This is a genomic window from Chitinophaga sp. W3I9, from assembly GCF_050434025.1.
Classification (GTDB): Bacteria; Bacteroidota; Bacteroidia; order Chitinophagales; family Chitinophagaceae; genus Chitinophaga.
The window spans coordinates 541,163-656,505 of the sequence record NZ_JBNPWC010000001.1 but is presented as its reverse complement, the minus strand read 5'-3'; the positions used below and the strand labels follow the sequence as shown (position 1 = coordinate 656,505).

Annotated in this window: 106 protein-coding genes (2 of these 106 running past the window's edge); 57 read left to right on the top strand and 49 right to left on the bottom strand. The window is 46.7% G+C overall.

Features of this window, described 5'->3' with window-relative positions; all coding sequences use genetic code 11:
* Positions 1 to 2,554, top strand: the 3' portion of a protein-coding gene (locus tag QFZ51_RS02915) for a glycoside hydrolase family 3 N-terminal domain-containing protein (RefSeq protein ID WP_429042965.1). Its footprint begins 431 nt before the window's first position; only the last 2,554 of its 2,985 coding nucleotides appear in the window; the start codon falls outside the window, past its left edge; its stop codon occupies positions 2,552 to 2,554.
* A gap of 81 nt (positions 2,555 to 2,635) precedes the next feature.
* On the opposite strand, the gene QFZ51_RS02910 is transcribed toward QFZ51_RS02915, so the two are convergent.
* Positions 2,636 to 3,091, bottom strand: coding sequence for a hypothetical protein (locus tag QFZ51_RS02910; RefSeq protein ID WP_429042962.1), 456 nt, complete (start codon positions 3,089 to 3,091; stop codon positions 2,636 to 2,638).
* 186 nt (positions 3,092 to 3,277) lie between these two features.
* On the opposite strand from QFZ51_RS02910, the gene QFZ51_RS02905 reads away from it, so the two are divergent.
* From QFZ51_RS02905 to QFZ51_RS02895, 3 genes are all read left to right on the top strand, one after another.
* Positions 3,278 to 4,330 (top strand): COX15/CtaA family protein, encoded by a 1,053-nt coding sequence (locus QFZ51_RS02905; protein ID WP_429042961.1) that lies wholly within the window; start codon positions 3,278 to 3,280, stop codon positions 4,328 to 4,330.
* A gap of 74 nt (positions 4,331 to 4,404) precedes the next feature.
* Entirely contained in the window at positions 4,405 to 6,168 is a 1,764-nt protein-coding gene (locus tag QFZ51_RS02900) for a hypothetical protein (RefSeq protein WP_429042959.1), read from the top strand.
* Complete coding sequence (locus QFZ51_RS02895; protein ID WP_429042957.1) at positions 6,137 to 6,637, top strand: hypothetical protein; 501 nt, start codon at positions 6,137 to 6,139, stop codon at positions 6,635 to 6,637. The genes QFZ51_RS02900 and QFZ51_RS02895 overlap by 32 nt, the downstream gene beginning before the upstream one ends.
* A gap of 2 nt (positions 6,638 to 6,639) precedes the next feature.
* On the opposite strand, the gene QFZ51_RS02890 is transcribed toward QFZ51_RS02895, so the two are convergent.
* Entirely contained in the window at positions 6,640 to 7,638 is a 999-nt protein-coding gene (locus QFZ51_RS02890) for an alpha/beta fold hydrolase (protein WP_429042955.1), read from the bottom strand.
* Between the two features lie 264 nt (positions 7,639 to 7,902).
* Here QFZ51_RS02890 and typA point away from each other — a divergent pair, with 264 nt between their 5' ends.
* Positions 7,903 to 9,711, top strand: a complete 1,809-nt coding sequence (gene typA, locus QFZ51_RS02885; RefSeq protein ID WP_370908785.1) for a translational GTPase TypA — start codon at positions 7,903 to 7,905, stop codon at positions 9,709 to 9,711.
* A 235-nt stretch (positions 9,712 to 9,946) separates the two neighbouring features.
* Here the strand turns inward: typA and recA are convergent, their stop codons facing one another.
* From recA to QFZ51_RS02860, 5 genes are all read right to left on the bottom strand, one after another.
* Entirely contained in the window at positions 9,947 to 10,957 is a 1,011-nt protein-coding gene (recA, locus tag QFZ51_RS02880) for a recombinase RecA (protein WP_370908784.1), read from the bottom strand.
* 593 nt (positions 10,958 to 11,550) lie between these two features.
* The gene (locus QFZ51_RS02875; protein WP_370908783.1) at positions 11,551 to 12,246 is read right to left on the bottom strand and encodes a hypothetical protein; all 696 of its coding nucleotides are present in this window, start codon (positions 12,244 to 12,246) and stop codon (positions 11,551 to 11,553) included.
* 10 nt (positions 12,247 to 12,256) lie between these two features.
* A complete protein-coding gene (gene rpoN, locus QFZ51_RS02870; protein WP_429042951.1) occupies positions 12,257 to 13,681 on the bottom strand; it encodes an RNA polymerase factor sigma-54 in 1,425 nt (474 codons plus the stop codon).
* 159 nt (positions 13,682 to 13,840) lie between these two features.
* Positions 13,841 to 14,440 (bottom strand): ribonuclease HII, encoded by a 600-nt coding sequence (locus QFZ51_RS02865; protein WP_370908781.1) that lies wholly within the window; start codon positions 14,438 to 14,440, stop codon positions 13,841 to 13,843.
* 89 nt (positions 14,441 to 14,529) lie between these two features.
* Positions 14,530 to 14,967, bottom strand: a complete 438-nt coding sequence (locus QFZ51_RS02860; protein ID WP_429042949.1) for a hypothetical protein — start codon at positions 14,965 to 14,967, stop codon at positions 14,530 to 14,532.
* Positions 14,968 to 15,176: 209 nt separating this feature from the next.
* On the opposite strand from QFZ51_RS02860, the gene QFZ51_RS02855 reads away from it, so the two are divergent.
* The 6 genes from QFZ51_RS02855 to QFZ51_RS02830 all read left to right on the top strand — a co-directional run bounded on the left by QFZ51_RS02855 (position 15,177) and on the right by QFZ51_RS02830 (position 21,594).
* Positions 15,177 to 17,339, top strand: a complete 2,163-nt coding sequence (locus QFZ51_RS02855; protein ID WP_429042946.1) for a S46 family peptidase — start codon at positions 15,177 to 15,179, stop codon at positions 17,337 to 17,339.
* Between the two features lie 151 nt (positions 17,340 to 17,490).
* The gene (locus QFZ51_RS02850) at positions 17,491 to 18,207 is read left to right on the top strand and encodes a porin (RefSeq protein ID WP_429042943.1); all 717 of its coding nucleotides are present in this window, start codon (positions 17,491 to 17,493) and stop codon (positions 18,205 to 18,207) included.
* Positions 18,204 to 18,656, top strand: a complete 453-nt coding sequence (locus tag QFZ51_RS02845; protein WP_429042940.1) for a hypothetical protein — start codon at positions 18,204 to 18,206, stop codon at positions 18,654 to 18,656. The genes QFZ51_RS02850 and QFZ51_RS02845 overlap by 4 nt, the downstream gene beginning before the upstream one ends.
* Positions 18,657 to 18,671: 15 nt before the next feature.
* On the top strand, positions 18,672 to 20,102 hold the full coding sequence (locus tag QFZ51_RS02840; protein WP_429042938.1) for an anion permease: 1,431 nt from the start codon (positions 18,672 to 18,674) through the stop codon (positions 20,100 to 20,102).
* Between the two features lie 261 nt (positions 20,103 to 20,363).
* Positions 20,364 to 20,708, top strand: a complete 345-nt coding sequence (locus tag QFZ51_RS02835; protein WP_429042935.1) for an IPT/TIG domain-containing protein — start codon at positions 20,364 to 20,366, stop codon at positions 20,706 to 20,708.
* Between the two features lie 121 nt (positions 20,709 to 20,829).
* Positions 20,830 to 21,594 carry an AraC family transcriptional regulator gene (locus tag QFZ51_RS02830; RefSeq protein WP_429042934.1) on the top strand — a complete coding sequence of 255 codons (765 nt, stop codon included), beginning with the start codon at positions 20,830 to 20,832 and terminating at the stop codon, positions 21,592 to 21,594.
* A 133-nt stretch (positions 21,595 to 21,727) separates the two neighbouring features.
* Here QFZ51_RS02830 and QFZ51_RS02825 read toward each other — a convergent pair whose 3' ends face one another.
* The 11 genes from QFZ51_RS02825 to rlmD all read right to left on the bottom strand — a co-directional run bounded on the left by QFZ51_RS02825 (position 21,728) and on the right by rlmD (position 33,790).
* A complete protein-coding gene (locus QFZ51_RS02825; protein ID WP_429042932.1) occupies positions 21,728 to 23,161 on the bottom strand; it encodes an META domain-containing protein in 1,434 nt (477 codons plus the stop codon).
* Between the two features lie 111 nt (positions 23,162 to 23,272).
* Positions 23,273 to 24,175, bottom strand: coding sequence for a hypothetical protein (locus QFZ51_RS02820; RefSeq protein WP_429042930.1), 903 nt, complete (start codon positions 24,173 to 24,175; stop codon positions 23,273 to 23,275).
* Positions 24,176 to 24,190: 15 nt separating this feature from the next.
* Entirely contained in the window at positions 24,191 to 24,808 is a 618-nt protein-coding gene (locus tag QFZ51_RS02815; protein ID WP_429042928.1) for an alpha-ketoglutarate-dependent dioxygenase AlkB family protein, read from the bottom strand.
* A gap of 41 nt (positions 24,809 to 24,849) precedes the next feature.
* Positions 24,850 to 25,491, bottom strand: coding sequence for a DNA-3-methyladenine glycosylase family protein (locus QFZ51_RS02810; protein ID WP_429042926.1), 642 nt, complete (start codon positions 25,489 to 25,491; stop codon positions 24,850 to 24,852).
* A 57-nt stretch (positions 25,492 to 25,548) separates the two neighbouring features.
* Complete coding sequence (locus QFZ51_RS02805; protein ID WP_429042924.1) at positions 25,549 to 26,541, bottom strand: M28 family peptidase; 993 nt, start codon at positions 26,539 to 26,541, stop codon at positions 25,549 to 25,551.
* Positions 26,542 to 26,561: 20 nt separating this feature from the next.
* Positions 26,562 to 28,061 (bottom strand): cysteine--tRNA ligase, encoded by a 1,500-nt coding sequence (gene cysS, locus QFZ51_RS02800; RefSeq protein ID WP_429042922.1) that lies wholly within the window; start codon positions 28,059 to 28,061, stop codon positions 26,562 to 26,564.
* A gap of 143 nt (positions 28,062 to 28,204) precedes the next feature.
* Entirely contained in the window at positions 28,205 to 29,347 is a 1,143-nt protein-coding gene (locus QFZ51_RS02795; protein WP_429042921.1) for an endonuclease/exonuclease/phosphatase family protein, read from the bottom strand.
* A gap of 28 nt (positions 29,348 to 29,375) precedes the next feature.
* On the bottom strand, positions 29,376 to 30,473 hold the full coding sequence (locus QFZ51_RS02790; protein WP_429042919.1) for an endonuclease/exonuclease/phosphatase family protein: 1,098 nt from the start codon (positions 30,471 to 30,473) through the stop codon (positions 29,376 to 29,378).
* A 43-nt stretch (positions 30,474 to 30,516) separates the two neighbouring features.
* Positions 30,517 to 31,449 (bottom strand): rhomboid family intramembrane serine protease, encoded by a 933-nt coding sequence (locus QFZ51_RS02785; protein WP_429042917.1) that lies wholly within the window; start codon positions 31,447 to 31,449, stop codon positions 30,517 to 30,519.
* Positions 31,450 to 31,496: 47 nt separating this feature from the next.
* A complete protein-coding gene (locus QFZ51_RS02780) occupies positions 31,497 to 32,324 on the bottom strand; it encodes a rhomboid family intramembrane serine protease (protein ID WP_370908767.1) in 828 nt (275 codons plus the stop codon).
* A 5-nt stretch (positions 32,325 to 32,329) separates the two neighbouring features.
* A complete protein-coding gene (gene rlmD, locus QFZ51_RS02775; RefSeq protein WP_429042915.1) occupies positions 32,330 to 33,790 on the bottom strand; it encodes a 23S rRNA (uracil(1939)-C(5))-methyltransferase RlmD in 1,461 nt (486 codons plus the stop codon).
* A 75-nt stretch (positions 33,791 to 33,865) separates the two neighbouring features.
* Between rlmD and QFZ51_RS02770 the strand changes: the two genes are divergently transcribed.
* The 5 genes from QFZ51_RS02770 (at position 33,866) to QFZ51_RS02750 (ending at position 38,458) form a co-directional block, all read left to right on the top strand.
* Positions 33,866 to 35,272, top strand: a complete 1,407-nt coding sequence (locus QFZ51_RS02770; RefSeq protein ID WP_429042913.1) for a redoxin domain-containing protein — start codon at positions 33,866 to 33,868, stop codon at positions 35,270 to 35,272.
* 125 nt (positions 35,273 to 35,397) lie between these two features.
* A complete protein-coding gene (locus QFZ51_RS02765; RefSeq protein WP_429042911.1) occupies positions 35,398 to 36,099 on the top strand; it encodes a porin family protein in 702 nt (233 codons plus the stop codon).
* 154 nt (positions 36,100 to 36,253) lie between these two features.
* Positions 36,254 to 36,874: a porin family protein gene (locus QFZ51_RS02760; RefSeq protein WP_429042909.1), complete on the top strand. Its 621-nt coding sequence runs from the start codon at positions 36,254 to 36,256 to the stop codon at positions 36,872 to 36,874.
* Positions 36,875 to 37,045: 171 nt separating this feature from the next.
* On the top strand, positions 37,046 to 37,732 hold the full coding sequence (locus tag QFZ51_RS02755) for an outer membrane beta-barrel protein (RefSeq protein WP_429042908.1): 687 nt from the start codon (positions 37,046 to 37,048) through the stop codon (positions 37,730 to 37,732).
* Positions 37,733 to 37,789: 57 nt separating this feature from the next.
* Positions 37,790 to 38,458, top strand: coding sequence for a porin family protein (locus QFZ51_RS02750; RefSeq protein WP_429042906.1), 669 nt, complete (start codon positions 37,790 to 37,792; stop codon positions 38,456 to 38,458).
* A 279-nt stretch (positions 38,459 to 38,737) separates the two neighbouring features.
* Here QFZ51_RS02750 and metF read toward each other — a convergent pair whose 3' ends face one another.
* Positions 38,738 to 39,691 carry a methylenetetrahydrofolate reductase [NAD(P)H] gene (metF, locus tag QFZ51_RS02745; RefSeq protein WP_429042904.1) on the bottom strand — a complete coding sequence of 318 codons (954 nt, stop codon included), beginning with the start codon at positions 39,689 to 39,691 and terminating at the stop codon, positions 38,738 to 38,740.
* Positions 39,692 to 39,859: 168 nt separating this feature from the next.
* Between metF and lptB the strand changes: the two genes are divergently transcribed.
* From lptB to QFZ51_RS02695, 10 genes are all read left to right on the top strand, one after another.
* Complete coding sequence (gene lptB, locus QFZ51_RS02740) at positions 39,860 to 40,621, top strand: LPS export ABC transporter ATP-binding protein (RefSeq protein ID WP_370908758.1); 762 nt, start codon at positions 39,860 to 39,862, stop codon at positions 40,619 to 40,621.
* A gap of 22 nt (positions 40,622 to 40,643) precedes the next feature.
* Positions 40,644 to 42,176 (top strand): GH3 auxin-responsive promoter family protein, encoded by a 1,533-nt coding sequence (locus QFZ51_RS02735; protein ID WP_429042902.1) that lies wholly within the window; start codon positions 40,644 to 40,646, stop codon positions 42,174 to 42,176.
* Positions 42,177 to 42,193: 17 nt separating this feature from the next.
* Positions 42,194 to 42,943 carry a 3-oxoacyl-[acyl-carrier-protein] reductase gene (fabG, locus tag QFZ51_RS02730; RefSeq protein WP_370908756.1) on the top strand — a complete coding sequence of 250 codons (750 nt, stop codon included), beginning with the start codon at positions 42,194 to 42,196 and terminating at the stop codon, positions 42,941 to 42,943.
* A gap of 110 nt (positions 42,944 to 43,053) precedes the next feature.
* A complete protein-coding gene (locus QFZ51_RS02725) occupies positions 43,054 to 43,617 on the top strand; it encodes an RNA polymerase sigma-70 factor (protein ID WP_429042898.1) in 564 nt (187 codons plus the stop codon).
* Between the two features lie 80 nt (positions 43,618 to 43,697).
* Positions 43,698 to 44,807: a FecR family protein gene (locus QFZ51_RS02720; RefSeq protein WP_429042895.1), complete on the top strand. Its 1,110-nt coding sequence runs from the start codon at positions 43,698 to 43,700 to the stop codon at positions 44,805 to 44,807.
* 185 nt (positions 44,808 to 44,992) lie between these two features.
* Entirely contained in the window at positions 44,993 to 46,033 is a 1,041-nt protein-coding gene (locus QFZ51_RS02715) for a carboxypeptidase-like regulatory domain-containing protein (RefSeq protein ID WP_429042893.1), read from the top strand.
* Between the two features lie 19 nt (positions 46,034 to 46,052).
* Positions 46,053 to 48,221 (top strand): SusC/RagA family TonB-linked outer membrane protein, encoded by a 2,169-nt coding sequence (locus tag QFZ51_RS02710; RefSeq protein ID WP_429042891.1) that lies wholly within the window; start codon positions 46,053 to 46,055, stop codon positions 48,219 to 48,221.
* A 22-nt stretch (positions 48,222 to 48,243) separates the two neighbouring features.
* Positions 48,244 to 49,725 (top strand): RagB/SusD family nutrient uptake outer membrane protein, encoded by a 1,482-nt coding sequence (locus tag QFZ51_RS02705; protein WP_429042889.1) that lies wholly within the window; start codon positions 48,244 to 48,246, stop codon positions 49,723 to 49,725.
* Positions 49,726 to 49,844: 119 nt separating this feature from the next.
* Entirely contained in the window at positions 49,845 to 52,559 is a 2,715-nt protein-coding gene (locus QFZ51_RS02700; protein WP_429042887.1) for a glycoside hydrolase domain-containing protein, read from the top strand.
* Positions 52,507 to 52,866, top strand: a complete 360-nt coding sequence (locus tag QFZ51_RS02695) for a glycoside hydrolase domain-containing protein (protein ID WP_429042886.1) — start codon at positions 52,507 to 52,509, stop codon at positions 52,864 to 52,866. Before QFZ51_RS02700 ends, QFZ51_RS02695 begins: the two co-directional genes overlap by 53 nt.
* Before the next feature lie 214 nt (positions 52,867 to 53,080).
* Here the strand turns inward: QFZ51_RS02695 and QFZ51_RS02690 are convergent, their stop codons facing one another.
* Positions 53,081 to 53,983, bottom strand: a complete 903-nt coding sequence (locus QFZ51_RS02690) for an SMP-30/gluconolactonase/LRE family protein (RefSeq protein WP_429042884.1) — start codon at positions 53,981 to 53,983, stop codon at positions 53,081 to 53,083.
* Between the two features lie 154 nt (positions 53,984 to 54,137).
* Here QFZ51_RS02690 and QFZ51_RS02685 point away from each other — a divergent pair, with 154 nt between their 5' ends.
* Positions 54,138 to 55,190, top strand: coding sequence for a nucleoid-associated protein (locus QFZ51_RS02685; protein ID WP_079471359.1), 1,053 nt, complete (start codon positions 54,138 to 54,140; stop codon positions 55,188 to 55,190).
* Between the two features lie 434 nt (positions 55,191 to 55,624).
* Here QFZ51_RS02685 and ricT read toward each other — a convergent pair whose 3' ends face one another.
* From ricT to radA, 7 genes are all read right to left on the bottom strand, one after another.
* Positions 55,625 to 57,199, bottom strand: a complete 1,575-nt coding sequence (ricT, locus tag QFZ51_RS02680; RefSeq protein ID WP_429042882.1) for a regulatory iron-sulfur-containing complex subunit RicT — start codon at positions 57,197 to 57,199, stop codon at positions 55,625 to 55,627.
* Positions 57,200 to 57,345: 146 nt separating this feature from the next.
* Positions 57,346 to 58,485: an ATP-binding protein gene (locus QFZ51_RS02675; protein WP_429042880.1), complete on the bottom strand. Its 1,140-nt coding sequence runs from the start codon at positions 58,483 to 58,485 to the stop codon at positions 57,346 to 57,348.
* Positions 58,486 to 58,517: 32 nt separating this feature from the next.
* A complete protein-coding gene (locus tag QFZ51_RS02670; protein WP_429042877.1) occupies positions 58,518 to 59,069 on the bottom strand; it encodes a hypothetical protein in 552 nt (183 codons plus the stop codon).
* Between the two features lie 115 nt (positions 59,070 to 59,184).
* Entirely contained in the window at positions 59,185 to 59,706 is a 522-nt protein-coding gene (locus QFZ51_RS02665; RefSeq protein ID WP_370908746.1) for a glutathione peroxidase, read from the bottom strand.
* A gap of 95 nt (positions 59,707 to 59,801) precedes the next feature.
* Complete coding sequence (locus tag QFZ51_RS02660) at positions 59,802 to 60,491, bottom strand: ComF family protein (protein WP_429042875.1); 690 nt, start codon at positions 60,489 to 60,491, stop codon at positions 59,802 to 59,804.
* 27 nt (positions 60,492 to 60,518) lie between these two features.
* The gene (locus tag QFZ51_RS02655) at positions 60,519 to 60,830 is read right to left on the bottom strand and encodes a magnesium chelatase domain-containing protein (RefSeq protein WP_429042873.1); all 312 of its coding nucleotides are present in this window, start codon (positions 60,828 to 60,830) and stop codon (positions 60,519 to 60,521) included.
* Positions 60,781 to 61,896, bottom strand: a complete 1,116-nt coding sequence (radA, locus tag QFZ51_RS02650) for a DNA repair protein RadA (RefSeq protein ID WP_429042870.1) — start codon at positions 61,894 to 61,896, stop codon at positions 60,781 to 60,783. The genes QFZ51_RS02655 and radA overlap by 50 nt, the downstream gene beginning before the upstream one ends.
* A 559-nt stretch (positions 61,897 to 62,455) precedes the next feature.
* Between radA and QFZ51_RS02645 the strand changes: the two genes are divergently transcribed.
* The 8 genes from QFZ51_RS02645 to pyrH all read left to right on the top strand — a co-directional run bounded on the left by QFZ51_RS02645 (position 62,456) and on the right by pyrH (position 71,984).
* Positions 62,456 to 63,145, top strand: coding sequence for a zinc metallopeptidase (locus QFZ51_RS02645; protein ID WP_429042868.1), 690 nt, complete (start codon positions 62,456 to 62,458; stop codon positions 63,143 to 63,145).
* 253 nt (positions 63,146 to 63,398) lie between these two features.
* A complete protein-coding gene (locus QFZ51_RS02640; RefSeq protein WP_429042865.1) occupies positions 63,399 to 66,497 on the top strand; it encodes a SusC/RagA family TonB-linked outer membrane protein in 3,099 nt (1,032 codons plus the stop codon).
* Positions 66,498 to 66,514: 17 nt separating this feature from the next.
* Positions 66,515 to 67,906, top strand: a complete 1,392-nt coding sequence (locus tag QFZ51_RS02635) for a RagB/SusD family nutrient uptake outer membrane protein (protein WP_370908741.1) — start codon at positions 66,515 to 66,517, stop codon at positions 67,904 to 67,906.
* Between the two features lie 269 nt (positions 67,907 to 68,175).
* Positions 68,176 to 68,619: a 50S ribosomal protein L13 gene (gene rplM / locus QFZ51_RS02630; RefSeq protein ID WP_079471351.1), complete on the top strand. Its 444-nt coding sequence runs from the start codon at positions 68,176 to 68,178 to the stop codon at positions 68,617 to 68,619.
* Between the two features lie 14 nt (positions 68,620 to 68,633).
* Positions 68,634 to 69,023 (top strand): 30S ribosomal protein S9, encoded by a 390-nt coding sequence (gene rpsI / locus QFZ51_RS02625; RefSeq protein WP_079471350.1) that lies wholly within the window; start codon positions 68,634 to 68,636, stop codon positions 69,021 to 69,023.
* A 92-nt stretch (positions 69,024 to 69,115) separates the two neighbouring features.
* Positions 69,116 to 70,111, top strand: a complete 996-nt coding sequence (gene rpsB, locus QFZ51_RS02620) for a 30S ribosomal protein S2 (protein WP_370908740.1) — start codon at positions 69,116 to 69,118, stop codon at positions 70,109 to 70,111.
* Positions 70,112 to 70,244: 133 nt separating this feature from the next.
* Positions 70,245 to 71,069, top strand: coding sequence for a translation elongation factor Ts (gene tsf / locus QFZ51_RS02615; protein ID WP_370908739.1), 825 nt, complete (start codon positions 70,245 to 70,247; stop codon positions 71,067 to 71,069).
* A 201-nt stretch (positions 71,070 to 71,270) separates the two neighbouring features.
* Positions 71,271 to 71,984 carry a UMP kinase gene (pyrH, locus tag QFZ51_RS02610; protein WP_079471347.1) on the top strand — a complete coding sequence of 238 codons (714 nt, stop codon included), beginning with the start codon at positions 71,271 to 71,273 and terminating at the stop codon, positions 71,982 to 71,984.
* 67 nt (positions 71,985 to 72,051) lie between these two features.
* Here the strand turns inward: pyrH and QFZ51_RS02605 are convergent, their stop codons facing one another.
* Complete coding sequence (locus QFZ51_RS02605) at positions 72,052 to 73,170, bottom strand: DUF3298 domain-containing protein (RefSeq protein WP_429042859.1); 1,119 nt, start codon at positions 73,168 to 73,170, stop codon at positions 72,052 to 72,054.
* Positions 73,171 to 73,255: 85 nt separating this feature from the next.
* Here QFZ51_RS02605 and pdxH point away from each other — a divergent pair, with 85 nt between their 5' ends.
* Positions 73,256 to 73,903 (top strand): pyridoxamine 5'-phosphate oxidase, encoded by a 648-nt coding sequence (pdxH, locus tag QFZ51_RS02600; RefSeq protein ID WP_429042858.1) that lies wholly within the window; start codon positions 73,256 to 73,258, stop codon positions 73,901 to 73,903.
* 75 nt (positions 73,904 to 73,978) lie between these two features.
* On the opposite strand, the gene QFZ51_RS02595 is transcribed toward pdxH, so the two are convergent.
* The 7 genes from QFZ51_RS02595 to QFZ51_RS02565 form a co-directional block, all read right to left on the bottom strand.
* Positions 73,979 to 74,098: a 30S ribosomal protein THX gene (locus QFZ51_RS02595; RefSeq protein ID WP_079471345.1), complete on the bottom strand. Its 120-nt coding sequence runs from the start codon at positions 74,096 to 74,098 to the stop codon at positions 73,979 to 73,981.
* A gap of 152 nt (positions 74,099 to 74,250) precedes the next feature.
* A complete protein-coding gene (locus QFZ51_RS02590; RefSeq protein WP_029465307.1) occupies positions 74,251 to 74,520 on the bottom strand; it encodes an HU family DNA-binding protein in 270 nt (89 codons plus the stop codon).
* A 316-nt stretch (positions 74,521 to 74,836) separates the two neighbouring features.
* Positions 74,837 to 75,139 carry a DUF4286 family protein gene (locus tag QFZ51_RS02585; RefSeq protein ID WP_370908736.1) on the bottom strand — a complete coding sequence of 101 codons (303 nt, stop codon included), beginning with the start codon at positions 75,137 to 75,139 and terminating at the stop codon, positions 74,837 to 74,839.
* Between the two features lie 12 nt (positions 75,140 to 75,151).
* Positions 75,152 to 75,916: an exodeoxyribonuclease III gene (locus QFZ51_RS02580; RefSeq protein ID WP_370908735.1), complete on the bottom strand. Its 765-nt coding sequence runs from the start codon at positions 75,914 to 75,916 to the stop codon at positions 75,152 to 75,154.
* Between the two features lie 16 nt (positions 75,917 to 75,932).
* Positions 75,933 to 78,464 carry a methionine synthase gene (gene metH / locus QFZ51_RS02575; RefSeq protein WP_429042854.1) on the bottom strand — a complete coding sequence of 844 codons (2,532 nt, stop codon included), beginning with the start codon at positions 78,462 to 78,464 and terminating at the stop codon, positions 75,933 to 75,935.
* Positions 78,382 to 78,702 carry a hypothetical protein gene (locus QFZ51_RS02570; protein WP_429042852.1) on the bottom strand — a complete coding sequence of 107 codons (321 nt, stop codon included), beginning with the start codon at positions 78,700 to 78,702 and terminating at the stop codon, positions 78,382 to 78,384. Before QFZ51_RS02570 ends, metH begins: the two co-directional genes overlap by 83 nt.
* Before the next feature lie 44 nt (positions 78,703 to 78,746).
* A complete protein-coding gene (locus tag QFZ51_RS02565; RefSeq protein ID WP_429042850.1) occupies positions 78,747 to 79,763 on the bottom strand; it encodes a homocysteine S-methyltransferase family protein in 1,017 nt (338 codons plus the stop codon).
* A 422-nt stretch (positions 79,764 to 80,185) separates the two neighbouring features.
* Here QFZ51_RS02565 and QFZ51_RS02560 point away from each other — a divergent pair, with 422 nt between their 5' ends.
* The gene (locus tag QFZ51_RS02560; protein WP_370908733.1) at positions 80,186 to 80,404 is read left to right on the top strand and encodes a hypothetical protein; all 219 of its coding nucleotides are present in this window, start codon (positions 80,186 to 80,188) and stop codon (positions 80,402 to 80,404) included.
* An 86-nt stretch (positions 80,405 to 80,490) separates the two neighbouring features.
* On the opposite strand, the gene recR is transcribed toward QFZ51_RS02560, so the two are convergent.
* Positions 80,491 to 81,111 carry a recombination mediator RecR gene (gene recR / locus QFZ51_RS02555; RefSeq protein ID WP_079471339.1) on the bottom strand — a complete coding sequence of 207 codons (621 nt, stop codon included), beginning with the start codon at positions 81,109 to 81,111 and terminating at the stop codon, positions 80,491 to 80,493.
* Positions 81,112 to 81,171: 60 nt separating this feature from the next.
* Positions 81,172 to 82,629, bottom strand: a complete 1,458-nt coding sequence (locus QFZ51_RS02550) for an Ig-like domain-containing protein (protein WP_429042847.1) — start codon at positions 82,627 to 82,629, stop codon at positions 81,172 to 81,174.
* A gap of 106 nt (positions 82,630 to 82,735) precedes the next feature.
* Here QFZ51_RS02550 and QFZ51_RS02545 point away from each other — a divergent pair, with 106 nt between their 5' ends.
* Both QFZ51_RS02545 and QFZ51_RS02540 read left to right on the top strand, forming a co-directional pair.
* A complete protein-coding gene (locus tag QFZ51_RS02545) occupies positions 82,736 to 83,032 on the top strand; it encodes an SRPBCC family protein (RefSeq protein WP_429042845.1) in 297 nt (98 codons plus the stop codon).
* Positions 82,992 to 83,213, top strand: coding sequence for an SRPBCC family protein (locus QFZ51_RS02540; RefSeq protein WP_429042843.1), 222 nt, complete (start codon positions 82,992 to 82,994; stop codon positions 83,211 to 83,213). Before QFZ51_RS02545 ends, QFZ51_RS02540 begins: the two co-directional genes overlap by 41 nt.
* On the opposite strand, the gene QFZ51_RS02535 is transcribed toward QFZ51_RS02540, so the two are convergent.
* Entirely contained in the window at positions 83,200 to 83,742 is a 543-nt protein-coding gene (locus QFZ51_RS02535) for a hypothetical protein (RefSeq protein ID WP_429042840.1), read from the bottom strand. The two genes, QFZ51_RS02540 and QFZ51_RS02535, sit on opposite strands and share 14 nt — an antisense overlap.
* Positions 83,743 to 84,121: 379 nt before the next feature.
* On the bottom strand, positions 84,122 to 85,393 hold the full coding sequence (locus QFZ51_RS02530; RefSeq protein ID WP_429042838.1) for an acetyl-CoA hydrolase/transferase family protein: 1,272 nt from the start codon (positions 85,391 to 85,393) through the stop codon (positions 84,122 to 84,124).
* A gap of 282 nt (positions 85,394 to 85,675) precedes the next feature.
* On the opposite strand from QFZ51_RS02530, the gene QFZ51_RS02525 reads away from it, so the two are divergent.
* The 6 genes from QFZ51_RS02525 to QFZ51_RS02500 all read left to right on the top strand — a co-directional run bounded on the left by QFZ51_RS02525 (position 85,676) and on the right by QFZ51_RS02500 (position 89,278).
* Complete coding sequence (locus QFZ51_RS02525; RefSeq protein WP_429042836.1) at positions 85,676 to 86,176, top strand: RNA polymerase sigma factor; 501 nt, start codon at positions 85,676 to 85,678, stop codon at positions 86,174 to 86,176.
* Positions 86,167 to 86,640, top strand: a complete 474-nt coding sequence (locus QFZ51_RS02520; protein WP_370908725.1) for a hypothetical protein — start codon at positions 86,167 to 86,169, stop codon at positions 86,638 to 86,640. Before QFZ51_RS02525 ends, QFZ51_RS02520 begins: the two co-directional genes overlap by 10 nt.
* Positions 86,641 to 86,769: 129 nt before the next feature.
* A complete protein-coding gene (locus QFZ51_RS02515; RefSeq protein ID WP_429042834.1) occupies positions 86,770 to 87,261 on the top strand; it encodes a hypothetical protein in 492 nt (163 codons plus the stop codon).
* 130 nt (positions 87,262 to 87,391) lie between these two features.
* Positions 87,392 to 87,883 (top strand): hypothetical protein, encoded by a 492-nt coding sequence (locus QFZ51_RS02510; protein ID WP_370908723.1) that lies wholly within the window; start codon positions 87,392 to 87,394, stop codon positions 87,881 to 87,883.
* Positions 87,884 to 87,993: 110 nt separating this feature from the next.
* On the top strand, positions 87,994 to 88,743 hold the full coding sequence (locus QFZ51_RS02505; RefSeq protein WP_429042833.1) for a metal-dependent hydrolase: 750 nt from the start codon (positions 87,994 to 87,996) through the stop codon (positions 88,741 to 88,743).
* A gap of 28 nt (positions 88,744 to 88,771) precedes the next feature.
* Positions 88,772 to 89,278, top strand: a complete 507-nt coding sequence (locus QFZ51_RS02500) for a GNAT family N-acetyltransferase (protein ID WP_429042830.1) — start codon at positions 88,772 to 88,774, stop codon at positions 89,276 to 89,278.
* A 16-nt stretch (positions 89,279 to 89,294) separates the two neighbouring features.
* Here the strand turns inward: QFZ51_RS02500 and QFZ51_RS02495 are convergent, their stop codons facing one another.
* From QFZ51_RS02495 to ispG, 3 genes are all read right to left on the bottom strand, one after another.
* Positions 89,295 to 90,188: a LysR substrate-binding domain-containing protein gene (locus QFZ51_RS02495; RefSeq protein WP_370908720.1), complete on the bottom strand. Its 894-nt coding sequence runs from the start codon at positions 90,186 to 90,188 to the stop codon at positions 89,295 to 89,297.
* Between the two features lie 207 nt (positions 90,189 to 90,395).
* A complete protein-coding gene (locus tag QFZ51_RS02490; protein WP_370908719.1) occupies positions 90,396 to 90,695 on the bottom strand; it encodes a hypothetical protein in 300 nt (99 codons plus the stop codon).
* Positions 90,696 to 90,775: 80 nt separating this feature from the next.
* Complete coding sequence (gene ispG, locus QFZ51_RS02485; protein WP_429042828.1) at positions 90,776 to 92,737, bottom strand: (E)-4-hydroxy-3-methylbut-2-enyl-diphosphate synthase; 1,962 nt, start codon at positions 92,735 to 92,737, stop codon at positions 90,776 to 90,778.
* Between the two features lie 143 nt (positions 92,738 to 92,880).
* On the opposite strand from ispG, the gene QFZ51_RS02480 reads away from it, so the two are divergent.
* The 5 genes from QFZ51_RS02480 to QFZ51_RS02460 all read left to right on the top strand — a co-directional run bounded on the left by QFZ51_RS02480 (position 92,881) and on the right by QFZ51_RS02460 (position 99,712).
* Positions 92,881 to 93,744 carry a helix-turn-helix domain-containing protein gene (locus QFZ51_RS02480; protein ID WP_370908717.1) on the top strand — a complete coding sequence of 288 codons (864 nt, stop codon included), beginning with the start codon at positions 92,881 to 92,883 and terminating at the stop codon, positions 93,742 to 93,744.
* A gap of 111 nt (positions 93,745 to 93,855) precedes the next feature.
* Positions 93,856 to 95,268, top strand: coding sequence for a TolC family protein (locus QFZ51_RS02475; RefSeq protein WP_429042826.1), 1,413 nt, complete (start codon positions 93,856 to 93,858; stop codon positions 95,266 to 95,268).
* A 35-nt stretch (positions 95,269 to 95,303) separates the two neighbouring features.
* Positions 95,304 to 95,546 carry an efflux RND transporter permease subunit gene (locus QFZ51_RS02470; RefSeq protein WP_429042823.1) on the top strand — a complete coding sequence of 81 codons (243 nt, stop codon included), beginning with the start codon at positions 95,304 to 95,306 and terminating at the stop codon, positions 95,544 to 95,546.
* Complete coding sequence (locus QFZ51_RS02465; protein WP_429042821.1) at positions 95,491 to 98,547, top strand: efflux RND transporter permease subunit; 3,057 nt, start codon at positions 95,491 to 95,493, stop codon at positions 98,545 to 98,547. Before QFZ51_RS02470 ends, QFZ51_RS02465 begins: the two co-directional genes overlap by 56 nt.
* Positions 98,548 to 98,587: 40 nt before the next feature.
* Positions 98,588 to 99,712, top strand: coding sequence for an efflux RND transporter periplasmic adaptor subunit (locus tag QFZ51_RS02460; RefSeq protein WP_429042818.1), 1,125 nt, complete (start codon positions 98,588 to 98,590; stop codon positions 99,710 to 99,712).
* A 342-nt stretch (positions 99,713 to 100,054) separates the two neighbouring features.
* On the opposite strand, the gene def is transcribed toward QFZ51_RS02460, so the two are convergent.
* The gene (gene def / locus QFZ51_RS02455; protein ID WP_429042815.1) at positions 100,055 to 100,576 is read right to left on the bottom strand and encodes a peptide deformylase; all 522 of its coding nucleotides are present in this window, start codon (positions 100,574 to 100,576) and stop codon (positions 100,055 to 100,057) included.
* 103 nt (positions 100,577 to 100,679) lie between these two features.
* Here def and QFZ51_RS02450 point away from each other — a divergent pair, with 103 nt between their 5' ends.
* Positions 100,680 to 101,471, top strand: a complete 792-nt coding sequence (locus QFZ51_RS02450) for a helix-turn-helix domain-containing protein (protein WP_429042813.1) — start codon at positions 100,680 to 100,682, stop codon at positions 101,469 to 101,471.
* 58 nt (positions 101,472 to 101,529) lie between these two features.
* Here QFZ51_RS02450 and QFZ51_RS02445 read toward each other — a convergent pair whose 3' ends face one another.
* The 4 genes from QFZ51_RS02445 to kbl all read right to left on the bottom strand — a co-directional run bounded on the left by QFZ51_RS02445 (position 101,530) and on the right by kbl (position 105,667).
* A complete protein-coding gene (locus QFZ51_RS02445; protein ID WP_429042810.1) occupies positions 101,530 to 102,321 on the bottom strand; it encodes a tetratricopeptide repeat protein in 792 nt (263 codons plus the stop codon).
* 10 nt (positions 102,322 to 102,331) lie between these two features.
* The gene (locus QFZ51_RS02440) at positions 102,332 to 103,351 is read right to left on the bottom strand and encodes a VWA domain-containing protein (RefSeq protein WP_370908712.1); all 1,020 of its coding nucleotides are present in this window, start codon (positions 103,349 to 103,351) and stop codon (positions 102,332 to 102,334) included.
* Between the two features lie 150 nt (positions 103,352 to 103,501).
* Complete coding sequence (gene blaOXA / locus QFZ51_RS02435) at positions 103,502 to 104,305, bottom strand: class D beta-lactamase (RefSeq protein WP_429042808.1); 804 nt, start codon at positions 104,303 to 104,305, stop codon at positions 103,502 to 103,504.
* A gap of 174 nt (positions 104,306 to 104,479) precedes the next feature.
* Positions 104,480 to 105,667, bottom strand: coding sequence for a glycine C-acetyltransferase (kbl, locus tag QFZ51_RS02430; protein WP_429042806.1), 1,188 nt, complete (start codon positions 105,665 to 105,667; stop codon positions 104,480 to 104,482).
* Positions 105,668 to 106,047: 380 nt separating this feature from the next.
* On the opposite strand from kbl, the gene QFZ51_RS02425 reads away from it, so the two are divergent.
* The 6 genes from QFZ51_RS02425 to QFZ51_RS02400 all read left to right on the top strand — a co-directional run bounded on the left by QFZ51_RS02425 (position 106,048) and on the right by QFZ51_RS02400 (position 112,741).
* Positions 106,048 to 106,533, top strand: coding sequence for an RNA polymerase sigma factor (locus tag QFZ51_RS02425; RefSeq protein ID WP_429042805.1), 486 nt, complete (start codon positions 106,048 to 106,050; stop codon positions 106,531 to 106,533).
* A 23-nt stretch (positions 106,534 to 106,556) separates the two neighbouring features.
* Positions 106,557 to 107,624, top strand: coding sequence for a hypothetical protein (locus QFZ51_RS02420; RefSeq protein WP_429042803.1), 1,068 nt, complete (start codon positions 106,557 to 106,559; stop codon positions 107,622 to 107,624).
* A gap of 19 nt (positions 107,625 to 107,643) precedes the next feature.
* The gene (locus QFZ51_RS02415) at positions 107,644 to 108,528 is read left to right on the top strand and encodes an outer membrane beta-barrel protein (RefSeq protein ID WP_429042800.1); all 885 of its coding nucleotides are present in this window, start codon (positions 107,644 to 107,646) and stop codon (positions 108,526 to 108,528) included.
* 84 nt (positions 108,529 to 108,612) lie between these two features.
* Positions 108,613 to 108,951: a hypothetical protein gene (locus QFZ51_RS02410; RefSeq protein ID WP_429042798.1), complete on the top strand. Its 339-nt coding sequence runs from the start codon at positions 108,613 to 108,615 to the stop codon at positions 108,949 to 108,951.
* A gap of 155 nt (positions 108,952 to 109,106) precedes the next feature.
* Positions 109,107 to 112,046, top strand: a complete 2,940-nt coding sequence (locus QFZ51_RS02405) for a M16 family metallopeptidase (RefSeq protein WP_429042795.1) — start codon at positions 109,107 to 109,109, stop codon at positions 112,044 to 112,046.
* Positions 112,047 to 112,174: 128 nt separating this feature from the next.
* Complete coding sequence (locus QFZ51_RS02400; protein ID WP_370908705.1) at positions 112,175 to 112,741, top strand: L,D-transpeptidase family protein; 567 nt, start codon at positions 112,175 to 112,177, stop codon at positions 112,739 to 112,741.
* Positions 112,742 to 112,916: 175 nt separating this feature from the next.
* On the opposite strand, the gene QFZ51_RS02395 is transcribed toward QFZ51_RS02400, so the two are convergent.
* Together QFZ51_RS02395 and acs are read right to left on the bottom strand one after the other, a co-directional pair.
* Positions 112,917 to 113,903 carry an alpha/beta hydrolase gene (locus QFZ51_RS02395; RefSeq protein WP_429042793.1) on the bottom strand — a complete coding sequence of 329 codons (987 nt, stop codon included), beginning with the start codon at positions 113,901 to 113,903 and terminating at the stop codon, positions 112,917 to 112,919.
* A 29-nt stretch (positions 113,904 to 113,932) separates the two neighbouring features.
* A protein-coding gene (acs, locus tag QFZ51_RS02390; protein ID WP_429042791.1) for an acetate--CoA ligase crosses the window boundary here: on the bottom strand, positions 113,933 to 115,343 show its 3' portion. Its footprint extends 503 nt past the window's final position; the window shows 1,411 of its 1,914 coding nt (coding positions 504-1,914); the start codon falls outside the window, past its right edge — the gene reads right to left on this strand; its stop codon occupies positions 113,933 to 113,935.

Here is a 115,343-nt window from a genome sequence, read left to right as displayed (position 1 = left end):
CATGATGATAGGCGCTATGCAGGATACCACCCTGGCGTATGATGCCGGAAAGCTCATGGGAGAACAATGCCGTCGCCTGGGTATTCATATTGATTTTGCGCCCGACATGGATGTGAATAATAATCCTTCCAACCCGGTGATCAACGACCGTTCCTTTGGAGAAAATAAATACCAGGTAGCCCGCATGGGAGTAGCTACCATCAGGGGAATGCAGGATGCCGGCATTATGGCCTGCGCCAAACACTTCCCCGGCCATGGCGATACCAATGTAGATTCACACCTGGACCTGCCCACCATCAATAAAACAAGAGCGCAGCTCGATTCCCTGGAGTTGTATCCTTTCCGCGAAGCTATTGCTGCCGGCGTGCAATCGGTAATGATTGGCCATCTTTATATTCCTTCTATCGATAAAAAACCAAATACACCTACCTCTATTTCTTATAATGCCGTTACTAAACTGCTGAAGAATGAAATGGGTTTTAAAGGACTGATCGTTACTGATGCACTTGAAATGAAAGGCATCGCAAAATTCTATACCAACGGACAGGAATCCCTACAGTCGCTGCTTGCCGGCAACGACCTGATGATTCTTCCATCCACCGCAGAAGGCAGTGTGGAGGCTATTAAGAAGGCTATCAAAGCCGGTAAAATCAGCCAGGAAGAAGTAGACGGACGCGTGAAAAAAGTATTGCGCGCCAAATATAACCTCGGACTAGGGCAGCCGCAGCACATCGATACTGATCATCTGGCAGAAGACATCAACGCCAAAACAGATACTTTACGTAAACGTATTGCGGAGAAAGCCATCACCCTGGTACGCAACGATAAGAAACTGGTGCCTTTTTCACCGGCCATGACCCAGCAAAAGCTGGCGGTAATTGCCGTAGGAGCTGATGCCAGCAACACTTTCGTGGAATCAGTGAAGAACTACAAACCCGGTACGGATGCGTTTATTTTCACCTCGCGGCAGTCCGTACAACAGATCGCACCGATTGTATCCCGCATACAGCGCGACTATAAGGCGGTTATCATCAGTTTGCATGAATACAGCCGCCGGCCCGCAGGAAACTTCGGGTTGTCGATGGCGGAGCGGCTGATTATCCGCCAGCTCCAATCGGAAATGCCTTCGGTGACGGTTGTTTTTGGCAACCCCTATGCGATCCAGTATTTCTGCGACGCGCCTCACCTGGTGGCCGCGTATGAAGATGACAGCACCACCCAGAGAGCCGCTGCAGACCTGCTTTTCGGGCAACTGGGCCCATCCGGTAAGCTGCCGGTAACTGTATGCCCGGATTTGCCTTCCGGCACCGGCATCACTTATGAAGTGAACAAGTTTAATTTGTTGCCTACCGCTACTGCGCTGGAAGCCGGCATCAATGAACAGGCACTGCTGCAGATCGATGGTTTGGCCAACGATATGATTGCGCGCGGTGCAGCGCCGGGAGCGCAGGTATTAGCCCTGAAGGACGGGAAGATTATTTATAACCGCTGCTTCGGCCACTACGAATACAACAAACAGGAACCGGTATCGCCTACTTCTATTTATGACCTGGCATCGGTGACCAAAGTATGCGCTACCACTTTATCGGTGATGCGGTTATATGATGAAGGGAAACTGAACCTGGATGCTACGCTGGGCGTATACCTGCCGCAGGTGTTGGGTACAGATAAAGCAGGATTGCGCATCCGCGATATTCTTTTGCACCAGGCAGGACTGGTAGCCTTTATACCGTTTTATAAGGAAACCCTTTATAACAATGCGCAGCCCGATACGGTGCTGTATCACGCCAGCCCGGACGCTACCCACGGGATCCGCGTGGCGGATGAGATGTACATGGAAAACAGCTATGTAGATACCATGTGGCAGCGGATACTGGATAGTAAGTTATCGCCGCGGCAGGGGTATGTTTACAGCGACTGTGATTTTATTTTCCTGGGGAAAATTGTGGAGCAGTTAACGGGTAAGAAGCTGAACGAATATGTGAGTGAAACTTTTTACGTTCCGATGGGATTGGCGACCACGGGCTTTTTGCCGAGAACGCGTTTTCCTTTGACGGAGATTGTTCCTACGGAGCGTGAGTATTCTTTCCGCATGCAGTTATTGCGGGGAGATGTGCACGACCCGGGAGCAGCTATGTTTGGTGGGGTGGCTGGTCATGCCGGATTATTTTCTGATGCTCATGATGTGGCGGTAATCATGCAGATGTTACTGAACAAAGGATCTTTCAATGGCGTGCAGTATATTAAGCCGGAAACGGTGCAGTTGTTTACGGCGTATAATAGCCATATCAGCCGCCGTGGTCTTGGGTTTGATAAGCCGGAAAAAGACAATGCTACCCGGCGGGAACCGTACCCTGCCAGGAGTGCTTCTGCGGCTACCTTCGGGCATACCGGTTATACGGGGACGTGTGTGTGGGCGGATCCAACATCGGGGCTGGTATTTATTTTCCTGAGCAACAGGGTGTATCCTAACGGCGGCGTTAACACGAAAATAACGGCGCTGCATACCCGGGAAAGAATGTTTGAGGCCGTGTATGAATCAGTACGTAAATAGGAGATAGGAAATAATAAAAGAAGAGGTGGTATCCGTAAAACGGTACCACCTCTTTTCATTTTTCAATTATGCGATGTGGGACTACTCTGATACGGAAACGCTCCTGTTGATCATGGTCTGCGTTTTTATGGCAATAGCTTTTTCTGCCAGTTTGTTTTTTCCGCTTCTGATTTCGAAGGTGTAGTCTCCATCCTCAAGAGAACCGAGGTTGTAACGTGCTTCGAAGCGCAGGGTAGCGGGCAGTGTTTCGCGGTGCAGCGTGTTATTGAAATTGTCTTTTATGTAGAGCGTCAGCTTTTCGTTGGAAGGATTATCCACAGAAAGCTGGAATAACAGCTGGTCCTTTTGCAATTGCGTGATATGTACGTTGAAAGCTTCGATGGGAGTTTCCCGTACAGGTTTTTCCTTTGCCAGTCGTGCTGCATTGTAAGCAAATGTTTTTGACTGTGCCGCAGCATGTAAAATTGGAGATAGGATAGTAACAAATACCAACAAAGCTACTTTGGGTGCTAAAACAACAAAACGTAAATGTTTCATGACATTATTTTTTTAATGTGTTCGTCTTTTTTTTAATTAGGGCGGTATTAGCTAATACAATGGTGCCGTTTAAATTTTCAATGCAAAGCTCCGACGCGCGGATTAACAGAACATTACGCCTTTGTTAAAATAATGTGAGTATTTAACCGGCTTGTTAGGCATTCATTCCCTATTTTTGCACCGTTTATGGAAGCAGTTACAATAAAAAATAACCGCCCCGTGGCCATCTGGTTATATATAGGCGTGGGCATGTTGATAGTTCAGGTATTGCTGGGAGGGATCACCCGTTTAACCGGCTCGGGCCTGTCCATTACTGAATGGCAGCCGTTATTGGGCGCTTTTCCGCCGATGAATGAAGCGGCCTGGCAAAAAGCATTTGATGGCTATAAACAAATAGCGCAGTATAAGTATATTAATAGCCACTTTACCTTGTCGGATTTTAAGTTTATTTTCTTCTGGGAGTGGCTGCATCGCGATTGGGCGAGGCTGATGGGGTTTGTGTTTATTATTCCGTTTATCTACTTTGTTATTAAGAAGAAGATTAACAAGAGCATGATAAACCCGATGATCATCCTGTTTGTGTTAGGTGGTTTGCAGGGCTTGATAGGATGGATCATGGTGAAGAGCGGCCTGAATGAGGAAAATTTGTATGTTAACCATATCCGTTTGGCCATTCACTTTATATCTGCGCTGGCGTTGCTGGCATATGTGTTCTGGTTTGCGTTGAAGCTGAGTGTGCATCCGATAGAAATATTAAAAGTTCCGGCTTTATACAAACTGAATATCTGGTTGCTGGTATTACTGGTAGTGCAGTTGGTGTACGGCGCTTTCATGGCCGGATTGCATACGGCATTGGTGGCAAACACCTGGCCGGACATCAATGGCTCCTGGGTACCCGCCGGCATGTTTTCGCAAGGCGGATTCGCTACAGATATTGCGCATAACCCGATTACCATCCAATTCATTCACCGCGGACTGGCCTACCTGATTACTATTCTCATCGCTATCTGGTGGTGGAAAGCTGCACAAACACCGGCTAACAGCCTGTTACACACCATCCGTTACCTGCCATTGCTGTTGGTATTGCTGCAGGTGCTGCTGGGCGTGCTGACCCTGTTAAACAGCCAGGTGAAGATTCCCATCAGTTATGGAATTTTACACCAGGGTGTGGGGATGTTGCTGATGCTGTCGCTGATCTGGACCCTGTTCCTTAGCCGGGGCGTGAGAAGCGGGAATTGATTTTCTGCCCGGTGTAAATTCCTGCCGTCATAAATCCGTAAATTTTCCGTAGGTTTATTCGTAATAATCGTCTGATGAAGGTGAAGTTATTACTGATAAAAACTTACTATTCTTTCCCTATACAGTTGCTGCTCCTGCATTTCAGGAAGTACCAGGTATTACTTATTTTTTGGGTGATCCTGTTCAGCACCATCAATGGTGGTTTTGCCAAGGTGTTTGGTGGAGATGCACTTTACCTGGCGCCGGAATACCTGGGCAAAGTAAATTTCTACAGTACTACTATCCTGGGACTAGCCACCGGCATGTTTATTATGAGCTGGCAGATTACCACCTTTATATTGCATACCGGCCGGTTTAAGTTCCTTGCCACCACTTCGCAGCCATTTTTCAGGTATTGCCTTAATAATGCCATCATACCGCTGGTATTTATTTTCAGTATGCTTTACCGCGGATGGGAATACCAGCGGTATGAACAGCTCAATACCGTTCCGGATATCATGTTGCTGGGGGAAGGGTTTATCTGCGGAGTGTTGTTTATATTCTTCTTCTGTTTTTTCTATTTTTTTAATGCAGATAAAAATATTGGCAGACGCCTGGAAAAGCGTTTCGGTAATCCGCGAAACTTCCTGCGGATGATCCTGAAACCCAACCAGGATCCAGATGAAAATGCGCTGCCGGTACATAATTATTTCTCTACGCCCTGGCGTATCAGAAGGGCGAGGAATGTGGATCACTACAATAAGCATTACCTCGACAGTATCCTCAAGCAGCATCACTTTGCTGCGATGATCACCGTGGGGTGCTCGCTGGTTTTCCTGGTGATACTGGCTTACATGATGGATTATGATGTATTCAGAATTCCTGCGGGCGCCAGTGTGCTCATCTTTTTTGCGTTTCTCATCGGGGTGGCGGGCGCCTTTTCCTATATGTTGCAAACCTGGTCTATTCCCATATTGCTGGTGATGTTGTTTGGTTTGAACTGGATGGTGGAACATAACTGGGTGGATAACCGTAATAAGGCTTACGGGTTGAATTACCGGGAGAAGAAGGCCCGTCCGGAATACAGTGTGGCGGCCCTGCAACAATTTTTTACCCGGGAGCGATACGAAGCGGATAAGAAACAAACCCTGCTGATATTAGAGAACTGGAGAAAGAAGTTCCCGGCGGGAAAAAAGCCCCCGCTAATTGTAATGAATTTCAGCGGCGGCGGCAGCCGTTCAGCCACCTGGAGCGTAAACGTATTACAGCGGCTGGACAGTATGCTGCAGGGCCGGCTGATGAAGCACACGGTGCTGATGACCGGCGCCTCCGGGGGTATGCTGGGGGCCAGTTATTTCCGGGAGTTGTATTACGAACAGCAGCAGGGGAAACCTATCCGCCTGTCTGATAATATATATGCAGAGAAGGTATCACAGGACTTACTCAATTCTGTATTTTCTGCTATGGCCGTGAATGATTTTATTACACCGTGGAGAAGTTTCAGTATCGGGAAAAATCATTACGCAAAGGATAGGGGTTATGCATTTGAAATGCAGCTGAATGAGCATACTGACAGTGTGTTGGATAAAACGCTGAAAGACTACCGGGAGCCGGAAGCCCATGCAGACATTCCCATGCTGATATGGAATGCTACTATTAATGCAGACGGGCGCCGGTTAATGATTTCCCCCACAGCCAGTCAGTTACTTATGCAGCCCGCAGTACCAGTATCCTACACGGCAGGTGAGGGATATCGACGGGGTGGATTTCGGACAATACTTTGCGGCACAGGATGCGATGGACCTGCGAGTAACCAGCGCGATCCGTATGTGTGCTACGTTTCCTTATGTACTGCCTAATGCGTTCCTTCCCAGCAATCCTATTGTGGATGTGATGGACGCCGGTATCCGCGATAATTTTGGTCAGCAAACCACGTTGCGATATTTATACACGTTTAATAAATGGATCAATGAAAATACCAGCGGGGTGATATATATCCAGATCCGTGATACCCGCAAGAATGACATTTCCCCGATCAAAAAAACGAAGGATCTGAGCGACCTGTTATTTGAGCCGTTGTTTACCATGCAGCAGCACTGGAGCGCCATGCAGGATTTTGACCAGGATGATTTACTGAATTATATGGAAGGATATTTCCCGGATAAATTTCACCGGGTAATTTTCCAGTATGTGCCGCAGAAGCAGGACAAGGCGGCGGCTTTATCCTGGCATCTTACCTCCCGGGAGAAGCTGGATATCGCGCATGCGCTGGACAATCCTGCGAATCAGAGTGCGTTGGAGTATGTTGTAAAGCTGCTGGAGGAATAGGGTTATTCCTTCAGGAACTTCAGCAGGGGCGCAATAAATTTCGTATAGGCTTCAATGTGGGGAAGATGTCCTACACCTTCGATAGGTACCAGCGTGGCGTGTGGAATTTTTTTCGCAGCAGCGTTTCCCAGTTCAGGATAATTCCCCATTGTTTTTCGCACTTCTTCCGGAACGTTGGCTTTTCCTAAGGCGGTACGGTCGCGTTGCCCGATAATAAGGAGGGTGGGGACTGTAATATTCTGGAACTCGTACAGCACGGGTTGGGTAAAGATCATGTCGTAGGTGAGGGCGGAGTTCCAGGCTACCAGGGAGTAGTCGGGGCTGCTGGTCCAGCTGGCTTGGAGCTGCGCCCATTTATCGTAGGCGGGCGACCATTTGCCGGCGTAGTAGCTGTCCATCATATATTGTTTGATCTTCTCATAGTTCTGTTGCAGTTCTGCTTTATACCATTTATCTACTGACTGATAGGGCACTTTCACTTTCCAGTCTTCCAGCCCGATGGGATTTTCGAGGATGAGTTTTTCGGTCACCTCCGGGTACATTAATGCGAACCTGGTGGCGAGCATGCCTCCCATTGAATGACCGAGCACGGCTGTTTTGGTTATTTGCAGCGAGTCGAGCAGTGTTTTGGTGTTTTGCGCCAGTTGTTGGAAGCTGTATTGGAGGTGTTGGGGTTTGGATGACTTGCCAAAGCCGATCTGGTCCGGGATGATGACCCGGTAGCCGTTGTTGCTGAGGTCCGCTGCGGTGCTGTCCCAGTAGGCGCCGCAGAAATTTTTGCCATGGAGGAGTACAATTGTTTTACCGTTTGGGCGGGAGGGTTGAACGTCCATGTAGGCCATTTGAAGGGCTTGCCCTTGTATTTGCAGTTTCAGGAAATGTACCGGGAACGGGTATTTATATTCAGAGAGGTTAATATCCTGGGCTGGTATTTGTGCGTATATGCGGGAGGTGACGAGGGAGAGGCAGGCGATGGCGAGGAGATATAGTTTCTTTTTCATGCGAGCGGTATTAAGCGGTTAAAACGCTGTGGGGTGGGGCAAAATTGACGCCATAAAACTATTTGTTTACAATATTTGGATATAATTAATTGTAAATCAATGATAACCAACCTATTGCAAGGGCGTTTTCCGGGCTGACCAAATGATTACATTTATTTAAAACGTGACACCTTCATTCTCGCTATGTTTTCGTACCTTTGCGCCTTCTTTTTGTAGCTATTAGCGTAAATTTAGTTAATGGCTGATAGCTAAAGATTTAAGTATATGAACATTCGTAATATCGCAATTATTGCACACGTAGACCATGGTAAAACTACTTTGGTTGACAAAATCCTTCATCAGGCTAATGTATTCCGGGCTAATCAGGAATCAGGAGATCTGATCATGGATAGTAACGATCTTGAAAGAGAGCGTGGTATCACCATATTCAGCAAGAACGCATCTATTGAATATAAGGGAACCAAGATCAATGTGATTGATACTCCAGGCCACGCCGACTTTGGCGGTGAGGTGGAAAGGGTATTGAAAATGGCTGATGGTGTTATCCTGTTGGTGGATGCTTTTGAAGGTCCGATGCCACAAACCCGTTTTGTGTTGCAGAAGGCTTTGCAGCTGAATCTGAAACCTATTGTTGTAATCAACAAGGTAGATAAGGCTAACTGTCGTCCTGATGAGGTACATGATGCAGTTTTTGAATTGTTCTTTAATCTGGATGCAACAGAGGATCAATTGAACTTCCCGACATTTTATGGCTCTGGTAAAAATGGCTGGTTTAACAGTTCATTAGAACAGAGTGAAGATATTTCTCCATTGATGGATGGTATCCTCCAGTACGTTCCGGAGCCAACCACTCCAGAAGGTAACCTGCAGATGCAGATCACTTCATTGGATTACTCTTCTTTCCTTGGTCGTATTGCTGTAGGTAAGGTGGCCCGTGCTTCTATTGAAGAAGGACAGTGGGTTACTTTGATGCAGACAGATGGTACCAGCAAGAAGCAGAAAGTGCGTGAGTTGTATATCTTCGAAGCGTTAGGTAAGAGAAAGGTAACTAAGGTATATGCCGGCGATATTTGCGCGGTAGTTGGTATTGAAGGTTTTAACATTGGTGATACTATCGCTGATGCTGAAGAGCCGGAAGCGTTGCCAATTATCAGTGTGGATGAGCCTACCATGAACATGTTGTTTGGTATTAACAACTCTCCGTTCTTTGGTAAAGATGGTAAGTTTGTTACTTCCCGTCACCTGCGTGACCGTTTGATGAAGGAAACTGAAAAGAACCTGGCACTGCGTGTAATGGATTCTGACAGTGCTGATAGCTTCATGGTTTATGGTCGTGGTATCCTGCACTTAGGGGTATTAATTGAAACCATGCGTCGTGAAGGTTATGAGTTGACCGTTGGTCAGCCTCAGGTAATTGTGAAGCATGTGGATGGTAAAAAATGCGAGCCGTATGAAACCCTGGTGGTAGACGTTCCGCAGGATTTTGCCAGCAAGGTAATTGATCTGGTAACCCGTCGTAAAGGTGAGATGCTGATCATGGAAACCAAGGGTGAAATGCAACACCTGGAATTTGAGATTCCTTCCCGTGGTTTGATTGGTTTGCGTACACAGATGCTTACTGCTACTGCAGGTGAAGCAGTGATGGCGCACCGTTTCAATGATTACAAACCATGGAAAGGTGCTATCCCAGGCCGTAACAACGGTGTGCTGATTGCCAAAGAAGCTGGTACTACTACTGGTTACTCTCTGGACAAACTGCAGGATAGAGGATCTTTCTTCGTTGATCCGGGAGAAGAAGTATACAAGGGTATGATCATTGGTGAAACCAACAAGCCAGGTGACCTGGTGGTGAATCCAAATGAAGGTAAGAAACTGACCAACATGCGTGCGAGCGGAACCGATGGTGCTGCTAACATTGCGCCTAAGATACTGATGACACTGGAAGAATGTATGGAGTACATCCAGCATGACGAGTGTATAGAAGTTACTCCTAACTTTATCCGTATGCGTAAAGTAATACTGGATGAAGAAGAGCGTAAGAGATCAGCTAAGAGCATGAAAGCAGAAGCTTAATTGCTTTTGTTTGTAAGATAATAGTAAAAAAAACAAAGCCGCTCCGTTTAGGGGCGGCTTTTGTTTTTGGAGGGAAGTAGAGGGGAGACTTCACTCCCGGGCAAAAAAATCCCCGCCCAGGATAAGGCAGGGATGTGCATACTAACCCAATGCTTACTAAAACTAAAACTAACTTCTATGTATGTTTAATACTAAGTTTCAATTCAATGCTTATTCAATTCAATAGCAGCCAATATTAAGCGGCATCCTGCTTTTCCTGAATCTTCACTTTAATCTTGGCTTCGATTTCTGCTGCCAGTTCAGGGTTATCATTCAGCAGTTGTTTCACTGCATCACGGCCCTGGCCTAATTTATTGGTATCATAGCTGAACCAGCTACCACTTTTCTGAACAACGCCATATTCAACACCCATGTCGATGATTTCTCCTGTTTTGGAGATACCCTGACCGTAAACGATATCGAATTCTGCCTGGCGGAACGGAGGCGCTACTTTATTCTTTACCACTTTCACTTTCACGCGGTTACCGATTGCTTCGTCACCATCTTTAATCTGGCTCATGCGGCGGATATCCAGCCTTACGGATGCGTAGAACTTCAGCGCATTACCACCGGTGGTAGTTTCAGGGTTACCGAACATAACACCTATCTTTTCACGCAGCTGGTTAATAAAGATGCAGCAGCAGTTTGTTTTGGAGATAGTGGCGGTTAATTTACGCAGTGCCTGTGACATCAAACGGGCTTGTAATCCCATTTTGCTTTCACCCATTTCACCTTCCAGTTCACTTTTCGGTACCAGGGCAGCAACGGAGTCAATTACTACTACATCTACTGCGCCGGAGAGGATCAGGCGATCTGCTATTTCCAGCGCCTGCTCACCGTGATCCGGCTGTGAAATTAACAGGGAATCCACGTCAACTCCCAGTCTTCTGGCGTAGCTGCTGTCAAAAGCATGCTCCGCATCTATAATGGCGCAAATGCCGCCTTTTTTCTGTGCTTCAGCGATTGTATGGATGGCGACGGTTGTTTTACCGGAAGATTCAGGTCCATATATTTCTATGATTCTTCCTTTGGGTAAACCGCCAATTCCAAGTGCGATATCAAGGCCCAGGGAACCCGTGGAAATGATCTCCATCGGCGCTTCTGCTTTTTCCCCCATCATCATCACAGATCCCTTCCCGAAATCTTTCTCAATCTTGTCCATTGTGAGGCGCAGGGCCTTCAGTTTTTCTGCATTGGCTGTAGACATATAAGTAATGTTTTTACAAATTTAATAGATAGCTGATCACAATTAGAAAGCAAATTAATTGGACTGCTAAGTTATGATCTAATTTTTTATTTTCCTAAATATTTTAGCATTTTCTTTTAAATGCTAAATAAAGTAGTAATCCTTTTCCGTGCTGTTAAGAACTTCCTGTTAAAAATTTTTTTCTTAAAACCTTAAAAGGGTTAACCCCTAATGGCATAACAAAGATGCGAACCCATTACGCATTGAATGTGCGTAACAACAAAACCTCAAAAAAAATAATTAGCCGGCGGAAGTGAGAATTCTACTGCATTTTTAAAAAGCGTAGTTATACGCTTGAGTATCAGCGCAGAAAGTTTCACTTTTGTACTGTCAAGTTTAGTTGTTGAAGTTAATCCCCTACTGTTTGTTAAAATTGTTTGTTAGCCTGCCTTGCGGCCTTGCATCCATGTGAAGATGAAATGGTGAAGTGGTCAAGGTTAAACCCCAAAAATTTTTATCGCCGTTCTAAATGTTGTTCTCCCTGATCCCTGGCTGGTGGGCTGACTTGTTTCAGCATTTACCGGCAGGGGAGCAGGGATAGAATGGTGAAGCACCTATTTTACGAGGATCCAGCACGCTGCCAGCTGCGAAACAATACCAATCAGGAAACCGATGTAGATTTCACGTGGTTCATGTGCTCCCAGCACCAGGCGGGAGGTAGCTACAATACCGGCCACAAAAAAAGTAATGACCAGTGGGATGGATACATTCATATGCATTCCCCACATCAGCGACAATAAAAGGCCGATTATGCCGCCCCAGCCTACGGTATGCATGCTGGTTTTTATAAAATTATTGGTAACAAAAGCGATAGAAACACTCAGGAACACGCCCAGGAAAAACGCGGTATAGAATTTTGGCGCCCGGCCTTCCTGTTGAAAAGTATAAAATGCCCAGAAGTAATAAGTGATCATCGCTACATAAGGAATGATCCTGTCGCGCTGGGTTTTCATATGAACGGAAGAAACAAATTTCAGCGCCTTGGCCAGTAAAAGCGTGAGCACCGGGAACCCGATACTGATAATAGCCACCCTGAAATACAGCATATCGAAGGCGAACCTTTTGCTCAATGGTTTAAAGGCGACCATATATTCCGGAATGGATTCCAGTACCAGGAATGTTACCAGCAGGGGAATGAACAGCGGATGTGAGAGATAGGAAATGATTAAAGCCAGGGATTTCATTGCCTTTGGAAACTCCGGCTCCAAACGTATATTTCCGTTCCTGTCTAAAACAGCTTGTTCTTGCATGGTATGGTTCTTATAATTCTTTACGTAAACGGGCTACCGGAATATTCAGCTGCTCCCTGTATTTGGCCACCGTACGGCGGGCAATGTTATATCCTTTATCCTGCAGCATCTTCGTGAGGTTTTCATCACTGAGTGGTTTACGTTTGTTTTCCGCCTCAATGAGGTCTGACAGGATCTTCTTTACTTCCCGGGTGGATACTTCCTCGCCGCTGTCGGTAGACAGGGATTCGGAGAAGAAGAATTTCAGTTTGAAGGTACCGAACTCGGTTTGTACGTATTTGCTGTTGGCCACGCGGCTTACGGTAGAAATATCCAGTTGCGTGCGATCCGCGATATCTTTCAGGATCATAGGCTTCATGGTGGTTTCATCTCCCGTAAGGAAAAATTCGCGCTGGTAATCCATGATGGATTCCATGGTAGACAGCAAAGTATGTTGCCGCTGCTTGATGGCGTCTATAAACCATTTGGCGGCATCTATTTTCTGTTTGATAAACAATACGGCTTCTTTCTGGCGCTTATCTTTTTTATCGCCCCGGTCATACTCCTTCAGCATTTCGCGGTAACCACCGGAAATCCGCAGATCGGGAGCGTTACGTGAATTCAGCGTAAGTTCCAGTTTACCGGCGTTGTTTAAAATAAAGAAGTCGGGCAGTACGTAGCTTTCTGCTTTATTCAGCGTGGCGAAATTGCCGCCTGGCTTGGGAGTGAGCTTGATGATCTGGGTGATGGCTTCTTTCAGTCCTTCGTCGGAAAGGCCTAATGCCTTCTGGATCTTCTCGTAGTGCTTCTTGGTAAATTCGTCGAAGTAGTTTTCGAGGATGGAGTAGGCGTTGTGCACGCCGGGATCGTCCTGTGGCTTACGTTTCAGCTGGAGCAGGAGGCATTCTTTCAGATCGGTGGCGCATACGCCAGCCGGATCAAAGTCCTGGATCTTTTTGATCAGGGAGTTGATTTCTTCTTCGGTGGTGTCAATATTCTGTGAAAAGGAGAGATCATCCACCATGGAACTGATTTCCCTGCGCAGGTAGCCGTCGTCGTCGATACTGCCGATGATATGTTCGGCAATGGCATTCTGGTGGTCGTCCAGCTCGAGCATACCCAGCTGGCTCAATAAGTGTTCATGAAAAGACGTTTCCACCCGGATCGGGATGGTTTTATTGCTTTCGTCCGGATCAGGATAGTTATCGTCACGCAGTTTGTAATCCGCCACATCATCATCTCCTTCACTTACATATTCAGAAATATCGATATTGTCGTATTCATTTTCACTGCCATCGGGTTCAAATTCATCTTCTTCTGCGGGAGCTTCATACTCTTCCTGTTCTTTGAACTCGTCTTCTCCTGCTTCTTCGCCATATTCCAGCGCCGGATTTTCTTCCAGTTCTTCTTTGATCCTTTCTTCCAGGTTCACAGTAGGGACCTGCAGCAATTTCATGAGCTGAATTTGCTGGGGAGAAAGTTTCTGTAATAGTTTCTGCTGTTGTGTCTGCTTTAACATAATTATTCCCTGTCAGGGCAAAATTAATAAGTATAAGGTTAACAGAGCTATCGCTGTCAGCATTTAGCTTTTAGATAACCCGTTAACGGCTAAAAGCTATAAATCCAGTTCCAGCTGCTCCGGCAGCAAACGGAATGTTTTGCGGTGAAATGGCGTATCGCCAAATTCCCGGATAGCATCCCGGTGTTGCCTGGTAGGGTATCCTTTGTTCTCATTCCACCCAAAGTGTGGATATGTAGCATGTAACTGCTGCATATATTCATCACGATAGGTTTTGGCCAGAACGGAAGCTGCTGCAATGGAGGCGTATAAGCCATCGCCCTGTATAATACAGGCGTGTGGCGTATTGCCGTATGCATAAAAGCGGTTACCATCTACCAGTATAAATTCAGGTTGCTGCTGTAACTTCTCCAACGCCAGGTGCATGGCTTTGAAAGAAGCTTTCAGTATATTTATCTTGTCTATTTCCACATTATCCACACTTGCCACGGCATAACATACTGCTTTTTTTTCAATCACCTTTCTCAGTTTTTCCCGGTCGGACTGTTTCATCTGCTTGGAATCGTTCAGCAACGGATGTCTGAATTTCTTCGGCAGGATAACGGCTGCGGCAAACACCGGACCCGCCAGGCATCCCCTTCCGGCTTCATCACAGCCGGCTTCTGTTAGTAATTCCTGATAGTAAGACAGTAGCAAATTGAAATCTATTAAGCCGGGTAAAATTACAAGATTAATGTTCAAGGAACAAGGATTGTGGATTTTTGAAGTAATCCGGCCACCTTCTTTTAATCTTTTTTAAAGAGATCTTTAAAGTCCTGTTTGAAATCGGTCCACTCTTTATCGGATTTTTTCATCAGTTGGTCGGCGGCTTCCCGGGTGCTGTCCCATTTGTCGGCGCTGCTGTTTTTTACGTCGTCCAGCTTTTTATTCATCTGTGCTTTCAGTGTTTCCAGCTTTTTACGGGCAGCCACGCTTTTCTCGTCCCCGTCCTTTTTTAATTCCTGGGTGGTTTGGTCTATTTCTTTGATACGCTCCTGAATAGCTTCTTCCGCCTGTTTCTTTTGCTCAGATAAATAATCACCTGTACTGCTGGCGGCAGATTTTATTTCCTGCCCGGCTTCTTTAATATCTTCTTTTATTTCTTCTTTCTTTTCCTGCTGAGTGCTACTCTCGTTACAGGCAAATAGAGCGGCAATGCCCGCCAGTAAGAATACCTTTTTCATGTTCCGACGATTTTTTTTGTGATTTTTAAATACTGGCACAGCCTTCCGGCCGTACCCCTTTATCAAAACATATTCCAGTTTTTTTGTTTAGACCCTGATCATATTTTTATATTTATCAGATGTTTGCTGCCGTTGGTCCTTATACCTGCGCCCGGTAACGAAAAATTAGCTAGGTTTGAGGTCCTTAAAAAAACAAAACCTGACTTAATATGAGAAAAAAATTACTGGTTTTGCTCTTATTGCTTAGCGTAAGTATCAAATGGGCTAAAGCAGATGAGGGCATGTGGTTGCCTTATTTACTGGGGCAGCAAACGTACAACGACATGGTGAAGAAAGGACTGAAGCTAACGAAAGAACAGTTGTACAGTATTAATAAAGCATCCCTGAAAGACGCCATCGTTATTTTTGGTGGCGGCTGTACCGGTGAAATTGTAAGTAATGAGGGCCTCATTTTTACAAACCACCACTGCGGCTACGGCGCTATTGCCGCCGCCAGTTCTGTAGAACACAACTACCTGAAAAACGGTTTCTACGCAAAAAATAAACAGGAAGAAATTGCTTCTGCCCAGCTGTCTGTACAATTCCTGGTAAGAGTGGAAGATGTGAGCAAGGAGGTGGAAGATGCGCTGAAAGGACTTGATGGTGCTGCAAGAGCCCAGAAAGAACAACAGGTATATGGAGAAATTGTCGCTAAAACTATTGCCAACACCGGTTATGAAGCGAAGGTGGTGCCTATGTTCAAAGGCAATCAATACCTGCTGTTTGTATACGAGCGCTATAAAGATATCCGCCTGGTAGGTACGCCTCCCGAAAGCGTGGGTAAATTTGGCGGTGATACCGATAACTGGGAATGGCCCCGCCACACCGGCGACTTCTCCGTGTTCCGTGTATATACCGGTAAAGACGGCAAGCCTGCTGCCTATGCCGCTGATAATGTGCCTTTAAAGCCAAAACATTTCCTCCCCGTATCTATCAAGGGTGTAAAGGAAAATGACTATGCCATGATCTTCGGCTACCCCGGCGGCACCAACCGTTATGAAACTTCTTACGGCATACAGCTGAAAACATCCATCGAAAACCCTTCCGTGGTAAATCTCCGCGATGTAAGACTGAAGGCCATGTTTGAGCAGATGAAGAAAGATCCTGCGGTAAAACTGCAGTTGGCATCTTCTTATGCCGGGATCGCCAACTACTGGAAATTTTTTGACGGCGAAACAAAGCAACTGCAAAAACACGGCGTACTGGCCGATAAACAAAAACAGGAAGCTGCTTTTGCCAAATGGGCACAAGGCAAACCTGAATTTGCCAATATCCTTTCCGACTACGAGGCCGCCTATAAGGCATGGACTCCCTACGCCAAACAACGCACTTACCTGAATGAAGGTATCATGGGCTCCCCGGTAGCGGCTTTCGCAGCTTCTTTAACGGGCGTGGAAAGAGCATTGGTAACACCAGGCGCTCCCAAAGAAGCCGTTAAACAGGCAGTAGATGCAGCTGATAAAGCCCGTAAGACATTCCTGGAAGGAGAAAACAAACCATCCGACCAGAAAATCCTTGCAGCTACCTGTCATATGTTCTACACCGACATCTCTAAAGATCAACAGCCCATTGGTTTTTATGATGCGCTGAAAGCAAAATATGGCCCTCTTGATGAAGACAAAACATACAATACCTGGGCTGCTTCCTTAATGGCCAATACATTTATTTTTGATGATGCCAAATGGAGCGCATTTGTAGCAAACCCGGATGCAGTAACCCTGCAGAACGATCCGGTATTTGCCTATGCCAGCACATTCATCAAAAACTATGTAGGTAAATACCTGCCGTTATACAACCAGTTCAATACTAAAAATAACGATCTTGGCCGCGCTTACCTGAAAGGTGTTATGCAGATGAGTCCTAACGCCAACAGGTATCCTGATGCAAACTTTACCATGCGCTTATCTTATGGCCAGGTAAAACCATATTCTCCGCGTGATGCCGTGCATTACGACTATGTAACCACTATGAAAGGGGTTATAGAGAAATATGTACCAGGCGATTATGAATTTGACCTGCCTGAAAATTATGTTGACCTGTATAATAAAAAAGATTTCGGTCAGTACAAAGATGCTAAACGTAATGATATTGTAGTTGGCTTTATCACTACCAACGATATTACCGGTGGTAACTCCGGCTCTCCTGTTATCAATGCCAACGGCGAGCTGATTGGGCTCGCTTTTGATGGTAACTACGAAGCCCTGAGTCACAAAATTCAGTTTGATTCTGAGTACAATCGTACTATCTGTGTAGATGTACGTTATGTACTGTGGTGTATTGACAAACTGGGAGGTGCAAAAAATATTATCAATGAGCTGAAACTGGTGAAATAATCTGCGGGTAAGCATTTGATCAGAAAGTCCCGCACAGGTAGCCCCTGTGCGGGACTTTTTATTGCGGGTTAATTCTGTTTTACCCAAAACATTTTTTTGTTGCATGGTGTTATCTCCATAGGCTGTTTCCAACATCTAATAACAACCGTGCATGCATAAACGAATTTTACTCTTTGCTATCCTGTTTTTTATCTGTGTCTTTTCTGCCAACGCATCTGCATGGCCGCCGGGAGACACTACTGCCAGGGATTCGTCCATCGAAAAAATAGCCGGATTTATCAAGAAGATATCTTTCGGGGGTGTTTTCCAGGCCAGGTATACCGGGTCGTTGATACGTGATGTGGATGTAAACGGAATGCATCAGCCGGATGCAGAAGAAGTAGTACGAAACAGCTTCAGTATCAAGCGTGCCCGTTTACAGGCCAAAGCGCAGGTGAGCGACCGTTTTACAGCGGCAGTGCTGATTAACCTGGCTGAATTTTCCGGAGATACCAAAGGGAAGGTCCTTGAAAATGCGTATATCTCTTACCGTTGGAACGATGCAGTTAACTTCACCGTGGGGCAATTCCGGCCATCTTTTGGTTTAGAAGATCTGTACCCTGTAGACATTATCCAGTCGATGGATTTCTCCAACCAATATTATGCGTTCGGCAGCAACGGCTGGCAAAGCTTCCAGATCGGCATATCGATGTTCGGGGCGTTTAACAAGAACAGTAAGATCCCTATGAAGTATGCTGTTTCCGTGGTGAATGGGAACAACCGCAACCAGCCATCAGACAACGACAACGGTAAATTGGGAACGGCCCGGCTGGAATTCGGAGAGATGAATAAACTTTCGCTGGGGCTGAATGGCGGCTTGGCGCAGTGAAACGACAAAGCGTGTATGCTTTGGGGGTAGATGTGAGCGGAGTGATTCCACTGGCACCCAAATGGGATCTGCAGTTACAGTCGGAATACAAACAGGGTAACAATCATCAGCTCTACTACGCCCTGCCAGACAGCGTCCGCAGCGGGGAAGGAGTAAGCCGTTATATAATGGATGGGATATACGTACTTCCCAATTTACGCTACAAGATCAACTATCATAAGCTGACCTCTATCGAGCTTTCCATGCGGTATGAATATTTTGATGAAAACAAAAAACATGATGGCGCTATCCGGCAATCCTATATCCCCATGATCAGCCTGGCTTTTCTGAAAGATTACGGTGGCCGTATTCAGTTAGGAATGCAGATAGACCAGTATAACAAAGATATTCCCGGAACAAAAACGCATAACAGCAATCTGCTGATTGTGCAGGTACAATGCAGGTTTTAATAAATGTGAGTTTATATGAAAGAAATCAAGTATCCTCAACTGTTAATTACCCTCGCGGTGGGTTTGCTGATCTGGTTCATCCCGGCGCCGGAAGGAGTGAAGCCGGAAGCCTGGCATCTGCTGGCTATTTTCCTGGCAACCATTGTCGGTATTATTATGAAAGCGGCAAGCATGGGCACTATGTCGGTGGTGGCTATTACGCTGGTGGCCCTCACCGGCGTGCTGGCGCCGGGTGATCCGGCGAAATCCATTACGCTGGCGCTCAGCAGTTTTGGTGATAAAGTGATCTGGCTGATAGGGATTTCTTTTTTTATTGCGCGGGGATTTATTAAAACCGGTTTAGGAAAACGTATTGCTTACCTGTTCGTCCGGGTATTTGGCCGCAGCCCACTGGGATTGGCTTACGGGCTGGGTTTGGCCGACCTGGTTCTGGCGCCGGCGGTGCCCAGTAATACCGCGCGGGGAGGAGGTATTATTTATCCCATCATGAAATCTATGGCTATCAACTTTGGTTCCGTGCCGGAAGACCCGGCTACCCATCGCAAGCTGGGCGGCTATCTTACATTGAACAGTTATAACATGAATCTTATTACGTCTTCCCTGTTTTTAACAGGTACGGCGAGTAATCCCATGTGTCAGAAGTTTGCGAAAAACCTGGGTATTGATATCACCTGGATGTCGTGGTTCACAGCGGCAGTGGTGCCGGCGATTATTTCCATTATTGCAGTGCCATGGATATTGTATAAGATCTATCCGCCGGAGTTGAAGTCTACAGGAGATGCGCCTGCTATGGCATCTGAAAAGCTGAAGGAAATGGGGCCGGTACACAGGAACGAATGGTTGATGCTGCTGGCATTTGTGATCCTGCTGTTCCTGTGGATAACGGGAGATCTGTTTGGGATAGATGCTACCACTACCGCCCTGATAGGATTGGTATTCCTGCTTATATCACAGGTGCTTACCTGGGATGATGTGAAGTCGGAGAAAGGCGCCTGGGATACTATTGTATGGTTTTCTGCGCTGGTAATGATGGCCAGTTTCCTGAACAGCCTGGGTTTTATTCCGTGGTTCAGTGACCTGATCAAACAGAAAGTAGGTGGTATGAAATGGACAATAGCTTTCCCGATTATAGTGCTCGTATATTTTTACAGTCATTATATTTTCGCCAGCGCTACGGCCCATGTAGCGGCTATGTATTCCGCGTTTTTAAGTGTGGGTATTTCTGTAGGCATACCGGGTATGCTGCTTGCATTGGCGCTGGGATACTGCGGTGGCATCTTCGGAACACTTACCCATTATGGTCATGGACCTGCACCGGTATTTTTCGGAAGTACTTATGTAGATCTGAAAGACTGGTGGAGATGCGGGTTTATTCTGAGCATCGTGCTTATCCTTATCTGGATAGGCATTGGCGGCGGCTGGTGGAAAGTACTCGGCATCTGGTAAACGAATCGCAAAAAATATTTTTATGAGTCAATGGAACATAATAGAGCACAGGTTTTGAAGCAGTAAAATCATATAACCGTATACGTAATTCTACGTATTTTTTTGATAGCTTGTTTTTTTATTGGAGGAATGATTGTACCTTTGCGTCCGTTTGAATACCGAATATATACTGTTGCCGATAAGAGTTGCAATTGCAATAGTGTTAACCCCGGTGAATTATTTGTAACAGGGTTGTGACCCCCCAAAAAGAAGAAAAATAAGATGACACAGTTTAAATTGTTTGTGACAGCCCTTATGCTGTTAATTATGGCCATGACGGCTTGTTCCCCGAATTCAACAGAAAACACCGCTGAAGTAGTAACTGTAGAAGGACATGCAGGAAATTTCCTCCTGATCAAAGGACACGGTTTTAGTGAAGATTTGCACGAAAATAAAGTGAATTTTGGTAACGTACCTGCGCAAATTCTGCGTGCAGATGGTAACACCCTTTTGGTGCAGGTACCTGTGCAGAAGGCCACCACAGTGCCTGTAGTAGTTGCGGTAGGAAATAATGTATCCAACGCGATGTTGTTTGCATATCATCCCAAACTCGTAGCAGCGAAGTAAGCGTGATGAATTAAAAATTACGGATAGCGGTTTTATACACAGATAATAATGCGAAGAATTTCCTGCATTGGCGGAGCTGTGTATAAAACCGCCATTCGTAATAATGTTTTAATTTAGAGGCATGTATAAGGAATTCCGGCCACATCCGCTATTGACTGCATATGTAGACGCCTACTGGATAGGAGGGGGACTGCATTTTATGCAGCAGCGTATATTACCGGATACCTGTGCGGATATTATTTTTAATATTAGTGAAGACATTATTGCAGCTGACGAAACGCTGAAAATAATGCCAGGTAATGCTTTTGTAGTAGGCACCATGACCACCTTCCATGATACTATCCTTCATGCAAATACCTATTTGTTAGGAGTCCGTTTTAAGCCGGGAGGACTGAATAGTTTTACAGGGCTGCCTTTACAATTGATTACGGATGATCATGTTCCCCTGCGCGATATTGCTTCCGGATGGCATGTTGCACTGGAGCCATTGTTGATGAAGGCCCAGGGGATAGCCGCAAAACTAGCATGCCTGGAAAAGTTCCTCTTGCAGCGGTTGCCGGCCGGAAATATCATCTCCGGAAAAATGCAACATAGTATTGCGCAGATCAGGCAATCGAAAGGTGTTATAGCAGTAAATGTTTTAGCAGCACAGGTGTATATGAGTCCCCGTAATTTTGAAAGGCACTTTTTGCAGACAGCCGGCGTATCTCCGAAAACATTCGCACGTATTGTAAGATTTCTAAGTTTGAAGCAGCAGCTGAAAAGCCTCTCAAATCCTCACTTATTGTCGCTGGCGCTGGACCACGGCTTTTATGATCATGCACATCTCACCCGTGAGTTCAGGTCATTTGCAGGGGAAAGTCCTACCAGCTATATGCAACGGTGATGAATGAAAGTTTTTTTTGCAGATGTTATCATGTGGTAATTGAATTATTTTTAATGACCGATATTAAACACAAAAAAAGCAGCAAAGGTCACCCCTTGCTGCTTTTTCTATGATGGATTATGTGTAAATAATATTACAGTGTTTTATCCTGCATACCAAACATCACTACAATTTTCCCGTCTTTATAGAGGTTTAATGTTTGTTCCGCCACATCATACCGGAAGGAGTTATCACTGATGAGTTTCAGGAATTCAGCTTCGCGGCGCATTACATCTGCATCTGCACAGGCCATGCGGGTGCTGATGCCCTGTGTGAATTTTATTTCATCGCCGGTAGCGTTGTATCCGCCGGAAATGCTGTTGCAGCCGCCTTTGCCGTGGAAGCGTTTCTGATTGATATCAAATTCCAGCCAGATCCCGGAGTTACTTATTGTAGCATCATTCAGTTTGATCACGTTCCATTTTTTGCTGCCAATGAAAGCCCACTGGTTATTGTTTGACGCGTTTCCCTGCTGATCGTTACCATTACTTTCCAGCGTAAACTGCATCACTAATTTGCCGCCTTCGTAGAGGTCAATGGTTTCACCGTTTACGGTGTAGGTAAAGGTATGTCCGCCGAGTTGTTTCAGGAACTCTGATTCCCGGCGCATTACATCTGCATCTCCGCACATCATGCGGGTGCTCATGGCTTGTGTGAAGGTAATTTTATTTTTAACGGCGGTATACCCACCGGAAATATTGTTACAGCCTCCTTTGCCGCTGAAGCGTTTTTTATCTTCATCAAACTGCAGCCACACACCGGAGTTGCTGATTACTCCTTCATTGATCATTTTCAGGGTCCATTTTTTATTGCCGATAGCTGCCCAGTTGTTGTTGCCGGAAGTATTGCCGTCTTTATTTTCCAGGCGGAATTGCAATACGATATTGCCATTTTGGAAGAGGTTCAGCGTTTGACCGGCTACGGCGTATTGAAATGTTTGATCGCCTATTTGTTTCATGAAGGAGGTTTCGCGGCGCATTACATCCCTGTCGGGGCAGGCCATCAGGGTGCCGGCTGTTTTGGAAAAGGTAAGATCGCTGCCGGAGGTGATATATGCACCCATCATGCTGTTGCAGCCACTTTTACCGTGCATGCGTTTCTGGGTGCCGTCGAATTCCATCCAGATGGCGCCATCGGAAATGGCTTCATTATCCATTTTTACCAACACCCATTTCTTTCCGGTGATAGCTGCTGAACCGGTATTGCTGATCTTCTTTTTTTCCAGCACTTTGGCGAGGGTATATTTCAGGGAAGAGCCATCTGCCGGTGGGTTCTTTACCCTGGTAATTTTTACCCTAAGCTTATAACGGTAGCCAGGGGTATATTTAAAGCCGCTGATATTGGTATATAAGTTTGACCAGTCTGCATCATTTACTCCTTTTATCTGCAAACATTCCATGGGAGCCACGCCGGTACAGGGTTCCTTTGATTCTTTTACATAGATGACCTGCGTTTTGGGGGGTGATTGTTTGCTTTGTACCGGGGCCATAAAGGTGGTGGCAAGAGTGATTGCTAATTCCAATAACATAAAATATAGATTTTAATAGTTAACAACAAAAGGAGTCATGAGGTTGTCTCTTTTGAAGGATTGTACTGTATTTTGCAAAAACGCTGCCAGTCTCACTTTCAGGCCCTGGTATTACCTGGTGCTGCTATGGTGGGTCGTTTGACGGGTCTTCCCGATTTGTTTGATGATAGATTCGTAATATCCCAGTTTATCTTTACCGGGCAGGCTTACAATGGTCACATCATTTGCGGTGAGCAGGTCCAGTTTGAATTTAGAGGTTGCCACATATTCTTCCGGGATATAGTAGAAGATGTGATTGGGAACCGGCACGTTTTTATGATGAAACTTTTGCCGTGCCCTGTAGGTGAGCAGCCACCAGAGATCAGTTTCCACAAAGTCGAGCGACAGTCCGAAGATGTGTATATCCTCTGTGAAAAAAAGATCTATCCAGGAGTGAAAATATACTTCCCGGGAGTGAATGCGCCGGAGCAGGGAGGGCTTGGGTACTTCTTTGGAAGAGTACACGGTACCGCTTACCACGTAATTGCGCATCAGTTGTAACTGGCCGCCATAGTGTTCAAACCCCAGATTTATGCTCATGGGGTTGAGGCAATCGCCGTGAATATGCCAGTAATGGATATTATCTACTTCATATCTCCTGAAAATACTGTAAAACTTTTCCTTGATGACGCTGGTGTTTTCTAATGGTATTTGCCCTTCCAGCGTGAATTCATAGTTGGTGGTCAGGATATGTGCCGGCTTCAGTTCGCGGATAGCGCTGTGCAGCGGGTTGGCCTTTATTTCCGCTGCTTTGATGGCGATGAAAGACTTGAGATCTTTTTCTCTGATACGGTGATTTTTACTGGCGGTTAGAAAGATTTCTTCATACAGGAGCGGAAAAGGTTTTTTATCATCCAGTTCCACGCAATCGCCGGCGTGGCAGAAGGTGATGATATCCTGCAGCAGGTCTTTCCAGCTTTGGCCGCGTGAGATGTTGTTGATGTCATTTCCGATTAATAATACAAGGTTTTTCATAGTACATGCCATCTTTTAGGGGTGGATAAACCGGAAGGTGAGGTTAATTCTTCCGTTTGATACTTTAGTGGTTTTCGGGACCTGGTGTTCCCAGTATTGCTGTAATGGTCCTTTCATGATGAGCAGGGAACCGTGTTGCAATAATAATTCATACTTCCGTTGGTGATCACTTTTATAGCGCAGCTGAAAGCGGCGGGCTGCGCCAAAGTTCACCGAGGCAATTACCGGGTGATGGCCCAATTCCGGTTCATCATCTGCATGCCAGCCCATAGAGTCGTTGCCGTTGCGGTAGAGGTTGAGCAATACGCTGTTGAACTGTTGGCCGCTCACCGGCGTTATGCGATCGCGTATCTGTTGTAATTCTGCTGTCCATGCTTGGGGGGAGAAGGTGTTCCCGGAGAACTTGTAGGAGCTGGCAGTGTCGCCATACCAGGCCATTAAACGTGGGAATAACACCTCTTTGCCGTACATTTTCATGGATTCCTGTTTCCAGGTGATGGTTTCCTGCAATACCTGCATAAAATGGTTGCTTTCCGCCAGGTCAAAAAACTGCGGATGGTAAGCCAGCTCTCCATTCAGTAATGCAATCTTCCCGGCATCCTCATCGTTAAAAAAACTTCCCTGCACATTCATAACACAAATTTACAACCGTGCTACGCACTGTATATGTCTAGTTATTTATCGGGTGTATTATCTTTCCATGCCCAAAGGTAGCGACAGGCATGTGTGCGGTAAGGCGACCATTTTTCAGAGATTTTGACCAGCTTATCCCGGAATGCTTTTTTGTCTTCCCGGTTCAGCTTGTAGATTTTAATCATCGCCTGCTGTAATCCCCAGTCGTCCATGGCAAATACGTCTTCGCGGCCCAGGTAAAACATCAGGAGCATTTCTACTGTCCAACGGCCAACGCCTTTGATTTGTGTGAGATAGGCAATCACTTCGTCGTTCCCCATCTTTTTAAGCTTGCTGTCGGTCAGTTTTTCGGCGATGATAAACGCTGCCACATTTTGGACGTAGGTTACCTTGGCATTGGATAAACCGATACCACGAAGGGTTAATGGCGCGGTATCCAGTATCTGCTGTGCTGTTGGCTCCCGGCGGCCGTAGAGGTCGAGGAACCGGGAATAGATGACGTCTGCTACTTTGGTGGACAGCTGCTGGCTCATAATGGAGCCAATCAGTTTCAGGCAGATGTTTTTTCGTATAGTCAGCTCCGTTAAAGGGCCATTGATAATTTTCTGCAGCTTTTTATCTTTGCTGAGATGGGCTACATAATGTACCGGAACGGCTTCCGGGGTGCTTTTGGACCTGGGCATAAAACTATTTTTAGCGTTAATACGTCACATCACTCTTCACCCTGGCCCCTCCGGTTATTAATAACTAAACGGCTGTGTATAGATTACCTGCAACAGTGTTTGTCCGACTGCCAGCAGCGTTTTCTTGTCAATCACATCCATATTGTCGTTTTGTGTATGCCAGTGAGGAGCAAAGTCGTTGTTCGACTGTAACGCAATGATATCGAATGTTGGGATATTAGCGATGGTATTTACCGCGATATGGTCGTCCGTGATAAATGCGCCATTATTTTCATAGCGGAATATATCAGAATAGCCGAGTTTATTGGCTACATCCCAGAACATTTTCATCTGGGCGCCTGCATATTGTTTGGAGGAGCCTTCCATATAGAACTGGGTGCCACGGCCGCCTACCATGTCCAGCAGGATACCGTAGTTTGCTTTATAGCCGGGAATATGCGGATTTTTCGCCCAGTACTGGGTACCTAAGCAAAATGAGTTTTCGTCATTTTTAGCGCCGTAATCTTCCACGTCTACCAGCAGGATATCCACGCCGGCTTCCGGTTTTTGTTTACGGAACTGCCTGGCTGCTTCCATCAGTACGGCAACGCCGCTGGCGCCATCATCGGCACCGTCCAGCTTCTTTGTTTTATCAAAGGCATCTTCATCTGCCCAGGGACGGGTATCCCAGTGAGCCAGCAGTAAAACACGCTGCCTGGCGGCGGGGTTGAAGCTGGCGATGATATTGATGCAGGGCAGTTTTTCGTTTTTGGGACCGGTAACGGTAGTGCGCTGCACATACACGGAATCTGCCCAATTGCGTAAGCTGCTGATCAGCCAGCTGGCACATTTCTCCTGCGCAGGCGTATTGGGTATCCTGGGTCCGAAACTTACCTGCTGTGCGGTGTACGCATATGCAGAATCTGCCTGGAAAACGGGTACCGGTACATCCACTTTAGCTACTTTGCTTTCGCCGGTACTGTCGGTGGTGTTATCGGTTGTCTGACTATTCTGCTGGCAGGCGCCGGCTGTTAAGGCCAGCGCTGTCAGTGTAATAAGAGCTTTACGCATTATCTTCCGGAATATTTATTTTATTGAAGACTGTAAGATACGGTGCCGTCTTTTTCATCTTTCAGCTGAATGCCTACAGACAATAATTCGTTACGGATTTTATCGGAGGTAGCGTAATCCTTACGGCTTTTAGCTTCCTTCCGCATTTCAATCAGCATTTTTAATACGCCGTCCAGTTTATTATCTTCCCCGGTGATGGCTTCCTGTTGTATACCGAGGATATCCACGAGATAAGTTTTCCAGGTTTGCTGCAGCAACCGGAAAGTATCTTCGCTGATTTCATGCATTTTTATTTGTCCGCCTTTCAGTGAGTTGATCACTGGTGTGAGCTCAAACAGGTTGGCGAGCACTTTGGCGGTATTGAAATCATCGTTCATGAAATCCGGGCATTCCAGGCACCACTGATGTACCTGTTTATCCAGTTCTTCATTAATGGCCTGGCCGTTGGCAGGGGTATACGTCAGTTTCTGCAGGGTTTCATAAGCAGCCCATAAACGCTGAAGTCCTTTTTCGGCGGCCTGCAGGGCCTCGTTAGAGAAATCCAGGGTACCGCGGTAATGTGTTTGCAGCACAAAAAAGCGGATGGTCATGGGGCTGTATGGCTTTTCCAGCTGGGGGCTTTCACCGGTGAACATTTCGGTGAGCTTTATGGTGTTGCCATAAGCCTTACCCATTTTCCGGCCGTTGATGGTGATCATGTTATTGTGCATCCAGTAACGGGCCATCATATTGCCGTGTGCAATTTCACTTTGCGCAATTTCGCATTCATGGTGTGGAAACTGGAGGTCCATACCGCCGCCGTGAATGTCGAACTGGGCGCCCAGGTATTTGGCGCTCATGGCAGAGCACTCAATGTGCCATCCGGGGAAGCCTTCGCCCCAGGGGCTTGGCCAGCGCATAAGATGTTCCGGCGGCGCTTTTTTCCAGAGCGCAAAATCCGCTTTGTTATGTTTATCGTCCTGGCCTTCCAGTTCCCTGGTGGTTTCCAGCATGTCTTCCAGTACGCGGCCGCTGAGGATGCCATAGTCGTAGTTGGCGGCGTATTTTTTAACATCGAAGTACACGCTGCCGTCTACTTCATACGCATAGCCTTTTTCCATGATCGTTTTGATCATTTCAATCTGCTCAATGATATGCCCGGTGGCGGTGGGTTCAATGCTGGGTTCGAGATTGCCAAACTGTAGCATGGCCCAGTGGTACAGGTTGGTGTATTTCTGTACCAATTCCATTGGCTCCAGCTTTTCCAGTATGGCAAATTTGGAAATTTTATCTTCCGCTGCGCGGCCTTCTTCTTCAAAGTGGCCGGCGTCGGTAATATTACGTACATAGCGTACTTTATATCCCAGGTATTGTAAATAGCGGAATACTACATCAAACGTAATATAGGGGCGGGCATGGCCGAGATGTGATTCGCCGGATACGGTAGGACCGCACACGTACATACCAACGTGCCCGGGGTGTAAAGGTGTAAATACTTCTTTCTGACGGTGTAATGAATTATATATCCTTAGTTCTGACATATGCTGTAAATGACAGATGCCATATAGCTGACATCTTATTTTTTGTTGATGGATGGCAAAGATAAAAATTGTTTTCCTGGTACAAGCAGGCAACAACATCGGTCAGTCCTAAAAATATTATACATTTTCATAATTGATTACAGTTATTTATTTACTTCTACTGCTGTTTTTCCGCTACCTATCAGGCTAAGATTGGCAATTACAGGATAATGGTCAGACAGGTCAGAGTTTATTTTCCGGAAGCTGTTTACCTTAAAATGGTTACTGACAAACACATAGTCAATACGTAAGGTAGGCGCCAGCCCTGTAAAAGTACGGCCAATTCCGAAACCTTTTTGCAGAAAAGCGTCCTGGAGATCGCCTTTAATGGTAAAGTAGGTATACGACGCCGGGGTGTCGTTAAAGTCGCCGCAAACGATTACAGGGTATGGGCTTTGCCGGATAAAGTTACCTACAATATCGGCTTGTTGACTGCGGCGGATATACGCTTCCCGCATTTTCTGGATAATGCTTTTGGTGGCCTTTAGTCCCGTGTCTTCCTGGTTTTTGATTTTCCTGATGGCAGAATAATCTTTTTCGTTGAAACGATAGGATTCCAGGTGCATATTAATGATCCGCAGGGTATCCTTATCTTTTACAATATCGGCATAGATAAGGCTTTCACTTCTCGGGCCATCGCTCATTTTCATTTTATCCGATGCTATAATAGGAAAGCGGGAATAGATGATAGATCCCCAGTGTTGCATGCCATCGCGGTTAAAATCGCTGGAAAAGTAGCGGTATGGCAGTTCCATTTCCCGGGAAATATCCTCGCGGTTATTAAAGTCGTTTTTCTTTTCGGAGGTATAAAAATCCTGGAAGCAGGCAACATCCAGCTCTTGTTTTTTGATCATGGCAAACATGGCCTGCCGGTTGTATTTACTGTCCCTTTCGCGGTACAGGCCAAACTGGCTTACATTATAGCTCATTACGGTAAGGGTATTGCCATTGGTGGCTACCTTATTCCCGGCGGGCATTTTAAAGGCCACAAAGGCGCTGATAGATTTCCAGCCGAGCAACAGGGCGATCAGTGACAATAACGTATAACGATAATTAAAAAACAGCCACCCGATCAGGAATATCACCAATAGCCCCAACAGGAACGGGAAGGCCAGCGTAATAAAACTGATGGGCCAGAACCAGGCCGGGGATATATACGGCGCCATACAGGCTGCCAGGAAAGGTAATACCACGGCGAAATTGATGATCAGAAAAAATCCTTTCGTAAATAGTCTTAAAAAGCGCACCGCGTCATACTTTGTTGAAGTACTAAAGTTAGTTTTTTTTCAATGAAAGACAGGCCATAACCGGGAAATGCTCTGATGGCCGGTTATGGAAAACCTTACTTCCGTGGATGTTTACCGCAGGCTGTGCCAGGATGTAGTCGATCCGCAGTGAAGGCGACAGGTAGGAGAGTGTGCGTCCCCAGCCGGCGCCGGTTTTGAGGAAGGCGTCCTGCAAATTGCGGCTGATGGTTTTATAGGTGAACGAAACGGGCGTGTCGTTGAAATCGCCGCAAACAATAGCAGGATAGGGGCTTGCGGCAATCAGTGCTGCCAGCTGGAGCGCCTGTGAGGATCTTGTTGGGAAAGTGCGCCGCATTTTATAAACCAGGCCTGTACCTTTCGGGGCTTTCATGTTTTCATAGTCCTCACCCTTAAACATATACGAAATGAGGTGAACATTGAATACCCGGATGGTATCTCCGTTTATGGCAATATCTGCCTGGAGAAAGGTGCTGCCACTGCCAGTGCTGCTTTCTACTGAGGGGATGGCCGAAGCAGTAATAATGGGATACCGGGAAAATAATACAATGCCGTAATGCCAGCTTTCCCAGTGGGTTTTGTCGCGGGTGAAATAATGATATGGATAGTTCCCGGTGGATGTAATGCGTTGCAGATGCTGTTCGTTACCGGGTTTGTCATTGGTGTAAAATTCCTGCATGCAGAGAATGTCCGGGCTGCCGGAGGCAATGGTGTTATAGATCGCCGCTTCTTTGTCTTTATTCGTTACATATCTCTCTAAACCCATACTGCTGGTATTATAGGTCATCAGTGTGAATTGCCCGCTGTTGGTTTGTTTGCTGATAATATTTTCCCGGAAGATATGAACGCCCCAGGTAGTTAATGCTGCGGGCATGGCACAGATTATGGCGATTATATTCATCCACCCGTATTTCCGGTTTTTACGCCAGGCCCATACGGCGGTATATAAAAGGCAAAGCAGGAAGAGAAACGGAAAAAAGAATCCGGAGAAGCCCGCGGGCCACCATTGGCCCGGGTTGACACCGGGAAGGAAAACGCTGAGGAGCAGCGTAGCTACACCACAAATGTTACTCCAAAGTAAGGTACGGCGTACAATGATTTTCAGCATAGGGGAACAAGCAATTTCGAGGTATTTTTAATCCGTCATACTTTTATTCAGTTTTGCTTGCCCGTAATAAAGTATCCCGTTCTTCTGCTGAAAGCGACGATAATCCGTTTTCATTGATCTTATCGAGGATTTCGTTCAGTTTCTGTTCTGGTACTTTGCCAATGCGCCGGTACGGTTGCTGATCAGCATCTGTGGGAGAATTCTTCCTTTTAAAATCGTCCGGGTTAATGCGTTGTGATGCCGGGTGAAATACGTGGGTAAGTTTAAAGGCCAGTTTGTTAAATCCAGCACCCAAGTCCCTGCCTTTTTTCCACTGGTACATATATAACCAGCCTGCGAGTCCACCGCCGGCGAGTACCGGGATATAGGTGTATCCATAGCTGGAAGACGCCATTAGTGCGCCAACAGAAAGCACAACGAAAACAAGGGTAATGATCCAGAGGGAAATACCTCCTGCCAGTAAAGGGAATATGCGGTAACGCGGAGCAATAGCGGTAACGCCTACGGCAATCGCCATGATACTTCCGGCGGCGCCCAGGGTGTATTCATTGCCTGCGAGTGCATGAAAGGACGGGATCAGCTGCATACCAGCCACATAAAAGAGGTTACCGCAGAGACCTCCGAAGAGATATAATGGTAAAATCCGCTGGTGGCCTGCCAGGTGCTGCATGAAGGTGCCAAAGCACCACAGCCACACCATATTGGAAAAGATCTGCCAGAAGCTGATGTGTGTAAATAGGGAGGTGACCAGCGTCCAGGGACGGGTCAGTAATTTGGATGGATCTGCCGGAAGCCTCAGCCAGGTCATAATATCCTGGTGAAACCGGGGCTCGCCCACTTGTTCCATCTGGTATATTACAAGCGTAAAAAACAGGAAAACGAAAATCGTAAGATTAACGACCATCAGGTGTGTCACCATATTTCTTCCTTCTCCTAAAGAGAGGCGGGGCAATTTCTCTTTTTCCAACGCATGCATGGTACAAATATTTTTCAATACAAAAATACGTCAATAATACAGTTGTCTTAATAAAAATCTGTTCTCTTTTTACTCCAGTTCCTTAGCAGTAGGTAGGCAAAGAGTGCGCCACCGAGGTGGGCAAAGTGAGCCACATTATCTCCTGCCGAGTTCTGGATACCGGAGTACAGTTCACCCAGGATCATGAAGCCAACCACAAACTTAGCCCTGATGGGGATCATTGCAAAGAAATAGAGGTACCGGTTGGGGAACAGGTATCCAAATGCGAACAAGATACCGTATACCGCTCCGGATGCGCCCAGTGTAGCGCCATTGCGGTAATAGCTTACATAATTTTTGACATACAGGCTGGCCATTTCTATAGCTGCAGGGTCGCGGGCGGCCAATGCATTTTTCAGGCTGGCCATATCGAAGTTGGCGAGGTTGCCGATGTCGAACTTATTATCCAGCAACACAAAATTCGAGAAACTGGGATCATTCAGGAACTGCGCTGCATACCTGTTCAGGCTCAGGTTCTCATAAGTGAGTACGCCCATGTGGCACAGTGCAGCGCCCAGTCCGCATATCAGATAGAAAACCAGGAAACGCTTGGGTCCCCACAGGTTTTCCAGGGTGGCGCCAAACATCCACAGCGTAAACATGTTGAAGAGCACATGCGTAATGTTCTTCGGATCATGCAGGAACAGATGGGTAATGAACTGGTGTGGTTTGAATAGTTCGGAGCCCCAGTAGTGAAGGGCAAACAAACGACTCAGATCATAATCGAATTTGCTCAGCAGCGTAATCTGCACTAACCAAACCAAACCATTAATGATCATCAGATTTTTGATCACCATCGGCAGGTACTGAAATTTTCCGGGCCTGTACTCGTTCATTGTTGCTAGTTATTATCTCTTTTTTTCAACAACACCACATTTTCGATGTGATGGGTGTGCGGGAACATATCTACCGGTTGTACCTTTTCCACTGTATAGAGGGAATCCAGCAACGCCAGATCCCTGGCTTGTGTAGCGGGGTTGCAGCTAACATATACAATTTTAGGAGCACCGATCTCCAGCAGTTTATTGACCAGTTTTTCGTGCATGCCTGCCCGTGGGGGATCGGTAATGATCACATCCGGCTGGCCATGTTGTGCAAAAAACTCGTTATTGCAAATATCCACTACATCGCCTGCAAAAAAGGTGGCATTATTCACATTATTACGGGCGGCGTTTTCCTTTGCGTCGTCTATGGCTTCCTTTATCAGCTCAATACCCACTACTTTGCGGGCATTACGCGATACAAAGATGCCAATGCTTCCGGTACCGCAATATAGGTCATATACGATCTCGGATCCGGTTAAGCCTGCAAAATCCCTTGTTACCTTGTATAACACCTCTCCCTGGTAAGTGTTGGTCTGGAAAAAAGATTTAGGACCTATCTTGAAAACAAAATCTTCCAGTTTCTCTTCTGCATATCCTTTACCAAAATAGACTTTTGGTTCCAGGTCGAAGATGGTATCGTTTCCTTTCGGATTAATAGTATAAAGCAGGGTGGTAATGGCCGGTACTGTTTTCAGCAAATGGTCCAGCAGGGCAATCCTGTTGGGCTTGTCTTCATGGTGGATCACTAGGTTCACCATGATTTCACCGGTAGTGCAAAGGCGGATCACCAGGTTACGCAGCCATCCCTGTTGGGCACGGATGTCATAAAACGTAAGGTCGTGGGAAACCGCATATTCACGGACGGTGTTGCGGATCAGGTTTACCGGCTCCTGCATCAGGTAGCAGGTATCTATATTCAGTACTTTATCGAAGAGCTTAGGTACATGAAAGCCCAATGCGGGCCTTACAGGTATTTCGCCGTCGTTGGCCCTGATTTCCTCGTTGGTAAGGTATGCTTTGTTGCTGAAGGTAAACTCCAGCTTATTGCGGTAATGTTCGGTATGGGCGCTGCCCAGGATAGGGTCCATTGGCGGCAGGGCCAACTTCCCAATGCGTTGCAGGTGGTCTGCCACCTGTTGTTGTTTGTACTCCAGTTGGAGGGAATAAGGCAGCATTTGCCATTTACATCCTCCGCAGGTGCCAAAATGCTGGCAAAAAGGAGTAACTCTTTTATCAGAATAGCTGTGAAAGTGAACTACTTTCCCTTCTGCCCAGTCTTTTTTGTTTTTACCAAGACGAACATCCACCACATCGCCGGGCACTACTCCGCCTTCAATAAATATCACTTTCCCGTCATGACGGGCCAGGGCTTTACCTTCTGCCGCATAAGCAGTAACCGGTACATTTTCTAAAACAACGTTTTTTTTCCTCACGGCTGCAAAGGTAATTGAAATGCTGAATCCTGCATCGTAATTCATACGAATTACCACTCAGCACACCGCTTTCCTTTTTTACTTTTTTCCGCTTACATTTACATATTGCTTTCAAATATTATGCGTAAACTATTTCTACTGCTGATAGCAGCCCTTTTAGCGCAATATAGCCTGCAGGCGCAGGGTTACCAGATTACTGTGAAGCTGAAAAACTTTACCGGCGGGAAGTTTTTCCTGGCCCATTATATGGGCAGATCTACCTACCTGGCCGACTCTGCAGCAGTAAGCCCTGCGGGAGAAGTTGTGCTGAAAGGCAAGGAAAAACTGCTGCCAGGCATTTATCTGCTGGTACTGCCCGGTAAACAGCAGTATGTAGAAACCCTGATAGATAAGCAGCAGGTTTTCAGCGTAGCCATCGACACCAGCGATCTTGTTAATAAAACAGTATACAAGGGCAGCCCCGATAACGAGGGGTTCCTGGCCTACAATAAATTTCTTTTCCAGCAGGAAACGCTGAGCCGCAATATCCAGCAACAGCTGCAAACTGCCCGCACGACCGCAGATTCTGCCAAGGTGCAGCCATTGCAGCAGGAACTGGGAAAGAAGATCCAGGAATTCAGGACCAGCTTTATTGCCCAACATCCCGGCAATATCCTCAGTACCATTTTCCTGGCGATGAAGGAACCGGTGGTTCCGCCAGCACCAGCCGGAGCGGATTCTTTATTTGCCTATCATTATTTTAAAAATCATTACTGGGATGAGGTGGACCTGGAAAGCGACCGCCTGGTGAGAACGCCTATCCTGGAAGGAAAGCTGAAAAAATATTTCACCCAGCTGGTACCGGTACATCCGGATTCTATTATTGTAGACTGTGATGCCATGATTGCCCGTACCCGCAAAAGCAAAGAGGTTTTTAAGTTTGTGTTGTGGTGGCTTACTTATAATTACGAGAGCTCGCCTTACATGGGTATGGACGCGGTTTTTGTACACCTTGTGGAAAAATATTACGTTCCTGGGGAAGCGTTCTGGCTGACGGATGAGCAACTCAACAAAATTGTGGACAGGGCATATACAATGGCACCAAACCTGATTGGCCGCCAGGCCGCTCCACTGCAATATAAAGATACTGCTGCCAGGCCGCTTTCCCTGTATAAGACCCCCGCGAAGTTTACGGTCCTTGTTTTCTGGGATCCCACCTGCGGACATTGCAAAACAGAGATCCCCCGTTTGGATTCTGCCTGGAATGCAAGCTGGAAGAGCAAAGGAGTGACCATGATCGGCGTTAAAACAGAAGGTACCCGTGAGGAATGGCTACAGTTTATCCATGAGCATCATCTTAATGGCTGGATACATGGTTCAGATCCGCAGGGAGAAACGAATTACCGCAGGCTTTATGATGTGTACAGCACACCAATGGTATACTTACTGGATGAAAAGAAGAAAATTGTGGCAAAAAGACTGGGTGTGGAGCAATTGCAGGAGTTCCTGGACAGGGTAGCCCCGAAAGATACTGCCACAAAACTGTAGAAACAGGAGTGTGGAACGTAGAATATATGCCTCTATACACATTGAAAACCAAATAGTTCATAACTTTTAACATTCCTTTGGCATAGTCTTTGGCTCTGTGGTTGCAGACCATAAAACCAAAGATTATGAAGAAGATGTTATTATCACTCGCAGCGTTAACGATTTCAGTAGCAGCGATGTCTCAGGCGAGAGTTGGGATTAAGGCTGGCTGGAATCTCTCCAACATTACTTATGATAACTCCGGAAATACAAAAGATAGTCGTTCATTATCCGGTTTTAATGTGGGAGCCATTGCAGATTTACCGTTAGTTCCAAAGATTTTGTCATTTCAGCCCGGTGTATTTTATACCACCAAGGGTACCAAGCTTGAAACAGGAGATAAGAATAACTCCACCACCAATCCTTACGCAAAGTATACCATCAACCCATCTTACATCGAAATTCCGCTGAACTTCGTGGCTAAGTTGCCAATAGGTGAGAGTTCCAGCCTCTTTGCAGGTGTAGGTCCTTACTTTGCATTTGGTGTTGCCGGTAAGCAAAAGTATGAAACCACTATTGCCGGTGTGCATGCCAGTGGTTCAGAAAGTATTAAATGGGATGATGATACCCCTTTTAATAACGACCCGAATACAGCATATAATAAAATGAAACGTTTCGACTGGGGTGGTAACGTACAGATTGGTGCGGAACTCAGCAACTTCCTGATCTCTGCCCAGTATGGTATTGGTTTTGCCAAAGTGAACTCCGGAGAGGACAACAGTACCGATGACAAGAGCAAGAACCGGGTATTCAGTGTTTCTGTAGGTTATTTGTTCGGCGGAAAATAGCTGGTTAATAAACAAATACGGAACTAAATTGTAATAACTGCAAGCAAGCAAAAAAAAACAGGTTCATTCATTAGTTGGCAATCAAAAAAATTAGGGAAGCGATACCTGACCTGTGGGTATCGCTTTTTTTAAAATCATTCAAATTACATCACACATGAAAAAGGTATTATTATCTGCAGCCGCATTACTGGTAGCTGGTCTTTCTTTTGGCCAGGCTAAATGGGGTATCGTTGCAGGACCGCAGTTTTCCAGCATGACTGCAAAAAATGCTGTTCTAAACAGTGGAAAAGAAACCAGCTCTATTCTTACCGGCATAAGGGCCGGGGTTACGGTAGATATTCCGCTGGCAGATGAATTTTATATTGGAACAGGATTACTTTATTCCGGTAAAGGAGGCAAGGACAAGGATACAGATGTGAAAACTACTTTGTCTTACCTGGAGTTGCCTGTTCACTTTATGTTTAAACCAGAAGTAGGTACCGGCAGGCTGGTATTATCTGCAGGCCCTTATTTCGCTTATGGTTTGGGCGGAAAGATCAAGGATACCGGGTTTGGCGATCTGGATGTATATGATGATGAAGCCACCGTGCTGAAACAGAAAAGATTCGATGCCGGTTTAGGTATTAATGTAGGTTATGAACTGCCTGTGGGACTGTATTTCGGTCTGAATACCGACCTTGGTCTGGTTAATACGGCAGATAATACCGATAACGACCGTAGCTTTAAGAACACGTCTTTTGGCGTGTCCGTTGGATATAAGTTTGGTGGCAGGTAAAACCTGCTTCCGATGAACTTTTTATTAACCACCCGGGAATTTCGGGTGGTTTTTTATTTTTATGAAAACGTTTGTTTAATTTCGCTTACAATAACCGACTGAGCATTAAGACTTTTCCCCCAAAAATGATGTCACTGTGATATTCTTAACCCTTTTATTACCGAACCACTGATGAAAATTTTTACTCTTCTTTTTGTAACAGTATTTTTTGTTACAGCTACCTCACATGCACAGGTAAGTTTGGGTATTCGTGGCGGCTATATCAATACCGGGCTGGAGTCTTCCGGGAGTGGATATGCGCCGGGAACCCAAAAAACGGATAGCTGGCAGGCAAGCTTCTATACGAACGTACCGCTGTTTAAAAATGGCTATCTGCAGCCAGGCATCAGTTACATAAAAAAAGGTGCGGGACTGGATTATGCGGTATCCCATCCGGTTAACCTGTTTACATCCGGGGCAACAAAACTGAAACTGCAATACCTGGAACTGCCGGTTCACCTGGTATATAAGGTGCCGGTAAGCTTTGGTAAGCTGCTGGTAGGTGCGGGTCCCTATGCCGCTTATTGTATCCGCGGCGATTACAGTGTAGCGGCTTACACCGAAAATAAACTGGTGCAATCGGGATCCCAACGGATCGATTTTAAGGGGTCTCCCAATATCTTCGGCACTAACATGAACCTGCAGCGCTGGGATGCCGGGGTTAACTTTATTGCGGGTTTGGAGTTGAATTGCTGCCTTTCACTGAGTGCACAATATGGATACGGCATGATGGATATCGATCAATCGGCGGATAATAATTATAAAAACAGGTATTGGGGCGTAAGCCTTGGTTTTTTCTTTGACAGGGAAGACTGGTAGTCTTTTTACGCGGGGAACGGTTTTTGTTAACAGGGAGCGGATTTATACTTAAAATGCATGAAAAGAAATATTCTGATTGTTGTAGCCCTGCTGGTTGTTCAGATGGCAACTGCGCAAGTTAGATTTGGACTAAAGGCCGGCTTTACCGGCGCCAGTATGAAACTGACTGACCCTGCTGATGTTCCGAACCGGAACGAGTTTATGTTGCCTGCTTTTCATGCAGGCATTTTAGCAGATATTCCCCTGGCAAAATGGTTGGCGGTACAGCCAGGACTTCTTTACAGTGTTGCTGGTTACAGAACCCGGCCGGAGCAATCAACCGGGAACTATTACTATATCGTCAAGTTCCGGTATAACTATCTTGAATTACCTGTCAACTTTCTGTTTAAGCAAAAATTGGGGCAAGGTAAAATTGTGGCAGGATTTGGTCCCGGCCTGTCTTATGGTATTGGTGGCAAGGCCACTTATATCAAAGAAGGCACTAAAGAAGAAACAAAACGGGTAAAGTTTGACGGGGATAAAGTGGTTCCGGCAAACGGCTCTGAAATACATGCTAACCCGGTAGACGTTTCGGCTAATTTCCTGCTCGGTTATGAGTTTAATGAAGGATTTTTGCTTACGGCAGGTTATTCTTCCGGCTTTATAAATGTAACTACCAGGGAACATGCAGAAGAGCTGAACCGAAGCTTCCGGATTTCCTTTGGATACTTGTTTCCCCGGAAATGATGATGTTGCCGAATAATGATTTTAGAAAGACTGCCTCTTACGGCGGTCTTTTTTATTTTTTTTAAAAGAAGATAGGGGTCATTCCTTTTTACCGCGTCTTATTAGCGAAAGATGCCATCGGAAGATGACATTGATCATTGGACAGTTATAATTAAAAGTGTGACAGTTATAGGGATATGCCACTACGTATCTACGTGATGGCATTTTTTATATGAAAGACAGCAAAAAAGGGAAAGACTTTCGTCCTTCCCTTCTGCTTTTATAAGGAGTTAGGATAAGCTACATAATTGCTTCCACTGCCTGACGCACCACCTTGGGTTTACCCAGCGTGTAATAGTGCAATACCGGCACGCCAAAGGCTTTCAGTTCTTTCGACTGTGCAATGAGCCACTCAGTACCCACTTGTTCCACATCCTTGTCTGTTTTGCATTTCAGGATTTCTGTAGAGAGGTCTGTAGGAAGGTCCACATGGAAAATACGTGGCAGCATGGTCATTTGCTTCCTGGAAGTTAATGGCTTCAGCCCGGGGATAATAGGCACGGTGATACCCATTTCACGGCATTTGTTTACGAAGTCGAAGAACTTCTGGTTGTCGAAAAACATTTGAGTAACGATATAATCGGCCCCGTTTTCCACCTTACGTTTCAGGTGCGACAGGTCTGTTTGCATATTGGGGGCTTCAAAATGTTTTTCGGGGTAACCGGCTACGCCGATGCAGAAATTGGTTTTTACACCGCTTTGCAGATCATCTTCCAGGTAAACGCCGTTATTCATATGTGCCACCTGGTCCAGCAAATCAATTGCATAGCTGTGTCCATGCGGGTCGGGTTCAAAGAAAGTTTCATTTTTGGGAGCATCTCCACGTAAAACCAGTACATTGTCGATACCCAGGAAGTTAAGGTCTATCAGGGCATTTTCTGTTTCTTCCCGGCTAAAACCACCGCAAATGAGGTGTGGTACCGCATCTACGTTATAATGGTTCATAATGGCCGCGCAAATACCCACGGTGCCGGGGCGTTTACGGATTTCCACCTTTTCAAAGGATCCGTCCGCCTTTTTCTTGAACATATGCTCGCTGCGGTGATAGGTCACATTGATAAATGCGGGCTTGAATTCCATCAGCGGATCCAGGTGGTCGTAGATAGACTCAATACTCTTTCCTTTAAGCGGAGGAAGGATTTCGAAAGAAATCAGGGTGTCTTTGGCCTTGGCAATATGTTCAGTTACTTTCATAAAGTTATAAGCTTTGAGGAAGGCGGCTGGATATAAAGCCAGCTTCCTGCTAAAATTACGCGGGCAAAAATAAGATATCCCCTTATTATTATCAGATCATTTTTAATCTTAGGATAACTATAACTAGGCTAACTGAATGAATTGTTTATTTTTGCTAAGTTTGATCATATGACATTAAGAATACATACAGACCAGCTGGTAAAGCGTTACGGCAACAGAACCGTGGTAAACCACGTATCTGTGGAAGTGTCTCAGGGGGAGATTGTAGGGCTGCTGGGGCCAAACGGCGCCGGTAAAACCACCTCCTTTTACATGGTGGTGGGGCTTATTAAGCCCGATGAAGGGAATGTGTACCTGGATGGCCAGAACATTACCAAGCTGCCCATGTACAAGCGGGCGCAGATGGGCATTGGTTATCTGCCGCAGGAGGCTTCCGTGTTCCGGAAGCTGAGCGTGGAAGATAATATTTCCGCTGTGCTGGAAATGACTACCCTGAAAAAGGCAGAGCAGAAAGAGAAGCTGGAAAGTCTTTTGTCTGAGTTCCGGCTTACGCACGTAAGAAAAAGCCCTGGCGACGTATTGAGCGGGGGAGAACGCCGTCGTACCGAGATCGCACGCGCCCTGGCCGTAGACCCGAAGTTTATCCTGCTGGATGAGCCTTTTGCCGGTATCGACCCCATTGCCGTAGAGGATATCCAGGGAATAGTAGCCAAACTGAAATACAAAAATATAGGTATCCTGATCACCGACCACAACGTTCAGGAAACATTGTCCATTACTGACCGGGCTTATTTATTGTTTGAAGGTAAAATCCTGAAATCAGGATCTGCCGAAGAGCTGGCAGCCGATGAACAGGTAAGAAAAGTGTATCTTGGCCAGAATTTTATTCTTCGCCGTAAAGATTACCTGGACGAAGCAGCTAAACAATAAAAATAATTCTACAGCATCCTATATGAGAATTTTAAGTCCTGCAATATCACAACTGGCAAGATTGCGAATGGGGCGTATTGCGTATTTCATGCAGTATCCCGTGCAGGTGCAGCAGCAGGTATTCCAAAACCTTATCAGTGCCGCCCAGTATACCGAATTCGGTAAGCAGTACGGCTTTTCAAAGATTTATAAGATAGACGAATATAAACAGCGCGTTCCTATTCATACTTATGATACCATCAAGCCTTATATACAGCGCACGATGGAGGGACAGCAGAATGTACTCTGGAATACACCCATCAAATGGTTTGCAAAATCCAGCGGTACCACCGCGGATAAAAGCAAATTTATCCCTGTAACAGTGGAAAGCCTGGATGAATGCCACTATCGCTCCGGCAGGGATGTGATCTCCCTTTATTACAATAATTTCCCCGACTCCGATGTATTTACCGGTAAATCACTGGTAATAGGGGGTAGTCACCAGGTGAACAAGCTTTCCGAAAACAGCGATTCCTATTTTGGTGACCTGAGCGCTGTAATGCTCCAGAATATGCCGTTTTACGGCAATATGATCCGTACTCCGGACCTGGAAATAGCGCTCATGGACGAATGGGAAGAGAAAATAGAACGTATGGCCAACGCCGTGATCCATGAAAATGTAACCTCTATTGCAGGGGTGCCTACCTGGACCATTGTGCTGATCAAACGTATTTTTGAACTCACCGGTACCGACAACCTGGCCGATGTATGGCCTAACCTGGAGCTTTATATGCACGGCGGCGTAAGCTTCACCCCTTACCGCGAGCAGTTTAAAAAACTGATCCGCAAGCCTTTAATGCATTACCAGGAAACTTATAACGCTTCCGAAGGCTTTTTTGCAGCCCAGGATGTGGTAGGAGAAGAAGGGCTGTTGCTGTTCCTCAACCACGGCATCTTCTATGAGTTTATGCCAATGGAGGAACTGGACAAGGAAAATCCGCAAACCCTGCAACTGCAGGAAGTGGAGCTGGGTAAAAATTATGCCCTTGTGATCAGCACCAATGGCGGCTTATGGCGCTATATGGTAGGAGATACCATCCAGTTCACCTCCCTGATTCCTTACCGTATTAAAGTCAGCGGCAGAACAAAGTCGTTTATTAATGCCTTCGGGGAAGAAGTGATCGTGGAAAATTCAGATACCGCAGTGGCCAAAGCCTGCGAAGCTACCGGCGCAGTGGTAAATGACTACACCGCAGCCCCCGTTTATTTCAGTGATCATGGCAACGGCGGGCACGAATGGCTGGTGGAATTTGAAGTAGCGCCGGACGACCTGAACCGCTTCATTGCTGTACTGGATAGTACTTTAAAAGCCATCAACTCAGATTACGAGGCCAAAAGATATAAGGATATCGCCCTGCACATGCCGGTAGTACGTGTATTGCCGGAAGGAACTTTTTGTGAGTTCCTGAAAAGCAAGGGTAAGCTGGGCGGACAACATAAAGTTCCACGACTGAACAACGACCGCAAATACCTCGAAGAAATTCTGCAATTTGCGGCGGATCATATGAATGCTTAAAACCTATCAACTATAACATGAAATTACTGGAGAACAAAGTAGCCATAGTAACAGGCGCCAGCCGTGGTATCGGGGAAGCAATTGCTTTGAAATTTGCAGCACAGGGAGCAAACGTAGCATTTACATACGTTAGCTCTGATGAAAAAGCCCAGGCACTGGAAGCAAAGCTCACCGCTTTGGGTGTAAAAGCAAAAGCTTATAAATCCAATGCAGGCGTTTACGAGGAAACTGAAGCGCTGGTAGCGGATGTATTGAAAGAATTCGGAAAAATTGATATTTGTGTGAACAATGCCGGTATCTCCAAAGATAACCTGCTGTTGCGTATGAGTCCTGATCAATGGGATGATGTAATGAACATCAACCTGAAGAGCGTGTATAACATGACCAAACATGTAATACGCCCTATGATGAAGGCAAAAAGCGGTAGCATCATTAATATGAGCTCCGTAATCGGTATCATGGGAAACGCCGGCCAAAGCAGCTATGCCGCTTCTAAAGCCGGTATCATCGGTTTTACCAAGTCCATTGCACAGGAGCTGGGCAGCCGTAACATCCGCTGTAATGCCGTGGCCCCGGGTTTTGTAGAAACAGACATGACCAGCTACCTCAAAGAAGGAGAGGGCGCTGCCAATTATATTGCTCAGATTCCGCTGGGCCGCTTCGGCACACCGGAAGATATTGCCAATGTTTGCCTGTTCCTGGCGTCTGATATGAGCGGTTACGTAACCGGTCAGACAATCAGCACCTGTGGCGGCTTGTGTATGTAATTCAACGAGTTAAAGATGGTAAAACGCGGGTCTATGATCCGCGTTTTTTTATTGAACCTACTTTACGTATCTTTTGCCGCAGTGAACAATCTTGTGGACGAAGGAATACTTTGGAGGAAGTAAGTAAAAATATTAACCGAAAACAACGTCAGCTACCCGCTTTTGAATCATTATTCAAAGAGTATTACGCCGCGCTCTGTACATTCGCCTTTGATTTCGTAAACAGACATGAACTGGCAGAAGAAATTGTGCAGGATACTTTTTTGAAGATATGGGAGAAGTACAGGGAGCTGGACATCCAGGTATCTGAAAAAGCATACCTGTACCGCGCTGTTCAGAATAATTGCCTCAACTACATCAAGCAAAACAAGGTGAAAACGCAATACGGCAGCGAAGAGCTTCAGCAGCTGGAGTCCCGTATTTCCCTGTTCAGCATTGCCTCCGGTCATTCGCCGGCAGAAAAACTCGAACAATCCGAACTGGAGCTGATAGCGGAAAAAGCTATCCGCAAATTACCACCTCAGTGCCAGGATGTATTCCGGCTTAGCCGCTTTGAAGAACTGAGTTACCCCGAAATTTCCCGCCACCTCGGCATCTCCATCAACACCGTCAAAACACAGATGACCCGCGCCCTGCAAAGGTTACGCGACGAACTACTCCCTCTTTTGAAGTAGGGGTTTAAAAAAACAACATTTATTTTCTTCGCTTGTCACCCTACCCGGCATTAAATGTTGTCTTACTACTTGTTTTCTATATGATGGGTCCTAACTATACACAGGAGCAGGCAGATGACCTGATCGCACGTTTTTTATCCGGTAATATTTCCCCGGATGAGCAGGCAGCGCTAACGCACTGGATCAATGCCTCGGCGGAGAACCAGTCTTATTTCCTTCAGATCAGGGATGCGTGGCAGGCAACGGCACGGGAAGGGAGTTATGATACCGGCGCCGCCTGGGATAGTTTGCAGTATAGTACGGCCATAGAACCGCCATTGGCGGTAAACAAATGGAGGTACTATTTCCGTGTGGCCGCCTCCTATACATTGCCTTTTTTAATCGGCGGCGGCCTGGTGTATGCCTGGGCCTCCGGTAAAAAAGATAACAGCAGTAACGCGCTGGTAACGGTAACCAGCCCGAAAGGGGCTACCACCAAAATTGAATTGTCTGATGGTACGGAAGTATGGCTGAATGCAGGGAGCAAGCTGCAGTATGCACAGTCGTACAACCTCCGCGGCCGCGAAGTAAAACTGGAGGGAGAGGCCTTCTTTAAAGTGCATACCAACGCACAAAAGCCTTTTACGGTAAGAGCCTCCGACCTGAGAATACTCGCGCTGGGTACATCTTTCAATGTAAAAGCATACCCGGAAGATAAAACCGTAGTAACCACGCTGGTAGACGGAGAAGTGAAGATAGACGGCAGCAAAACCACTACGCCTTTCGGACTTATGATGAAACCACATCAACATGTTGTGTATAAAAAACCGTTGTCAAACGGCAGTGAACAATTGAAAACGCCTGTATCTGGCGGAGACAGCTCCACCGCTGCTCCGATAGAAAGCAGGGAAGTGAACAATACGGAAATATATACCGCCTGGAAAGACGGCAACTGGATAGTGGCCGCTCAAACCATGGAAGAACTGGCGGTAACAATGGAACGCAGGTTTAATGTAAAGGTGATCTTTAAAGAACAGGAACTGAAAGAATACCGTTTCAGTGGCACTTTCCGTCAGGAAACGCTGGAACAGGTACTGAACATTCTAAAGCTCACAGCACCGCTGAAATACGCCATCAACAAAGGTGTAGTTACTCTGGCGCTGGACGAAGAGCTGAGAGAAAAATATAATAAAGCATTTAAAAGCCGGTAATGGCCGGATAGAAGGGACAACCATCATTCAATCACCTGTAAAACCAACTTACATGCCCGACATGAAGGACTAAAAAAATTGGGGTAATGCGACTTACCCCAATCAACGAAAATCACTTAATGGCGAATTGCCTTTGCGACGGGCAATCGCCGTAATTATCGTTTAACTAAAATCTATACAAGTTTATGAAATCCACTGCAAACCTGGCGGCATTATTTTGCCCCGGGCGAAAATTATTGCTCATGATGAAATTGACGGGTCTGCTGATTTTCGGAGGTTTTTTACAGGTATCCGCTAATGCATACGCGCAGGATAATATAAAAGAACTGCATGCTGAAAATAAAAGCGTGAAAGATGTATTTAAACTCATCGAAAACAACAGCAATTATCGCTTCTTCTACAACGAGAACTTTACTGATCTGAATAAGGCAGTGACTATTGATGTGAAAGATAAAAAGATCAGTGAAGTGCTGAAGGAACTCTTCAACAACTCCAATGTTACCTTCCGCGTGCTGGAAAACAACCTGGTGGTGATTACTCCCACCGGTACCGCACAGGTAAAAGTAACAGGATATGTAACAGACGCCACTACCAAAGATCCGTTGCCCGGTGTAACGATCACCGTAGAAGGCGCCAGCACCGGCGCCGTAACAGATGCTACCGGTAAGTTCACTATCCAGGCACCTTCGGAAAACAGCGTGCTGATATTTTCCTATATCGGCTACCTGCAACAGAAAGTAGCAATAGGCGGCCGCTCTGAACTCAATATTAAACTGGAACCGGATACCAAGAAACTGGAAGAAGTAGTAGTAATGGGTTACACCACCACTACCACCAAAAACCTCACCGGTGCAGCGCAGGCAGTAAGCGGCGCTAAACTGAAAGACGTTACTGCCAGCAGCATGGATAAAATGTTGCAGGGTAAAGTAAGCGGCGTATTTGTAGGAAATACTTCCGGAGATCCTGCCTCGGCGCCCGTGATCCGCATCCGTGGTAACGGAACCCTTACTGCGGGCAACTCTCCCCTGGTAGTTGTAGATGGTATCATTGGTGGATTACCCAACCCCAGCGATATTGAAAGCGTTACCATCCTGAAAGATGCCGCCGCTACTACACTGTACGGCGCCCGCGCCGCCAACGGCGTAATGGTAATTACCACCAAAAGAGGTAAAGCCGGCAAAACCCAGGTAAAACTTCCGCACCAACGTAGGAACCGCCCAGCTTAATACAGGACATTTCCATCTCATGAACGGAACAGACCTGTACGACCTGCAGAAAGCCGCAGGCGCTACGCTGGATCCATCTCTCCGTAATATCAATACCAACTGGCAGAAGCTGGCCTTCCAGAATGCCACCAACCAGAACTACGAATTATCTACCAGCGGTGGTAACGAAAAAACAAAGTTCTACCTGGGCGGTAACTACTATAAAGAAGATGGTATCCTGAAAGGTACCGGGGTAGAGCGTTTCAGCGCCCGCCTCAACCTGGATCATAACATCACCGATAAGTTCCGCATCAGCGCCAACTTCGCCGGAACGCAAACTTCCGACCACGATAATTCAAACGGCTCATTGTATCAATACTATACCAATCTCCCCTGGGACAAGGCATACGACGAACAAGGCAAGCCGGTAAACCCGCTCACCGCCGCTACCTGGTACGGAAGGGATATGACTAACTTCCTCTACGACCAGCAGTATAATTATATTAAAAACAAAAGGCAGTCGCTCGAAGCACTGGTGAAACTGGAATACGACATCACCAAATGGTTGTCCTTCAGCTCAACCAACCGCGCACAGTATTACCACTTCAACCAGGAAAGCAACGGCGATGTGCGGACTTCTTCCGGCACCGACGACCGTGGCAACCTGTATAATTACTACCAGGATTCTGCGAGCTATATCAGCTCCAACCTGTTGAAAGCAAGATATACCATCAATAAGGTGCATAACATCGACGGACTGGTGGGCGCTGAGTTCCAGCAGGCCAATCTTAATGATATCAATGCAAAAGGTAAAGGTATCCTGCAGGGAGTAGAGGTACTGGATGGTACTTCTTCGCCGATGTCTATTGGCGGTACTAAAATAGCCCGCGCCTTTAACTCCTATTTTGTACAGGCGAACTATAACTACAATTATAAATATTACTTCACTTCTTCCTTTAGAAGAGATGGATCTTCCAAGTTTGGCGCCAACCAGCAGTATGGTAACTTCTATGCCTTCGGCGCATCCTGGGCAGCATCTGAAGAAAATTTTATTAAACAGATAAAAGCCATCACCAACCTGAAGTTAAGGGCCAGCTACGGAACTACAGGTAACGCGGAAATAGGCGACTACAGCGCTATTGGGGCCTATTCGATCAATACGCAGTACAACGGTTTCCCCGGTGCTTACCAAAGCGTGTATAATGTGCCGAACCTTTCCTGGGAAAAAGCATACAATACCAACATTGGTATCGACCTGGGATTATTTAACCGCATTAACCTGACCGTGGAATTATACCAGAAAGATAACAAAGACCTCCTGTTCAATGTGCCGCTGCCTGCTACTGACGGTTACAGCTACATTTCACAGAACGTAGGATCTGTGCGTAACAAAGGACTTGAAATCAACCTGAGTACAGATAACCTCGTAGGCGCCTTCAAATGGAGCACCGACTTCAACATCGGCTTCAATAAAAACAGGGTAACCGAACTGTATACCGGGAAGAACCAGATCGTAGATCCGATCAGCGGCTATTTCATCCTGCAACAGGGTCAGGATATGCGCAGTTTCTACATGCGTAAATGGGCCGGTGTAGATCCTGCCAATGGTGATCCGCTGTGGGAAAAACTCGTGACAGATGCCAATGGCAACGTAACCGGTAAAACCACTACCAATAACTATAACGATGCGTCCCTGCAGATTGTGGGTTCTGCCACGCCGAAATTCTTTGGTGGTATGCGTAATACGTTCTCCTATAAAAATTTCCAGCTGAGTGCCTTCCTGGCGTTTGTTTCCGGTAATGATGTGTATAACAGCACCCGTGAACTGATGGACAATGACGGCGCATATTATACCTATAATATGATGTCGCTGGATAAAGACTGGAGCCGCTGGGAAAAGCCAGGGGATGTGGCTACCCATCCAAAGTATACTATCAAAGGAAATAAAAACTCACACAAACCATCTTCCCGTTTCCTGGAAGACGGAAGCTACCTGCGTCTGAGAAACGTAAACCTGAGCTATGCGTTGCCGAAGGCCTGGCTGGACCGCGCGCATATTGGAAACGCCAGAATTTCTATTGGCGGTGATAACCTGTGGACCTTAACCAAATTCTCCGGTCTGGATCCGGAAGTAGATGATCGCGGTATTAACTACATCAAGTATCCGTCCAGCACCAAGTGGTTTGCAGGCCTTGAAATTAATTTTTAACAGGAGCTAAAAAGAGATGATCATGAAACACATGTCAAAATATTTTGCAGGGCTGTTGCTGTTATCAGTGGCCACTTCCTGCTCATTGAAGAAAGACCCGTACAGTGCTGTTCCGGATGATAATATTCTGAAAGATGAAACCAAATGGCCGGCGGCTACTGTAGGTAATTATGCGTTACTGAAAGAAGAAAACTTTACGCGCAACTATTTCCAGATGGGAGAGTTCCCCAGTGACGATGTAGCGTTGAGCGGCGCTACTACTGATGCGCTTTTTTATTCATACACTTACGGGCACCTGACCAACCAGGCCAACGCATTGCAGATCTGGCGGGCAGGATATAAGGCGATCAACGGCTGTAATAAGCTGCTGGAGGTAATGACAGAAGGTAAGTCGGACGCCGTGAATAAGATGATCGGGGAAAACCTGTTCATCCGCGCCTTTGTACATTTCAGCCTGGTAAGGTCTTTCGGCCGCCCTTACACACAAAGCCCGGCAACCAACCTGGGGGTACCGGTGGTAACCAAATTTGATATAACTGCCATGCCTAAACGTAGCACTGTACAGGATGTATACGCGCAGGTGGTAGCAGATCTGAAGAAAGGAAAAGACCTGATGGACAACTCCAACACCAACAGCTATGCCACCAAATACGGCGCTATGGCTTTACTGGCGAGGGTGTATCTCTATATGGGAAAAAATGATTCTGCCCGTATTTATGCAGATTCTGTTATCACTTCGGGACAGTATTCCCTGGTGAATACTTCTGATCTTCCCGGTTATTACACCAAAACCAATGAAAACAACAAGGAAACCATCTTCGCTATTCATCATACCCTGCAGGACGACCGTACCTGGAGCTCTATCGGCTCTATGTATTATATGTCGCCCGGTGGTATGGGCTATGGCGAAATGTATGCTTCCCAGTCGTACCTCGACCTGCTGCACAAATACCCGGCAGATGCCCGTAACTCCTTTGTGCAAGCGGTGTACCTGAAAGGCGCTGATGGCCGGGATTCCGTGAATGCCGGCGGCCAGAAAGTAATGGCTTCCCGCAATGGCGTTCCAAAATGGTACGTGCTGAAATATTCCAACCAGGATAACGTGCCTACCCTCAGTTCCCCGGTGGTATTGCGCCTGGCTGAAATGTACCTGATCCGTGCGGAAGCGAATGCGAAGCTGAACAACAACGCTGCCGCCATCGATGATGTGAATACCATCCGTAAAAGGGCCGGGTTAAGCGGCGCGGCGCTGTTTACCGTATCTGACCTGCATGGCTATCCTTCCGTGCTGGATGTAGTACTGGACGAACGCCGCCTGGAACTTGCCTTTGAAACACATCGTGTATTTGACCTGTTCCGCAATAACCGGAATGTATACCGCAATTATCCCGGCGTACAAAATAATCCGCAAACAGTTTCTTATACAGATGCAAGGGTGGTACACTTTATTCCTGAACAGGAAATATTGCTTGATCCTAACCTGGTGCAAAACCCGATTCAATAGTATTACCCGGTGAAAGCCCCGTTCTGCGGGGCTTTTGCTTTTATAAAATAATCGGGAAAAGAAACCGCAACAGTAGTAAATTTATAACCGGTGAACATTTAAAAAATTGCTTATTCTTCATGTATCAGACAAACCACCCTTCCCGCAATTTCAGGAGAGGATTGCTGCTGGCAGGACTTACTTTCAGCTTCCTTACCACAGCACTCGCCCAGGAATTGAAGTATACCAATGGCAACAATAACTGGAACGCAGACTCGCTGGGCAACCACCGTGCGGTAGTTTCCTTTAATGGCGCCGCCGGCGTAGCCCGCGTTATAATCCCCTGGCGCCGTAGAGACGAGCATCCGGAGCTGAAACGTATCATTATTGAAGATGCAAAAACAAAGCAAAAAATTACCAATGTAAAGACGTTGACACTTAACCGTGAGCAAGGCGATATCTGCTTTGAACCAACTTCCGGTAAAGGCGACTACTATATTTATTACCTGCCGTCCAAAAACGAAGGCCGCGACAACTACCCGAAAGGCGTGTACCTGGCGCCGGAACAAACCGCCGATAACAACTGGCTGCAATCCATACCAGCGGGCATAAAGCCCAATACCACAGTGAAGCAACTGGAAGCTATTGACAGCTTCAATACTTTCTACCCGATGGAAGTAATCGCCACGGAAGCAGAAAGAAAGCAGCTGCTGCTGAAACATCCGGGTGGCGGCTATATGCTGTTTCCCGAAGACCGGCAGTTCCCTATTAAAATGACGGACGACCTGCCACAGCGTTGGATAAAGAAAGGGCCTTCCCAATCCTTCTCCGGCGAAGCCGATAAAGGCGAATACTATGCCTTTCAGCTGGGCGTTTATGCCCGCCATGAAATGAAGGATGTGCAGATTTCTTTTGCCGACCTGAAAACCACTGGCGGACAAACCATCCCGACAACGCAACTCAACTGTATCAATACCACCGGTACCACTTACGATGCCAAACCTTTTTCGGCAACGGTGAATATCCCCGAAGGAAAAGTACAGGCCCTGTGGTGCGGGATAGATGTGCCGGAAAACGCTGCAGCAGGCATCTATAAAGGTATTGCCACCATAAAGGCAGCCGGCATGCCTGCCATGCCAATAAGAATCACACTAACGGTAACGAATAAACTGGCCGTGAACAGTGGCTTTAATGAGCCCTGGAAACAAACCCGCCTGAAATGGCTAAACTCCACGCTGGCACAGGACGATGCCGTGATTGCACCTTACACGCCACTGGAAATGAAAGACAGCGTGATCAGTTTACTGGGCCGTAAAGTAGGTATCCATAAAGATGGCTTCCCTGCGCAGATCCAGACTTTTTTCACGCCTGAAATGACGTCGCTGTCTGCACAACCTAAAAATATTTTCACCGAACCGGTACATTTCCATTTCATTGAAGCCGCTACAGGAAAGGATCTTCGCTGGCAAAGCAATGGCTGGAAAGTTACCAGTCAAACGCCGGGGAAAATCAGCTGGAAAGCGGTGAACACTACTGCCGGCCTGGAGATGGAAGTAACCGGCACCCTGGAATTTGATGGTTTCCTCGACTATACCGTGAAAGTAACAGCGCTGGAAGACGTATCCCTGAAGGATATCACGATGCACCTGCCGTTTGATAAAGGCGCTGCAAAGTACATGATGGGGCTGAACCAGAAAGGTGGCGTACGCCCGGAGAATATCGACTGGAAGTGGGACGTGAAAAATAAAAACCAGGATGGCGCCTGGATTGGCGATGTGAACGCAGGCATCCAGTTTAACCTGCGGGATGAAAATTATGTACGCCCGCTGAATACAAACTTCTACCTCCAGAAGCCGCTGCTGCTGCCCACTTCATGGGGTAATGGCGATAAAGGCGGTATCACCGTGGGCGAAAAAGGAAAGGCTATACTGGTAAATAACTATAGCGGTGAAAGAACGCTGCATAAGGGAGAGGTACTGTATTACAACTTCCACCTGATCATCACGCCATTCCACCCGGTTAACACCGATTTCCAGTGGTCTACCCGTTTCTATCACCGGTATAATAACCTCGACAGCATCAAGGCTACCGGCGCTACGGTGGTAAACATTCACCATGGCAACGAGATTAACCCCTGGATCAACTATCCGTTCATTGAATGGAAGGCGATGAAGGACTACATTGCGGAAGCGCATCAGAAAGGACTGAAAGTTAAGATCTATAATACCGTAAGGGAGTTATCGAACCATGCCTGGGAAACCTTCCCGCTGCGCAGTTTAGGGCATGAAGTATACAGTCCGGGTAAGGGTGGCGGCTTCTCCTGGCTGCAGGAGCATGTAGGAAAAGACTACATCGCGGCGTGGTTTGTACCGGAGTTTAAGGATGCCGCCATCATCAACAGTGGCATGAATCGCTGGCATAACTACTATGTGGAAGGGATGAACTGGCTCGTGCAAAACGTAGGGATCGATGGTATTTACCTGGACGACGTAGCTTTTGACCGGGTAACCATGAAACGTGTGAAACGCGTGCTGACAAAGGATAATCATCCGGGCATTATTGATCTGCATTCGGCCAACCAGTATAACAAATCCGATGGGTTTATTAACAGTGCGGTGCTTTATATGGAGCACTTCCCTTACCTGAACAGGCTTTGGTTTGGGGAGTACTTTGATTATGAAAAAAACAATCCTGATTTCTTCCTCACAGAAGTAAGCGGTATTCCTTTTGGCCTGATGGGCGAAATGCTCCAGGATGGCGGTAACCAGTGGCGGGGTATGGTGTATGGTATGACCACACCGCATGCCGTGGACTGCTACTTCCGATCCGCGTCCTATCTGGAAAGTGTGGGATGATTTTGGTATGCAGGGAACAAAGATGATTGGTTACTGGGTAGAAAATAACCCGGTTAAAACCAACAACCCGTTGGTACCGGCCACCATTTACCGTAAGGATGGCGCAGTACTGGTATCCCTCGCCAGCTGGGCGCCGGAAAACACCACCATTAAACTCACCATCGACTGGAAAGCACTGGGCATAGACCCTACAAAGGCAACGATAACGGCGCCGGACATACGCAACTTCCAGCAAGGGCAGGTATTTGGTAAAGATGCCAGTATCCCCGTAGAAAAGAACAAGGGCTGGCTGCTGATTATAAAGTAGATCGCCAGCGGATGTTGTCTTGCTCAGGATTACGCTGATTTTACTGATTAGTTTGATTTTTACTTCTGGATTTTATAAAGGATTAAGGGAGATAGAAGCGGATATATTCGCTTATCTCCCTTAATTATATCTTAAGAAAATCAAAAAAATCCAAAAAGTAAAAATCAAACTAATCAGTAAAATCAGCGTAATCCTGAGCAAGACAAACTCCGCGTTAAAAGCGTTTACCCGGTACGTTTACCCGGAATGTTTCCACGCATTTACGGTCTTGCAGGGTTACGTATACGGTTTTGCCGTCTTTATCCCCGAATACCAGGTTGCTGCATTGTTTTCCTTTGAGGGGTACCTCCTGGATCAGTTTTCCTGTTGGCGAGAGTACGGCGATCACGCCTTTTCCCCACCGGGCTACGTAGAGGTTGCCTACTTTGTCGCATTTCATTCCGTCGAAACCAAAGTCGGGGAAGCTGGCGAATAAGGTTTTACGGGAGATGTTACCTGCTTTATCCACCTTGTATTTCCAGATCTTGCGTTGCACGCTTTCGTTCACATATAATATTTTTTCGTCGGGACTGAGTTCAATGCCGTTGGTGGTGCCCATATTGTCTTCAAGCAGGATGGGGGTGTGGTGGCCCGGGTCTATCCGCCAGATCTGGCCGGTGTTGCTGGCCCATTTCGGGTCGGTAACGAAGATCTGGTCCTTGCTGTTGATACAGAGATCATTGGGCTGGTTGAACTGATCGGAGTGAACGTATACGCCTACTTTTTTGGTTTTCATATCAATGGTGAGCACATTATGCCGGATGAAATCCGGGAGAAACATGGTTCCTTTGCTGTTGAAATGAATGCCGTTGGCTACGCTACTATCGGGGAGGGTAACGAATATTTCACCGGCGCCGGTTTTGGTATTTATTTTACCGATGGTGCCATCCTGTTGAAAATTTACCACGTAAAAATTGCCTGCTTTGTCAAAGTTGGGTCCTTCAATATTTACGGAAAACATATTTTCTGCCGTGAGGTCGCGGGTTTCGAATACGGGCCTGTTGGTATTTTTTTGCTGCGCCATCAGCGGGAGGCCGTATCCGGCCGTCATTGCCAGCAGGCAGATATATTTTCTCATGTTCGTTTTGTTTTGAAAACTTTAAATTAAGGAACTATTCCAGATTTTTCAGCGTATATGGATGGGAGGGAGGGTATGTAATGAAATTATCAAGAAATAATTACCGGGAGAAACGGATCTGTTGCCTGTCAACTAATTTATTAATTTTGCGCCCATGATCCATGTTTCGGAGTTTAAAGATTTGGCGCAATTAACGATACACAAGGTAGGGAATCCCACTAACGATGAGGCCCTGCTCTGTTCCAAAGCGCCTTTGCAGCTGGAGGATGAAACGATCAGCCAGTTATTGGTGACTTATTTTATTCAGCCGTTTGCCAATGCAGCAGAGTATTTCAGATTCCGTCATGACGCAGATCTGCAATTGAATGAAATATTTCAATATTGTCGACGTATATTTACTGACCAAAATGAATTCCAGGAGCAGTCGGTCAATATTGCCAAACATCTATATAAACATTCCACCCATCCTAAAATAAAAGGGGGAGAGCTATATATAGCCTACTTTAGCAAGTGCCAGGTGGATGGTGAAGAGGTGGAAGCCATAGGCATTTTTAAGTCGGAGAACCGCGATACCTATTTAAAAGTATTTCTGGCAGACGAGAATTATCAGGTAAATTACGAGGACGGTATAAATATTAATAAGCTGGATAAAGGTTGTCTGGTATTTAATACTGAAGAAACAGAAGGCTTTAAAGTAAGTATAGTAGACAGTAACAGCAAACAAACCGAGGCGGTGTATTGGAAGGATGCCTTTTTACAGGTACAACGCCGGGAGGACAGTTACCATCAGACAGAAACCGCGGTGGACATGTGTAAACAGTTTATACACAACAAATTGCCAACGGAGTATGAGATGGACAGAGTAGATCAGGTAGATCTGTTAAATAAATCAGCCGCTTATTTCAAAGAAAAAGAACAATTCCAACTGGACGATTTTGCGAAAGAGGTACTAGGTCATCCCGACGCTATTGCTTCTTTTAAGGAGTACCGAAACGAATATGCGAATCATTTTCAACAAGATATCCCTGACGAGTTTGAAATATCTGCACCTGCTGTAAAGAAACAGCAGAAAGTATTTAAGAGCATTCTGAAATTGGATCGTAACTTTCATGTATATATTCATGGCAACCGTGAGATGATTGAGCGCGGATTTGATGAAGCCACCAACATGAACTATTATAAACTACTGTTTGAGAATGAAGCGTAAGACCGTGTGATAAGCAGTAGAGGCGCCTGTGGGGTTGATTTTGTGAAGAGATATAAAGTAGCATTTTTTAAGTTTTCTCATAAGCAAAAACCAATTGTTAACAAAGGCTGCCTCGTCTGGGCGGCCTTTTACTTGGTTTTCTCTAACAATTTTTCCTCACCATCTGATATTCAAAAAATAATAGGTCCCGGAAGGGGCATAGTGTATTCGTAGTGTATTCATAGTGCATGGGGAGTGCATTGATAGTGCATCATGAGTCCATGAAGAGTGTATGGATACTCCATGGGATACGCAGGTATGCGGCATGGAAGAGGCATCCGTGAAGTAAGGGTAATGAAGGTCAGTCAGCTCCGTGTGCCGGCTTGAACATATAGGAAACGCTTGCAGTATGCAACAAAAAAGACAACCAGTCCGGTTGTCTTTTTTGTTTTTATTTATTGTCCTTTTTCAGGATTGTTGTTCTTGTTAGGGTTGGGCGGCCGGTGTTTATGCCGTGGTGGACGCCTGTCCTGTTTGGGATTGGTAGGTCCCTGTCCTCCGGGCATGCCTGGTTGGGCTGGTTGCTGACCGGGCTGCTTTGGCGCAGGTTGTCTTTGTCCCTGTTCCTGCCGGTTTGATGGCTGCTCGTTACGGGGTTGTTGTTCACGTCCCTGTTTTGGCTGGCCTCCGCCTTGTTGCCGCTGGCGGTTATCCGGTTTGGGTTTACGCTCTGAAGGCTGGCGGTTGTCGGGCCTTTGACCTGCCTTAGGGGAATCAGTTCTTGGCTGACCCTGGGCTTGTTTAGGTTCTCCGCGTTCGCCACGATCCGGACGTTCGCTACGTTCACCACGATCCGGGCGTTCACCACGCTCGCTGCGTTCTCCTCCGCGTTGTTGTTTTTGTTTGTCTCTATCCTTCTGTTTACGCTTCTGAGCAGTTTTTTCGAGAGATTTCAGACTGATTAATCCCACCACATCTGCGTATCCGAGATCCGCTTCTTTTGGTTTGGCGGTTACTACTTCTACCGGTTTCAGGTCGTCTGGTTTAACGCCCTGCTTGTTCAGGAGGCGTATTTCCTTAGCCCTGGAGATGGTGAGTGGATACTGTTTGTTACTGCCTTCATAAGAGTACCACATGAGGCTTTTGAAGATATCCCGTTTCTGCAGGTGGGCAACGCCGCCGGCAGTTTCAATGTTATCGGCATCGTCGGGGAAATCTTTCAGGGCATCGAGGTAGGTATCGAGCTCATAGTTAAGGCAGCATTTTAAACGGCCGCATTGTCCGGATAGCTTGGCCTGGTTGATAGACAGGTTCTGGTACCGGGCAGCGGTAGTATTCACGCTTTTGAAGTCAGACAGCCATGTAGAGCAGCATAACTCCCTGCCGCAACTGCCGATGCCACCTACTTTTCCGGCTTCCTGGCGGGCGCCTATCTGGCGCATTTCCACCTTGGCCCTGAATTCAGAGGCATATACTTTAATCAACTCCCTGAAATCTACGCGATCATCTGCGGTATAGAAGAAGGTGGCTTTACGGCCATCGGCCTGTATTTCCACTTCTGCCAGTTTCATTTCAAGTCCGAGGTTGCGGGCAAGGGCTCTGGATTTTATGAGCGCCTCTTTCTCGCGGGACTTGTTGTCATTCATTCGCTGCAGGTCGTCGTTCGTTGAACGGCGCAGCACTTTTTTTACTTCGGGTGTGTCTTCAGCGCGTCGCTTCTTCATCTGTAGTTTTACCAGTTCGCCCGTCAGGCTCACTGTTCCAACGTCAAAACCGCTGACCCCTTCCACGGTAACCATTTCTCCTTTATCAAAGAATTGTTTGGTTACGTTACGGAAAAAATCCTTGCGGCTGCCATTGTTAAAACTCACTTCTATAATGTCAAATGGTGCTAAGCTATCACCAAGGGGAATATTGGACAGCCAGTCAAACACGTTCAGTCTGTTACAACCTCCTGTGCTGCATCCTCCATTACTCTTGCATCCTGACGGCTTCCCTTCCACACCCGTACCACATCCGGCACAAGCCATATTATTAATTAGTTTAAATTTTATAAATAAGCATTTCAGGTTATTCCAGTTCTTCAAAATACGTTTTTCCTTTCAGAAAAACAAAAGGCCGGAAGCAACAAAGATAGGGAAAAGGAGCTGATAGCTCCGCAGGAAGCCGGTGGTTATTACATAACCGGTATAGGTTTCTTTTTAAATATATATTGCAGCTTGATGGACAGGGCATGAAATAGCATCTTTCCGTTGGCATTGCGTTCTATATAGTAGCTGGCGTTGTTCAGCGCCTCCGTGATTTCCTGCATTTGGTCCAGGTTGGCCAGTTTAGCCAGCTTGGCGGCGAAGTCCATCTCCTCCGTAGAAAAAGCCAGCTGGCTCTTATCCAGGTATTGCAAACGGAGCGTATGTTCCAGCAGGTTAATGAAATAACGGAGGAACTGCTTTTGGTTTTCCCTGCCGGTTTTTGCACTGGAAATCCCTTCTATCCATTCCTGCAGGGTTACCCGGTTGCCGGTAAACAGGTGGTTCAGCCAGCTGCGGAGCAACTCGTGGTAGTCGTCGTCTGAATGCTGCAACAGGTACAAGGCTTCCCGGTAATTGCCTGCTGTAATGGTGGCCATTTGCTGGGCCTTTGCAGGGGGAACATTACTTTTCTGCACCAACGCAGTCACCAGGTCTTCTTTTGCCAGCGGGTTTATTTTGATAAGATGTGTTCTTGATAAGATGGTGGCCAGTATCTGTTCCTGGTTTTCAGCGATCAGGATAAACAGTGTATTCTGAGGGGGTTCTTCGATCAGTTTCAACAGGCGGTTTCCTTCATTGCCCAGGTATTCGGGCATCCACATCACCAGTATTTTATAACCGCTCTCAAAACTTTTCAGGTTCAGTTTATGGATAATGTCCTGGCACTCGGTGGCAGTGATGTTACCCTGTTTGTTTTCGGCGCCTATGAACTGCAGCCAGTCGTACGCATTGCCATAGGCATGCGTTGTTACAAACTCCCGCCATTCGGTAATATAGTCTGTGCTTACTGGTTTATCGCCGGTTTTGCGCGGAATAACCGGGTAGGAGTAATGGATATCCGGGTGTACAAATTGTGAAGCCTTGGTGCAGGCGGAGCATTGTCCGCAGGCATCGTGCGCTTGTTTGTTTTCACAAACCAGGTATTGGGTAAAGGCCAGTCCGAGCGGAAGACCACCTGCACCTTCCGGGGCAAGCAGTATCATGGCATGACTTAGCCGGTTATGCTGTACGGATTGAACGAGCTGTTGCTTTACATCCCCTTGTCCTATAATATCAGAAAAAAGCATGGGCGCAAGATAATGAAAAGGGGGCTAATCAGTTATTGAAGAGATACATAACAGGCATTTTCAAAGGTGCCGGTGCCGCTGATGTTCTTCTCATTATCTGTAAAATAAAAGCTGCCGGATATGGTTTGTGTCCGGAGATTCATTTTACGGATGGTTACACTGGAAGAGTCGGTGGTGAGATAGGTGAATTCCCCATTGTTGTTTTTAACGGCTACGGCCACCAGTCCGCCGGTTTGCACTCCCTGCCGGGTGTAGGTATAAGTTTTCAGGTGCAGGCTGTCATTCTTCAACCCCGCTTCGTCGTACATACCATCCGTGAGATTAAATACCACCCTGCAGGAATCCGATACAGTTTCCACACTGAGGAATTTGAGTCCGCCGGTATCCGTCCGTTCACGGAACAGGAGGCTGCGGCTGAAGGTCATATTGTTGCTGCTGGTTCCTATGTTGGTAACCATTTGCATTTCGGGGCACGAGAGTGAAGGGGGATCTACATCGTGCTGGCACGCGGAAAGTATCAGTAAAAAGCACAGCAATGCCATTAGCGGCAAGGCGTTATTGGTAGGAACAAAGTAGTGTTTCATGAATACGGTTGCGCGTTGTATATTAATAACAGGATACTTACGTAAACGGATACACGTTTACGCAAGTATCTGCAAAATTTTTTGTTTACGCAAAAGTTGGTAACAGTTATAAAAACTATTTTTCAATGGCCGCAATCACTTCCGCTGACTCAGGTTGAGTTTTGGGAGAAAATACTGCTACCAGGTTACCTTTTTCATCCAGCAGGTATTTCTGGAAGTTCCAGGTAACTTCTGCCGGCTCCATGTGTTTGGCTTTACTTTCATCCAGCAGCCATTTGTACAGCGGATGAATGTCTGTTCCCTTTACAGAAATTTTGGCTGCCATGGGAAAGGTTACTGCATACTGTTTTGTGCAGAATTGTTGTATTTCCTTATTGCTGCCGGGTTCCTGTGAACCAAAGTTATTTGCAGGGAAACCAACGATAACGAGTTTGTCGTGGTATTTCTTGTAGAGTTTTTCCAGGCCTTCATATTGCGGCGTGTTACCACACAGGGAGGCGGTATTCACGATCAATACTTTCTTTCCTTTGTATTTGGAGAAATCGATTTTTCCTCCGTCAACAGCATCTACTTTGAAATCATAAAGATGGGATGAGGCAAAAAGCATAACAACTGATAGTATAGCTAATCTGAACATATAGATTTTTTTTAAAGACAGATTAAAATCCAGCGCGGGGCTGTATTTGTAAAGTTAGCATTCCCGGAATAAAAAAAGAGAAGAATTTAGCCGTCTCATTTCCAGGCATAGGCAAGGCAGCAGATGCTTACCCGGGCGCCCGCCTGTTGAAGGGCCCTGGAGCAGGCTTCGGTGGTGGCGCCGGTGGTAATAACATCATCGACCAGTAGTACGTGCGATCCGGCTGAAAGGTTGCCATTGGCACTGAAGGCGGTGGCCACGTTCTCCCAGCGATCCGTTCGTCCCTTTTTTGTTTGGGTGGCGGTGAACTGTTCCCTGCGGAGAGTGGCCGGATGTACCGGCAGCTGTATTACCTGCGCAATGCCATTGGCCAGCAGGGTGGCCTGGTTATAGCCACGTTTTTTTTCCTTGCGGGGATTGAGTGGAACCGGCGCCACAAAATCGACGGTGCTGATCCAGGCGCTTTCCTGCAGCTGGTAACCGGTTTGTTTACCAAGCCAGGTAGCAATATCCGGACGTTGTCCGTATTTAAACCGGTGGATCAGGTGTTGCAAACCGGACGACTGGTTATAATAATAAGTGGCAGTGGCCTGTTGTACAGGTACCCTTCCGTTGAAGATCTGCGCTACGGGATTATTGGCGTAACGCTGGAAATGGGTGAGGGGTAGGGCCTGCACGCAGCGCAGGCATAACAGTTCATCTGTTTGATGCAGATCAGTGCCGCACAGCTCACAGCAATGCGGATAGAACAGATGAACCAGTGGGGAAAACAAACTGGTGAGCATCGAATGGTTTTTAAAGATATGTGGTAATCAGAATAACCGCTGGTATACTTCTTCTACTCTCCCTACAGCAATTACTTCGATATGGAATTTACTGAAATCAATTCCTTTTTTGTTGTAACGGGAGATAAATATTTTCTCGAAGCCAAGTTTTTCTGCTTCTGCAATGCGTTGTTCAATGCGGTTTACGGCTCTTATTTCACCGCTGAGGCCTACTTCTCCCGAAAAACAGATTTTGGGTGAAATGGCATTGTCTTCATAAGATGAAAGCAAGGCGCATAACACGGCGAGGTCAATGGCGGGGTCCTCCACGCGGATGCCGCCGGCGATATTGAGGAACACATCTTTTACCCCGAAGTGAAATCCGCCGCGTTTTTCGAGTACGGCCAGCAGCAGTTGCAGCCTGCGCAGGTCGAACCCTGTGGCGGTACGTTGCGGGGTACCGTAAACGGATTGTGTAACGAGTGCCTGTACTTCTACCAGGAGCGGGCGCATTCCTTCCATGGTGGCAGAAAATGGCTACACCGCTCAGGAGATCTTCCCTTTGTGAAATGAGGATTTCTGAAGGGTTGGTAACTTGCCGGAGCCCGGTGCCGGTCATTTCATAAATACCCAGTTCGGCGGTAGAACCGAACCTGTTTTTGATGGTACGGAGAATGCGATAGGCGTAATGTTGGTCGCCTTCGAACTGTAAAACCGTATCCACCATGTGTTCCAGCACTTTCGGCCCTGCAATGGAGCCATCTTTGGTAATGTGTCCGATGAGAAAAACCGGGGTATTACTTTCTTTGGCGAAGCGTTGTAATTCGGCAGTAGTTTCCCTGATTTGTGATACGCTTCCCGGCGCAGATTCTATAAATGGTGAATGCAGTGTTTGAATAGAATCGACAATGACCAGTTGTGGTTGTAATTTTTTAATTTCCTGGAAGATTGTCTGCGTAGAAGTTTCTGTAAGCAGATAGAATTGTTCATTGGAATTCTGGATGCGGTCGGCCCGCATTTTTATCTGTTGTTCACTTTCTTCGCCGCTGATATAAAGTGTTTTGATATGCTTCAGCTGTAATGCGTTCTGAAGGAAGAGTGTTGACTTCCCGATGCCGGGCTCTCCGCCAACCAATACCAGCGAACCCGCTACTATGCCGCCTCCCAGCACACGGTTCAATTCATTATCTGGTGTTAATATTCTTTCTTCATCTTTCGCAACGACTTCCGAGAGGTTAATTATTTTGTGTGTCCGGGGAGAGGAGGTATCATTGTTTTTCCATTCAGCTTGTTTAAGTGGAATGTCTTTTTGCACTCTTTCTTCCACAAACGTATTCCATTCTCCGCAACTCGGACATTTTCCATTCCATTTCGCTGATTCATATCCACAATTCTGACAGAAAAAAGCGGTTTTAATTTTACTCATAATTTTCATAAAAAAGATGCGTTACAAAGTAACGTTTTTACGTTTATTGAACCGAAATGATAAGAAGAGAAGTGTTAAAAAAGGAGAGGAAGAGGTATAAAAAGAGAAAAGAGCCAAACGGAAGATTCCGCTGACTCTTTCTACTTACTAACCCATTAAATTCAGGTCTAAATTACAAAATGGCTTCAGAATAAAAAAGTTTATTTAATTGATGTGAATAACTTTTGGGGTATTTGCCTGATCTAAGAAAGTGGCTGCCATCGCTTGTTTCAGGGGTTGTTTTTATCTAATATTACTTTCATTGGGGGCTCGTAAAATGTTGATAAATAGGGTTGATGTTGATGATTTTTGTATATAAATAAAATTTAATAAAACACATTTTTGTAAATGACAAACAGGCGCTTTTTCGCACAGAAAAATTATTTTAACGCCATAATGGCAGTGTTAAATTTATAATTTACAGACAAAAAGCAGGGTTGGCAGTCAAGTGCTAAATAAACCTTAAAAGGGATGATCTGGTGAGATATTTGTGCCATAAGACCGCCTAACATTTATCATTATGACACCTGGAATCATGTTTTTATCGTTGATTTTTGTGGGGATCAGCCTGCTGGTAAGCTTCGTACTCAAAAGTAAGTTCCGGGCTTACAGCGAAATACCCACCTCTTCCGGTTTAACCGGTAAGCAAATTGCAGAGAAGATGCTGAAAGACAATCAGATATACGGCGTTCAGGTACGTGAAACAGACGGATTTCTGTCGGATCACTACAACCCGGCCGATAAAACGGTGAATCTGAGCCCCGATGTGTACAATGGCGCCAATGTAGCCGCTGCGGCAGTGGCCGCCCACGAGTGCGGACATGCGGTGCAGCATGCGGCAGCCTATCCCTGGCTGGGCCTCCGGTCCACGCTGGTACCGATTGTTCAGTTCAGCTCCAATATCGTTTCATGGGTATTGCTGGCCGGTATCCTCCTCATAAATACCTTCCCGCAGCTGTTATTGGGGGGTATTATCCTTTTTGCCCTCACCACGCTATTTTCGGTGGTAACGCTGCCTGTGGAGTTCGACGCGTCCCGCAGGGCGCTGGCCTGGCTGGATAATACCACTATTATGCGCAAGGAGGAACACGATAAGGCAAAAAACGCCCTCTGGTGGGCTGCCATGACCTACGTGGTAGCGGCACTTGCTTCCATTGCCACGCTGGTATATTATATTTTGATATACACCGGGGCAAGAAGCAGGGACTAATTAAATAATATTGTTATATTGATAAAAGGCGGCCTTTGGTCGCCTTTTATCGTTTAATAACCTGTAAATAAGCGATTTAACATTTTGTTAAGAAAAACAGAAAATATTTTTTAGTTTTACCATACGGATGACGATTAACCAGTTTCCCGTGTTTTTGCTTATATGAGAGTTGAGCCCGATGTAGCATTTCAACCAAATCATTCAATCAAATAGTTCAGCCTGCTGACATTAAACCAAATCTAAACTAAGAACCATGATACGATCCTTCTCGTTTATGGGCATCCTATTGCTATTTTGCATGCTTTCGTTTGCCCAGTCCAAACCAGTTACCGGTAAAGTTACCGACCAGAAAGACGGCAGCGCCCTGCCCGGCGTTACTGTCAAAATTAAAAACGGCACTATAGGAACCGTCACTGCCTCCGACGGAACATATAAACTGAACGTTCCCGCAAAAGGAACCACATTGGTCTTCTCCTTTGTTGGCTATGGTGATAAAGAAGTGGTTGTAGGCGATCAGCAGGTGGTAAATGCCGAGCTGGGAACCGGTAACAAAGAGCTTTCTGAAGTAGTGGTAGTAGGTTATGGTACGCAAAGCAAGCGGGAGGTAACCGGCGCAGTAAGTAAAATTGCGGCGAAGGAAATCGAGAATCAGCCGGTAGTGAGCTTTGAATCGGCCATCCAGGGTAAATCGCCCGGCGTGGTCATTGAATCCGGTAGTGGTAAAGTAGGCCAGGCAATGAAAGTACGCGTGCGCGGTACTTCTTCCGTTTCTGCCAACAGCCAGCCGCTGTATGTGGTGGATGGAATGCCCGTATTGTCTGTAAGCAGCTCTGACGTAAATAATGACCCCACCAATCCCCTGGCCGACATAAACCCCAACGATATTGAGTCCGTTGAAGTACTGAAAGATGCTGCCGCATCCGCCATCTATGGTGCACGCGGTTCTAACGGTGTTATCCTGATCACTACCAAAAAAGGTAAAACAGGTGAGAAAACAAGGCTGGAGCTGAATGCAGCCAGCAGCTGGGGTAAACCAACCCGTAAAAGAGGATTCTTAAACGCACAGCAATATGTAGACCTGCTCGAAGAAGCAGCTACCAATGATGGCAGAACCGCTTTTGCTACACAAGACCCCGATAATCCCGAATATGCTACAGTAGAAGAGGCAATTGCTGCGTTTAAAGACGGACTTGAAAACCCCGACTATGGCTTATTCCCTTATCTGACTGTTGGAAAGGACTGGCACAACCCGGGTGCAGGTACTAACTGGGAAGACTTGTCGTACCGGGATGTTGCCCACACTAACCAGATTGACCTTTCTGCCACAGGAGGAACCGAAAAAACAAAGTTCTTCGTTTCCGGATTTTATAACAACCAGGAAGCTATTGTGATAAACAACAAGTTCCAGCGTTATGGCGGCCGCCTTAACCTTGAACATAGCGCTACAGACAAGCTTTCATTTGGTATGAACCTGAATGTAAGCCGTACACAGCTGGACAGGGTAGCGAATGATAACATATTCTCCACACCAGGTCAGCTGGTAGCACAATCGCCATTGTCGCCACTCTATTATGAGGATGGTACTATTAACAACGACAATGTGCTTTATTCAAACGGTTTGTATGATGCGCAGTATAACAGGGATAAACAGGTTACTTTCAGAACCCTCGGCAATGTGTTCCTGAACTACAGGATCCTGCCTTCATTAAGCTTCCGTTCAGAGCTTGGAACAGATATCACCAACCTCACGGAAGATCAGTTTATCAGCAGGCTGGCATCAGATGCCATTGGAAAGGGTTTTGCACAATCCTACTTTACGCAGAATGTGGGCCTTAATACCAACAACTATTTTACATTCACACCAAATCTCGGCACAAAGCATTCGCTGAGTACCACCATTGGTATGAGTTATCTGCAGAATGATTTATCCCGCACCCAGGTACAAGGTGAATACCTTCCTTCTGATCTTGTGAAAACAGTATCTGCAGCAGGATCTATCGTTTTTGGTTCTTCTGAAGTACAACGTTATACCTTTCTTTCCTACTTCCTGAGAGCCAACTATGCTTTCAATAACAAGTATATTGCTTCCTTCAGCATACGCTCAGACGGATCTTCCCGTTTCGGACCTAATAACCGTTATGGTGTATTCCCTGCAGGATCCCTGGGCTGGATTATCTCTGAAGAAGATTTTCTTAAAGAAAATAAAACCCTTAATTACCTGAAACTCCGCGCGAGCTATGGTAATACCGGTAACGCTGAAATCGGCGAAAACAGGTACCTCACTTTGCTGGAAACAACGGCTTATCCTTTCCTGCCTGGTTACAGACCAAGCCAGATGGGTAACTCTAATCTGAAATGGGAAAAAACAGCGCAGTTTGATGTTGGCCTTGAGTTCGGATTATTTGACAACAGGTTAAGTGGTGAAGTGGATTATTATAACAAGCAAACTTCCGACCTGCTGTTGAGAGCCAATCTGCCATATTCCACGGGTTATGAGTTCCAGTACCTGAACGTTGGAAAGATGGAAAATAAAGGAGTTGAAATTCTCCTGAACAGTGTGAATATAGACACCCGTAACTTTAAATGGACCACCACCCTGAACCTTGCCTATAATAAGAACAGGGTTAAAAACCTGAACGGACAGATCATAGAAAGTCCGGCTAAAGAACAACGCGCGGTGGAAGGCCAACCTATCGGTGTATTCTTTATGCCCAAATTTGTGGGTGTGGATCCGGCTACCGGAGACGCTTTATACCAGGATTCTACCGGTAAGGGCACCACCGATTATTCGAATGCGCCACGTGTAGTAGTTGGAAAATCCAATCCTGATTGGACGGGTGGTCTTACCAATACCTTTACCGGTTACGGCTTTGACCTCAGTGCGTTCTTCTCTTTTGTGCAGGGTAATGACATCTTTAACCGTGCAGGTCAATACCAGGACAATAGTTTTGCCGGTTACGACAACCAACGCAGCACTATTCTGAAAAGATGGCAAAAGCCAGGCGACATCACCGATGTGCCACGGTTAACACAAGCGTTTGCTGATGGAAGTTCTGCCGCGGGCTTATCCAGCCGCTGGATTTCTGATGGTTCTTATGTGCGTCTGAAAGCATTAACACTGGGCTATACACTGCCAAAGAGTGTGGTGAACACGCTTAAAATATCCAGCCTGCGTGTATATGTAGCCGGATACAATCTCTGGACAATCACCAATTTCGATGGCGATCCGGAAGTGAACTCCGGTGCTTCATATAGCACAGCCGGTGAACCTGATAATATTGGTGGTGGTATTGATTATTACACACCGGCACAGGCCAGGCAGATCACAGTGGGACTGAATGTTAAATTTTAAGCTTTAAAAGAGAAAAGATGAAAATCTATAACAAATATATCAGCGCAATAATGTTGGTGGTAGCAGTGGCTACGTTCTCAGCATGTAATAAAAAACTGGACGTGACGCCTGGTAAGGACATTGTTCCTGACCAGATTAAAACGGCAGATGATGTGCGGGGCGTTTTAATGGGCGCATATACCAACCTGCAAAATTCAAGTTCCCTGGGGGAAAGATTGATATTGATTCCTGATCTGCTGGCTGGTAATGGAGAGTTGAGTTTTCGCGGAACCTTTTTTAACTACGGGCAATATGATTCCAAAACCCAGGACGCTACCAGTGATATCGCAGAAGAGATCTGGAGACGTAGTTACTTTACTATTAATAATATTAATCTTGCCATAAACAAGATCAACCTGGTGCCGGAAGACGAGCGTCCGGCAATACTGGCCGAGGCCAAATTTATCAGGGGGATGATTTACTTCTACCTGGTTAATTTATATGGCAAGCCATATTCTGCCGGTAATATTACTACTAACCTGGCGGTGCCGCTGGTAACAGATGCCATCACTGATATTGCTGATCTTCCCAAAGGCTATCAGGGCAGGGCTACTGTAGATGCTGTATACAAACAGGTGGTAGCGGATTTGCAGGATGCCGCCACTAATTTGCCGGAAGACAATGGCAGCGAAGGCCGTGCAAACAAATATGCTGCATATGCTTTCCTGTCGAGGGTATACCTGGCTGAAGCAAAATATACCGAGGCAGTAGCGATGGCTGATTCTATAATTCAGAGCGGTGCCTATACACTGAATAATGCTTATGATAAGGCGTTCAACAGTGTTATTAATACTTCTGAAGATATTTTTGCTATTCAGCAAACTGCTCAGAGCAATGCGGGTACTTCCAATAACGGTCTGCAAACTTTCTATGCGGGCAGGGGATTTTCAGGCAGGGGTGATATTACCGTTGACCTGACCGTTGTGCCTGGTTTTGAGAGTGGTGATGCACGCAGAACCTTTACGTATCTTGACCGCGGTATCAATGTAGGCAGCGGTACTTATACTACCAAATGGCAGCGCCAGTACAAAGTGATCCCGGTGGTACGCTATGCGGAGATCCTGCTCACCCGTGCGGAGGCTAATCTTCGTGCGGGAACAGCTGTTGGTGCGCCTCCTTTGGAGGATGTCAATGAAATAAGAGCGAGGTCCAATGCTTCGCAGCTGGCGGCCGTTACTGCAGACCAGGTGGCGGATGAGCGTGTACGCGAGTTGTTGTTTGAGGGGGATAAGTTATGGACATTTAAAAGATTAAAGAGGAATATCGGCAACAAGAGCTACGATGATAATAAGTTGGTGTTGCCTGTTCCCCAGCGGGAAATAGATGCCAGTCAGGGTAAATTGACCGGACAGCAGAACCCCGGGTATTAAAAAGTATTATATAATATAATATAAAACAGTAAGGGCGCTCAGGCGCCCTTTTTTTATTCATTTATATGAGAAAAAAAGCAGTTATTAACCGTGCCGGTACTTGCTGTTAATAACTTTTATACAAATTTTTTATTGAAAATCAATCTATTGCAAAGGTGCCCCGTAAAAAAGTCCCTAAAATGTATGGTTATTAAGAATGGGCAATGTACCTTTGCACTCCCCATAATCGGGGAATTGTTTACAAGACGTAATTTTTATCGTATACAACAATGAATACATTAAGTTTCAGAACTAAATCGGCTAACGACGCTTACGTAAAGCGTGACTGGCATATAGTAGATGCAACAAACCTGACACTGGGAAGAGTTGCTGCTAAGATGGCTGCTATCCTGAGAGGTAAAAACAAGCCATACTATACGCCTCATACTGATTGTGGTGATTATATCATCGTAATCAATGCAGAGAAGATTGCCCTGACCGGCAATAAAATGCAGGAAAAAGAATACATGCACTACACTGGTTTCCCAGGTGGTCAGAGAATCGAATTAGCAAAGGACCTGATCCGTCGCCGTCCTGAAGTGTTGATCGAAAAGGCTGTTAAAGGTATGTTGCCTAAAAACCGTCTGGGCCGTGCGATGTACAAAAAATTATTTGTATATGCTGGTGCTGAACATCCTCATGCTGCGCAGAAACCACAACCATTAACTTTCTAATTTTTCTCTGATACATGGAAAAGCAAAAAAATACAATAGGTCGTCGTAAGGAAGCTGTTGCCCGTGTTTATATCAACAAGGGTACCGGTAACATTACAGTTAACGACAAAGATTATAAAAACTACTTTTCTTTGATCTACCTGCAGAACCAGGTGGAACTGCCTTTCAAAACTATCGAGGCGCTCGATAAATTTGATGTGAAAGTGAATGCACAGGGTGGTGGTATCAAAGGTCAGGCAGAAGCTATTAAGCTGGGTATTGCCCGTGCTTTATGCGAAGTGAACATTGAGTTCCGTCCTGCATTGAAAGCTGCAGGTTTGCTGAAACGCGATCCACGTGGAGTTGAACGTAAGAAACCAGGTAAAGCGAAAGCAAGAAGAAGCTTCCAGTTCTCTAAACGCTAATATTTTTGAGCTATTGGCCGTTAGCTCCGGGCTAATTCGCCGGATGCTAAAAGCTAAACATTATTTGATCCTTTTAATTGAGCAATATAAACATGGAAAATAATACCTCATTGCAGCAGCAGTTACTGGAGGCAGGTGTTCACTTCGGTCACCTGAAGAAAAAGTGGAATCCCAAGATGCTGCCTTATATTTTCGCAGAAAAGAAAGGTATTCATATCATTGATCTGAACAAAACCGTAGAAGGATTACAGGAAGCAGCAGCTGCCCTGAAATCTATCGCTAAGAGCGGTAAGAAGATCATGTTCGTTGCTACTAAAAAGCAGGCGAAAGAAATCGTGGCAGATGCTGCGCGTAACATCAACATGCCTTTCGTAACTGAAAGATGGTTAGGTGGTATGCTCACTAACTTCTCTACGATCCGTAAGAGTGTAAAGAAAATGCAGAGCATTGAAAAAATGCTGCAGGACGGTACATTCGATAACATTACCAAGAAAGAACGTCTTACTTTAAGCCGCGATAAAGAGAAAATGGAGAAAGTGCTGGGTGGTATTGCCCAACTGGCACGTGTACCGGCAGCGCTGTTTATGGTTGATATCAGCCACGAACACATTGCACTGGCAGAAGCTAAGCGTCTGGGTATTTCTACTTTCGGTATGGTGGATACCAACTCCGATCCTACTAAAGTAGATTTCGCTATCCCTGCGAATGACGATGCTACTAAATCTATCGCTATCATCACCAGCTACATCTGTGCAGCTATCGCTGAAGGTCTTTCTGAAAGAGCTACAGAGAAATCTGAAGAAGTAGAGGAAGAAGAAGAAGCAGACGATAAAGCACGCAAATTTGAAGTTGAAGGTGGTGAAGACCGTGAAAGAGGTCGCAAACCAGGAGCACCAGGTGGTGGTCGTGGTCCAGGCGGTCCCGGTGGCGCTAACCGTGGTGGCGGCGGCCGTGGTCCTGGTGGCCAGGGTGGCGGCGCTAACCGTGGCGGTGGCGGTCCTAACCGTGGTGGCGGTGCAGCAGGCGGACAACGTCGTCCATCTGGTGCCGGCAGCAGCGGTCCTAGAAAACCAGGCGGCGGAAGATAATATTTTAAGCTTTTAGCTATTAGCCTTTAGCAGTTAGTTCAACCATGATGGTCTCTAACAGCTAAAGGCTAATAGCTGAAAGCAGATTAAGTACTTGCAATAATTTTTACAACAATTAAACTAATTATAGCTCATGGCAACAATTACAGCAGCTGATGTAAATAAACTGCGTCAGCAAACTGGTGCTGGTATGATGGATTGCAGAAAGGCACTGGTAGAAAGTGATGGCGATTTTGAAAAAGCAGTAGACTATCTGCGTAAGAAAGGTCAGAAAGTGGCCGCTTTACGTTCCGATCGTGAAACCAAAGAAGGCGTTATCATCGCTAAAACATCAGCAGATGGTAAATCCGGTGTTATCGTGGGTCTGGGTTGTGAAACTGATTTCGTTGCCAAAAACGAAGACTTCGTAAAATTTGCACAGTCAATCGTTGACCTGGCACTGTCTAACGGTATCAAAACCGTTGAAGACCTGAATGCCGCTCAACTGGATGGCGCGAGCGTTGCTGATAAAGTAAACGACCAGGTTGCAAAAATCGGTGAAAAAATCACCCTCAATAAATTTGAATTCGTTGAAGCTGGTGGCGTAACCTCTTACATTCACGGTAACTACCGTATGGGTGTACTGGTTGCTTTCTCTAAGCCTGTTTCTGAAGAAGTAGGTAAAGATATCGCTATGCAGATCGCAGCAATGAGTCCTATCGCAGTAGATGCTGACAGCGTTCCTGCTGAACTGATCGCCCGCGAAAAAGAAATCGCTGTTGAACAGGTGAAAGCAGAAGGCAAACCTGCTGAAATGGCGGAAAAGATCGCTGCCGGTAAAGTAAATAAATTCTTCAAAGAAAGCACCCTGCTGCAACAGGCTTTTGTTAAGGACAATAACAAGTCAGTAGCGGATTACCTGAAATCAGTAGATGCTGACCTGAAAGTAACTGGCTTTAAGCGAATTGCTTTAGGTTAAGAAAAACATATCAAAAAAAAGGAGAGAATTCGTTTCTCTCCTTTTTTTTGCGCATAACTAATCATACACATAAAAGGACAGTAAACAGGTATCAGAAAAGGCATTTTTTTCTTCCTTTCCTCCTTTCTGCATTTAAGTTGTATATTAGAATACCGTAATCAGTATTAGGAAAATCACAATCTTACAATATTTTATAGCGTCATGTTGCCAAAGTATAAGCGTATTTTACTCAAATTGAGCGGTGAGGCCCTCATGGGGGATGCAAATTATGGTATTGATCCGAAGGTGATATCTCAGTATGCCTACGATATTAAGGCAGTTACCGATCTGGGAGTTCAGGTAGCCATCGTTATAGGCGGAGGTAATATCTACCGCGGAATGAACGAAGCCGATACCGGTATTGAAAGAGCCCAGGGAGATTACATGGGAATGCTCGCTACCGTTATTAATGGTATGGCGCTCCAAAGCGGCCTGGAAAGAGTGGGACTTTATACCCGTCTCCAATCTGCCATCAAAATGGAACAGATCGCAGAACCCTATATCCGCCGCCGCGCTATCCGCCACGTGGAAAAAGGCCGTGTAGTAATTTTCGGAGGAGGTACCGGTAACCCGTACTTTACCACTGATACCGCCGCTTCCTTACGCGCTATAGAAATTCAGGCCGATGTAATCCTCAAAGGAACCCGTGTAGATGGAATCTATACCGCGGATCCTGAAAAAGATAAAACAGCCACCCGCTACGAAACCATTACTTTCTCAGAAGTATACCAGAAATCCCTCAACGTGATGGATATGACAGCCTTTACCCTTTGCCAGGAAAATAAGCTGCCTATTATCGTGTTTGATATGAACCGTCAGGGTAACCTCCTGAACGTGATCATGGGTAAAAATGTGGGTACTTTAGTAAAGGGATAAGTAAACGCATAAAAAAGCAGCGAAGAGCATTTGTTCTTCGCTGCTTTTTTATGTCGTCAAACGGCTGCTATTTTAATATACTCTTCATCTCCGCAAGCGGGATGTATAAAGTTACCTGGCCCAGTGCATATGGCCCGATCTCGTAGGGCACATAACTAAACGCTACTCCCTTGCCGGTAACAATCATATTATTATTCGGAGGGATGTTTTTTACCAGCAGGTGCTGATCCAGTGCATCTTCTTCACTCATATTGAACCGTTTCCTGAAAGCTTTATCCAGCAAGCCGCTCAGCGTTTCTTTATAGCCTGATTTAAAAATATCGTCGGGAGTAAGCACTTTACGTTTCGACAGGTCCAGTGTGTAATAGGTGGCGCCCCAGTTGCCATGGGCCCCGCCGGTAAAGTTGTAAGCATACTTTTCTATCACCAGTAGAGGCCAGGTGTTATACACTACTTTCATGTCGTTATCAGTGGTCCAGTTCCACGACGCGGCAGTGGTGTTATCATTAAACGTTGTGCTGTCGGCATCTTTGGCCGAATATCGGTAGATCAGGATAAAGGAGTCGATTCCTTTTCTCAGGAATTTCTGCGGGTCGGCAGCCCGGCTGTTCCCAGTTACCTGACCGATAATAAACCGGGCGGTGGTGCTATCCACCAGGGAGTCGGGCCATATGATACTGTTGGACACGGTGCCTGCCGGTGACTGGGCCATGGACGGCGCCAGCTTTGCAGAATCAATCTGGTAGAATACTTTCAGGGGTACGGCGTTTTTCAGATCGGTGTGCAGCTCAAAATGATAAGAAGTGCCGTTGCCATGCCATACACCTTTGAATTTTCCGTCGTCAGAAAGATAGCCGCTGAAGAGGCGGTCTTCCGAACTGTTATTGGTTTCTTCATAGATGTTTGCCAGGGTTGAATCCAGGGTGCCCCACAAAGGAATGGGTTGACCGGTGCTATCATCGCAATAGTAACCGCGGAACAGGTGGGGCGCGGTTTTCAGCAATTGCATGGTAATTTCTTTATCGCCCAGTTTTCCTTTGAGCTGTGTATAGAACAGGGGAGTAGAAGCCAGTGGTACAACCAGGTTGGCGGTGTTAGCCGGTGCCTTGCTGTTGTTGTTATTCTGTGTGTTACAGGAGAGGAGTACAACAGCTATCAGCAGTACCAGTAGAGAAACTCTTTTCATAGTATGATTTATATCAGGTACCTCAAAATTACTATTATCCTTCCATACCTTTGAGTACCCGTTTGAATCATAAAAATAACAGACCATGTTGAACCAGAAAATAGCTGATTTACGAAAAGATTATAAACTGGCTTCCCTGGATGAAAGCGAGGTGGCGCCTTACCCCTTGTCCCAGTTCGGGAAATGGTGGCAGGATGCGATCACCAGTGAAATTGATGAAGCCAATGCCATGACACTGGCCACCAGTACGGCGGATGGCCGCCCGTCTGCCAGGATTGTATTATTAAAAAGCTTTGATGAGGATGGCTTTTTGTTTTTTACCAATTACGAAAGCCGTAAGGGACAGGAGCTGGCAGAGAATCCACATGTTAGTTTGTTGTTTTTCTGGCGGGAGTTGGAACGGCAGGTTCGTATAGAGGGTACCGTTAGTAAGGCGCCGGTATCGGTGAGTAATGAATATTACAACAGCCGGCCGGAAGGCAGCCGGATTGGCGCTATCGCTTCGCCGCAAAGCAAGGTCATTCCGGACCGTACTTTCCTGGAGGAACAGGTAGACCAGGTAGCGGCAAAATACCAGCAGGAGGCCCCCCAGAGGCCTGATTACTGGGGAGGTTATGTGGTGAAGCCACAGGTGATGGAATTCTGGCAGGGGAGAAGCAGCCGGTTGCACGACAGGATCCTGTATACATTACTGCCGGAAGGCGGCTGGAAAATTGAGCGGCTGGCTCCATGATATTCCAGGTGTTAAAATAAAAATGCCGCTAAGATTATGTGAATAATCTTAGCGGCATTTTACTAAAGCGTAAAATTAAGCTTTTGGTGCAGCAGCTTTTGCGGCAGTATTTTTCCTGGTCTTTGCAGATCTAACCTTACCGAAAGATTTACTGAAGATCTTACCTTTTTTGGTTTTAATATCTCCTCTACCCATAACGAATAATTTGAAGTTTGTTGTTGTTAAATATGATGTTATCAGGCTGCAAAATACTGCAATTCGATGAAATAGCGTAGTACTGGCCGTTTGATATAAAAAAAAAGCAAGAAACATAACTGTTCCTTGCTTGAATAAGTTGTGTTAACTGATTAGAGCTTGTCGGATAAAGCTTTACCAGCCTTGAACTTAGCAACTTTCTTAGCCTTGATCTTGATGATCTGACCGGTTTGTGGGTTTCTACCGTTACGTGCTGCACGTTTAGAAACGGAGAAAGTACCGAAACCAACCAAAGTTACTTTACCACCTTTTTTCAGGGTATCAGCAACAGCTTTGGTGAAAGAGTCCAGAGCTTCGTTAGCCTGGGTTTTGGTAATAGCTGCATCTTTAGCAAGCTTGTCGATTAATTCGGCTTTGTTCATAGTTAGTAAGATTTAACTAGTGAAAAAATGTTTGATGTGAGCAAATATAGCGCGTTTTATCAGATTACCAAATTTTTTACAGCTTTTTTATAGAAAATTTTATCGGCTGAAAAACGCTACTGGTAACGGTTACAGCTGATTGGTCTTTTATCTGCTAAAGGACTCCCCTTTAGCAGAATCGCATAGAACCCTGTACCGTGGCATGTTTGCATGCTTTTTTACTATTAACGCAGGATCGAACCAACTATTGTACCAGACTCCTGACACCCCGAAAATAGTGGATTTCCTGTGGATAAGTTTAGTAAAGATCCCTTACTTACAGCACCTCCATTACGGTGTTAAAGGCAATAAAACGATCGCCGAAAAGGTCATATCCTCTTTGCCGCAGGGCCTGTTGGTGCTGGTCTGCAAAGGATTGATAGTCGTCCAGGCTGTCTGCAAAATATTGCACAACATAGGTAGGACCCTCTTCATCATCCTGTTCCAGCAGGCGGCTGATGCGGTAATCACGGAATAATCCGGTGGCCAGCATTGCCGGAATATGTTCTTCCCGCAACCATTGCATCCACTGTAAATATGTATCTGTGGCTACTTTGGTGGTTACATTATATATAATCATACGCCTCTTTATTTATACGGCCAGCTCCACAAATACCGGACAATGATCCGAGTGCTTTACCTGTTGGTAAATAGTGGCATGTTTGAGCTGTTCTTTCAGTGGAGCGGAAACGTTGATATAATCAATACGCCAGCCTTTGTTATTGTTCCTTGCATTAGCCCGGAAGCTCCACCAGCTGTACTGATGGGGATCCGTATTAAAATGACGGAAGCTGTCTACAAAGCCGCTTTCAAAGAAGCGGTCCATCCACGCCCGTTCTTCCGGCAAAAAGCCGGTGGAGTTCTTGTTACTCACGGGATCATGGATATCTATTGGCTTGTGGCAGATATTGTAATCGCCGCATACAACCAGGTTCGGGCGGGTTTTCTTTAACTCTTCAAGGTATTGAAAAAACTCTTCCAGCCATTGGTACTTATAGGTCTGACGCAGCTCGCCGCTGGTACCGGATGGGAAGTAAGTATTGATCAGGGTAATATTGCCGAAATCAAGCCTTATAAAGCGGCCTTCCAGATCGCTTTGTCCGTGGCCACTGCCATACTGCACAAAGTCGGGTTTAATACGGGTGAGCACTGCTACTCCGCTGTATCCTTTCTTTTGCGCGGGATACCAGTAATGCGCATAGCCAAGGTTGTCGAATTGCTGAAAGTCGATATTTTCCTGGTGGGCCTTTATCTCCTGCAGGCAGATAATATCAGCGGGATCTGTTTGTAACCATTCTGTGAAGCCTTTAGTCATGGCTGACCTCAGGCCATTCACATTGTAAGATATGATTCTCATGTTGGCTGTAATGCTTTTAGATATCGTATTCGAGGTTTGGACGGAGCCATTGTTCAGCTTCTTCCACTGTCCAGTTTTTGCGGGCAGCGTAGTCTATCACCTGGTCTTTTTCAATTTTTCCGAGGCCGAAATATTTGCCTTCCGGGTTGGCAAAATACCAACCGCTTACACTGGAGGCGGGGTACATCGCCAGTGATTCGGTAAGGGTAATACCGGTGTTCTCGGTAGCGTTCAGCAGATCAAACAACTTCCATTTTTCGGTATGGTCGGGGCAGGCGGGATATCCCGGCGCCGGACGGATACCTGCATAGGCTTCCTTGATGAGGTCTTCGTTGCTCAGGTGTTCTTCGGTAGCATATCCCCAGAACTCTTTACGTACACGTTCGTGCATCAGTTCTGCGAAGGCTTCTGCGAGCCTGTCGGCCAGTGCTTTCAGCATGATGCTGTTATAGTCGTCGTGTTCCGCTTTGAATTTATCCAGCCACTTTTCAATGCCAACACCGGTAGTTACCGCAAAGCCGCCGATATAGTCGGTTTTGCCGGATTCCGCGGGAGCAATGAAATCTGCAAGGGAAAGGTTCGGCTGACCCGGTGCTTTCTTTACCTGCTGACGGAGGAATTCCAGTTGTGCCGGTTTGATCTCCGGTTGTTCTGGTGTTACCAACACAGAGTCAGCAGCCACCCTGCTGGCAGGGAAGAGGCCAATAACAGCGTTGGCACCCAGCCATTTTTCTTCTATCACCTTGTTTAATAATTCCTTTGCATCATTAAACAGGCGGGTGGCTTCCACGCCTACTACATCATCAGTAAGGATCTGCGGGAATTTACCATGCAGTTCCCAGGCAATGAAGAAAGGCTGCCAGTCGATATACTTTGCAATTTCCCCGAGATCGTAATTCTCAAACTTCATTACGCCGGTCATTTTAGGTTTTACCGGGGTAAAGGTATCCCAGTTAATGACGGTTTTATTGGCTTGCGCAGCAGCGATCGGGAGGAATTGTTTAGTTTGTTTTTTATTCTTGAAAGCCTCGTTGAGCTTTTGATATTCTGTTTGTATACCCGCGAGGAAGCCGGGTTTCAGTGCTTTATTGAGCAAGCTGCCGGTCACGGTTACGCTGCGGGACGCGTCCAGTACGTGTACTACGCCATGCGCATATTCCTGGGCTATTTTAACGGCCGTATGTGTGCGGCTGGTGGTGGCGCCCCCGATGATCAGCGGGATATTGAAATCCTGCCGTTTCAGTTCGCGGGCCACGTGTACCATTTCATCAAGGCTGGGCGTGATGAGGCCACTCAGGCCAATGATATCCACTTTTTCCTGGCGGGCGGTCTGGAGGATTTTTTCAGCCGGTACCATTACACCGAGGTCAATGATTTCATAGCCGTTGCAGGCCAGTACCACGCCTACAATGTTTTTACCGATATCGTGTACGTCGCCTTTTACGGTGGCCAGCAGGATTTTTCCGGCTGCTTTTATTTCTCCGCCGTGTTCGGCCTGTATGCGTAATTTCTCTTCTTCAATATATGGCGTGAGGATGGCTACGGATTTTTTCATCACGCGGGCGCTTTTTACCACCTGTGGGAGAAACATTTTACCACTGCCAAACAAGTCGCCTACGATGTTCATACCAGCCATCAGCGGACCTTCAATTACGTCCAGCGGACGCGGGTATTTCTGGCGGGCTTCTTCTGTATCTCCATCTATATAGTCGGTGATACCATTTACGAGGGCGTGGCTTAAGCGGTCTTCCACAGAGCCCAGGCGCCAGGTTTCATCTTTCTCTACTACTTTTCCTTTGGCTTTAACGGTTTCTGCAAATTGTATGAGCCGTTCTGTAGCGTCATCCCTTCTGTTTAGTATGGCATCCTCACAAAGTTCGCGGAGGGTTGGTTCTATGTCGTCATAAATCTGCAGCATCCCGGCATTCACAATACCCATATCCATTCCTGCTTTGATGGCATGGAACAGGAATACGGAGTGCATGGCCTCTCTCACGGTTTCGTTACCGCGGAAAGAGAAGGATACGTTACTTACACCGCCGCTTATTTTTGCCAGGGGCATCAGCTGTTTGATGCGGCGGGTAGCGTTAATGAATTCTACCGCGTAGTTATTATGTTCTTCGATACCGGTAGCGATGGCGAAGATGTTGGGATCGAAGATGATATCCTGGGGATCGTATCCTACTATTTCCGTGAGTATTTTATAGGCACGGTGACTGAAGCTGACCCTTTTATCTTCGGTGTCGGCCTGGCCGTGTTCATCGAAGGCCATTACAACCACGGCGGCGCCATAGCTTTTGCAGATATGCGCCTGCTCAATGAATTTGGCTTCTCCTTCCTTTAAGCTGATGGAGTTTACAATACATTTACCCTGTACGCATTTCAGCCCGGCTTCAATTACGGAAAACTTACTGGAGTCGATCATTACCGGGATACGGGAAATATCCGGTTCGCCTGCCAGGAGGTTAAGGAAGGTAGACATGGCCGTTTCCCCGTCGAGCAGGGCGTCGTCCATGTTTACGTCGAGGATCTGCGCACCGCTTTCCACCTGTTGGCGGGCAACAGACAGGGCTTCTTCGAACAGTCCGACCTTCCCTTACGAGGCGGGCAAATTTCTTGGAGCCGGTTACGTTGGTACGTTCCCCTACGTTAATGAAGTTGGTTTCAGGTCTTACCACCAAAGGTTCCAGTCCGCTCAGGCGCATAAAGGGTTTGATGATCCTGCGTTCTTCGCTGACAATAGGTTCGTTGACGATATCTGTATTATTTATAGTTGTTTCGCTCATTTCTGCTGTAAGTAATGTTTAAATAGAAAACCTGCCACGGTTGATCAGGCGAGTGTTTCGGCCAATACGGGTTTGAGGCGTGGTTTGATATGTTTCACATGTTCTGCAATGTGGCGTATATGATCGGGTGTAGTACCGCAGCAGCCACCTACTATGTTAACAAAGCCGGAGGCGGCAAAGTCTTCAATGATGCAGGCAGTATCTTCCGGTTCCTCATCATATTCCCCGAATGCATTCGGCAGGCCGGCGTTGGGGTAGCAGCTCACATAGCAGCTGGCTATGTTGGAAAGCTCCTCTACATAAGGGCGCATCTGCTGACCGCCTAAGGCACAGTTTAAACCGATGGAGAACGGGTTGGCATGCATCACGGAAATATAGAATGCTTCGAGGGTTTGCCCGCTGAGGGTTCTGCCGGAGGCATCTGTGATGGTACCCGAAATCATTACCGGGATCTCAGGTTTCCCTGTTTCGCGGTAGTATTTCTTGATGGCATAAATCGCTGCTTTGCAGTTCAGCGTATCAAAAATGGTTTCTATCAGGAGGATATCCACACCGCCTTCAGACAGGCCTCTTACCTGTTCTTCGTAAGCGGCGGCCACTTCATCGAAGTATACGGAGCGGAACCCGGGATTATTTACATCCGGCGACAGCGACAGCGTTTTGTTCATAGGGCCGATGGCGCCAGCTACAAAGCGGGGCTTATCAGGGTTTTTAGCGGTATACTCAGCAGTAGCTCTTTTGGCTATCTGTGCAGCGGCTACATTCAGCTCATAGGCCAGCGATTGCATGTCATAGTCGGCCATGGCAATAGAGGTGCTGCTGAAAGTATTGGTTTCAATAATATCAGCGCCTGCTTCCAGGTACTCCTTGTGAATGGCTTCAATAATTTGAGGCTGTGTAAGATTAAGGAGGTCGTTATTGCCTTTAAGATCACTGGGATAGTCAGCAAAGCGGGTGCCCCTGTAGTCGGATTCCTGGAGTTGATATCGCTGGATCATGGTGCCCATTGCACCATCGATGATAAGTATGCGCTCATTGGCGCAGTCTTGTAAAGATTTCATATTTATCAAGGCGTTTATTAGTTACAGTTAAGAAATGAACAGGGTCGAACAATAAACAAATCCACCCTGAACGAGTTCACAAATATAACCTTTTCCCAGCTATTTTATTGTTTTGTGATTTGCACGGATTCCCGGACCTGACCGGCTTTGATCCATCCTTTTTAAGTCTATATATCTTTATAGATATGTATAGATTTTGTTTATACTTATAAATTTAATTTGGAAGTAGTCTACAAAGTCTACTATATTTGTAGGGTAATAGAAAGATACAATGCAACAAAGTGATAGAAATATAGTGATTTACCCGGTTATGGCCACCCACCAGCCCTCCGCCCGCACTCATTGTAGTTGCCGTTGCCGCAATTAACAGATTCATCATTAGTTCTTCTCAAATATTTATTACAACAAAACTAACGTCAGTCATGACTATATCAGAACATATTCATACCCTTCATCAGCACCTGGCTAGCCTGGGATTGCAACCGGTACCACAGTCCGGCAACGGAAACCAGTCTGAAGTGTTTAAGGTATGCTTCTTGAATAAATATGAAATGCAGCGGTGGAAAGAGCTGCAACAACAACAGGAATCAGAAACCAATCATACAATATTTACAGACCATCCTTCAAAGGATGCTGTCTGACAACTTTTCATAACGTGGAATTACAGGTTAAACGAAGACGGGTGCTATTGAGCACCCGTATTTTTTATATAACCCCGAGAAGTTGTTTATTTGTTCTGTACATAGCTTTCCAGCGGTAACCGGTTACTGATAGACCTGGCCAGCGTCATTTCATCTGCATACTCCAGCTCACCCCCAAATGCAATACCACGGGCAATAGTGGTAATTTTTACCGGGAATTCTTTTAATTTTTTAGAGAGATAGTAAATGGTAGTATCCCCTTCAATAGTAGGGCTCACCGCCATGATCACTTCTTCTACACCCTGGTACTGAACTCTTTCCACCAGTGAATGAATATTCAACTGGTCCGGGCCAATACCGTCAATAGGAGAAATGATACCACCCAGTACATGATATAAACCATTGAACTGCTGTGTGTTTTCAATTGCCATCACATCACGGATGCTCTCCACTACGCATACTACCTGCTTTTGCCTGGAATGACTGCTGCAGATGCTGCATACTTCCGCATCAGATACGTTATGGCAAACCTTGCAAAACTGTATCTGTTGCCGCATCCGTGCTATCACATCGCCAAACTGTTCCACCTGGGCCGTTTCCTGCTTCAGCAGGTGCAGCACCAGCCGCAGGGCGGTTTTTTTACCGATGCCCGGCAGTTTGGCAAATTCATTTACCGCGTTTTCTATCAGCGCAGAGGAAAATATCATAGTGCAAAGTTAGGAATATTGGAGCGGAGGGAGCAGCACTGTTCCTTCCGCTGCGATTATTTAGATGCTGATCTTCTTGGGTACCGTCCAGTACGCCTTCAGATTTACTTTTTCAACATTGATGACCCGTTCCGGCTGCTTCTTAGGCTTGGTATAATAATTACCCCGGTCCCATTTGCCATTGCCATTGGTATCGAGCAACAGGCGGATTTCGTATTCACCGGGTGTAATAAACCGCTGGCTCCATTTACCGTTTACAATGGTGCCGGAATATTTAATGGTTTTATCCTGCACCAGTTGCACCACATAATTCATAGCGGTATCGTTGATGGCTTTTTTGGTACTATCGCTGATATTGAGTTCTGTAACCGTGAAAATGGCATAATCGGCCACCTTTTTGGTCCTGAAATTAAGCGTATCCGGCCTGGCCAGTTGCTGCCCCGCAGTATCTGTAGGCGCATCTTTAGGAATAATGAACCGGTACGGCGTACCTTCTTTCCAGGTATAACCGATGGTTAATTTGGTGCGTGTGGAATCCATTGTGCTGGTAAAGGTAACCGGGGTATAGGCGCTGTCTTCCGCAAGAATGGTTCTTGCACTGTCCAGGTTCCTCAATGGCAGCGAAAACGTGATCCTCAACGGCGCCGGCAATTCCTGCATCCCTCCGTCGAGCGTAGGGGTGGCCGTTAATTTAGGCAGCTTCTTCTTTTTCTTTTCTTCTTCTTCCTGTTCAAGCATCGACGAATCCACGGGCTCCGGTGGTGGCTTGATGGTACTATCAGCTTCCATAAACAACAGCAGGTTTACATCGGCCAGGTTGCTTTCAGTTAATACAACCGGCGCTTCCACGAAGGCAATCATTTCTGTAGGCTGATTATACTGCAGGTCGCGGTCTTCTTCTTTCAGTGCAAAAATTTTATAAGAACCGGGTGCAATGTTTTTAAAACGGAAGGAGCCATCCCCTTTGGTTTTGGCGTAATATACCGGCTTTTCCTTCGTCACAACGGAGTCGGTCAGATCGCGGTACAGCATAACAGCCACGTTACTGTCTACCCGGCCGTTTTCCGCATCTATCAGGTGACCGGACACCTGGAGGCTATCGAGATAATCGCCTGTAGACACCACATACTGGAAATCAGCGGCAATATTGCGTTCGTTGATATCCCGGATGGCATCTGCAAAATTGAACGTGTAGGTAGTATTGGGCTTCAGCGTATCCTTGATTTCCAGGGTTACTGTGTGCAGTTTGGCTGTTACAATCGGCGTGCGTTTCAGTGTTGGCGACACAATCAGCTTATCGTTCACATTATCCAGTTCCACATATTCATCAAAGATAAACGTCACTTTTTTGCTTTTAAAGTGAAGTGTAGAGTCGCCGGGAGTTGCCTGCAGCAATACAGGAGGCAAGCTGTCCCTCGGTCCGCCGCTGGGAGGCACAATGTTGGCACATCGCGTAAATGAAATGGAAACGAGTATGAACATCAGCCAGAAAATCCAGCCCCTGATATATTGATTCATGTACCTGATCGGATTAATCAGGCACAAACTTACGAACTCATTTCAAAGAATCACGAATTTGGCAGCTGCTTATGACCAGAACCATATTTTTTCCTTAATCTTATATATGGCAAGTATTTATTTGATGCAGCACACCCAGGTGATCCCGGCCCAGCCGGAGGAGGTTTGGGACTATTTTTCCAACCCCAATAACCTGGCGCATATTACGCCTCCCGCTATGCGGTTCACAGTAACTTCTCCGCCTTATACCGGGCAGGTATACCCGGGACAGATCATCACCTATTTTGTATCGCCGGTAGCGGGTATCCCGCTGGAGTGGATGACCGAAATCACCCATGTGGCCTACCTGGATTATTTTGTAGATGAGCAACGGGTGGGGTCCCTACAGCATCTGGCACCATGAACATCATTTCCAGAAAGTGCCCGGTGGTGTGAAAATGACAGACCTGGTTCATTACCGGCTGCCTTTTGGCTGGCTGGGAAAGCTGGCCCACAGGCTGTTTGTAAGAAAACAGCTGGAGGACTTGTTCCGATACCGGTTTCAGGCCGTTGAAAAAATATTTGGCCCGCCTACTGCTGAGTAGTAATCGTTTTTGTTAAATGCTCACCACTGTAAAACTGGAAGGTGCTTTTGCCGGTTTTGGGAACGGCGCCCAGCCACAGGGGAACTGTACTGGCACTTCCCCTGCTGGGATTGGAAGTAGCCACGAAATGCAGTGCGGCATTATTGTTTACGTTGTCTGAGGTGGCAGATTCCAGTTGAATTTGTGTGCCATAGAATGTAGGCGGCATAGTGGCTGCCACTACGATATGGGTGCCAAAGTCGGGTTGATCGATGGTGTTGTTCATGGTTTTAGCCGCGCCAAACAGGCTGTCGAAAGAGGCCTGGTTATCAATGAGCCAGAAGGTAAGGCTGTCGTTTACTATAATGGTGTTTTTCAGGAAATAGCCGGAAATAGGTTTTACTTCGAGCTGGCTGTTGGGGTTTGCCTGTACATTTATGGAGGAATCACCGCCGGCGGCAGTGCTGTCGCTCCCCGTTTTTGTACCGCTGCTGGCGCAGGAAACAGCCGCCATTGTACAAACAGCAAGTACCATTAATTTAACATGCATGGGATATAGTTTTGATAATAACATTAATGGCCGGGAATAGTTGTACGGGAGATAGAATGAGGAGAGTTATATTGCCTACAGAATGGTTCCCGGTACCGATCATCCATGCCGTCCGGGTTTTCTGTGTATAGCTGATGGTGGCGCGGTTAGTAACATCAGCGGGGCATTGGGCACCTGGTATTCCCAGCCCCTGGCGGCTGGTAGCCGATCAGTTTATGAAAGAAGGTTTGGGTTTCTTTAGCGCCCGACCACGGCCCAGCACACCAAATACAAATTCCGGGTGGAAGCTGTACTTTTTTTCCGGGTTGTAGGAGGTAAGCCCGTGGGTGGCATACAAAGCGCCCGCATAAAGAATCTCTTCATAAAACCGGTATTAGTGTCAGAATACCTTGAATATCTCAAATGCGCTTCTTTCCAGCGCTTCGCGGTGATCCGGATGAGCAATACCAATGAGCGCCTGCGCCCTTTGCCGCAAATTTTTCCCCCGCAGATGGGCGATGCCGTATTCCGTGACTACATAATGTACATGCGCCCGGGTGGTAACCACGCTGGCGCCGGGTTGCAGCTGGGATACGATGCGGGAAATGCCTTTGGAGGTGGTAGACGGAATGGCAATAATGGGCTTGCCTCCTTCGGCGAGGGCGGCGCCGCGCATGAAATCCATTTGTCCCCCTACGCCGCTGTACTGCCTGAACCCAATAGAGTCGGCACAAACCTGTCCAAAGATATCTATTTCTATGGCGCTGTTGATCGCTGTTACCCTGGGGTTTTTGCGGATGATGGTGGGGTTATTCACGTATTCAACATCCATGAGCCGCATAATGAGATTGGTATCCATAAAATCGTATAGCCGCTGGCTTCCGATGGCAAAGCTGGAGATAAGCAGGCCAGGGTGTACGGCTTTATATTTACCGGTGATCACGCCGTTTTCCACGAGATCGATGATGCCATCAGAAAACATTTCCGTGTGGATGCCGAGATCTTTATGATTGGAGAGGCATTGCAAAACGGCGTTTGGAATACCGCCGATGCCCATTTGTAAAGTGGCGCGGTCCTCTATCAGGGAGGCCACGTGGCGGCCTATCTCCAATTCTGTGTGGGTGGATGGCCGGATGGTTTGGGCATAAATGGGGTAGTCTACTTCTACAGCGGCATCTATTCTTGAAATATGAATAACCCCATCGCCGAGTACGCACGGCATGCGGCGATTTACTTCTGCGATGATGATTTTGGCGGTGTCCACGGCGGCTTTGGAAACGTCGCAGGAAACGCCCAGGGTGCAGTAGCCGTTTTTATCGGGTGGGGAAACAGAAATGAGCGCCACGTCTATGGGTTGTTCGCAGGTACGGAAATACCTTGGTATTTCGCTGAGGAACATGGGAACATAGTTGGCCCTGCCTTCATTTACCGCCTGCCGGATATTTTTTCCTACGAAGAAGGCGTCTATTTCAAATGCGTGTGCATGTTCCGGGGATGCGTAAGGCGCCTCCCACTCGGTATGTATGCTAACCAGCCGTACCTTTTTCAGTTCATGGCTGCGGGCGGTCATGGCGTTCACCAGCTCCCGCGGCGTAGCTGCCGCGGTGTGAATAAATACGGTTTGGCCGGACTGGATCAGTTGTGCGGCTGCTGTGATCGAAGTGTAGGACATATGGTGATTATTTTCTTCAAAATTATCGTGCGGGAAAAAGAATAAAAATGAGCGTTGTCATGTTGTAATTTAAACTTTGTTGCGCTGATAAGTGTCAAGCCCAAGGGGGAATTGCCGTATCTGAGGCGCCTCTGCCGGGGCCATACCAGCTGGATTTGGGGCAGTAGTTATCCATTTTAGCTAACCATGTTGATAAATTCATATAGGTGTTATGACGTACACCTATTTTATTTCTATATATTAGCATTCTAAACCTGGTACACAATTTCTTTGCGGCGAGATTTGGCAAATATAAGTGAGCATATGCTCATTGAGCGGTTAATGATAGGGGATCCTGCGGCGAAAGAGCAGCTATATGACCGTTATGCCGGGGCCCTTTATAACATTGTATTACAGCTGGTACCAGTAAAAGAGCGAGCAAATGAAGTAATTGTAAAGGTATTTCTCTGGTCGTTCCAGCACATTGGAACATTCCGGACCTCGGGCCACCATACTTTATTTGCCTGGTTATTGCGCAAAACGAGAGAATTCGCCATCAAGGAGGCCCTGCCGGAAACCGCGTTAGCTGGCATGGAGCTGATGAAGCAGGAAGATGGCTTACTGCAGCAATTCTACCTGATGCTGCCGGCCGATCAACAACAGGTGTTCCGGCTTAGTTATTTTAAAGGATTATCAATCACAACGATAGCCCGTTTGCTGGCTTTGCCGGAGGGGCAGATAAATGAAATCCTGAAAGAGGCGATAAAGTCTTTCAGACAATTCTTAAAAAAGACTTGGAACTAAAATTTTACATAGAAAGCGGTATTATCGAGTCCTTCGTGTTGGGCCTGGCTTCTGAAGAGGAAGTAGAAGAGCTGCAGCACATGAGAAGGCTGTATCCGGAACTGGATACAGAAGTCGAATACGTTGAACGCCGCCTGGAAAGAGCCGCGTTTGATGAGCCCGCCATGCCGCCCGTGGAAATACGCGAACGGGTGCTGCAGAAGATCAGGTGGGAGGAGGGACATGCCTATTCAGATCCTTCTTCCAACTATACTTTTATCAACATTCAGCCAAAAGACGGCAGTCATATCACTGTTCACCGCTGGTGGAAGATCTTCTTTATTATCTTCTTTATCATGTCCAAGGTATTTCTTTTCCTGGCCATTTTTTATTACCTCAAGTATCGTATGTCGCAGGAGCAGCAGCGCAGCGACAACCTGCACCAGATGATCCGGCAGGAGCAAACGCAAAGCCACTTGTTATAATTTTCTATCCGGATTATCGTTATTTTAAAGATTTTACAATTTTGAGAATCCACCTGAAGTGGGTTTAACGTATCTATAGATATAGTATTTATTATTTATATTTCGTATCCGTTGGTTAAAGCGAAGGGTTTGAACATCAGTAACTATATAGAAAGCGGCATTATTGAGCGTTATCTGCTGGGACTTGCTTCTCCTGAACAGGAGGATGAATTGCTGCACCTGCGCCGTATATACCCGTTGCTGGACCTGGAATTCACCGCCGCAGAACTGCGTATAGAAGATAAACTGATGGAAGAAGGCGCCTTACCCCCGGTAAAAATAAAAGCTGCCGTTTTGCAGCGGATTAAGCCGGATAAGGACTGGACAGACCGTTCCCGGAGCAGTTATAACCCTTATGAGCATACGAATTTCCATCATACCTACATTCCCCTCGACTCTTTCTGGAATCGCCGGATCACGGTGAGCGTATGGTGGCGGTGCGCCTTTATTGCCCTCGCGGTAACCGCCATGGCCCTGGCAGCCAGCACCTGGCACTTCTACCACCGCGCCCAGAGGCTCGAAGAAATCCTGTTTAAGCTTAAAGTCCCTCCTGCAGCTTATCCCGCTCCTGTAACCCGTTAAGCGGGGATACTTTCATTTGGTACGTTTATTGCAAATGCTGAAATTGCCCCTGTATTCCGGCTGTTATAAAACCTTATCCGATAGCTGCGTGTTGAATACATTGGCATTTAAACACACAAACTAACTTCCCATGAGAAAATTTTCATTTGCAGCGTTATTAATGGCGATAGTTGCCGTTTTTGCATCTTCCTGCTCTCCCAAACAAGGTGTTACCCAAGACATTAATAAAGGCGCCGTAAAAGGTAACTGGGTTTTAACTGATATTAAATACGAAGGAATCCCTGAAAACGCCAAAGTAACTGTATTTGATGAAGCCAACGCCAAGTGCTTTATCGGTAGCCAGTGGATCCTTCCGGACAACTATGCCATGGGTTCCTACACGCTCACCTCAACAGATAATGGTTGCAGCGCAGTTACCCAGAAAATTGCCTGGTCGCTGACCAAAAGTGGCGGCGTAAGCATGTTCGGCTTCAAGAAACTGTACAGCGGCGATAAAGCAAAGAATGTAACCGAAGGTTACCGCATGGAAATTACCGGCGCGGGTAGCGTGATGACCTGGAGAGCGAACATCAGCTTCGAAAATAAAAGTGCAGCAATTATATATACCCTGCAACGTAAATAACCACTGTCACGCATCGTGTCAGCTCATTAAATGCAGCGGAGATCATGTTCTATGATCTCCGCTGTCTTTTTTTCAAAAGATGTATATTTAGATCATTAACCAGCAGTACTATGAGCACGCAACAGTCACAGATTCAGTTCCTGGCGCATGCAAGCTTCAGGATTACCACCCCCGAAGGTCATGTGATATTGATAGATCCCTGGTATACAAATAATCCTGCCCTGCCTCCCGGTTTAACAATTCCGGATAAGATAGACCTCATCCTTATCACACACGGGCACCGGGATCATCTCGACAGCAAAATGGTGGACATTATCCGTACCAGGTCGCCGAAAGTGATTGCCAATCCCATAGTGAGGTTTTATTTGCAGGAACAGGGCGTGCCCGATCATGCGTTTGAACCACTGAATGCCGGGGGTACCTTATCTGTAATGAATGTAAAAGTGACCATGACCAATGCCTTTCATTTTGCGCACATCAACCTGCCCGATGGTAAGATCGGTTATCCGCATGCCAGCAATGGATTTATTGTCTGGATGAGCGACGATATCTCTGTATATTATTCCGGAGACACGTCTGTGTTTGGCGATATGGAATTGATTGGGGAGATATATCAACCGGATATCGCCATTTTGCCTATCGGCGACCGTTTTACGATGGGCCCACTGGAAGCTGCATACGCAGCGCGTTTGCTGAAAGTAAAGCATTTGATCCCCTGTCATTACGGAACAATGCCCACCCTCACCGGTACGCCTGAGCAACTGCGGGCGCTGACAAAAGACCTGGACCGCTTACAGATCCATGAACTGAAACCAGGCGAAATACTGGGTACCGCCATGGTGAAGGCCGGCAATCATTAGTGAACAATTATGCCTTAAATCCTGATATATGTTACCCCTCAATACCAACCGACTGTTCATACATCCCTGCCGTTTACCACTGCTTACGGAGATATTCCTGGGGCATCCGCATGCCCGGGAAACGCTGCAGGCAAATATCCCGGAAAGCTGGCCACAACCCGACCTGAAAGAACAATTACCTCATTTTATTGAATTGCTCCAGCACGACCCCAGGTCGTTTCCCTGGATGCTCTGGATCATCGTAAATAAAGAAGAAGGAACCGTGATCGGGGACATTGGGTTTAAAGGCCGGCCCGATAAAAACGGCGTGGTGGAAATCGGCTATACGCTGCTGCCTTCCTGGCGCAAAAAAGGTTATATGCGCGAAGCCGCCACCGCATTGGTGGAATGGGCTTTCCGGCAACCTCATGTGAAAAAGCTCATTGCTGAATGCGACGTTACCAACACGGCATCCATGAAGGTGCTGCAACACCTGGGGATGGAAGAAGTGAAATCGCCCGGGGAAATGCTGCACTGGCAACTATTGAATAAATAGCGTAGGTACATGGCCGTTACTCCACCATGTTCTGTTTTGCAAAACGGATGAAGAGCTGGCAGAGCTTATCCTGTAAGCCCTGGAGATAGGTGAAGTGAAGTTTTCTCACCAGTTTGAAATTCTTTACCGGTAATATCCTGAATTCGCCCAGTTCCAGTTCGCGCTGCACGGCCTGTGAGGAAATAAAGGCTGCACAGGGCGAATGATGCAGGTAGGATTTAATGCTTTCAGTACTACCCATATACATGGCTACGTTCAGATCGGTGATCTTTAATTTCAGGCGTTTCAGTTCCTCGGTGATCACTTCCAGCGTGCCGGAACCATGTTCCCTCATCAGCAGGGGAATAGTTTTAAGATCGGCCGGGCCAAGCGGTTCGCCATTGCCATACTGATGCTTCATATTGCCGACCAATATAATTTCATCTTTCGCAAACTCCACATATTTCAGTAAAGGATTTTTAGAGCTGCCTTCAATGATACCCAGCTGAATACTTTTTTCAAATAACGCCTGTTCAATCTGTTCTGTATTTCCGCTGGTGAGCGATGTTTTTACATCCGGGTACCGCTGGTTGAATTTGGCCAACAACGGCGGGATCAGGTATTGCGCAATGGTAGTGCTGGCGCCTATGGGCAGCAGGCCACCCTGCATGTGTTTCAGCTGGTTTACATCATATTCCAGGTTGCGGTAATCGGTAAAAATGATTTCTGCGTGATGCATTACCAGCACGCCGGTGCGGGTAAGTTTTATTTTATTCCCGATCCTTTCGAACAACGCCATGCCCAGCTGCTGCTCCAGTTCATGAATATGTTTGGTAACAGCCGGTTGTGAAATATATAATTCCTCTGCAGCTTTGGTGAAGCTGAGACGCTTGGCGACGGTGTGAAATACCCTGAGTCTGAAATCGAACATGCACTAAAAATACAAAAATACCTTACAACTCAGGCGGCGTAAAACAGAAGTGTTTATAAATACCCTGGCCGCAGGACTCCAATCCTTATTGACGATCCGCATAAAAGGTAAAAGGCTGCATGTTGAAAAATATAACTCAAAAAGAAAACCCTGCACAGTATTGACTGTGCAGGGCTTAAAGATTTATGATTCAGTAACAGGTAATGGTTATGCTTTTTTCTTACCTGCGCTTTTATTGTTTGATTTGTAGCGCATATCAGGCGTTCCGTCTTTCTTTGTTGGTCCTGCAGGAGCTGCGGCTGTTTTGTTTTCTTTATATCGTTTATCCGGTGTGCCGTCTTTTTTTGTTTTAGTAGTAGCGGCTGGAGCGGGAGTAGCAGGTGTTGCTTTCTCTGCTTTCTTTTCTGTTTTTGGTTTTGCTTCTTTTTTGGCGGTGGCGGGTGTTTGAGCCATTGCTACGGTTAAACCCATGAACATGGCCAATAATCCGGTGAGGAACTTTTTCATATTAAATATGTTTTATGAAAATTAAGCTTTTCCCGGCATTGCTGTATCCGCTGTTGCTGTTTTTAAGCCAGATTTAATAATCAGTTTTTTTCCACCCACATGCCGTTTTCCCGGATCAGGTTTATCAGTTCGTTGACGGCTACATCGCTGTTGAGGCCACGTTTCACAATTTCCTTACCGCGGTAAAGGGTAATTTTGCCTACGCCGCTGCCAACATAACCAAAGTCTGCGTCGGCCATTTCACCCGGACCGTTTACGATGCAGCCCATGATGGCGATTTTTACGCCTTTCAGGTGATGGGTCACGGCGCGGATGCGGGCGGTAGTTTCCTGGAGGTCGAATAGCGTGCGGCCGCACGACGGGCAGGAGATATACTCCGTTTTGGAAATGCGGGTACGCGTAGCCTGCAGGATGCCGAATGAAATATTGTTCAACGTAGCATGCTGGCCGGGTTTTGAGGGTTTATTACTCAGCCATAATCCATCGCCGAAGCCATCGAGCAGCAGTGCGCCGGCTTCGGTGGCATGGTGGATCAGGTGTTCATCTGCCGAAGGCTGATTACTGATACTATGGATGATGACAGGTACCCTGATATTTTTATTGAGCAATAAGATAAACAGGCGCCTGATAGCCGCCATCGCATTGCTGCCGGAAGCGGTGGCCACAAGTACGGTGCCGGCAGCTACGGCGGGGTTACCCAGTTGCAGCAGCAGTTGTTCATGATGTTCGGTATCCAGGTGATTGCAGTCGAATTGTACAAAGTTGATACGGCCGATTTCCTGTTGTTCGCAGGCGGTTACATAATGACGGGCATCAAAGTAAGGCACCAGTTCCTGTTTATTGGCGATGCTCAGCCAATACTCCGCATCTATCACTACCCGCAGGGTGCCGGGCAGGCCGAAGGCGGGTAACTGTTTGCCGGTGTAAATGTAATCTGCGGCGGCATCCCCGATATTCCATTTATCGCTGGGCTCATCGTACGTATACCCGATGGCATTCAGATCGGCGGGCTGTAAGCCGTTGTTATCGCTGAAATCTGCCACTACCACCGGTACCTGCTTTTCGCCGGTATTCTCTACAGGCATGCTTTCGCGGCGTTTGTATTCGAAAGGGGAATAGGGGATATCTTTTACGGGCGGAATAGCCGTATAGTCGTTGCGGTTAGTATATCTTTTCACAATATCCTTACAAACCGGCAGTTCAAATTCAGGATCTTCTGTGAGGGAAACACGGATGGTATCACCTACGCCATCTTCGAGGAGTGTGCCTATGCCGATAGCAGATTTAATGCGGCCATCTTCCCCGTCGCCGGCTTCTGTTACACCGAGGTGCAGCGGATAGCAGTGGCCCAGTTCCTGTTCCATCGTTTGTACCAGCAGGCGGTAGGCCTGCACCATTACCTGGGGGTTACTGGCCTTCATGCTCAGCACTATATTTCGGTATTGCAGGTCTTCCGCAATGCGTAAAAATTCCATGGCACTTTCCACCATACCCATCGGGGTATCGCCGTAGCGGCTCATGATCCGATCGCTCAGGGAGCCGTGGTTGGTGCCTATCCGCATAGCGGTACCATATTCTTTACAGATTTTTACCAGGGGAGAGAAGCGTTCGCGGATGCGGTCTATTTCCTCAAGGTATTCGCTGTCGGTATAGTCGATTTGTTCAAATTTCTTTTTATCTACATAATTTCCCGGGTTCACCCGCACTTTTTCTACAATCCGGGCGGCTATTTCGGCTGCATTGGGCGTAAAATGGATATCGGCTACCAGGGGAGTCGTATACCCTTGTTTGCGTAGTTCGTTTTTGATGACCAGCAGGTTATCGGCCTCCTTTTTACTGGGGGCGGTGATGCGTACCAGTTCTGCACCGGCTTCGATACAACGGATGGTTTGCGCCACGGTAGCAGCGGTATCCATGGTATCGGTGGTAGTCATGGTTTGAATGCGGACCGGGTTAAAATTTCCGATGATAAGATCTCCCACCTTTACTTCCAGTGTGGCCAGTCGTTTGTATTCTGTCAGAGAGTTGCAATAAAGCTGCATACGTTGTTTTTGTTTTCCTGCGGAAGCAAAGTTAGTAAACCTGTGGTATAATAAAGCCGCAGCTTAAAGCTACATTAAATTCCACGAACGGCGGGCGCCAAAGGGCACAAATAGGGGATAAAAGTGTATTTTTGAGCCACTGTATGTTACTGAATAAAAGCATAGATATACCTTACCAGCAATTGCCCTTTTCCGGGCAGTTCAACGTAGCTTCCCTGGGCATGTTCCGCAATGAATTAACGGACCAGCCTCACCGCCATGATCATTTTCAGATTATATGGATCACCAAAGGGAAAGGACGGCACATGGTGGATTTCGTGTGGTATGAAGTGGAAGATGATATGATCTTCCTGCTTCGCCCGGGACAGGTGCATCAGCTGGATTGTGAGCGGGAAGGGTATTTCCTGTATTTCACGGAACAATTTTACTTTACCAATAAGCACGATAAAGAAACCCTTTACGATTTTACTTCGCTTTTCGATAACTGGCACGGATACGGGCCCATCAGTACCAGCGGCCATACCTCGGAGTCTCTCCTGGGGCTGATACAACTGATGAGCAGGGAAAAATCCTGCGCGCCTGCCGGCAGCTGGGGCATTGTGAAACATTACCTGAATGCCTTCCTGTTGCTGATAGAACGGGAAAAGAAACGCAATGCCGCGGAAACCATGATGCCGCTGGCGCACGACGCACGTGTTGTGCAGCTGCGCCGCCTGCTGGAACAACATTACCGCACAGAACACCAGGTAGCCTTTTATGCTGGCGCCTTTGCCCTCACCCCCAAAAGGCTGAACGAAATTACCAAAGAAACCACCGGTCGTACCGTCACCGAATTATTACACGACCGGATTGTGCTCGAATCAAAACGAAACCTGGCCTTCAGTCACAAAAGTGTCAAGGAGATCTGTTATGAGCTTGGATTCGAGGACCCTGCTTACTTTAGCCGCTTTTTTAAGAACAATACCGGTATCTCTCCCCAGGATTTCCGGGATATGATGTTCAAATAGTCCAAGTCAATAGCTGATTTGTCCTAACACCCGCCACTTACCCCGTTCTATATTTGCATTCTTATTTGTGAGCCCGCATCAGTCGGCTTTTAAGACGCTATAGATTAATATATGAACATCTGGAAACCGCTTTGCCTGCTGGTGATTGCAGGCTGCTGTTCGGTGGCCGTGATGGGTCAGCCCCGCCCGCTCACCTTACAGGAAGCACTACAAACAGGATTGAAAAATTATCAGTCCATCAAAGCAAAAGAAAACTATGCTAAAGCAGCTACAGAAAATATCAGTGCAGTAAAAAGAGAATACTTACCTGATCTGAACCTTGCCGCCCAGAATAGTTATGGTACCGTGAATGGTGAAAATGGTCCTATGTGGGGATATAAAGGCTGGACTACCGGCGCTTCCGGGCCGGCCCTGCCATCACAGAACTGGAATGCCGCCTTCGGTGGATTATACCTGGCCAATATCAGCTGGGACGTAGTCACTTTTGGCCGTCAGCACGCAAAAGTGCAGGCCGCGAAAGAACAATTGTATACCAACCAGGCCGACCTGGAACAGGAGAAATTTGAACAGCAGGTACGCATCGCCGGGGCATATCTTAACCTGCTGGCAGCACAGCGGTTGCGGGGCTCCATGGAATCGAACCTGAAACGAGCGCAGGATCTGCAGCATATCATTGTTTCCCGCGCATTGAACGGGCTCAGTGCCGGGGTAGACAGCTCCATCGCCAACGCAGAAGTATCCAAAGCAAAACTGACACTGGTAGACGCTGTGAATTACGAAAATGCACAAAGCAACAAGCTCGCGGAAATGATGGACGTGCCTGCGCAGGACTTTACACTGGATACCACGTTTATTACCAAGATACCTAACCAGCTGCTGGAAACGGTGTCTGCACAGGATTCTGTATCACTGAAGAATCAACCCTTGCTGAAACTGTTCAGTTCGCGCGTAACATTGAGTGACGCAAATCAAAAGCTGATCAGCAAAAATGCCATGCCGCGACTGTCCTTTATGGGTGTGATGCAAACACGCGGTTCCGGGTTTGACTACGACTACGGCGCTGCTAATCTCAGCCACTACAGCCAGGCATACTGGTCGGGCGCAAAGCCGCAGGTATCCAATTACCTCGTGGGCCTCAATCTTTCGTGGACGGTGACGGATCTGTGGCGCACACATTCACAGGTTGCCCGTCAACACTACACCACAGAAGGATTAAAAAATGAATACAATCAAACCTACAGCCGTTTGCAACATCAGCTGCAGCTGTCGGAACAACAGATAGATAATGCGGTGAAGAAATACCGGGAAGCGCCCATTGGCCTGAAAGCCGCCAGTGACGCCTTCCTGCAGAAAAGCACCCTGTATGAGAACGGTCTCACCAATATTGCCGACCTGGCCCAGGCACTGTACAATATTAACCGCGCGGAAACAGACCGGGATATTGCATACAATGGCGTGTGGCAGGCGATATTGTATAAATCCGCTACCGTAGGGGATCTGCAATTGTTTTTGAATCAACTGTAATTAACCGGAAAGCATCATTTCCTGAATATAACTGTATGAACCTGATTAAAACCGCATTACAAAAGCCGATAGCCATCATCGTGGTAGTGATGGGACTATTGTTTTTTGGTATTCAAGCAACGCGGGATATTAAAATAGATATCTTTCCGGATCTTAACCTGCCGGCTATATACGTATCACAGCCATATGGAGGGATGTCGCCACAACAGATGGAAGGCTTTATTGCCACCAACTACCAGAAACCTCTTCCTGTATGTAACCGGCGTAAAAGATATTGAGGCCAAAAATATCCAGGGCCTTACCATGATCAAGATCTCTTTTTACGAAGGGACAAACATGGCCCAGGCCGCGGCGGAAGTAACAGCGATGGCCAATCGTGCCTTTGCATCGATGCCGTCTGGTACGCAACCACCCTTTATTATCCGTTTTGATGCATCCACCTTGCCAATCGGTCAGCTGGCACTGAGCAGTCCCACACGCACCAATAATGAACTACAGGATCTGGCTATGACCGTCGTACGTCCGTCGTTCAGCCGGATTGCCGGGCTTACTTCACCTGCGCCTTTTGGCGGTAACTCCCGCACTATCGTGATCCATGTGGATCCGCAACTGATGCGCAGTCACCATCTTTCGGCGGACCAGGTAGTAGCCGCTATAAAAGATAATAACCAGATATCACCGGCCGGCAACGTGCGTATCGGCGATATCACTTATCTCACACCCGCCAACACCGTGATACGCACGGTAAAGGAATTTGAGAATATTCCGCTGGTAATGGGAGATGGCCCTACCGTATTTGTACGGGATGTGGCGAAGGTAGAAGATGCCGCAGACATCACCAGTAGCTACGCCGTGATCAACGGAAAGCGCTCTGTATATCTACCTATCATAAAAACTGCAGATGCCTCCACGTGGACGGTAGTAAATAACCTGAAGACAGCATTACCCAATATCCAGAAATTATTACCGGAAGATGTAAAGATTTCCTTTGTATTTGACCAGAGCGTGTATGTGATCAATGCCGTGAAAAGCCTTATCAGTGAAGGCGTAATAGGCGCTGTACTCACGGCGCTGATGGTACTGCTGTTCCTGGGCGACCGGCGCAGTGCCTATATCGTGATCATCACCATCCCGGTATCCATCATCATTGGCGTGATGTTGCTGAAGCTCTTCGGGCAAACGATCAACATCATGACGCTGAGCGGGCTGGCGCTGGCCATAGGTATCTTGGTAGATGAGTCGACGGTAACCATTGAAAACATTCACCAGCACCTGGAAATGGGGAAGCCAAAAGCCCAGGCAATCTGGCATGCGTGCCAGGAAATCGCCTTTCCAAAACTCCTGATCCTGTTGTGTATCCTTGCGGTGTTTGCGCCTTCGTTTACCATGAAAGGCGTGCCCCGTGCGATGTTTATGCCACTGTCGCTGGCCATCGGCTTTTCCATGATCGCTTCTTACCTGTTGTCGCAAACGCTGGTGCCCATTCTCGCCAACTGGATGCTGGATGCCAATAAATTCAAGCATCATGGCCACCCACATGTGCCTAGCAACGACGTGCATAAAACAGCCGGGTATATTGAAACAGAAATTGCAGATGAAAAGCAACACGCCAAAACTATTTCCGGCTTCGATCGCTTTAAGCTGCGCTTTATCGGCTGGCTGGAAACGCTGCTGAAAAGACGGAAGCTGGTGATTGGCGCCTACTTTATTGGGGTTATTGGTATAGTAGCGCTATGTATGAGTATTATAGGCCGTGATATTTTACCTAAACTGAATAACGGGCAGTTCCAGTTAAGGCTGAAAGAACCTACCGGAACGCGCCTCGAACGGACGGAAACCATGCTTATTAAATCCACGGAAATTCTGAAGGAGGTGGTCGGCGCCAAAAACATCGACATTACTTCTTCCTTCATCGGTACTCATCCATCGTCCTATTCTACCAACCCCATTTACCTGTTTATGGCTACGCCTAATGAAGCCGTGTTGCAGGTGAACATGAAAGAGGATTTTAAGATCAACATGGATGAGTTCAAAGAAAAGCTGCGCAAGCGGATCCATGAACAGATGCCGGAAGTGAAGATGAGCTTTGAGCCAATAGATCTTACCGATAAGGTAATGAGCCAGGGCGCCTCTACGCCGATTGAAATTGCCATCATGGGTAAAAATCTCAAAGAAAGCGTACCCTATGCGAAAAAGGTATTGGCAGAAATGAAGAAGATTCCCTACCTGCGGGACGTGCAGATCAACCAGGCGATGGATTACCCGGCTATCCGGATAAACATTGACCGGGAGAGGGCCGGACAGCTGGGTGTAAGCGTTACAGACATCGCTAAATCACTCACAGCTTCCACCTCCTCCAGCCGTTTTACGGAAAAAAATAACTGGCTGGATGAGAAAAATGCAACGTCTTATTTTGTTCAGATCTCCGTACCGGAAAATGAGATGTCGAGTATCAATGATATGGCCGCTATTCCTATCAGCAAAAACAACACCCGGCCTTCACTGGGGGATGTGGCTACGTTACAGCCGGATACCGTGGTGGGAGAATATGACCGTATCGGCGCCGTGAGAATTGTTTCTATTGGCGCCAATATTCACAAAAAAGACCTGGGCAATGCCTCTGCTGCTGTAGCAGCGGCCATCAAACGCGCCGGCGAGCCACCGCGTGGCATCACCGTAGAGAAGCGCGGTTTGATGAACCTGCTGAATGAAACACTGGATAGTTTACAGTCGGGATTACTGGTGGCCATTATTGTGATCCTGTTATTGCTGGCGGCTAATTTCCAATCGTTCAAAGTAGCGTTGGTGGTGGTGTCTACGATCCCCGCGGTACTGGCAGGGTCACTGATCATGTTGCTGATCACGGGTTCTACGCTCAACCTGCAATCATATATGGGGATTATTATGTCGGTGGGCGTGTCGGTAGCCAATGCGATCCTGCTGATCACCAACGCAGAGAAGCTGCGGCTGGAAAATCATGATGCCCGCAGATCTGCACTGGAAGGTACTTCTATCCGGCTGCGTCCTATCCTCATGACGAGCATCGCCATGGTAGCAGGTATGATCCCGATGGCATCGGGACTGGGTGAAGCGGGCGACCAAACAGCGCCGCTTGGCCGCGCGGTAATTGGCGGGTTGATAGCCAGCACTTTTGCTTCCCTGTTTATTTTACCGCTGATCTTCGCATGGGTACAGCAGAAGTCAACCGTGAAATCGGTATCACTGGACCCTGAAGATGAAAACAGCCCGTATTACGTCCCGGGAGCGGCACGCGTTTAACACAGGTATAACTATAATGACTAAACGACATATCAATATCATGAATATAAATAAATACAGCCTGTCGTATCGGGTCATGACAGCTGCTGCATTATTATCTGCCGGTTTGTATTTCACCTCCTGTCACAGTTCCCGGGCAGACGATGAAAATGAAAAAGAAGACGGAGGTGTTCAGGTGAAAATTATTCACCTGCAAAAAAGCCAGCTGGATGCATCCCTGAAATTACCCGGAGAAATAAAGCCGTTTCAATTTGCCGATCTCTATGCAAAGGTGAACAGCTATGTGAAAAATGTAAATGTAGATCTGGGCAGCCAGGTAACTGCCGGCCAGGTGCTGGCAACGCTGGATGCGCCGGAAATGAATACACAATTGCTGGAGGCGCAATCCAGGCTTCATACAAAGGAAGCGATGTTTCGCGCCAGTCGTGCCACGTACGACCGTTTGCTCAAAACCAGTAAAGTGCCGGGTACCATTTCCCCCAACGACCTGGATATGGCCTTTGAGAAAATGAGCGCCGATAGCGCGGAGTTGTTATCCTCCCGCTCTTCTTACCATGAAGTACAGCAAATGCTGGGCTACCTGGTGATCCGCGCTCCGTTCAGCGGAGTGATCAGTCAGCGTAATGTGCACCCAGGCACTTACGTAGGCCCTGCAGGTAAGGGTTCAGATAAACCGTTGTTCCGTTTGGAAGAACAGCAAAAACTGCGTTTGTCCGTGGCCGTGCCTGAGATCTATACAGATGATGCCCACCACGCCGGTGACGTGCGTTTTACCGTGAAGTCCTTGCCGGGAGACACTTTTACGGCGAAGGTAACCCGTATAGCCGGTAGCCTGGACGTAAAGCTGCGTTCTGAAATACTGGAAATGGATGTGGCCAACAAAGAAGCCCGCCTGCTTCCGGGTATGTATGCAGAAGTGCTGATGCCAATGCCGGGCAAGAAAGATGTGTACATCGTGCCTAAATCTGCCATCATCAGTAATTCAGAAAGGGTATTTGTGATTAAGTCGGTGAATAACAAAGCCGTGTGGATCCCGGTGAAGTGTGGAAATGAATCCAACGGCCAGGTGGAGGTTTTTGGTGATTTGTCCGACAACGACCAGCTGGTACAGAATGGCAGTGATGAAATAAAAGAAGGAACGCCGTTAACGGCAGTTGCAAAATAATGTGTGTTTAAAGGGGGGAAGTTGTTTGCAGGAAAAATGGATCAACAGGTAAATGAATCGTCAGAAAAAAACAGGAATCAACGGACAAAAGAATCATTTAACAGACTGTATTCGGCAAGGTAAAGAGTGACGGATAGCAGGCAAACATACTTCCCTGATGAATCAGGCAATACAGCGCTTCCGCAAGGGGCGCTGTTGCTTTAAAACACGAAGAGAATTGTTACGCCGCGTAACAATTGTAGGTTTAGGTAAAACGGCCGGAATATTCCTATTCCGGTTTTTTTATGCGCGTAGGTTGTCTCACTCAGGATTAGGAGGATTAGATGGATTGCTTTGAGTTTTTTAAAGGAATTTCATGGGATAAGCTGTTTTTACCTTGCCTTTTGTGATGGCCCGTAGTTTATTTTTCAGCAGCTTTTTTTTTAAGGGAGATAGATAATCGAGATAGAGTTTTCCGTTGATGTGATCATATTCATGTTGTATAACCCTCGCGATGTTTCCGCTGAAAGTGGCGGTGTGCTTTATAAAGTGTTCGTCCTGGTATTGTATTGTAATGGCAGCTCCGCGTGGCACATCTTCCCAGATACCCGGAATGCTGAGACAACCTTCTGCATCATAGGTGGTGTCTTCGCTGTACCACAATATTTCGGGGTTAATAAATACATTTTTAAAATCGTCTGTGGAAACAATGAAAAGGCGTACCGGCCTGTTCACCTGCGGTGCGGCCAAACCCGCTCCGTTAGCCCGTTCCAGTGTGGTCCACATATCACGGATCAGTTCCCCTGTGCCGGCTGTTGCGGGCGTAATTATTTCACATCGTTGTCTTAATATAGCGGCGCCATAGGCGATGATCGGCAGGATCATATTCTTTCTTTTCTGCAAAGAAATTCAGAAGGAAACAGCGGTAATAGTAAATTTTAGACACTTGTAAAATGGGTTGCTGGTTTATTCCTAATTTTGGATGGTTATGCCGGTAGATATTCTTGCACATCTTATTTGTCATCAGCCATCAGCGGCGGTGAGATCCTTGCCGCCATCATCTGCACTGTTGCGGGTGGTGGAATGCTATTGCTGGTATACACAGCTACACAACAGGAAAATATTGGCTGCGTTAGACGGGCACCCGGCGTTGGTATTTTTGCTGAACCGGCGTAGCGTCCAGTTTACCGGGCGGCATAACTTTACTATTAGTGAGGTTTTTTTCTGCAGCGGAATCCTGGAAAATACTTACCTCGAAGATATTACCCCCGGCGCCCGGTTACTGGTAGTAAAATTTACAGCAGATGGGTGGGCCTGGTTAAAGCCACTGCTGCCGCAAACGGACGGGCCATTGGCACCGTTACCGGCAACATGGCGGCCATTGTTACAGGAGATAAGAGCGGCCGGATCCCCGCAGCGACAATCCGGGGTGCTGAACGCATTCCTGGAGCGATGGATACCCCGCAACGTCATGGGTAATTACCTGCTTCAAACGGCGGCGATGATGATCCGGCAATGTGGAGGAAAAATAGCCGTAGCGGATATCTGTGAAGCCCTGAAAGTAAACTACAAATGGCTGGAACGGAATTTTCGTATGTCCACCGGCGTTACTCCCAAACACTATATCAGTAATATCCGTTTTTTGCATGCGTGGAGCGATGTGCATAAAGCGGCGCAGCCATTAACCGGTATAGCCCTGGATAATGGCTACTACGATCAGAATCATTTCATTAAGGCATATAAGAAATACACCGGCAGTGTACCTTCTGCGCCTAAATAAAACATCCCAAAGCGGGACTACCAGCTTTGGGATGTTTGATATGGAGAGGATGAAAATGTTACCAGTCTTTGTCTTTGGGTACAATCTGACCTTTTACTTTCTTCGCTTTGTCCTGCAATTTCTTTTCTTCCTGTGATAAAGCCTGCAACAGGCGTTCTGCTTCCTGCTTGCTCATCTTGCTGGGTTGTGGCTCCGGCTTCTGCTGATCCTCTTTGTCTTTATCGCCTTTGTCCTGGTCTTTATTCTGCTGGTCCTTGTTCTGGTCTTTGTTTTGATCCTTGTCTTTATCCTGTTGGTCTTTGTTCTGATCTTTATTTTTGTCTTTGTTCTGATCGTTTTTGTTCTTGTCTTTATTCTTGTCCTTGTCTTTGTTATCTTTTTTATCGTTGCCGCCGCCGCCTTGCTGTTGTTTTTTCAGCATGGCCTGGGCATAGGCGAGATTATAACGGGCATCCTCATCGGAGGGATTGACCTTCAATGCCTGTTTGTAGGATTTGATGCTTTCTTCCCATTTTTTGCCTTCCATGAAGGTATTGCCGATATTATAATCAGCGTCGGATTTGATGGCTGGTTTGCCACCCAGTTTCAGGCTGTTGGCATATTGCGCGCGTGCATCATCGTAACGTTTTTGCTGATAGAGGGAGTTACCTAGGTTATAACTGCCTTCGGCGGATTGGGCGTTTTGTTCCAGCGCTTTTTTGTAATTAGCTTCCGCATCGGTGTATTGTTGTTTTTTATACAGTTCGTTGCCTTTGCGGATATACTTATTGGAGCCGTTCTGCGCGAAGCCGGTAAGGCTGGCGAGCATTACTGCAATAAGGAAACTATATTTTATAAAAATGATTTTCATGAGTAATGAATTAAACTGCCGGTGATTCAGGAGTGCGCTTGAAGCGAACTTCAGGAATAAAAAATTCAATCAGCAGCAATGCCAGGCATACACCCAGGAAATACTGAAAATAACTGTTGTAGTCGGTGAATACGTTCTCTCCAAATTCTTTCTGCTCCATGCCGTCTATTTTACTGACAAGGGTATTTACTACGTCGTCGGTATTATTATCCAGGTGCTGATAAATGCCTTTGCCGGCGGCAGCAATGCCTCTGAGCTCCGCTTCATTCAGTTTGGAAATAACGGTATTGCCTTCCCTGTCTTTTTTATAGCTCCCGGTTTCCGGGTCCGGCAGGGGAGAACCCGCTACAGAACCGATGCCGATGGTATTGGTAACGGCGCCGTTCTCAAAAGCGGCTTTGGTACGCTGGATAGCAGTTTCATCATGATCTTCCCCATCAGAGATAATGATGAGGGCTTTATGCTTACGTTCTTTTTTGTTAAAAGCGTCGTCGGATACCTGTATTGCCTGACCAATGGCGGTACCCTGTGTAGGGATCATGTCCGGGGATACGGTGCTGAGGTACATTTTGGCAGCAGAATAATCAACGGTGAGGGGCATTTGCAGGTAAGCGTTACCGGCAAATACCACGAGGCCTACACGGTCATTATCCAGTTTATCCATCAGCTTACTGATGAGCTGGCGGGCGCGGGTAAGGCGGTCCGGCTGCACATCCGTAGCCAGCATACTTTTACTTACATCCAGCGCTATCATCACATCCACGCCTTTGCGGGTGATTTTTTCCATGCGGCTGCCTTTCTGCAGGTTGGCCAATCCAACTACGCCGAAGAAGAAAGCCAGGAAAATAAGCAGGAACTTTAATATAAACAGTTTGCGGGAGTAGCCGGTAAAGAGTTTTTCTACCAGTGCCTGATCCCCGATGCGGCGTATAGAGCGGCGTTTCCACCACGACACACCCAGGAAGGCCACCTGTAAAACCAACAGGAGCACCAGTGCCCATAAATATTCACTATGCTGAAATCGTAACATATTCGATTTTAAGATAACCGTTACCGGGAGTACACCAGGTAAGGTATCAAAAATAATTTTTTTGTCACGTATTGCAAGCTGTAGGAGTGGGGTTTTATCGTTTTTTTAACGATCCCGGTCCCCAGGGCCGGGCAGGGGAAGCCCGAATTGCTACATTTCGCCCTTAAAGTAACCGGCATCTGTGAGGATGTTTCTCAGGATGGCCATCCGTACTTTAGGAATATCCACTTTAGGATCTTCTGTTTCTATATTCAGCACAAAAAAGGTAGGGTGCCTGTTTTCTTCAATCCATCCTACTACCCATCCTAATTTTTTTACGTCGTTATAGTCCCATCCTGTTTTGTAAGACAGTTCATATTTCGGCGTTTTTTCCATGAGCATTACTTCCCGTACGGTTTTCATGGTTGTTTTTGCAAAAGGCAGCTGGTCGAAATAGAGTTTTTTTACAAAGCCCAGTTCTTCATCCGGTGAAATGAGCAGGGAGTTATCCAGCCAGAAAGTATCCAGGCGACTGATTTTCATATTGCCGTACTTAATGGAGTCGAGCCATAGTTGCATCGTTGGCTGGCCGATGCGCCGGGCTACTTCCTGAAAGTAGGGTACGGCCGATTGTTTAAACGCCTGGGCCATGGTGAGGTCCTGGTTCCATGCGGGAAACTGGCGGGTTACGCTATCCCAGCGGATTACCATGCTGGTATCTTTGATAACGCCGGTATGCAGGCCCACGAGCGAATTGAATATTTTAAAGGTAGATGCAGGCTGAAAGCGCTTTTTAGCCCTGTCGAGGTTATATACTTTAAAGGTGCCCTGGCTGTTGTTGAATAACATGAAAGTGCCTTCTACTTTGTATTCGGCAAAATATTTTTCCCAGTCTTGTTCTTCTTTTACATTATTCGGTGCGCAGGCAGCGAGGAACAGGCCAATCGCCAGCAACATCCAGCCAAATCGTTTCATCTGCATAATGATTGAGTAGTTATGAGGTGCAAAAGTAAGAATTACGGCGTAAGAAAAACGATTACGGGTTAGCAGGGAGATGGCAACCGAATTATTCCGGCGTCCATCTCCCCACTAACCCGCAGTCTTATTTAATCATACTCAGTCTTTATGCACCGGGTACGGCAGCAAGTCTTATTTAATCACGCCCAGTTCCTTACCTACTTTGGTAAAGGCGGCGATGGCCCTGTCGAGATGTTCCTGTTCGTGGCCGGCGCTGAGCTGTACGCGGATGCGGGCCTGGCCTTTTGGTACCACCGGGAAGAAGAACCCGATTACATAGATGCCTTCCTGGAGCAGTTTGTCGGCAAACTGGGCGCTCAGTACGGCATCATAAAGCATTACCGGAACAATCGGGTGATCGCCTGGTTTGATATCAAATCCGGCTTCTGTCATTTTGCTGCGGAAGTATTTGGTATTGTATTCCAGTTTATCTCGCAGGGTGGTGGTTTCGCTCAGCATATCCAGTACCGCGATGGAAGCACCGACAATGCTGGGAGCCACTGAGTTGGAAAAGAGGTAGGGCCGGCTGCGCTGGCGCAGGATGTCGATCACTTCCTTTGGTCCGCTGGTGAATCCGCCGGAGGCGCCGCCCAGGGCTTTACCGAGGGTGCCGGTAATGATATCTACCCGGCCCATTACACCACGGTACTCATGGGTACCGCGACCGGTTTTACCCAGGAATCCGGAAGAGTGGCTTTCATCGGACATTACGATGGCGTTGTATTTATTAGCCAGGTCGCAGATCTTGTCCAGCTGGGCAATGGTACCATCCATGCTGAATGAGCCGTCTGTAACGATGATCCGGCTGCGGCAGTCTTTGGCTTCCTGCAGTTTTGCCTCCAGGTCGGCCATATTGTTATGCTCGTAGCGGAAGCGCTGTGCCTTGCAGAGACGAACGCCGTCGATAATGGAGGCGTGGTTCAGGGCATCAGAAATAATGGCATCCTGTTCATTGAACAGGGGCTCAAATACGCCACCATTGGCGTCGAATGCCGCTACATATAAAATAGTATCTTCTGTACCCAGGAATTTGGAGATCTTTTCTTCCAGTTCCCGGTGAATATCCTGTGTGCCGCAAATAAAACGAACGCTGCTCATGCCATAGCCATGAGTATCAATTGCATCTTTGGCAGCTTTCACCACAGCGGGGTGTGACGACAGACCCAGGTAATTATTTGCGCAAAAGTTAAGCACGGTTTTGCCACCCACCTGTATTTCAGCTCCCTGCTCAGATGTAATAATGCGCTCTCTCTTGTACAGGCCGGCTTTATTGATATCGCCGAGTTCCTCCCGTAAACGGGTTATAAACTTCTCATTCATAAAAATTGCAATATTTAAAGTGGATCTACCAAAGTTATGGCAATAAATGTATTACGATTATTTATCGCGTAAATCAGTAACGACCGGATAAGCAAAAAGTTTGACCCAGGTGTAACATTTGCCCGCCGCCCTCCGTCATAGTACTATCATGATTATTAATGCCATGAAGTGGAAAACTGATAATTCACCCCTTTGGTAAAAGATGCTAAAAGAGCATACTTGATAAGAGGTTGATGCTCAGTTTGAAAGGAACTGTTACTACAACTGTGGGGAAGAATGTACCAGCTTTAGAGTAGGTGTGGGTAACAAATATGGATTTGGTCAATGATGGGTATTAAAGTATTTGTCGGAACTTAGCACTAAAATCCCGCACCACCGGAATGACGAAAAAGGAGTACAATAAATGCGTGGATCTGTATTCGGACAATTTATTCCGCTTTATAGTAAAGAATCTGGAGCATGCGGAAGATGCCAGAGACGTAGTACAGAATTCATTCGAAATATTGTGGAAGCACTGCCAGGATGTGCCTTTTGAAAAGGCAAAGTCATACCTGTTTACAGTCGGCTACCACAATATGATAGATCATGTACGTAAGGTAAAGCGGATCACACTTGTAGACCAGTTCAAAGACGAGGATAAAGTATCGGATCATAAGATACATAACGCGAAGGAAGTCATAGAAAAAGCATTATCCAAGCTCAGTGAAGTACAGCGCTCCTTAATTATGCTCAAGGATTATGAAGGATATTCCTACGAGGAAATAGGAGAAATGATGGAGCTGAATCCTTCCCAGGTAAAGGTTTACCTGCACAGGGCCAGGATACATCTGAAGAACTACCTGGTAAAAATGGAGAATGTTATATAATATTTTTATAATAAATTAGATTTTTGTCGATAGAAATTAACATATCAAACTACGAGTCCTATCTACTCAGCTACATTGATGGTGAGCTGAATGAGACAGAGCTGGCTGCACTGGAACGTTTCCTGGAAAAGCATCCTCCTTTCCGTCAGGAACTGGAACTGCTGGAAGGAGCGAAACTGACGCCGGATAAACACGTTGTTTTTGATAATAAAGCTGCTTTGTATAAAACAGCTGCCGTTGATTACGAAGTATTAATGCTGAGCCATATCGACGGGGAGCTGACCGCTGCTGAGGAAGCCACTTTGCAGGAATACCTGCAGCAACATCCGGCAGCGCAGCGTGAACTGGCATTATTGGAGGCCACCAGGCTGGTACCTGATACCACTTTGGTATTTGCTGATAAAGCATCTCTTTACAGAAGCAGTAAACGCCGGGTTACCCCGGTATACCGCCGCATGATGTGGGCAACTGCTGCCGCCGCGGTAGTAGCGGGTCTGCTTATCTGGTTATTGCCAGCCAGCGATCAACAACCAGCACAAAAACCTGCCATTGCGGTAAACACACCACCTGCGGTTACTGTACCTGCACCAGCCGTAACTCCTGAAGTAACTACGCCGGTTGCTCCTGACCAATCCGCAGCTGCAACACAAAATGCGCCTGTTGCTGCGCCGCCGAGCAACCAACCGGTACCGGCCAAAAACCATAAAGCCGTAACGCCACGTGAAAACAAAACAGTTGCCGCTCCTGCAAATGAGCCTGCACTGGCTGCCGCAGACGCACCCAAAGCAGATTTGCCGGTTATTTCCCAGTTGCCGCCGCAGCGCAATTCTATGAGTGAAGTAGTGGAAGAGCACCTGCAACAGGCTGGTAACGCCCATGTTGTGGCGGTTCGGCCGGAAGTTAATAATAAGGAAGCGGTACTAGCAGCCAATACCAATACCAACGATCATTTAAATAATAAAATAGTTCCTGCAACCGAACAGCCAGGCGCTCCCGGTGAGTTGATCATGTCTGTAAGTGGCAGCGACAGCCGGATTTTAGATAAGGTAACCAATGTTGCAAAGCTTTTTTCCCGGAGAAGGAATAAATAATAAATCATGGTCATAGCATATGAAGCATAAATTTTTACTCATTTTGTTACTGGTATTATGTGGCGGGTGGGCTCATGCGCAAAAGGCAGATAAAACTACACCGGCACCACCGGACACCATACAGATCAAAGGATTGATCATTATCAAAGGAAAGAATGATAAGGGACGGACCAGTTATAAGTTTTATAACGATACTGCCTATGCCCGCCAGAAGCTCAAAAAGAACCTGCAAACCAAATGGTTCGTTTTTGACCTGGGATTCAACAATTATATTGATCACAGCGACTATAACGGAGCCAGCTTTATTAATTACTACCCCAATAACAGCGCTTATTACAATGGAGCACCTGCCCCGGTGTCTAAATCATATGATTATTCTGCCGTAGGCCTCGCCACTTTTGCCCCAAGGGATGCCAGTGCGCCGTTGACGCCTTCAGAATTTAAGCTAATCACCGGAAAATCAATCAATTTTAATATCTGGTTATTTCAACAGCGACTTAATATAACAAAACACAAACTTAACTTGTTATATGCTTTAGGATTAGAGATGAATAACTATAGGTATGCCCGGAGCATCACGTATTTACCGGGTTATCCTACACAAATAATCAGAGATTCCGTAGAATTTTCAAAAAATAAGCTGTTTGCCGAATATATATCGATCCCGGTAATGCTTAATTTTAATTCTAACCCTGCCCGCCCGAGCCGTGCGTTCCAGGCGAGTTTCGGTGTCTCTGGTGGTTATCTCCTCAAATCCAGAACCAAGCAGGTAAGTGAAGAAAGAGGCAAGGTTAGAAAAACGGACGACTTTAATCTTAACAAGTGGCGTTTCGGCCTTACCAGTGAACTGGGCTATGGACCTGTAAAGTTGTATGCAAATTTTTGCCCTTACGGCATTACATGACTATGGGTTACAACAGTATCCATTTTCAATAGGTATCCGGTTAAACGGATTCTAAGATTTATTAGCCAGTCCTAAATTGTGTTTATGCGTTCTTTTGTTGCTTTGATGACATGTATTGGTTGCATTGCATGGATTCACTCCTGTGAGAAACGTTTGTTAGGCGTTAGACTCGAAAAAAATAACTTACTTATTGATCAGCCAGAGCAGTTGCCCGTAGCAGTTGCACCAGCCAGCATTCCCGCTGCCAGGTACATTTCCCAGGTAATTCCTGCCACCAATACCATAACCGCTCCCGTTAGCCATAACAGGCGCCGGGTGAAAGCGAAAAAACAGGCCGGTAACAGCATGGCCATTGACTCGCTGCTGCTTAACCAGGTTTTTGTGCGCGGAAAGTATACCATTTATAATAACCAGAACCCCTGATATCAACCCTCTTCTTGTTAATTTGATCACCGGCCAGGCAACCGGTTGCAATTCCTATGCATCTACCGCTCATACAATTCTCCCTTTTTTTCCCGCTTTATAATTTTGACTTCCGGTATATTTGACAGACTAATTTCAAAAAACCAACTATTTGTATGAGTCTTAAAAGAGTCGTATTACTATTCCTGTTTGCCTGCTCGCTCAAAGTAGCGGGAGCCCAGGAAAAATATCAATGGAAGGAGGCTACTGGTGGCGGTTATACCTATAAGTACGTTTCCGATGATCCCATGAAGGCACGCTTTTATACGCTGAAAAACGGCCTGACAGTTATCCTGAGTGTCAATAAAAAAGATCCCCGCATCCAGACATTGATCGGTACCCGCGCCGGCAGCGATAACGATCCAAAAGACCACACCGGCCTGGCGCACTACCTCGAACACCTCCTGTTTAAAGGCACTGAAAAATTTGGTTCGCTCAACTGGGCAAAGGAAAAACCACTGATCGATGAGATCTCCAATTTGTATGATAAATACAATAAAACAGTGGACCCTGCTGCCCGTAAAGCTGTTTATCATGAAATAGACAGCGTTTCCGGAGTAGCCGCCAAATATGCCATTGCCAATGAATACGACAAAATGATGTCGGGCATGGGCGCACAGGGCACCAACGCCCATACCTGGGTAGAAGAAACCATTTATGAGGAAGATATTCCTTCCAATGCCATCGACAAATACCTGACCGTACAGGCGGAGCGTTTCCGTGACCCGGTTTTCCGCCTGTTCCACACCGAACTGGAAGCCGTATACGAAGAAAAGAACCGCGGACTGGATAATGATGGCCGGAAAGTGTACGAAACCATGCTCGCAGCCCTGTTTCCTACCCATAACTATGGCCAGCAATCTACCATCGGTACCGTTGAACATCTCAAAAATCCAAACCTGAAAGTAATCCGCGAATTCTACAATGAGTACTATGTGCCTAATAATATGGCCATCGTAATGGCGGGTGATTTTGATCCGGATTATGTGATTAAATCTATCGATCAGAAATTCAGCTATATGAAAGCCAAACCGGTAAAGGAATACAAGCCTGCCCCGGAAGCGCCGATCAAATCGCCGGTAATGAAAGAAGTACTGGGTCCGGATGCCGAAAGCGTAGATATCGCCTTCAGAATGCCCGGCGCCCTCGATACCAAATCCAACCTGGTACTGGGTGTGCTCTCTTCCATTCTCCAGAATGGTAAAGCCGGTTTGATGGATCTCAATATCAACAAGCAGCAAAAAGTACTGAACGCCAGCGTAAGTGTACTTGGCCTGAAAGACTACTCCATCTTCTCACTTAGCGGTAAAGCCAAACAAGGCCAAACCCTGGAAGAAGTAAAAGCGCTTTTACTGGGTCAGCTGGATATCCTGAAGAAAGGAAATTTTGATGAAACCCTGGTGAAAGCCATCGTTAATAACGCCAAGCTGAGCGAACTGCAGGGCCTGGAAAGCAATAACAACCGCGCTACCGCCCTGATGGACGGATTCATTAAGAGCAGGGGTCAAAACTGGTTATATGATGTAGCCTATGTGGATGATATGGGCACGGTTAACAAAAAACAAATCGTTGATTACGCCAATAAATTCCTCAATGATAACTATGTAATTGTTTACAAACGCAAGGGCGAAGATAAGAACATCGAAAAGGTTGAAAAACCTGCCATCACCCCGGTGGAAGTAAACAGGGAAGCACAGTCGCCTTTCCTGCAACAGGTAGCTGCTATGCCCGCCACACCGGTAAAGCCACAGTGGCTGGATTATGAAAAAGATATCCAGAAAACCGCGATAGGTAATACTGATATGATGTATGTACAGAACAAAGACAATGGTCTTTTCCACCTGTACTACCGTTTCGATATGGGTACCTGGAACAATAAGAAACTGGCCCTGGCAGCGCAATACCTGCAATATCTGAGCACCGACAAATATACCTCTGAGCAGATCAGCAAAGAGTTTTATAACATTGCCTGTAACTTCAGCGTATCCGCTTCTGCTGAAAACACCACTGTGGTGATCAGCGGTTTGCAGGAAAATTTTGATAAGGCCGTTACCTTATTTGAACATGTGATAGCCAACTGCAAACCTAATGAAGACGCGCTGGCAGCACTGAAAGGCCGCATCCAGAAAGGCCGCTCCGACAGCAAACTGAATAAGGGCGCGATTATGAAAGGAGTAGTAAACTATGCAATGTATGGCGCAAAAAATCCGTTTAATAACCAGTTAAGTCAGGCTGAGCTGGATGGTGTTACCGCATCAGAACTCGTTACTATTTTGCATGAACTGCCTGCTTACAAGCATACCATTATTTACTGGGGGCCTCAGCCACTGGCTGCTGCCGCGGCTGAAGTAAAGAAACTGCACCCGCTGTCTGCAACCTTTAAGCAGGCACCGGAAGCTATAAAATTTGCGAAAGATAACCAGGATAAAAGCCAGGTGCTGTTTGCAGATTATGATATGGTGCAGACAGAAGTAAACTGGGTAAGGAATTCAGCGGCATACAGTCCTGCCAACACAGGCGTGGTGACGCTGTTTAACAGCTACTTCGGCGGCGGAATGGGATCTGTTGTATTCCAAACCATCCGCGAGTCCAAAGCATTGGCTTATTCCACCTATGCCTACTACGCATCTCCCGATAAAAAAGACGACCGTTATTCTGTATTGGCCTATGTTGGTAGCCAGGCAGATAAAATGAATGACGCCATTTCAGGGATGAACGAATTGCTGAACGATATTCCCCGTGCCGATAAACTGTTGCAAACTGCTAAGGAAAGCATGAAGCAGGATATTGAAACAGAACGTATCACCAACGATGGAATTGTTTTCAGTTTCCTCGCCGCACAGAAGCTGGGATTAAATACGGATATCCGCAAACAGGTGTACGAGTCGATCGACAAAATGAACTTTGACGAAGTGAAGAAGTTCCATGATGAGAACCTGGCGCACAAACCATATACTTATTGTATTGTTGCTTCTGAAAAGAAGATCAGCACAGACGATCTGAAAAAATATGGCGATGTGAAGAAGCTCACGCTGGAAGAGATCTTCGGCTACTGATTACCGTAAGAAAAAATCTGATAAAATACAAAGGCACAAAGTTTTACGCTTTGTGCCTTTGTATTTTCAACCATCTCCCAAACAATAAATGATTATTCTGCCACGTTATCTGCATATTTATTACTCCTATGAAGAAGTGCTGTCATTACTGGTTGGTAGCTGTTCTGTTGCTGCTGCCGCTAAGTGGATTTATCAACGAATCTGATTTGTATAGTGTAAGGTTAAATGCTGCCAACATTGATCCTGATAAAATTTTCCTGCTGATAGATAAAAGCGATTACCGGTTGTATGTATACGAAGACGTGACGTTGAGAAAAATCTACAAGGTGGTATTTGGTAACCGCGACCAAACCGATAAACAAGTTGAAGGTGATCGCAGAACACCGGAAGGAACTTTCCATATTTTAACCAAAAGAGTGGATAAAAGCTGGAGCAGGTTCATGCTGCTGGACTATCCCAATGAGGTGTCCTGGCAGAAGTTCCGTGTCCGTCAGTCACAGGGCATGGTCTCCTCCAGCGCCAGTATTGGCGGGGCTATCGGCATCCACGGAGTGGAATATAATTCCGGTATCCGGGATAGTTATGTGGAAGGACGTATTAACTGGACACTGGGTTGTATCAGTATGAAGAACTCAGATGTTAACGAATTATACGAGGTAATCAAAGTGGGAACCCCGGTGGTTATTCGCCGGTAAGGTTTTTGCTGATTATTTCGCAGTGACTCCCGGTGGCAGTTGCATGTTGTAATTTAGCATCCACCACAAACCGGTACGGCATCTAGTGGGGCAGTACTACTGCACCATGACTCAAATATAAACGGCGGGTCAGATCCTGTGAAGAGCGCGCTCCACTCGTATGGTGCGCGCTTTTTTATGGTTGCAGAAAAGCAGTGACTTCCTTCATCCAGGTTGTGGAATCTTTGCCGCAAAACGACTGGTGTCCGGCGTTGGGGAAGATATACAGTTTTTTTTGCCGGGTACCTAAATGAGCAAATACCTCCCGTGTTTCCTGTTCCGTAACCCGGATATCCTGTTTCCCGTAAAAATATAATACTGGCATATCTATTTGGCTGGCATAGCTTTCCGGCTTAAAACCGGCGCCCCAGAAACCTTGTTCTATTCCTCCCCAGAAGGTAAGAATCTGTGAAAAAGGGAATGCCGGCAGATGCACCGCGCGCATCCTGCTTTTTACAGCGTCTGTAAGCGTAGCAAACGGGCACTGGAGGATGAGTTGCTTTGGTTTGAGCCCGTATTCAGGAACAGCCTTTAAAATAGCGGCAGCGCCCATGCTTACTCCCCAGAGGATCACCGGGTGCTTGTTTTTCTGTTTTACATACTCCCACGCCAGCTTTACATCTTCTGCTTCTTTGTAGCCTACGCTGCAGGCATATCCTTCGCTGTTGCCATGGGCGCGGAAATCCAGTAAAAAAGTATTGTAGCCCAGCGAGCGGAAACGATCTGCTTCCGGCAATAACGAGCCTTTATTGCCATTGTAACCATGGAATAGGATAACTGTGCCGGTAGCCGCTTTGGCCGGGATCCACCAGCCTTCCAGCCGGAGGCCGCCGGCAGTGCGCAGCAATACGGTTTCGTAAGGTACTGATGGGAAACCGGTGGTAGCGGATTTGGCAATGCGTACACCAAATAAAATGGTTTTTATCTTTTCGCCCGTACTCATTTGTTCCGGGAGTTTGTTCCTGCGGCCGCCATCGTCATAAAAGTGGGTAAACTTCCACGCATGAAAGGCCCCGATAATATTGAGTAATACGAAAAGGAGGATGCAGGTCCAGGCCAGCTTTTTGAAGAAACGCTTCATAGTATAATCAGGTACAACAAAGGGATGCAAATTAATCTGCATCCCTTTGTTTTTTAAAAGCTTTGAAGCTGTTACAGTTTTCCTCTTTTGATTTCGTCTACCACGCCAGGATCCAGCAGGGTAGAGGTATCGCCTAAGTTATCCATATCGTTTTCAGCAATTTTCCGCAGGATGCGGCGCATGATTTTACCGGAACGGGTTTTAGGCAAACCGCTTACGATCTGTATCTTATCCGGCTTGGCAATGGGACCGATGATGCGGGCCACTGTTTGCGCGATATCTTTTTTAGTCAGTTCAGGATCATGCGTGAGGCGTTCGGTGATCACGTAAGCATAGATGCCCTGGCCTTTAATATCGTGAGGATACCCTACCACGGCGCTTTCCACAACGCCGGCGTGCATATTGATGGCGTTTTCCACTTCCGCTGTACCGATACGGTGACCGCTTACATTGAGTACGTCGTCCACGCGGCCGGTAATTCTATAGTAGCCATCTTCATCTCTCAGGCAGCCGTCGCCGGTGAAGTAGAGATTTTCGTAGGTAGAGAAATATGTTTTACGGAAACGTTCGTGATCGCCGTAGGTGCTGCGCAGCATACCGGGCCAGGGGAACTTGATGCAGAGGTTACCGCTTACGCCGTTGCCTTTGAGTTCTTTACCATTTTCATCTACCAGGATCGGTTGTACACCCGGCAGTGGCAGGGTGGCGTATCCTGGTTTTTCTTTGGTGATGCCGGCAATAGGGGTGATCATGATACCACCGGTTTCTGTTTGCCACCAGGTATCTACGATAGGGCATTTGCCTTTGCCGATATTATCTTTAAACCAATGCCAGGCTTCTTCGTTAATCGGTTCTCCTACGCTGCCCAGTTTTTTGAGGGAGCTGAGGTCTTTATGATTTACGGGGCCGAGGCCATAGCTCATTAGGCTGCGAATGGCTGTTGGTGCGGTATACAGGATGTTGACACGGAATTTATCTACAATTTCCCACAGCCGGCCTGCGTCCGGATAAGTAGGCACCCCTTCAAACATGAGCGTGGTGGCGCCTGCGCTGAGCGGACCATAGGCAATGTAGCTGTGACCGGTAATCCAGCCGATATCTGCTGTACAGAAATATACTTCACCGGGTTGGTACTGGAAGGTATTTACGAAGGTATAGTTGGCGTATACCATGTAGCCGGCGCAGGTGTGAACCACGCCTTTTGGTTTGCCGGTAGAGCCGGAAGTATAAAGGATGAACAGGAGATCTTCCGCATCCATTTCTTCCGCCGGGCAGGGCGGATTGCCCATTGTTTCTACCTGTTTTATTTCATCTTCCCACCACAGGTCCCTGCCTTTCAGCATGCTTACCGGGGTGCGGGTACGTGTACATACAATTACTTTTTTTACAGATGGACATGCCATCAATGCGTCGTCCATAACGGATTTCAGCGGGATATCCTTTGCGCCGCGATATGCGCCGTCGCAGGTGATTACCAGGCTG

Excerpts from the sequence above, each read along its gene's own strand:
- QFZ51_RS02530 (WP_429042838.1), bottom strand. The coding sequence starts at position 85,393 with ATGTCCTACACTTCGATCACAGCAGCCGCACAACTGATCCAGTCCGGC.
- QFZ51_RS02720 (WP_429042895.1), top strand. The coding sequence starts at position 43,698 with ATGATGGGTCCTAACTATACACAGGAGCAGGCAGATGACCTGATCGCA.
- QFZ51_RS02685 (WP_079471359.1), top strand. The coding sequence starts at position 54,138 with ATGATCCATGTTTCGGAGTTTAAAGATTTGGCGCAATTAACGATACAC.
- QFZ51_RS02835 (WP_429042935.1), top strand. The coding sequence starts at position 20,364 with ATGACACAGTTTAAATTGTTTGTGACAGCCCTTATGCTGTTAATTATG.
- QFZ51_RS02895 (WP_429042957.1), top strand. The coding sequence starts at position 6,137 with ATGTGTGCTACGTTTCCTTATGTACTGCCTAATGCGTTCCTTCCCAGC.
- blaOXA (WP_429042808.1), bottom strand. The coding sequence starts at position 104,305 with ATGAAACGATTTGGCTGGATGTTGCTGGCGATTGGCCTGTTCCTCGCT.
- QFZ51_RS02480 (WP_370908717.1), top strand. The coding sequence starts at position 92,881 with ATGTTACTGAATAAAAGCATAGATATACCTTACCAGCAATTGCCCTTT.
- def (WP_429042815.1), bottom strand. The coding sequence starts at position 100,576 with ATGATCCTGCCGATCATCGCCTATGGCGCCGCTATATTAAGACAACGA.
- QFZ51_RS02900 (WP_429042959.1), top strand. The coding sequence starts at position 4,405 with ATGAAGGTGAAGTTATTACTGATAAAAACTTACTATTCTTTCCCTATA.
- QFZ51_RS02415 (WP_429042800.1), top strand. The coding sequence starts at position 107,644 with ATGAAGCATAAATTTTTACTCATTTTGTTACTGGTATTATGTGGCGGG.
- QFZ51_RS02790 (WP_429042919.1), bottom strand. The coding sequence starts at position 30,473 with ATGCTGAAAATCATTGTACGCCGTACCTTACTTTGGAGTAACATTTGT.
- QFZ51_RS02400 (WP_370908705.1), top strand. The coding sequence starts at position 112,175 with ATGAAGAAGTGCTGTCATTACTGGTTGGTAGCTGTTCTGTTGCTGCTG.
- QFZ51_RS02850 (WP_429042943.1), top strand. The coding sequence starts at position 17,491 with ATGCATAAACGAATTTTACTCTTTGCTATCCTGTTTTTTATCTGTGTC.
- typA (WP_370908785.1), top strand. The coding sequence starts at position 7,903 with ATGAACATTCGTAATATCGCAATTATTGCACACGTAGACCATGGTAAA.
- QFZ51_RS02590 (WP_029465307.1), bottom strand. The coding sequence starts at position 74,520 with ATGAACAAAGCCGAATTAATCGACAAGCTTGCTAAAGATGCAGCTATT.
- QFZ51_RS02665 (WP_370908746.1), bottom strand. The coding sequence starts at position 59,706 with ATGTTCAGATTAGCTATACTATCAGTTGTTATGCTTTTTGCCTCATCC.
- QFZ51_RS02580 (WP_370908735.1), bottom strand. The coding sequence starts at position 75,916 with ATGAGAATCATATCTTACAATGTGAATGGCCTGAGGTCAGCCATGACT.
- QFZ51_RS02635 (WP_370908741.1), top strand. The coding sequence starts at position 66,515 with ATGAAAATCTATAACAAATATATCAGCGCAATAATGTTGGTGGTAGCA.
- QFZ51_RS02840 (WP_429042938.1), top strand. The coding sequence starts at position 18,672 with ATGAAAGAAATCAAGTATCCTCAACTGTTAATTACCCTCGCGGTGGGT.
- pdxH (WP_429042858.1), top strand. The coding sequence starts at position 73,256 with ATGTTGAACCAGAAAATAGCTGATTTACGAAAAGATTATAAACTGGCT.
- QFZ51_RS02645 (WP_429042868.1), top strand. The coding sequence starts at position 62,456 with ATGACACCTGGAATCATGTTTTTATCGTTGATTTTTGTGGGGATCAGC.
- rplM (WP_079471351.1), top strand. The coding sequence starts at position 68,176 with ATGAATACATTAAGTTTCAGAACTAAATCGGCTAACGACGCTTACGTA.
- rpsB (WP_370908740.1), top strand. The coding sequence starts at position 69,116 with ATGGAAAATAATACCTCATTGCAGCAGCAGTTACTGGAGGCAGGTGTT.
- QFZ51_RS02410 (WP_429042798.1), top strand. The coding sequence starts at position 108,613 with ATGCGTTCTTTTGTTGCTTTGATGACATGTATTGGTTGCATTGCATGG.
- QFZ51_RS02460 (WP_429042818.1), top strand. The coding sequence starts at position 98,588 with ATGAATATAAATAAATACAGCCTGTCGTATCGGGTCATGACAGCTGCT.
- QFZ51_RS02595 (WP_079471345.1), bottom strand. The coding sequence starts at position 74,098 with ATGGGTAGAGGAGATATTAAAACCAAAAAAGGTAAGATCTTCAGTAAA.
- QFZ51_RS02505 (WP_429042833.1), top strand. The coding sequence starts at position 87,994 with ATGAGCACGCAACAGTCACAGATTCAGTTCCTGGCGCATGCAAGCTTC.
- rlmD (WP_429042915.1), bottom strand. The coding sequence starts at position 33,790 with ATGAATTACGATGCAGGATTCAGCATTTCAATTACCTTTGCAGCCGTG.
- cysS (WP_429042922.1), bottom strand. The coding sequence starts at position 28,061 with ATGTCAGAACTAAGGATATATAATTCATTACACCGTCAGAAAGAAGTA.
- rpoN (WP_429042951.1), bottom strand. The coding sequence starts at position 13,681 with ATGAAATTGCTGCAGGTCCCTACTGTGAACCTGGAAGAAAGGATCAAA.
- QFZ51_RS02500 (WP_429042830.1), top strand. The coding sequence starts at position 88,772 with ATGTTACCCCTCAATACCAACCGACTGTTCATACATCCCTGCCGTTTA.
- rpsI (WP_079471350.1), top strand. The coding sequence starts at position 68,634 with ATGGAAAAGCAAAAAAATACAATAGGTCGTCGTAAGGAAGCTGTTGCC.
- QFZ51_RS02550 (WP_429042847.1), bottom strand. The coding sequence starts at position 82,629 with ATGAATCAATATATCAGGGGCTGGATTTTCTGGCTGATGTTCATACTC.
- tsf (WP_370908739.1), top strand. The coding sequence starts at position 70,245 with ATGGCAACAATTACAGCAGCTGATGTAAATAAACTGCGTCAGCAAACT.
- QFZ51_RS02565 (WP_429042850.1), bottom strand. The coding sequence starts at position 79,763 with ATGAAATCTTTACAAGACTGCGCCAATGAGCGCATACTTATCATCGAT.
- QFZ51_RS02475 (WP_429042826.1), top strand. The coding sequence starts at position 93,856 with ATGAACATCTGGAAACCGCTTTGCCTGCTGGTGATTGCAGGCTGCTGT.
- QFZ51_RS02490 (WP_370908719.1), bottom strand. The coding sequence starts at position 90,695 with ATGAAAAAGTTCCTCACCGGATTATTGGCCATGTTCATGGGTTTAACC.
- QFZ51_RS02695 (WP_429042886.1), top strand. The coding sequence starts at position 52,507 with ATGCCGTGGACTGCTACTTCCGATCCGCGTCCTATCTGGAAAGTGTGG.
- QFZ51_RS02675 (WP_429042880.1), bottom strand. The coding sequence starts at position 58,485 with ATGCTTTTTTCTGATATTATAGGACAAGGGGATGTAAAGCAACAGCTC.
- QFZ51_RS02395 (WP_429042793.1), bottom strand. The coding sequence starts at position 113,903 with ATGCAGATTAATTTGCATCCCTTTGTTGTACCTGATTATACTATGAAG.
- metF (WP_429042904.1), bottom strand. The coding sequence starts at position 39,691 with ATGAAAGTAACTGAACATATTGCCAAGGCCAAAGACACCCTGATTTCT.
- recR (WP_079471339.1), bottom strand. The coding sequence starts at position 81,111 with ATGATATTTTCCTCTGCGCTGATAGAAAACGCGGTAAATGAATTTGCC.
- QFZ51_RS02785 (WP_429042917.1), bottom strand. The coding sequence starts at position 31,449 with ATGCATGCGTTGGAAAAAGAGAAATTGCCCCGCCTCTCTTTAGGAGAA.
- QFZ51_RS02560 (WP_370908733.1), top strand. The coding sequence starts at position 80,186 with ATGACTATATCAGAACATATTCATACCCTTCATCAGCACCTGGCTAGC.
- QFZ51_RS02805 (WP_429042924.1), bottom strand. The coding sequence starts at position 26,541 with ATGCGTAAAGCTCTTATTACACTGACAGCGCTGGCCTTAACAGCCGGC.
- QFZ51_RS02570 (WP_429042852.1), bottom strand. The coding sequence starts at position 78,702 with ATGAGCGAAACAACTATAAATAATACAGATATCGTCAACGAACCTATT.
- QFZ51_RS02445 (WP_429042810.1), bottom strand. The coding sequence starts at position 102,321 with ATGAAAATCATTTTTATAAAATATAGTTTCCTTATTGCAGTAATGCTC.
- QFZ51_RS02710 (WP_429042891.1), top strand. The coding sequence starts at position 46,053 with ATGAACGGAACAGACCTGTACGACCTGCAGAAAGCCGCAGGCGCTACG.
- QFZ51_RS02510 (WP_370908723.1), top strand. The coding sequence starts at position 87,392 with ATGAGAAAATTTTCATTTGCAGCGTTATTAATGGCGATAGTTGCCGTT.
- QFZ51_RS02640 (WP_429042865.1), top strand. The coding sequence starts at position 63,399 with ATGATACGATCCTTCTCGTTTATGGGCATCCTATTGCTATTTTGCATG.
- QFZ51_RS02780 (WP_370908767.1), bottom strand. The coding sequence starts at position 32,324 with ATGAACGAGTACAGGCCCGGAAAATTTCAGTACCTGCCGATGGTGATC.
- QFZ51_RS02425 (WP_429042805.1), top strand. The coding sequence starts at position 106,048 with ATGACGAAAAAGGAGTACAATAAATGCGTGGATCTGTATTCGGACAAT.
- QFZ51_RS02755 (WP_429042908.1), top strand. The coding sequence starts at position 37,046 with ATGAAAATTTTTACTCTTCTTTTTGTAACAGTATTTTTTGTTACAGCT.
- QFZ51_RS02535 (WP_429042840.1), bottom strand. The coding sequence starts at position 83,742 with ATGCATGTTAAATTAATGGTACTTGCTGTTTGTACAATGGCGGCTGTT.
- QFZ51_RS02735 (WP_429042902.1), top strand. The coding sequence starts at position 40,644 with ATGAGAATTTTAAGTCCTGCAATATCACAACTGGCAAGATTGCGAATG.
- QFZ51_RS02875 (WP_370908783.1), bottom strand. The coding sequence starts at position 12,246 with ATGCAAGAACAAGCTGTTTTAGACAGGAACGGAAATATACGTTTGGAG.
- QFZ51_RS02705 (WP_429042889.1), top strand. The coding sequence starts at position 48,244 with ATGAAACACATGTCAAAATATTTTGCAGGGCTGTTGCTGTTATCAGTG.
- QFZ51_RS02715 (WP_429042893.1), top strand. The coding sequence starts at position 44,993 with ATGAAATCCACTGCAAACCTGGCGGCATTATTTTGCCCCGGGCGAAAA.
- QFZ51_RS02545 (WP_429042845.1), top strand. The coding sequence starts at position 82,736 with ATGGCAAGTATTTATTTGATGCAGCACACCCAGGTGATCCCGGCCCAG.
- radA (WP_429042870.1), bottom strand. The coding sequence starts at position 61,896 with ATGAGTAAAATTAAAACCGCTTTTTTCTGTCAGAATTGTGGATATGAA.
- QFZ51_RS02495 (WP_370908720.1), bottom strand. The coding sequence starts at position 90,188 with ATGTTCGATTTCAGACTCAGGGTATTTCACACCGTCGCCAAGCGTCTC.
- recA (WP_370908784.1), bottom strand. The coding sequence starts at position 10,957 with ATGTCTACAGCCAATGCAGAAAAACTGAAGGCCCTGCGCCTCACAATG.
- QFZ51_RS02470 (WP_429042823.1), top strand. The coding sequence starts at position 95,304 with ATGAACCTGATTAAAACCGCATTACAAAAGCCGATAGCCATCATCGTG.
- QFZ51_RS02765 (WP_429042911.1), top strand. The coding sequence starts at position 35,398 with ATGAAGAAGATGTTATTATCACTCGCAGCGTTAACGATTTCAGTAGCA.
- QFZ51_RS02690 (WP_429042884.1), bottom strand. The coding sequence starts at position 53,983 with ATGAGAAAATATATCTGCCTGCTGGCAATGACGGCCGGATACGGCCTC.
- QFZ51_RS02760 (WP_429042909.1), top strand. The coding sequence starts at position 36,254 with ATGAAAAAGGTATTATTATCTGCAGCCGCATTACTGGTAGCTGGTCTT.
- QFZ51_RS02910 (WP_429042962.1), bottom strand. The coding sequence starts at position 3,091 with ATGAAACATTTACGTTTTGTTGTTTTAGCACCCAAAGTAGCTTTGTTG.
- QFZ51_RS02440 (WP_370908712.1), bottom strand. The coding sequence starts at position 103,351 with ATGTTACGATTTCAGCATAGTGAATATTTATGGGCACTGGTGCTCCTG.
- fabG (WP_370908756.1), top strand. The coding sequence starts at position 42,194 with ATGAAATTACTGGAGAACAAAGTAGCCATAGTAACAGGCGCCAGCCGT.
- lptB (WP_370908758.1), top strand. The coding sequence starts at position 39,860 with ATGACATTAAGAATACATACAGACCAGCTGGTAAAGCGTTACGGCAAC.
- QFZ51_RS02825 (WP_429042932.1), bottom strand. The coding sequence starts at position 23,161 with ATGTTATTGGAATTAGCAATCACTCTTGCCACCACCTTTATGGCCCCG.
- QFZ51_RS02820 (WP_429042930.1), bottom strand. The coding sequence starts at position 24,175 with ATGAAAAACCTTGTATTATTAATCGGAAATGACATCAACAACATCTCA.
- QFZ51_RS02810 (WP_429042926.1), bottom strand. The coding sequence starts at position 25,491 with ATGCCCAGGTCCAAAAGCACCCCGGAAGCCGTTCCGGTACATTATGTA.
- QFZ51_RS02660 (WP_429042875.1), bottom strand. The coding sequence starts at position 60,491 with ATGCTCACCAGTTTGTTTTCCCCACTGGTTCATCTGTTCTATCCGCAT.
- QFZ51_RS02860 (WP_429042949.1), bottom strand. The coding sequence starts at position 14,967 with ATGAAAAAGGTATTCTTACTGGCGGGCATTGCCGCTCTATTTGCCTGT.
- QFZ51_RS02750 (WP_429042906.1), top strand. The coding sequence starts at position 37,790 with ATGAAAAGAAATATTCTGATTGTTGTAGCCCTGCTGGTTGTTCAGATG.
- QFZ51_RS02890 (WP_429042955.1), bottom strand. The coding sequence starts at position 7,638 with ATGAAAAAGAAACTATATCTCCTCGCCATCGCCTGCCTCTCCCTCGTC.
- QFZ51_RS02700 (WP_429042887.1), top strand. The coding sequence starts at position 49,845 with ATGTATCAGACAAACCACCCTTCCCGCAATTTCAGGAGAGGATTGCTG.
- QFZ51_RS02855 (WP_429042946.1), top strand. The coding sequence starts at position 15,177 with ATGAGAAAAAAATTACTGGTTTTGCTCTTATTGCTTAGCGTAAGTATC.
- QFZ51_RS02670 (WP_429042877.1), bottom strand. The coding sequence starts at position 59,069 with ATGAAACACTACTTTGTTCCTACCAATAACGCCTTGCCGCTAATGGCA.
- QFZ51_RS02905 (WP_429042961.1), top strand. The coding sequence starts at position 3,278 with ATGGAAGCAGTTACAATAAAAAATAACCGCCCCGTGGCCATCTGGTTA.
- QFZ51_RS02830 (WP_429042934.1), top strand. The coding sequence starts at position 20,830 with ATGTATAAGGAATTCCGGCCACATCCGCTATTGACTGCATATGTAGAC.
- QFZ51_RS02450 (WP_429042813.1), top strand. The coding sequence starts at position 100,680 with ATGCCGGTAGATATTCTTGCACATCTTATTTGTCATCAGCCATCAGCG.
- ricT (WP_429042882.1), bottom strand. The coding sequence starts at position 57,199 with ATGGCTTGTGCCGGATGTGGTACGGGTGTGGAAGGGAAGCCGTCAGGA.
- QFZ51_RS02605 (WP_429042859.1), bottom strand. The coding sequence starts at position 73,170 with ATGAAAAGAGTTTCTCTACTGGTACTGCTGATAGCTGTTGTACTCCTC.
- QFZ51_RS02585 (WP_370908736.1), bottom strand. The coding sequence starts at position 75,139 with ATGATTATATATAATGTAACCACCAAAGTAGCCACAGATACATATTTA.
- pyrH (WP_079471347.1), top strand. The coding sequence starts at position 71,271 with ATGTTGCCAAAGTATAAGCGTATTTTACTCAAATTGAGCGGTGAGGCC.
- QFZ51_RS02770 (WP_429042913.1), top strand. The coding sequence starts at position 33,866 with ATGCGTAAACTATTTCTACTGCTGATAGCAGCCCTTTTAGCGCAATAT.
- QFZ51_RS02815 (WP_429042928.1), bottom strand. The coding sequence starts at position 24,808 with ATGAATGTGCAGGGAAGTTTTTTTAACGATGAGGATGCCGGGAAGATT.
- ispG (WP_429042828.1), bottom strand. The coding sequence starts at position 92,737 with ATGCAGCTTTATTGCAACTCTCTGACAGAATACAAACGACTGGCCACA.
- QFZ51_RS02405 (WP_429042795.1), top strand. The coding sequence starts at position 109,107 with ATGAGTCTTAAAAGAGTCGTATTACTATTCCTGTTTGCCTGCTCGCTC.
- kbl (WP_429042806.1), bottom strand. The coding sequence starts at position 105,667 with ATGAATGAGAAGTTTATAACCCGTTTACGGGAGGAACTCGGCGATATC.
- QFZ51_RS02540 (WP_429042843.1), top strand. The coding sequence starts at position 82,992 with ATGAGCAACGGGTGGGGTCCCTACAGCATCTGGCACCATGAACATCAT.